The sequence below is a fragment of the Edaphobacter modestus genome (genome assembly GCF_004217555.1).
Taxonomy (GTDB): Bacteria; Acidobacteriota; Terriglobia; order Terriglobales; family Acidobacteriaceae; genus Edaphobacter; species Edaphobacter modestus.
This window is the reverse complement of the sequence record NZ_SHKW01000001.1, coordinates 3,397,167-3,511,222: the sequence shown is the minus strand read 5'-3', so window position 1 is coordinate 3,511,222 and position 114,056 is coordinate 3,397,167. Positions and strand designations below refer to the sequence as shown.

Here is a 114,056-nt window from a genome sequence, read left to right as displayed (position 1 = left end):
AACCAGCCGCGTGTTCGTCGGAACCAGGTCCTGGGTCACGACCACATGATCGAGCACCTGCGCACTTCCGACCTCCACGTAGCTCTGGCGCTGATCCGCAGGGAGCAGCGTAACCAGGTCTACCAGCGGAGGATTCGCCAGTCCTGCCACAGGAGGCGTCACCACCTCTTCAGCCGGAACCGGTGTTCCCTTGGTCACGCCGAGCGAATCCACGAAGCCGTCCGAGAACTCGAAGGAGTTATAGTCGCCGACCGTCACCACATGCTCGCCCGCCGCCTGGTATCCCTGAATCAGCTTGGCCAGGAACTCTGCCTGTGCCTCACGCTTCAGCCGCACCGTCGCACCCGTGCTGGTCGGGTCGTCCACGTTGATCAGCGAGCGCTGATGGACCGAGATCACCGTCACCGGATAATCCGGCGCCGTACCCCCGCGCTTGATGCCTGCATGCAGCACCAGCGGTGTGCGGTCGTTCAGGATCGCCTGGTTCCCCACGGAGTTGGTAAAGGTCGTCGTCAGCCCAACCTGCTCCACCTTCAGGGTATTCACCCGCGTGCTCTTCACCAGGAAGCCCGTGTTGATCGCCGTGCCGTCGTTGGCCAGGAAGAGATAAGGAGCATACAGCGGGTCCGGCTGACCGGCCGCCACCGCATCCGTGCTGACCTTGGCCGCAAGATCCGCCAGAACCGCGGGATTCTCGATCTCCTGCGTTCCGATGATGTCCGGCATATTCAGCACCGTGCGAATCGCCAGCGATGCCTTCGTCAGCCTGCGCTGGTACGCCGCCGGAGTGACCACCACCGCCGAGCTGCCTGGGTTATCGGCATCCGCCTTGTCGTTGTAGAACCGCTCCATATTGAAGCTCGTGATGGTGAACTCATTCGCCCCCTGCACCGGAACCGGCTGAGCCGTCATTCCTCCCGTCACCGTGGGCCGCGTCGCCGCGTCCAGCAGAAGCTCGGGCGAGCCGAACGAGAAGTCCATCACACCCACCACACCGGTCAGCGTGGTGTTGCTTGTAAGGTTGATCGCCGGTCCTCCCAGAACCAGGCTGTCGAGATACAGCAGTTCCGGGTTCGAATCCCACCGCGGAACTCCGGCAGGCACCGGTCCGAACAACGTATCCGTCACCGCGATGCCCGGTTCGCGGAAGGGCCGCGGCACCCCCGTCACCACGCCATAGAAGCGCCCATTCGAGGTATTCGTCTCCGTCGCCTCATTCAGCGAAGCATCCGTTCCGCTCGTCGTCGTCAACGAGCCGATCGCCACCCGCATCCCTTCAAACCGCGTGAACTGATAGATCCCTCCCGCAGGCGAATCCATCGCCGCCGTAATCGTCACCGGCGCAGGCAAGGGCTGGTTGGTCGCCAGCAACGTGAACGTCTGCGGCCCATCGATCTCGGTTCCCGGCGTCAGGCCGGTCGTCGGATACGTGCTGACCGTTCCCGTCACCTCCACCAGGTTGCCCACGGCAATAAACGATGGCTTCGTCGTCGATCCCGTGTAGACCAGGACTCCCTCAGGCGTGGTCGGATTCGTCGAAGCATCCACCGCCTCGAGATAGAACCCATTCGACTTCACGCCAATCACAATGCCGCTCGTCGTCACCTGCTGGGTGGCATACGGCGACGGCTTCGCCGCCTGGATCGCCTTGATCGAGGTCGTCGGCGGAGGCGTTGCCACCGTCAGCGCGATCGTTGCCTGCGCCGTCCGAAGCTGCGAGTCCGTCACCGTCACCGGCAGCGTAAAGCTCCCCGTCGCCGAAACGGGCGCGCTGTAAGAAAAGATATTGTCCCCGGCAGCCACATCGCCGTGGCTCCCATCGTCGAAGAACGGCTGCGTGGTCGAGCCTCCAATCAAGCTCAGGTCGCCCGCAACCGCAATCCCGCTGCTCGTCGGCTGCGTCGCCGGAGACACCGTCACCGTCAGCAGCGTGGAGTTACCCGCAAGCACCGTCGCCGGCGTAGCCAGTCCCGTCGCCGCCAGCGGCGTCGGTGCGCCGCACACAAACGGCGTCGTGGCCGAGTTCCGCGGAGCCGGATCGAGCGCCGCAAACTCCAGCCCGCTGTTGTTCGAAATCGTGCAGACGTTCGTCCGAACGTCCGCCTTCGTCGTGCTCGGTGCAGGCGCGGCAGTTCCCAGCGCGCAGTTCGTTCCGCTGCCATACGCCACAAAATCCACCAGCGTGGAATCGGAGAGATTGCAGGCCGTGGCCAGCCTCGTCGTCGAGCTCACCAGCGCCACCTTGCCCGCCGTAGCGCCAAACGCAATATTCGTGTTCGCAACGTCCGGAGTCGCCGGCAGTGCCGCGCCGGTCGCGCCCGCCGATGCGGCGATCAGGTAGTACTGGCCCGGAGCCAGCGTAATCGTCGCCGGAAGAACCGTCACCGTCGAGATCGAGGCTCCGCCCGCGCTCGCGTACTGAATGCTGTAGTTGTTCAGCGTAAGCGTGTTCCCCGTCGGGTTGAACAGCTCCACGTAGTCGGAGTTCAGCACCGCGCCGTTGTTGCCGCCGGCCGCGTAAATCTGCGAGATGATCGCGTGTGTGTTGTTCTGGGCAAACCCGACGCCACAAAACATAGCCAAAGCGAGAAGAAGAGACACGGGGACCGCAAAGGTTCGACGTGCAACAGATCCTGTGAGCATGCGAACGATCTTAGTCGAACTTTTTCGTCCGCACCTTAAAAATGCATCAATTTGTTATATATGCAAATCATTGCATATCAATGACTTACACTTTACTCACCCCTGATCGACCCTGCAGATCAGGCATTTCAGATACCCCGTCTCCGGCAGCGTAAGAATCTCCGGATGATCCGGAGCCGCGCCCCTCACCTCCAGCACCTGCACCCGTCTGTGTGCATCCGCCGCCGCCGCCGCCACCACGCCGACGAACTCCTCGCGCCCCACATGGTGCGAGCACGAACACGTCACCAGCGTTCCCCCCGGCCGCAGCATCTTCATCGCCCGCAGGTTCATCTCCTTGTATCCGCGCAGCGCGCCCTCCACCGCCCGCTTCGACTTCGCAAACGCCGGTGGGTCCAGCACGATCGTGTCGAACCTCTCCCCCGTTGCCTCATACTCCCGCAGCAGCTCGAACGCGTCGGCCTCCATCCAGTCCACCTGCGCCTTCAGCCCTGGGTTCAGCTCAAGATTTCGATCCGCCACCTCCAGCGCCGCCCGGCTCACATCCACTCCCGTCACCCGCTCGCAGCTCTGGGCCAGGTGCAGTGCAAATCCGCCCTGGTACGTGCAGATATCGAGTGCCGCCCCCTTCGCATGCCGTGCCGCCGCGGCATAGTTCCTCCGCTGATCCAGAAACGCTCCCGTCTTCTGTCCCGAAGAAGCGTCGTAGTGAAAGCGCACTCCGTTGATCGTGAACACGGTCGTTAGCTTCGCCCCATCCACGGACCACAGCGGCGCAGTGGAAGGCGCCTCCAGCTCTTCCAGTTCTCGAATCTTCGGGTCTGGGCGCTCGACGATCGCCGTAACCGCATCCGCAAAATGCTCTCGCAGCGTCTCCGCCAGCACACCGCGAACATCCGCCTGTGCCGTCCCCTGCGTCAGCAGTTGCAGAATCACCAGGTCGTTGTAGCGATCCGCGACCACCCCCGGCAGCACGTCGGCCTCCGCGAAGACCAGCCTGCAGGAGTCGTTCTCCTTCGACGCCGGTGCCAGCTCGCGCCGCAGCTCCAGCGCGGCTTCCATCCGCTCCCGCACGTCCTTCAGGTACGCCGCGCGCGTCAGCCCTGCCACGCCACTCACCATCCGGACTGCGATCTGCGAGGCCGAGCTGTACAGGCCCGAGCCCAGCGGAATTCCGCGCCCGTCCACCACCGTCACCAGCGCACCCGCCGCAACATCGCTCTCGCCCTCGCGCGGAATCAGCGACTCCGCATCCGACCGGTACACCCACAGATATCCCGCGCGCAGACGATCCGCTGCCCTCCGTGTAATCACCACTGCCGGTCCATGGGCCTGCCCCGGCAGCACCTGCGGGGTTCGTTCGCTTCTCTCTTTAGTCATCGCTTAATCGTCGCATAGTGCGTCCATGGATTGCTTCGGATCGCTTCCGAACCTCCCTCGGCCATTGCGGCCACACCGTCATTCTGAGCGAAGCGAAGAATCGCAGTAGTTCGCCGAAAGCGCCACAAATTCTCGAGACAGCCTAATCCTCAATGCCGGGTGCCCCATTCATGCGGTCTCATCGCATGAGGGGGCAATTCGAGCGACAGCTCGAACCGCATCCACGCCACACTGATAAACTTTTCGCGTCATGAAAGCCGCCGAATCCTTCGATCCCCGCGTCGATGCCTACATCAACAAGTCCGCCGCCTTCGCCCAGCCCATCCTCACGCACCTGCGCGAGCTCGTCCACAAGGTCGTCCCCGAAATCCAGGAGGACATCAAGTGGAGCATGCCCTTCTTTACCTATCGCGGACAGATGTTTGGCAACCTAGCCGCGTTCAAGGCGCACTGCAGCTTCGGCCTCTTCGGTGGAGCCATGAAGGTCTGGTTCAAGGAGCAAGGCATCGACGAAAACGGCATGGGCTCCATCGGCAAGATCACCAGCCTCAAAGACCTCCCGCCGAACAAAGTCCTCGTCAGTTACATCAAGCAGGCCGCAGCCTTCATCGACGACGGCGCCAAAACCATGCAGCGCCCCAAAAGGGCCGCTCGCCCCACCCCCGACACCCCCGCCGAACTAGCCGCCGCCCTCAAAAAGAACAAGGCCGCGCAAAAAGTCTGGGCCGACTTCAGCTCCTCCTGCCAACGCGAATACGCCGAATGGATCACAGAAGCCAAACGCGCCGAGACCAAAGAAAAGCGCATCGCCCAGGCCATCGAATGGATAGCCGAGGGCAAGCCGCGCAACTGGAAGTACCAGAACTGCTAGGAATGCTTCGGCCACACGTCATAGAATTGTTGGGAACGCTTCGGGCACATCGTCATTTCGACCACACCGCCATTTCGACCACACCGCCATTGCTTCGGCACACACCGTCATTCTGAGCGAAGCGAAGAATCTCAGTAGTTCGCCGGAAGCGCCACAGATTCTCGAGACAGCCGAATCCCAAATGCCGGGTGCCCCGCATCCCAATGGAATCGCCCTCTCTGTTCTGGCATAATGGCGAAGGTTGAATTGCATTTCGATATCATCCGATTGCGGAACGGGCCACTCGCTGTAAGGAGAATGAGCCATGATGCAACCTGAAGCCGGACCCTTAACTCCTCCATCCCCACAATCACCGTTCAAGCTCGAGATAGTCGTCATCCCCGTCTCGGATGTCGACCGCGCGAAAGACTTCTACAGCAGGCTCGGCTGGCGGCTCGACGCCGACTACGCCTCCGGTGACGACTTCCGCGTGATCCAGTTCACGCCGCCTGGCTCCGGATGCTCCGTCATCTTCGGCAAGAATGTCACTGCAGCGGCGCCCGGGTCCACCCAGGGCCTATACCTGATCGTCTCCGACATAGCGGCCGCCCGCGACGAATTGCTCGCCCGCGGCGTCAAGCTCAGCGAGGTCTTCCACGACGCCGCCGGTGTGTACGCTGGCCCAGACGAGCCCTACCTGTTTGGGCGGCTCCGGGCCAGCGGTCCCGATCCCGAGCATCGCAGCTACCGCTCGTTCGCCTCGTTCCGTGATCCGGACGGCAACGGCTGGCTGTTGCAGGAGCTCACGACGCGGCTGCCCGGTCGCATCGACTCCGCGACGACCAACTTCGCGTCGGCGAAAGATCTGGCGAGCGCACTTCGGCGTGCGGGGGCGGCCCACGGCGAGCACGAGAAGCGCACCGGCGGGCAGCGCGACGAGAACTGGCCGGACTGGTACGCCGAGTACATGGTCAGCGAGCAGTCCGGTGCAGAGCCGCCGCAGTAACGACGGCTCTTCTGAGGCCATTTTGAAGATGTCCGAGCCGGACCCCACTCCGTACCCCCTAAACCGTCATTATGAGCCGAAGGCGAAGAATCGCAGTAGTTCGCCGGGTGCCCCATTCAGGCCTCTGCGGTAGGTCAGCTTCAGCCCGGCTTCTCATCCAACGCCCGAAAGGTGCCGGGTGCCTATTTTGAGGGGGGAGGGGGGTACCCATGCAACAGCGGGCCCACGGAGTTCGAGAAGTTATAGTTCCCCCTCCGGTCCGCATCGATCGTCCAGAACATCGCCCCGATCATCTCCGGATAACCGCCGGTCCTGCGTAGCTTATAGGTCGTACCCGCGGGAGCCTTGCCGGTGATGATGTACTCCATCGCCTGGTTCACCTCCGAGGGCCTCGCATCCCCGGTCAGGAAGCCTACAGCGACCTGTTTCGCCGGAAGCGGCGGAAAGAAGTGCGCCGGGTCTCCGCCCACGTTGAAGCCGTGCAGCAGAAGCTCCGTCATCGCAGCGTGATAGTCCACGTTGCCGGCCTGGTAGATCTCCCCATCCAGTCCCTGCAGCGGAGGCGTGTTGTAGTCCTGCACATCGATGAAGGTGAGGATGTCGCGGATCGCATACGTGATCGCCAGGTACGATCCGAACTGTCCGCCATAGCTCGGATAGCCGCCGGGAATCTGTGTGCCCTCGGGTACCAGCGAGATCATGAACTTCTCGCCGAAGTGATCGTGAAGCTGTCGCAGCGCGTTGATCAGGTTCACGATCGAAGGCGTGGTGGGATGCTGGAAGTCGGTATCGCCCGGATCGATCGAAAGCGACGGGCTCTCGAAGTCGATGTCGATTCCATCGAAGCCATACTCCTCGACGATCTTCGTCACCGACGCGACATAGTTGGGAACGCGCTCCGGGTTGGCGAGAGTAAAGTGCTGTCCGCCTCCTCCGAGCGAGATCATCACCTTCTTGCCCTTGCTCTTCAAGGTTGCGATATCGGCTTTGAAGGCTGCCTCGTCCATTCCGGTGGGCGCGTGGAACTGCATCGTTCCCTCGGGCGCGTTTTTATCGGGAGTCGCAAAGGCCACCAGGATGTAGTCCCACTGCGGCGAAACCTCACGCAGCGGAAACGTGGAGCTGGCGCTGCCATAACCGGCCCAGTACCCGATCAGCCGATGGCTATTGTCGCCGGACGGCGGAACGATGGCTTCCACGGTCGGCCGGGAAGGTGAGGTGGCCCCGGCGCGCCGCTCCGGACAGGGCTTGGCTGCCTCCGTCAGCACCTTCGCGTCAGGAAAGCTGTAGGGGCTCCCGGAAGCACCGGCGTACCACGGCAGCAGGGCAACGTTCTGCACGTGGTACGAGTCGCCTCCCGCCTTCGCGACAAAGCCCTTCGAAGCCGGAAAGTTGTTCTTGGGGTTCGTGTCCGTCGGCTCCAGCAGGAAGTACCGCGTGGAAACTCTCGTGCCGCCGCAACGCCCCTGGTCGCCTCCCTCGGCGAACGAAGGACGCATCCAGCTCACACGATTCCCCGGCCCCTTCGCGTAGTTCGCTCCTTCCTCCATCTGCGGATCGTAGAGAGGATCGTTGACGAACTCCGCAAGCTGCTGCGTCAGCGGCTGCACATCCTTGTCCTCGACGATCGCCGGAGCATCGTGCAGATAGCTTGCAAGCACAAAGGAGTTTCCGGTCGTACCGTCGACTCCATGCGTTCCCCACGAGCAGCAGACCGTGGCATCGCCCAAAACGTAGTACGTGGTGTTGTGCGTCAGCGCGAGCACCAGCTTGCCGTCCTGCTTCGGAACCTGTTTGAAGACCTCCTTCTGCAGGAACTGCAGATCGACTACCGCGAGCGCGCTGCCGCTCTTCTTCGAGGTCAGCACATATCCGAAGCCCGCGGGAATTGTCACCGTGATGGGCTTCACCTCAGGTTTGCCCAGCAGCGTATGCCAGCCCGCGGACTTGGGAAAAGTAGCCCGCAGCATCGCATCGGCGTACTGGGTCGTGCCGCTTGCGCCGAAGGGAAATTGTGAGAACACGGGCGAGTGCAGCACACGCGGCACGTCAGCGCCCGCATCCAGGCGAAACGATCTTCCGGCCTGCTTCTTCGACTCGAACTCGAGCGTAACCGGAACAAGCACCGTTGGAACCGTCGTTGTCTTCTCCTCGCCCGGATCGCCGCCCATCACCGTATAGCTCTTATCGCCTACCGTGTGGGTGAAGGTTGGAACTGTTCCCTGCGCTGCCGCGAAGCGCAGCATCAGGACAAAGAAGGACAACAGGCAGACGAGCTTGAGTCTCATAGAAGGGTTACCGTCTCCAGAAAAGTGCAACCAGCTTGCGGTACCGGAGACAACTCCGGCAACAGGCATATGGCCTAGACGCTCGGCGCCCTATCCAGGCGCCGGGCAAACTCCAGAAAGGTCAGTGCCGCCGGCGAGTATCCGCTGGGGTCGGCCTGCGTAAACTCGCCCGTCCATGGGTCCATCTGCTGCCGGAACTCGATGTTTCGCAGGATGGCTTCGCACCACTTCCGCATCATCTGCTTCAGCTCGGTGGTTTTGCCGTAATGATCCATCCAGCGGGGGGCGCGCAGGGCAGTCAGCGCCTGCGAAGCTCCGCCCCAGCTGTTGCGCGGAATCGGCTTCACAAAGGCTGGGTCGTCCATTGCAATCGAGGTCAGCGGATAGGGAGCCCAGAAGGCCTTTGGGTTATGGATCTGCCGTGTCCAGACCGCTTCGAAGATCGCGCGGTCGTGGGCCTCGGAGATCTTCAACACGTGCTCGCCCAGCACGCGGCTGATCACATCGGAGCGAACCCGGACAAACTTGTTCTCTGTGTCCAGATCGTAGAAGGCTGCATCCTGGGGATCGTACAGCTTCGACAGGATCAGAAGGCGCAGCTCCTCGGCCTCCGCTTCCCACCGCGCAGCCTCGTTCGGCCTGCCCAGCGCCTTCGCCATCGCGGCCAGCGCAACGCGTCCGCCGTATACCGTTGCGGAGAGATCGGGACACAGTCTGGGTACGCCAACTCCTGTCGGAAATTTCTTCGCATCCGCGTCCGGGCAGCGGTCGGGAACTCCCTTCCAGCGCGGACTGTTGTCATGGCCCGTGTCATAGGTGCAGAAGCCCTCCACGAGGCCCGTGCCGCGTGTGTTGCGGTGCTCGCGCAGCCACGCGTCCCATCGGCTGCACGCTTTGTAAGCGGTGACCAGCAGCTCGTCGTCGTCGGTCAGTTGCGAAAGCTTCCACGCGGTCGCCGCGATCGGAACCACCATCTGAATCTGTCCATATCCGGCTTCGGTCATCTTGATGGAAGCGGGCAACTGACCGTCTTCGCGCTGCAAGGCGAAGAATGCGATGTGGTTGTTCTTCGCCGCGGCGAGCGCGCCTTTCGCCGGATCGCTCACGATGACATACTTCGCCAGCGTGGCGTAGACCAGGCCTTCGTGTGGACCGCACTCCTGCCAGATTCCGGGATAAACGGCGCCTTCGAAGAGAACGGGCCGGTCATACCAGGGAACCGTGCGAACGTTCGCGGCCAGGCACGCCAAGGCCGCGTTCCAGGTCTCGCGCCATCGAGCGTCTTCCGCAGAGACGTGCGCATCGGGGTGGTGCGCCTGGGCCGCGCCCGAGAAGGGGTGGGCAATCGCAAGTCCACCGGTCGCGGCTGCAAATTTGAGCACGCTTCGTCTCGTTACCTTTGGTGGTGGAAAAGGCGCTGGTCGCATACTTCTCCATAGTACGTCCGCACGAGAGGCGGTAGACTGTCTTCCGATGCAAGCTCGACTGCGCCCCTCCCCCAACGACGAGCTAGAGGCCACCGCTGGGATCGTCGCTCACGCCGAGCTCGATCCACTCCTCTTTCGCCGGCGCCTCATGAACTGGTACCGCATGCACGCCCGCGAGCTTCCATGGCGAGGCGTATCCGATCCTTATCGCACCTGGGTCTCGGAAGTGATGCTGCAGCAGACCCGGGTCGCGGCTGTCATCGAGCACTATCACGCCTTCCTGCGTCGCTTTCCAACCATCGTCGCGCTCGCTCTCGCCAGCGAGGACGCGGTCCTCGCCGCCTGGTCCGGCCTGGGTTACTACCGCCGGGCGCGCATGCTTCACAAAGCGGCCAAGTTCATCACCGAAGGGCGCGGCGGCGTGCTTCCCAGGTCCGCGGCCGAGCTGCGCACCCTGCCCGGCATCGGCGAATACACCTGCGCCGCGATTGCAAGTATCGCGTTCGGCGAAAGCGTTCCGGTCGTCGACGGCAACGTCGAACGAGTTCTTCTGCGTATTCTGGGCCGTCCTAAAGACACCACCGTCGTAAGCCGAACCTTTCTGCAGCGGCAGGCCGCGGCGCTGGTTCCACGCCGCCGCGTCGATCAGAAGACCAACGCCGCCGGCGACCACAACCAGGCAATGATGGAGCTGGGAGCGACGATCTGTCTGCCGCGCGCTCCCCTCTGCCTGAACTGCCCCGTCTTCTCCATGTGCAGGACACGCGGCGAGCATGTCACACTTTTGCGCTCAACCCAGCGCAGCCGGCCTGCCGCGCATCTGCTCTCGTTGCGCAAGCGCGGCACCGTGACCGAGGTTCTGTTGGAGCGCCGCGCAGCCGACGTCAGCCTGATGCCCGGAATGTATGAGCTTCCCCCGCTTCCCATCGACGCTATCGAAGGACGCGAGCCCCTGCTTCGCCTGCGCCACGCGATCACCAATACCAACTACTATGTGCAGGTCGTCGCTCCGCGAGGCCCTCACGATCGCGCGCTGCGCCGCGCCATTCCTGCCGCAAAGGCCGATCTTCACTGGCTACGAACCAGCCGCCTGCTTTCGCTTCCGCTTACCGGGCTTGCCCGCAAGATTCTTCAGCGGCTCGATGTTATGGACATCCGTCCATTGCGTTTTCCCGAGCCGGAGTCTGCTTCCGCTCCCGAATCTAAAAAGCGAGTTGCGCCGCGCTCAGCGGCTAAACTGAAGTCATCGTCCTATCTTGCAGGAGAATACACGTGAGATCTATTCGTGCCGCCTTCCTTCCGTTTCTCATGCTTTCCGCAGCCGCGCTGGCGCAGTCGATTCCTGCTGCGATGAAGTCCGCCGAGGCAGCGGTGGATCCTGAGAAGATTCGTGCGCATGTAAAGTTCCTCTCCGACGACCTTCTTGAAGGGCGCGGTCCGGGCCTGCGCGGCGGCGAGATCGCCGCCCAATACATCGCGACCCAGTTCGCGCTCGATGGTCTGAAGCCCGGCGGTGATAACGGAACCTATCTCCAGCAGGTCAACTTCGTCGGAACCAAAACCATCGGCGACAAGACGCGCTTCTCGCTGGTTCCAAAGAAGCCCGAGGGCGGCGGCATGTCGATCATGCTGCACTCCTACGATCTGAAGTACGGGGACGACTACACGGTGAGCAATCGCACGCTCACGCCATCGGTTGACATCGACGCCCCGATCGTCTTCGTCGGTTACGGTGTTGTAGCTCCTGAGTACGGCTGGGACGACTACGCCGGGGTCGACGTGAAAGGCAAGGTCGTGCTCTGCATCGTCGGCGATCCGCCGTCGGACGATCCGAAGTTCTTCGGCGGCAAGGCCCTCACCTACTACGGCCGCTGGACCTACAAGTTCGAAGAGGCCGCGCGCAAGGGAGCCATCGGCGCTCTCATCATTCATCGCACCGATCTCGCCAGCTACGGCTGGGAGGTGGTGAAGAACTCCAACACCAGTGAGAAGACTTACCTGCGCGATAACAAAGACCCGCAGCTTGCAGCCGCAAGCTGGATTCAGCTCGACGTTGCACGCACGCTCTTCAAGGCCGCAAACCTCGACCTCGACACCGAGATGACAGCCGCCGGCAAGCGAGGATTCAAACCTGCAGAGCTTCCCGTCCGTCTCGAAGCCCACATTGAGAGCGATGTCCGCAGCTTTCAATCTCCGAACGTTGTTGCCATTCTTCCTGGCGCAAACGTCGCCGAACACAAGCCCGACCAGGCCGTGATGTACACAGCGCACTACGATCACCTTGGTTTCGTTCCCGGTATGGCAGGCGACAATATCTACAACGGAGCCGCGGACAACGCCACTGGCTGCGGCATGCTTCTGGAGATGGCCCGCGCCTGGGCTGCCTCTGGCATCAAGCCACCGCACTCCGTCATCTTCGCGTCCGTAGCCGCGGAGGAGCAGGGTCTGCTGGGCTCTGAGTATCTCGGCCAGCACCCGCCGATTCCGCCGTCCGAGATCGCGCTCGACATCAACTACGACATGATCCTTCCCGTCGGGATTCCGCGTGAGGTGAATCTCAACGGAGCGCAGCGCACGACCTTCAACTCCGTGGTGGAAGCAACGGCAAAACGATTCGATCTCGCCATCGTTCCCGATGCGCACCCTGAGGCCGGCGGCTATTATCGCTCCGATCACTTCAGCCTCTCCCGCGTGGGCATTCCTGCTTTTTCGGTCGATCAGGGAGAGCTCTTCGAGGGCCACGACGAGGCATGGGGCGAGGCGAGGGAGAAAGAGTTCGTCGGTCGCGACTATCACAACTTCTCCGACAACTATCATCCGGATTGGGACTTCGCGGGTAACGCCAAGCTTGTGCGCTTTGGTATGGAACTGGGCTGGGAGGCGATCTCCGCTCCAAAGGCGATTCAGTGGCTCCCCGGGGATGAATTTGAAGCTGCGCGTAAAGCATCGGCGAAGTAACTACCGGGCGCGCCGGATGCGTGCACGCGGCGCGCTTAGCCAGACGAGAGCGATAACAGCTCCGCATCTTGTTGCTCATTCCACCTTCTTCGTCCATCCACCCAGTACGGCGCCCATCAGCACCATCCCCACCAGGCAGTAGCCGCTGGTGATGGCGAGAATCTTCACGCCGCGGCCTTCAAATGCGTATTCGGTCGCCCAGGTGGCGAATACGACGCAGAACCAGAGCACGATGGCGACCTGAACTCCGCGCGCGACCGTCAGGGGGCCTGTCGCCTGAATCAGCCATGAAAGAAACAGAGCCAGCGCGAGGGTCATCATGAGGGCGATTCCATAGGCGAGCATGGGGCTGACACCGCTCATCTGTAACTGCTCCATGGTCTTTCCGATTCCTTCAAGCCATGGATCGCGAAAGAGGGTGAACCACACCGCTCCCAAACCGAAGTAGCAGAGGGTCGCAACAAGAATTGCCAAGGGATAATGACGCACGCTGTTCATGCAGAAGCCTCGCCTTCGAAGTCTGGAAACCCATGGCCCATGAAGCTGGCGGAATTGTAGTCAACCCGGCGCGGGAAAGCTCACAAAATCGACGGCGCTGTTAATCCTTGATGGCCTTTCCTCTCCACTCGCTTGCCCACTTCGAAGGCTTTGCTCCCATGACGAACTCCAGCGTTGAGCCTTGCAGGATGTCGCTGTAGCGAACCACTGGCTCGTTGAGCGCCTTACCGTTCAGCGTTGCCGATTGGATATACAGGTTCGTGGCGCTGTTATTCTTCGCGAGCACCGTGAACGTCTTTCCGTTCCCCAGCCGCAGGGACACCTTCCCGAACATCGGGCTGCCGATCATGTACTCTCCACTCGCCGGATTCACGGGATAGAATCCCATCGCCGTAAAGAGGTACCACGCGGACATCTGTCCGCAGTCGTCGTCGCCGTCGATCCCCGAAGGCTGGTTCGCGTACTCGGCGTTCGCAATCTCGCGTACCTTCGCCTGCGTCTTCCACGGCTGACCGCTGTAGTCGTACAGGTATCCGTAGTGGTGGCTCGGCTCGTTGCTATGGACGTTGTGCCTGCCTGCGAAGTGCTGATCGAGCTTGGCGTTGTACTTGTCCGCGCCGCCCATCATCGCCACCAGGCCTGGGATATCGTGCAGGCCGCCCCAGGTGTAGACCCATGCATCGCCCTCGGTCCAGCCAGAGACGGAGCGGTTGGTGGGGTTGTCGCGTCCTCCGCCCAGCGGAGCCCACGCGCCCGTGGAGGTTTTGCCGTTCATCAGCCCGACGGCGGGGTTGAAGAGATGTTTGTAGTTCAGCGAGCGTTTGAGGAAGAACTCGTAGTCCTTCTGTCTGCCGAGAGCCTTTGCCACCTGGGCAACGCACCAGTCGTCGTAGCTGTCTTCGATGGTGCGCGAAGCGGCTTCATCGGTCTTGTCAGTAGGGATATAGCCGAGCTGCTTGTAGTACGTGAGGCCACCGCGCGCCTCGTAGGGCGTGTGAGGCTCGCGGTCGAGCCAGCGCCGGGTCGTGTCGCCCTCCGGCGGAGTCATCGCGTCCTTGTAGACCGCATCCCAGGCGGTCTTCCTGTCGAAGCCGGTGAAGCCTTTCACGAGGGCCTCGGCCACCAGCGAGTCGGCGTGCGTGCCGATCATGATGTTGGTGTAGGACGGATTCGGCCACTTCGGCATCCATCCGCCTTCCTTGTAGTTCTGCAGCAGCGCGGTGATCATGCCGGGAACTCGTTCGGGGGCGAGAAGCGTGATCAGGCTGTTCTCCGCGCGAAACGTGTCCCAGATCGAGTAGGCGGTGTAGGATTCGCCCTCGTGCACCTTGTCGTCGAAGGCGCTGTAGTATCTTCCGTACTCCGAGAACACGCGCGGATACAGGAGAGCGTGATAGATGCCGGTATAGACGATCTTCTTCTGGTCGTCCGTCGCGCCCTCCACGCTGATGCGGCCCAGTTTGTCGTTCCACGTGACGCGCAGCTTCTTCTGCACTCCGTCGAAGTCCCATGCGGGAATCTCTTTGCGCAGATTCTCCCGTGCCTGCTCGACGCTGAGGAACGATGTTCCTATGCGCGCCTCGACCATCTCGCCTGCGCCGAACTCCGCGTAGGCTCCGTGCGAACCGGCGCCATCCGCGCCATAGGTCTTCGCATTCTTCCAGCTCTGCCGGAATTCGACGACGAAGTATCCCTTGAAGTTCGGCAGCGCAAACGGTCCGAGATTGCGATCGGTGCGGTCTGGATTGTAACCCGTAATCTCGTGTTTAGCCGCATCGAACTTCGCTTCGCCTGCGACTCCTGGGCGTGAGGCTTCCACCAGCACACGTCCGCTCGCGTTCTTCGGAAAGGTGAAGCGCATGTAGGCGCAGCGCTCGGTTGCGGTGATCTCTGCGCGCAGGCGGCTGCCGTCCTTTGCGGTCATCCAGACGGAGTAGTAGTCGGGCCGCGCGATCTCATCAGCGTGATTGAAGCGCATCTGTCGCGCCTCGGGTGTCGTCGCCAGAGCTCCCACCTGAGGAACGAGGGTCAGGTAGCCGTAGTCGCCCATCCAGATCGCCGGCTGGTGCGTGCTCATGAAGCCCTGGAGGACGGTGTCCTCGTACTTGTACGAGACCACGCTCAGGCGGTTTTGTCGCGTCTGCGCGGTCCAGTTCGTCATGCCGAACGGTGGTGTCACGAAGGGCATGGTTCCGCCGTAGCCGATGGACCCGGAGCCGGTGCCAATGTATGGATTGACCCACTCAACCGCATCGTGCGTCTCGGCACGAGCGGCGACTGCCAACGTCAACGTCAATGTCAGAGCGAACCCCAACCGCCGCCGCGTCTGCGCGCCGGTCTTTTTCCGTGACAAGCTTCGGTTCTTCATCGCAGATGACGATACCAGAGGAAGCTGATTTCCAGACACCTTGAACGGAGGACGCGGCGGTGATTTCGCAGCTGAGAGGGCAAGGGAAGATCAGTAAAAATCGGCGCAGCTCAGAAAGTATCCGCAGGTGCGGCAGACCAGCTTGCAACGGCTGTCTTCGAGTCGCGACGAGCAGGTGGGGCAATAGACCTGATGGTGCTCCGCAGGTAGGGAGCATTGTTCTCCGGTCCTCCTCTCCAGGTTCTCGCTTACCGTTGAGTCCAGGCTCGACATTCCGTAAGGCTAACCCAGTTTGCAGAATTTTCAACCGCCGGTTCACCGCAGGGATGCATCGAATCGTGTACCGTCAAAAAAGCGGTTGAACATAAAGGAGAATTTCCATGGATCGCAGCGCAAGCGCCATCTGGCACGGCACTCTCAAAGAGGGTAAAGGCACCATCTCCACCCAGAGCGGCACGCTCAAGGATACGCAGTACAGCTTCGCCGCCCGTTTCGCCGAGGGCGTCGGCACCAACCCTGAGGAGCTGATCGCCGCCGCTCATGCCGGCTGCTTTACGATGGCGTTGAGCGCGCAGCTGACCGAGGCCGGCTTCACGCCTGAGTCCATCGAGACGAAGGCGGTGGTAACGCTCGACCTGCACGGCGAAGGTCCCACGATCACCAAGATTCATCTCACCAACACTTCTAAGGTTCCCAATCTCGATAAGGCGAAGTTCGACGAGCTGGCTCACAAGGCCGAGGTTGGTTGCCCGGTCTCGAAGGTGCTGAAGGCCGCCGAGATTACCCTGGACGCCACGCTGGTATAGTTTTTTGCCCTGTACCCCCGCCGGGGGGGTACAGGGTAAGTATTTTATGATGTGTAAGTTGTGCGAAATTTTCCCTGCAAAATATTGAAAACAGGGAAGTTATAGCCAAAAATATTGAAAACAAAGGACATAATAAAAGCCCCGGAGGCTACCCTCCGGGGCTTCTCTTTTCTGGTTTTATTCTAGCAAGCTGCGCGAAACTAATCGGCATTTATAAGCCGTTCATTTTGTTAGGCTTACTCCGCAATGGGACTTGACAAGGGTTTTGGCTTGGCTCTTAGCCCCGGGCTGCGGGTCCTCCGAACGGGGTTCCGGTCATTCCTCCATCGACGAAGAGCTCGACGCCCTGGACGTAGGAGGAGTCGTCGGATGCGAGGAAGAGGACGGCTTTGGCGATCTCCTCCGGCTCGCCCATGCGACCGAGAGCGATCACGTTCGAGAACTGCTGCTCGAGCCCGGAGACCTGCTCGGTGGTGCGGGAGTCGTTGCGGGACCAGATGGGAGTTTTGGTGGCTCCGGGGGCGACGACGTTTACGCGGATGCGGCGTGGGGAGAGGTCGGCGGCGAGGGAACGGGCGAGGGCGCGAACCCCGGCCTTGGTGGCGGCGTAGGCGGCATAACCGGGCTGGCCGAGAGTACCGATGACGGAGCCGTTGAGGATGATGGAGGCGCCGTCGTTGAGGTAGGGGAGAGAGTCTTCGACGGTGAAGAAGACGGAGGTCAGGTTGATGTCGACGATCTGGCGGAAGAGCTCCTCGGAGGTCTTGCCTGCGGGGGTGTTGCCGGCAATGCCGGCGTTGGCGAAGACGATGTCGAGTTTACCGAACTTTTCCGCGGCCTTTTGGAAGGCCTCTTTGCGGGCGGCGGAGTCCGTTATCTCGGCGCGGAAGCTGTGCGCGTGGGGCCCGAGCAGCTTGACTGCCTCGTCGAGGGTCTGCTGATTGCGGCCGGTGATGATGACCTCCGCTCCTTCCTCGACGAAGAGCTTTGCCGTTGCCAGTCCGATACCGCTGTTGCCGCCTGTAATCAATGCCTTCTTGCCTTGCAATTTCATCTCTCTCACTCCTCTTTCCGGCTGTGCACCTGAACTTTTGCAGCCGTGGTTTTGATGGTTGAATGTGGTTTCAAGATGCAACTAGTTTTGATAAAATGATTGCTGGAGGATGGTATGAAGCATAAGTCCAACCAGGACAGCGTCTGTCCTATAGCCCGATCGATGGACGTAGTGGGGGAGTGGTGGTCGCTGCTGATTGTGCGCGATGCGATGCTGGGGGTGAAGCGCTTTTCGGAGTTCGAGCGCAGGCTGGGGATGGCGAAGAACATCCTGGCTACGCGGCTAAAGCGGCTGGTGGAGGCGGGAGTTCTGCGGGTGGTTCCGGCATCGGATGGGAGCGCCTACCGCGAGTATGAACTGACCGAAAAGGGCGAGGCACTGCTGCCTGCGATGGTGGCGCTGCGGCAGTGGGGGGAGAGGTTCATGTTCGGCAGTGGAGACGAACATTCTGTGTTGCTGGATGCGAAGGAGCGCAAGCCCCTGGCGGAGATGGTGGTGCGGAGCGAGGATGGTCGGGAGCTGGGGTTGGGGGATGTGGAGCTGGTGATGCCGCGTGGGGACCGTGCGGTTGAGTCTCGCTCGTGAACAGGCTGAAGACCTCTTGTTGTGAGATGCATTTTGACACTGCTGAAGCCGTGCCCTTAGCGAGTTGGCCGAGCTTCGCTCGAATACCCCACCTTAGGCCTTCGGCGTGAAGATGGGTTCTTCGAGGATCTAGGAGCTTGTTGAAATAGGTTCTGGCTTCGTCTGATCTGGGTGTTGGTCCGTCTCTGTTGTATGCGTGGCGACGAGCGGGTTCAGGGTGAGATGTTCAGTTGTGTGACGTTGGAGCAGCGGGTTCCACAGGATCATCCTTTGCGCGAGATTCGCAAGTTGACGGATGCAGTTCTGGTGTCGCTGAACGAGGATTTCGATGCGCTATATTCGGCATCAGGCCGTCCTTCGATTGCGCCCGAGTATGTGCTGCGGGCGCTGTTGTTGCAGGCGTTTTATTCGGTGCGTTCGGAGCGCCAGTTAGTCGAGCAGCTGAACTACAACCTGCTGTTCCGCTGGTTCGTCGGCCTGGGCATGGACGACGCGGTGTGGAACCATGCCGTGTTTTCCAAGAACCGCGACCGGCTGCTGACGTCGGACGTGGCGCAGCGGTTCTTCGCCGAGGTGAACGTGCTGGCGAAGCGCTTCATGAGTGACGAGCACTTCACCGTGGACGGCACGCTGATCCAGGCCTGGGCATCGCAGAAGAGCTTCCGGCCGAAGGATGGCTCCGATGATGGCGACGGCACTAACTTCCGTGGGCAGAAGAGGTCGAACGAGACCCATCAATCGACTACCGATCCGGAGGCGCGGCTCTACAAGAAGAGCTATGGCAAGGAGTCGAAGCTCGCGTACCTGGGCCATGCGCTGGTGGAGAACCGCAACGGCCTGATCGCCGCCGCGATGGCGACCCAGGCCGACGGCCATGCCGAGCGCGACGCCGCCCTGCTGATGCTCGACGAGCGGCAGAAGAACAGCTCGCGGCGCATCACGGTTGGTGCCGACAAGGCCTACGACGCGAAGGACTTCATCGCCGGAGCCCGCGCCCTCAACGTCACCGCACATGTGCAGAAGAACGACAAGGGACGCCGCTCGAACCTCGATGGCAGGACCACCCGGCACGCCGGCTATGCGCTCAGCCTCAGCCGCCGCTGGCTCGTGGAGAAGACATTTGGCTGGTTGAAGCAGACCGGTCCGCTCGACCAGCTGAAGGTGCGAGGACTCGCCAAGGTCGACTGGATCTTCGTCTTCAGCTGCGCCGCACATAACCTGCTGCGTCTGCCAAGGCTCATCCAAAGCCATACTCAGCAGGACCCACAGCAGCAGTGCGCCTGAAGGCCGGTTGAGTCTTCAACCCGGCAAGAAAACATGCCGCAGAATCCGCCAGCCAGCCGTCATAAACAACCCAACTCCCCTGCATCAACCCAAAACCTCATCAGTAAAGGAGTCAGCTCTAGCTATTTCAACAAGCTCCTAGATTTCAAGGGTACGAGTAGACCGTAACCGGGAACAATCGGCAGATTAGCCGAGTCTTCTCCTCTGCCGGGCCTTTCGCCACTTGGCTTCAAATTCGTGGGAAGGTGATTTTGCAACAGTTTGCTGACTCCGACGACCTGAGGATTTCTGCCTATCACGGGCTCAAGGACGACAAGCGATCGGCGTAGCTGATGTAGACGCGTCCGAAGAGCGGGTTGGCAGCAGCCCATCTACCTCTACTTTTGGGATATCTTTCCTCGTATTTGCGGGAGTTAACGAAAGGATATTTGATGAAAGGTGAGTGTGCCGATTTGCATGTCCTGAGGCGACAGGACGGAAAACACTCGTTTATTCCGTCTGGACCGCAAAGAAACTTTTCGCTGTTCAAGAGGCATGGCATTCTTGAGTTGATGAGTTTAAATACCCATATTGCGGTGATTCTAGCGCTTTTTGTCACCACTGGAGCCGGTTGGTGCCAGGCTCATGGGGATTTCGCTAATCCCGGTTTAGCGGCTATTACTCCTGTTGCCAGCACTGCGCGTCTAATTGGAATCTCGGCGGAGATTGATGAGCTTCGAGCCGCACGACAGGATGCCCCTGCCGGCTCGCCTGAGCAGTGGAGGATACTTTGGTTGCACCAGAGGGTTGTTGAGCGTACAGCAGCCGTGCAATTGCAAATAGACGCGACGGTAGCCGAGATTGACAACGAGATAGCGCGGGCAACGGAGGTCCGCGGTTTCCTTGCTGACCGTCGTGATAACAGAGTAACTCGAGCGAACCTGCTGAGTGCTCTGATTGGGGGAGGATTGGGAGGAACTAGCGCGGGATTGCAGCTCTCGACTACACAAACGGCTGCAGCGGCAGGAACGGGAATCGCAGGAGGGGCTATTGCAGCAGGAATTGCGTTGTACGGAATTCATGCTCAAAAGGGAGAGACCCGAACCCTTGAAACGGAGTCGAACATGCTCGCCCAATTTTTTGACCGCCCCATACTTCCGACGAGCCACTATCCGCCTGTAATCTGGCACTTCCTAAGTGAAGTTGCGCCAAGTGACCCAGACCACATCACGAGACGCGACAGACTGATGCGCACCTGGATTGAGCTGAAGCGCTTGGACCCACCGCCCAATACGCCCGTTGGACAGGTCAAGATCGATCATGTGACCAACAGCCCCGAGCAGCACTTGTTGCTGACCATCGATGATCTGGAAGATCGGATGGCAATGCTTCAGGATGTACGTGCCAAGCTGTCTTATCTGAAAAGAGATCTGGCAGCCCTCTTGGAATCTTTGCCTGACGCGCATCCTACTGATCTGAATTAGCAATCTATTAGAAGCGCAAACCAGGCCTGTGTTTACTGATAGCTAGTACTGCCAAATCTCAACTGGCGATAACAGGTCCAAGTCACGCTCCTTGAGAAGAGCCTACTGCCATGCATTTTGGGTTCTGTCCGGTTTGTCGGCAACCCTTCCCTTACGCTCCCGAACGGCCAACAACCGGTAAGGTGCGGTTTGACCGTTATTCGGGAGCAAACCTTTTGCGCCGTCATCTGTCCGATAAGTGGCCAAGATGCGTATCGAAGAATGCGGTGATCTCTCCGAAGGCTGCCTTTGTCTCGGGGGCACGATCATCGAACTGGTACTGAGCATGTGACTGCCCTTCGAAGACTTCGAGCTGCGCATCGATGCCGGCTTCGCGCAGCTTGCGGTGGACGCGCACGGTGTTGCTCAGCAGCAGATCGCGCGTTCCGGTAGTCAGGATCGCTGGCGGAAATCCGTGCATATCTCCGTAAACCGGAGAGAGGAGCGGGTCCTTAAGATCATGTCCGTGTGCATAAACAACCGTGGCGGCATCGCAGAATCCATCGCGAGATACAAGAACATTGTCAACCATCTCGTTTGTGTAGAAGGTGTCGCCGGTCTTGGTGACATCTGACATCGGTGTACCAGGCGCGATCGCTCCAGGCATGGGGAGGCCCATCTGCTTCGCCCGCAGCATCATCTCCAATACCAGAGCACCGCCAGCGGATGTGCCAAACACCGCGATGTTTTTAGGGTCATATGTCTTCAGCGCCTCCTTGTAAACGGTCATCGCATCATCCAGCGCTGCGGGAAAGTAGCCTTCGGGCGGCATGCGGTAATCCACCGAGACCACTTTGAAGTGTCCCAGTCCGGCCATGAGGATGGCCTCGCCTGTACCCGACTCGCCTGGAAACATGACATAGCAGCCGCCATGAACGTGAATGAGCAGCTTGTCGCGGTGTTCGTGCGGGATGCTGTCGGATGAAACCGTAAAGATTCTTACTCCGCCCATCGTGCCGGGCTTGGTGGTGACGTGGAGACGCTCGCGCGATGCCGGAAGAGTTTGCATCGTTTTTGCCGCCTGAGTGTTGGCAGCCGCTCTCCATTCCTCACCCGTCTTCCACAAAACATTCCAGTTCGGATTGCGTGGGGCGGCGATGATCTTTTGCATTTCAGGGCTGACATCTCCCGGCACTGGCAGGGTCTTTGCCGGCACCTGTGCAGGAGGCAAGCTGCTATTGTTGCCTTGCGAGGCGGCGTTAGCAAAGAGAGAAGCTGCACAGACAAGGACAAGTAATCCGGGGACTTTCATAGACAAGTTCCTTTTATCGTTTCCATTCTTTCACTCTTCGCTTGTGGTGAGCGAATCTGTCGCAAGCTTCCGAATGGTCGGCAAATAGGAAGTTATCTTGAACCAGGTCGTGGCGATAGCGGCGGGTCGACGCCGCTGCCAGCCGTCAGAAACCGCACCCTCTGGCCTGTGGCAGGAGGATGAGCTCAGTCCTTCTGGAGCATCACTTCGGTTGACTTGATCACCACTTTGACAGCATCCCCTTGCTTGAGTGCCATCTCTTCGGCGCTTCTTCTGGTGATCACGCTTTCAATGAGGTTCTCGCCAACGCGAACGGCGACGTGGGCCATTACTCCGCCAAGCTGAATCTCTTCGACGGTGCCTATGAGTTGATTGCGAGCGGAAAGTGTCATGCCGGAAGCATATCTCAGCCGCAGTCCCAAGAGCAGCATTGGAGGGAGGCGCCCGACCGCGCCACCTTGGCGTCTCCCAAAGAATGCCGGTATGTAGGTTTCAGGATCAGAGGATGTAGCGGGAGAGGTCCTGGTCTTTCACGATGGAGGCGACCTGCTGGCGGACGTATTCGGGGTCGACCACGATGACTTTTTCGGTTACGCCTGCGGTTTCGCGCTCGATGACGGGAAGTGGCGAGGCGGCAGGGCCGCTCTCGGCGGCAATCTGGGCGACGACGCCCTCTTCGGTGGGTTGTCCGCGTGAGGTCTTCATCAGGTCGGGGGCCTGGAAGCTGATCTCGTCGAGGACGCGCTCGAGGATGGTGTGGAGGCGGCGCGCTCCGATGTTTTCGGTGGTCTCGTTGACGCGGAAGGCGAAATGCGCCATCTCCGCGATCGCTTCCTTGGTGAACTCGAGCTTGAGGCCTTCGGTTTCGAGCAGGGCAACGGCCTGTTTGACCAGCGAGCTTTTGGGTTCGGTGAGGATGCGGACGAAGTCTTCGACGGTGAGCGAATGGAGCTCGACGCGGATGGGGAAGCGGCCCTGGAGCTCGGGGATGAGGTCGGAGGGTTTGGAGACGTGGAAGGCTCCGGCGGCGATGAAGAGGATGTGGTCGGTCGAAACCATGCCGTACTTGGTGTTGACGGTGGTGCCTTCGACGATGGGGAGGATGTCGCGCTGGACGCCCTCGCGGGAGACGTCGGGGCCGTGGCCGCCTTCGCGCCCGGCGATCTTGTCGATCTCGTCGAGGAAGACCATGCCGGAGTCTTCGACGCGCTCGACGGCGAGGCGGGTGACCTGGTCCATGTCGATGAGGCGACCTTCTTCCTCCTGCACGAGATACTCGAAGGCTTCGGATACCTTCATCTTGCGTTTCTTGGTGCGCTGGCCGAAGAGACCGGGGAGCATGTCCTTGAGATTGATATCCATCTCTTCGGTGCCCTGGTTGGTGATGATCTCGAAGCTGGGCTGATTGCGGTCACGTACGTCCATCTCGACGATGCGTTCATCGAGCTTGCCTTCGCGGAACTGCTGGCGGAGTTTTTCGCGTGTGCGCTGTTCGCGTTCTCCGGGCTTTTCTTCTGTCTCGGACGGAGACTCCGGCGTAGCGGCAGGAAGCTGGATCACGTTGCTTCCGGGCTCGTGCGTTGCTGCAGCGGCGGTAACCGCAGCGGGGGTGGGGGGCAGCAGGAGATCAAGCAAGCGGTCTTCGGCGGCGAGCTCGGCCTTGTCTTCGACCTCTTCGAGCTTTTCTTCGCGCACCATGTCGATGGCGATCTCGACCAGGTCGCGGACGATGGATTCGACGTCGCGGCCCACGTAGCCGACCTCGGTGAACTTCGAGGCTTCGACCTTCAGGAAGGGCGAGTTGGTGAGCTTGGCGAGGCGGCGGGCGATCTCTGTTTTTCCAACGCCGGTGGGCCCGATCATGATGATGTTCTTGGGCATGATCTCTTCGGCGAGGTCGGGGGCGAGTTTCTGGCGGCGCATGCGGTTGCGCAGAGCGATGGCGACGGCGCGTTTCGCGGCCTTCTGACCGACGACGTACTTGTCCAGCTCGGTGACGATCTCGCGGGGGGTCATCTCGTCGAGTGCGAGGGATTGATCGTCAGCGGTTCCGGGTAGATAGATTGCCATGGGTGTTCCTTACTGTTCTGATTTGCGCGGTTGGAGAGCGCTTTCACACTGTTCTATGGATTCGACGTCCGCGAGGTCCTTTAGACGTCCAAAGGCACGTTTGTTCTGCTTGAGCTGTGCGGCGGAGATATACGGAGCATCAACATTTCCCTCGATATTAACCATGATGCGATCTCGCCACGCTTCCTCGAAGTCTACGCCGGTGATCCTGGGAAGAAAGTCCACCTGATAGAGAGGACGGCCGAACCGAAACATCTGGTCGGGAGTCTTCAGGCGACACGCCAGCGAGCGGAACACCGTACGCAGCCAGCCCCCGGAAGATAGCGTCGCAGTTCTGAGCGTCGGTCGCGTAAAAGATGTCCGAGTCGTTCGTCCCCGTGGCTCGGAGTGATAGGTCACGGCATATCCGCCCACAATAAGGTACCTAGCGCTTTGGAAGTTTAAGGCGGACAACAGATCGACGAAGTTCCTGTCCATCAGGCGCTAGTCCTTTCATCCGGTATCCCATAAGACTTAGCTCCCATGCTTTCTGCATGCGTTCGGCGGGGCGGACGCTCTGCCAGTAGCGATAGTCCTCTGCCTTGAGCTCGTTCGGATCGGAGATGAATCGAATCGTCTTGTCCATCTTTTGTTTACCCCTTCAAGCTATGTAGTCGCTTTCAGCTCTTCGATCAGAACCTTGTCGTTGGTGTAGATGCAGATGTCGCCGGCGATCTTCATGGACTTTTCAGCGATCTCTCGCGCGGAGAGCTGGGTGTTGTCGAGCAGGGCGCGACCTGCGGCGAGCGCGAAGCTGCCTCCGCTGCCGATGGCGCAGATGCCTTCGTCGGGGTCGATGACGTCGCCGGTACCGGAGAGCATGAGGGTCTGCTTGACGTCGGCGACGATGAGCAGGGCTTCGAGCTGGCGGAGCATCTTGTCGGTGCGCCAGTCCTTGGCCAGCTCGACGGCAGCGCGGCTGAGGTTGCCGGCGTACTGCTCGAGCTTGGTTTCGAAGCGGGCAAAGAGCGAGAAGGCGTCGGCGGTGGAGCCGGCGAATCCTGCGAGCACCTTGTCCTGATAGAGGCGGCGGATCTTTTTGGCGGAGTGCTTCATCACGGTGTTGCCGAGCGATACCTGACCATCGGCCGCCATGACCACGGAATCGTCGCGCCGAACGCAGACCACGGTGGTGGAGCGGATGCGGCGCCCCTCGCCCAGATCGAGAGGATGGGCCGAGGAGGCCTTGAGAGAGATGGAAGGGGCTCGAAGTGACGAAAAAACGCGACTTTTACTCACATCTCAGTATATCGCCAGCTTGCGCGCTGGACAGGAGACAAGTGGGACTGGGAGAAAGCGCCCTTTATGGGACAGATCCACAAATAAGGGACAGCGCGGCAAACTCTTCAGCCGCAATCTTCTCGACCTGGGCTATGCTTTGGCTAACAGCCGTGTTTACGACCGTGCCAGAGTATCTCTCGGTTCCTCTGCGTTCTCCGCGAAACGCCGTTATGGCGGTGGCCGCGGCAGCTGCGGTGGGTGGTATCGCCTGGTTTCTTCTTCGGCGCCAGCGGCCCACGGCAGAGGAGATCGAACGCGCCCGCCGCGAACAGCTTGCCTCCAGCGGCCGCATTACCGACGGCAGCATCACCGATACTCCTTTTTCCCAGCAGGATGACACGACTCCCCCGCAGCAGATCATCGTCTATAACTATCGGATTGCGGGTGTCGCCTACGAGGCCGCGCAGGATGTGACGTCGCTGGGCGACCTGGTTCGGGATATTCGGACAGACCTTCCGATCCAGGTTCGTTATGAGCCGCATAATCCGGCCAACAGCATCGTGGTGGCCGAAAGCTGGAGCGGCCTGCGGCTGGGGATCCCGCATTCTCAAAAAGATGCCGGCACGCCGGCGACCTGAAACGATTCGAGATGATGTAGAGATGTAGATACGACCGGCCCATCGAGACTAAACTTAAGCCATGCACATGGTCGCCACCCCGAACCGCCGAATGCAGCAGGTCCTGAAGGCGTCCATGGGGCTGACCTTCGCCTACGTGCTGGCGACGTTTGTGTTCGGGCTGCGGGCGCACTCGCTGGCATTGATCTCAGAGGCCGGGCACAACCTCAGCGATCTGCTGGCGATTATTCTTTCTTACGTCGCGGTGTACTTCCAGGCGCGCCCGGCTAACGAGAAGAAGACCTTCGGGTACCAGAGAGCGGGAGTGCTGGCAGCGTTCGTGAATGCCGGTACGCTGGTGGTTCTGTCGATCTGGATCGCGCTTACGGCGATTGAGCGCCTGCATACGCCGGTGGAGGTGCAGCCCAGACTGATGATGGGGGTCGCCGCCGCCGGGGTTGTGATGAACGGCACGATTGCGGCACTGCTGTGGCGGTTTTCGAAGGATGTCAACATTCGCAGTGTGTTCCTTCACATGCTGGGCGACACGCTTTCGACGGCGGCGGTTATCGGTGGAGGCGCGGCGATTCTGTTTACCGGCATGTCGTGGGTGGACCCGGTGCTTTCGCTGGTGATTGCAGCGATGATCCTGTGGAGCTCCGTCGGGATTCTGCGGGAGACGCTGAATATTCTGCTGGAAGGAACGCCACGGAACATGCAGCTTGGCGCGGTGCGCGAGGCGATGGAGGGCGTGCCTGGCGTGCTGGATGTACACGATCTTCACGTCTGGAGCCTGGGGGCGCAGTCACATGCGCTGGCGAGCCATGTGAGGATCGACGAGATGCCGGCTTCGGAGTGCTCGGGCATTTTGACGGAGCTGAACGGCCGGCTGCACGATCTTTTTCACATCACCCATACGACGATCCAGTTCGAGACCTCCGGGTGCGAGACGATACACGGGTGCAGCTCTCCGCCTGAAGCCGAAGCCGTGGGGGCGCACGGTCACCATCACGGACATTCGCATTGAGCGGAGTGGTTCGCGCGGATAGCTCTGCCGGGATGCGGGCGGATGAAACTGCCGTCTAGAGGGACTGCGATCTAGAGCGACTCGGCCACGGCCGGCTTGGTGTGCCGGTTCAGAACGTATCTGCGAAGCGACATGATCGGCAGCTCGAATGCGTAGCGGGAGATCAGGGTGAGGACGATGGTGATTGCCAGCACGACCGCGATCCTGGTGAAGTAGCCGGCGAGGTCGTTGGGCTGCAGCGGACCGCGGAAGTGGTCATAGGCGTCGCGGACGAAGATATGGAACATATAGAACGCGTAGCTGATGAGACCGAAGAAGGTAAGCAGGTGAGAGCGTAACCAGCCAAACGCCGAACGGCCCGTGTAGGCGACGGCGAGGCCAACGAATCCTCCGCAAAGAAGGGTGATTGCGGTGGCTCCGGTAGCAGCGTGAAAGGCGATGTGTCGTGGATCTGTTGGAATGGCGTAACACACACCCGCCAGCACGACACCGGCGCCGAGCAGGGACAGGAGGGTGCCGCGCCTTGTCTCGAGGCCCAGCCCCTGTCGCTGGCAGCGTTCCAGCATGCAGGCCAGCAGCGCGCCCACGGCAAGCCCGTCGCAGCATAGATACGTGTGCCAGTAATTGTGGTGTCCGAAGAGGGCGAAGAGGTATCGCAGCCCAATGACGGTGCAGACGATCGCAAGGGCCCAATGACGCAGCGTGGCGACGGAGCGGCGGCGGACGACGGTCGGCCACAGCAGATAGAACTGCTCCTCTACGGCCAGGGACCAGAAGCCGCCGATGGACTGGACGTGGAAGACATTGGCAAAGTTTGCAGCAAAGAAGACGCAGAGCAGAACGAAGGATCGCGAGCCGGGAATGAAGAACAGAATTCCAAACGCGCAGAGGGCATAAAGCGGGAGAATTCGAAGCGCTCTCTTCCAGTAGAAGTCCCGGTAGTAGTCGGAGTTGTCCCGGTCGCGGATCAGAATGGCGGTAATGAGAAAGCCGGAGAGAACGAAGAAGACATCGACGCCGCTATCTCCGAAACTTCCGAGCCAGTAGAGGCCTCGCACGATTGGGCTGGTCCAGGGGGCGATGTCGAAGCTGGTAGAGCAGAGGTGATGGAAGAAGACCATCAGGGCCGCGATGCCGCGAATTCCATCCAGCTCTGGCAGGTGGCCCAGCCTGGGAAGACGGCCGTGGGACCCGGTGTTTGTAGAGAGCTTCCCGCCACGATCACTCAATGTGTTCTGACCATCCTGTCCCGCAACGCTGCTTCACCGAACGAAGCTGTGGATTGACGTTTCCGATGAGCGAGTCTGCGAGACGGTTGAGGTGTACGGCTCGCTCATCCTGAGAGATTGCGCAGGGTCGCCGCGCCCTGCGCCCTGCTAGGCGAAGTATCGTTTCAGACGAAGGAAACGACGTTCATAGACGTTATAGCTCACCCATGCAAGGGGAAACGTAACAAGCAGCGTGGCGATGAATATGGCCATATGCGATGCGATCTTTCCATGAATGTGTGTCTCAATCCACGGCACGAAGAGAAAGCCGATCATCGGGTGAATGATGTAGATGCCATAGCTGTACTTGCCCAGCCAACGCAGGGGAGACAGATTCATGATGGCTCCGGTGGTGGAGCCGGGACGGAGCGCCATGGCGATCAGCGAAGCTCCCGCCACGGCAAGGGCACTGTAGCCGATGGTGGTGACGAGGGGATTGTTGTCCCAGAAAAATGTTCCTGTCGTCCATGCAATCGTCAGGCAGCAAAGCATGGCAACCGAGAAGGTGACCGGCGCTGTGCGAAGAACCCGTTCTTTGAGGTTTCCACGGACAGCCAGCGCAAGCCAGGCGCCGGCGAGCAGGGAATCCGCGCGACAGAGGGTGGAGGTATAGATCACCCGGAAGGTCACGCCGTTCATGAGCAGGGCGGTCCGGATGACCGGTACGGCCAGGACGAGTCCGGCGGCGATCCACATGAGCTTGCGTCGGTCGCGAACCCAGAAGACGATGATCGGCCATACCAGGTAGAACTGCTCTTCGGCGGCGAGGGACCATAGATGGCCGGTCAGACTTTCGAGAACTGCCGGCTGGTTTCCGTGCCACCACAGGGCGGTGTTCTGCAGATAGACAAGAAGCAGGTAGAACTGGCGGCCGTCGCTCCATGTCGGTCGCAGAATCAGGAAGAGGATCAGCAGGACGCCGTAATAGAGCGGAAAGATCCGAAGAGTGCGGCGCGCGTAGAAGTTGCGGAAATAACGCTCTTCGCCGAAGGAGTCGACGAGGATTCCCGTGATGAGAAATCCGGAGAGGGCAAAGAAGAGGTCGACGCCGACCCATCCTGATTGCTTGATCTTGACGATCAGCTGAACGAGGAAAGATCCTACGGGCTTATCGTTCGATTGCAGCAGGTGAATCAGCAGGACCAGCCCGATCGCCAGTCCGCGAATGCCATCGAGCGCCCGAATGTGAGGCATTCGTCTTTCATGCGCGGCTGCCTCTCCCTGGGGAGAAGGAGCATTTGCAGCAAGCACACTATTAGCCATCCTTATTTTCCACCATTTCCAGGGAGACTCCTGCGTTTTGTCTGGAGGGACGAGGGCGCGGTCAGCGGGCGTTCTGCCTCTGCATCCTTCCGGTTCTGTGCGGCTTGGGGAGAACAGTTTCAGCTGTTAGAAAAAAGACCGCGTCCCTGAACGCGGTCTTTTTTTGAAAGTAACTCAAATTCTCATTCCGGAGTGTCAAAATCTGTTTACCGGGCGGCAGCGGGTTCGCTGATCTCGGCGAGGCGCTTCTCGAGAGTCTTCTCCAGCTCCTCGAGCGCCTTCGAAAAGCCCTCGATTCCTTCCTTGAGCTTGTCGCTGGCCATGCGGTCGGCGGCGTGCATCTTGTCGAAGGTCTCCTTGTCCACGGCGATCTTCTCGATCTTCAGGTCCTTGGCCTTTGCCGGGTCGAGCTTGCGCTCAAGGGTTCCCTGCGCGGCTTCGAGCTCACCCAGCAGCTTGGGGGCGATGGTGAGAAGATCGCATCCGGCGAGCTCGATGATTTCGCCGGTATTGCGGAAGCTTGCGCCCATGACCACGGTCTTGTAGCCGAAGCGCTTGTAGTAGTTGTAGATGGTTGTTACCGACTTCACGCCGGGATCTTCGGCGGGGGTGTAGTCCTTGCCGGTGTCTTTCTTGTACCAGTCGAGGATGCGCCCGACGAACGGCGAGATGAGGGTGACCTTGGCTTCGGCGGAGGCGATGGCCTGGTGCATGCCGAAGAGAAGGGTCATATTGCAGTGAATGCCTTCCTTCTCCAGGATCTCGGCGGCGCGAATGCCCTCCCAGGTGGAGGCAAGCTTGATGAGGATGCGCTCGCGGGAGATGCCTGCTTTCTCGTACTGGGCGATGATGTCGCGGGCAGTTTCGAGGGACTTCTCGGTGTCGTAGGAGAGGCGGGCGTCGACTTCGGTGGAGACGCGGCCGGGAACGATTTCGAGAATCTTTCTGCCGAAGGCAACGGCGAGCGACTTGAAGGCGAGCGCGGCCACTTCCTTATCGGAGGCGCTGGGACCGGCGTCTTTACGCGCTTGCTGGAGTACGTCGTCGACGATGGACTGATACTCGGGCATGCCGGCGGCTGCCTGGATGAGAGAGGGGTTGGTGGTCGAGTCCGTTGGCTTGAACTGTTTGATGGAGTTGATATCACCGGTGTCGGAGACCACGGTCGTCATGCTACGAAGCTGTTCGAGAATCGATGCCATTGTGCGCTCCTTCGCTGCTTAGTTTGATTTTATCAAGGTCGAACGCGTTGCGCGGGCCCTCTTCTGGGGGGTGCGCCAGCGGAGGCGACCCCAGGGTGTTGCAGGGACTGGATTTAGTCGGCGGCTACGGTATTTCTGAGGACCCCGAGGCCGGTGACCTCCACCTCGACGGTATCGCCTGGCTGGACGGGACCTACTCCGGAGGGTGTTCCGGTCGGGATAAGGTCGCCGGGCTCGAGGGTGGTGAAGGCGGTGATATATCGCAGCAGGAAATCGATGGGGAATATCAGGTCGGCGGTCGATCCGTTCTGCTTTACCGCGCCGTTCAGGCGTGTGGTTACGCTGACGGAGGTGCCGTTGAGGGGATCGATCTCGTCGGAGACGAAGGGGCCGGAGGGACAGAACGTGTCCCAGCCTTTGCCTCGCGTCCACTGGCCATCGGACTTTTGGATATCGCGGGCGGTGACGTCGTTCACGATGGTGTAGCCCCGGATGTACTGGCGCACGTCTTCGTCGGGACCGAGGCTGCGACAGCGGCGTCCGATGACGATGGCGAGCTCGCCCTCGTAGTCCACACGCTTCGATAACGCGGGCATCCGAATGGTATGGCCGGATGCGAGCAGGGAAGATGGGGGCTTGAGAAAGAGGAGCGGTTCCTTGGGGACCTCGTTGCCCAGTTCGGCGGCGTGCTCGCTGTAGTTGCGTCCGACGCAGAGGATCTTCGAGGGAGTTACGGGTGGCAGCAGGGAGAGGCTCGTCAACGGGGCGGCGACGAACGCCTCGGTTGACCTGTCTTCGAGCGCGGCGAGCCGTACAGCCAGGTCTTCCTCGGGGGCGACCATGGGGCCCACGGCCCAGAAGGCGCCATCCTGTTCCTTCACGAACGCGTACCGGGCGATGCCCGAGGGAGAGAGATATTTGCAGTACTTCATGGTCGTGCCTTTCGTGGCTGATTTTGTGGCTCAGGGTGCATCGTGACTCAATGGGGTCGTCGTTACGGTCTGGATAACTTCGTTTGAGGGCGGACTCTCGTTGCCGGTGGTATCCAGAGCGGTCACCCGGTAGGTATAGGTGTTTCCGGTGAGGGCAGTGGTGTCGGAAAATGCCGGGCCGGTTACGGGTGCAGGGTTGAGACGCTTGAAGCTGCCGGAGGGGCCTTCACGCCGATAGATGTTATATCCGGCCACGTCGACTTCGACATTGGGCCGCCAGGAGAGATCGATGGTCGCGACGTTGCCCTCTACGCCGGGAATGGCGGCGAGTCCGGTTGGAGTCGCGGGGGCGAAGCTGTCTGTCATCACGAGGGTGAAGGGAGAGGAGACTGCTCCCCTGATCTCGAACTTTTTGCCTGCGATCGCAACGGTCCGGATACGCTGGGCGCGATAGACGTAACTTTGTCCGCGCAGAACGGTGTGATCGAGGATTCCACCGGGGTCGTTCTGTGGAGGCTCATCCTTTGCGGAGCGCAGCCGCACCTCGGTTGGCTGCTCGTCGGGCAGAGCGAGGGCTGCCTTCTTCTTTGGTGCGGCCTTTTCTGCTGGAGTTTCGGGAAGGGTCCGGTCGAGCTCGACGAGAGAGACTGAGCCCAGCGGCTGCCACTCGAGCACGGCCTCGCTGCGGGCGGGGGTCGCCTTGAGTCCGGCGACGGGCGGGGGCGCTGCGCCCGCCGGAGCCAGCGCAGCCTGCGAGAATCCCGCAGAACGACCCTGGGGATTCAGAATGCGGACTCTATAGCCCAACAAGGCGACCGGGTCGGCAGTGAGCGCGGGAGGAAGGCGGTCGTCGGCGTCAGTGACTCCCGGCTTTATGGTGACATGGAGGACGACGTCGCAGCCTGGAATGCTCTGGAGCGGCGCGCTGCGGATTGGCTTCGATGTGGGCTTTGATGTCTTCGATGTTGACTTTGATGGAGACGATGCGGGCTTTGATGTGGACTTTGCGGGTTCCGGCTGCGGGTGGGGATCGCGGCAGACCTCGGCGACCATCGGCGAGGATACGTCGGACTTATCGGTCGTGCGGGAGGGCGAGGTCCAGTGCAGATGAACGTCCTGGCCGACGCGCTGGGCTGAGAGGTCGGTGACGACTTCGGGAAGGTGGAGCGAGGGCGGCTTCGGCGGCCCGGGACTGGCGCACGAGGCCAGCAGGGCAGCCAGGATGGAGGGCGCCAGTGCGGCGAGGAGGCGCCGGCCTCGGCCTGAGGGAAGAGGGTGAGACGGGACGTGCATCGGTCTTCAGCCTAGCATTTTGGGCCCTACGGCGGGGACAGGCGGGATGCGAATTGTAGAGTGGTCGTATGTCCGTGAACGTGCGTGAGGCTGTCCTGGAGGACGCGGCTGCAATCGCTGCGATCTACCGTTTTTATGTGTTGTCGAGTACCTCCACGATGGAACTCGAGCCACCCGATGGGGTGGAGATGGGCCGGCGCATGGTCGAAGTGCGGCAGCGGGGTCTGCCGTTCGTGGTGGCGGAGGAGGAGGGCGAGGTTGTGGGCTACGGGTATGCCACGGCGTTTCGTCCGCGTGCCGGATACCGGTTTACGGTGGAAGATTCCATCTACCTGCGCGCGGATTGTGCGGGCCGCGGAATTGGCAGACGGCTGCTGGAAGCGGTGATGCAGTCTTGCCGCGGTGCAGGGTGCAGGCAGATGGTCGCAGTGATCGGCGGAGAGAATCTGTCTTCCGTTGCGATGCATCGCGCTCTTGGCTTCTCGCAGGCTGGATTGCTGCGAAGCGCGGGATGGAAGTTTGAGCAGCCCCAGGACATTACCATCCTGCAGTGCGAGCTGTAGCGGAATTTTCGGCGAAGAGGGGTGAGCGGTATGGAGGGCTGCGATAAGTTTTTGCTTCCTCGCCAGGTTTGGGCGAGAATGCCTGCTGCAGTCCGTTTGGGGAAAGGACGTGAGGAAGATGGTCTTTCCGGTTCTTATGCTCTGCTTTTTGATTGGGTGCGTTGCCGGTCTGCGCTCCATGATGGCTCCCGCCATTGTTTGTGCGGCGGCATACCTGCACTGGATCCATCTTGATGGGACGCCGCTGGCGTTCCTGAACACGATGGCTGCTCTCTCGATCTTTACGTTGCTCGCGATCGGAGAGCTGATTGTGGACAAGCTTCCCAATACACCGGCGCGGACTTCGGCGATAGGACTGAGCGCGCGCGGGATTACCGGAGCTTTGTGCGGAGCCGCGCTGGCCGCGAGCGGCGGAAGGAGCCTGGTCGCGGGTGCTTTGCTGGGGGCCGCAGGCGGCATTGGCGGAGCTTTTGCGGGATACTACATTCGCCATGGCCTTGTGACCCAGATGGAGCTGCCGGACTTTGTGATCGCCGTGATCGAGGACCTGCTGGCGATCTCGGGCGGCCTGTTTGTGGCTTCGAGAATGTAGGAAGTGATGTCGCTTCGCGGCTGGCTGGAATCGGCCGCGGGAACTGCCGTTGATCCGGGGTGCGGGAGGATTCTCGATTGCTGAAGCGATACGGGGTTATTACCGCGATCACGGCAGGACTGCTCGCCTCCTCTTGCAGTGTGGCGCAGGAGAGACTGGCGTCGACGCCGCCGATGGGTTGGAACAGCTGGGATTCTTACGGGCTGACGATCAACGAGGCGCAGTTTCGCGCCAACGCGGACGTGCTGGCGAAGCGTCTGAAGGCTGCGGGGTATGAGTATGCGGTTGTCGACGAGGGCTGGTACCTGCTCAACCCGCAGAAGCCGAAGGCAGATGCCTTTGCGTATCGCATGGATGCGAACGGCCGCTATGAGCCGGCGCTGAATCGTTTCGCCAGCGCGGCGGGGTCGGCGGGGTTCAAGCCGGTGAGCAGCTACGTGCATGGGCTGGGGCTGAAGTTCGGCATTCACATCATCCGAGGCATACCGAAGAAGGCGGTGGAGCAGAATACGCCTGTGACGGGAAGCGCGTTTCGCGCGGCAGAGGTGGCAGATACAGCGGATACATGTCCGTGGAACCCGGATAACTTCGGCGTAAAGGACAATGCGGCAGGACAGGCCTGGTACGACTCGCTGATGCGGCAGTACGCGGATTGGGGCGTGGACTATCTCAAGGTGGACTGCATCGCTTCGCACCCGTACAAGGGCGATGAGATCAGGATGATTCATCGGGCGATTGCGAAGACGGGACGTGCGATGGTGCTGAGTCTTTCGCCGGGGCCGGCACCGCTGGACAAGTTTGCGGAGGTGGCAGCGAACGCACAGCTCTGGCGCATCTCCGACGATGTGTGGGATCGGTGGGAGAGGCCGGAGAGCGAGCGCTTTCCGCAGGGAGTGAAGAACCAGTTTGCGGTTCTTGCGAGCTGGGTTCCGCATGTGAAACCCGGCAACTGGCCGGATGCCGACATGCTTCCGCTGGGAACGCTGGGCCCGGTACCGGGACATGGCGATCCCCGCAGGACGCGGCTTACCCAGGATGAGCAGAGGACGATGATGACGCTGTGGGCGATTGCACGATCCCCGTTATTCCTTGGAGCGAATCTTACGGAGCTGGATGACTGGACCGCCTCACTGCTGACGAACGCTGATGTCGTGGCGATGGACCAGCGCGGGGGTGAGCAGCGGCTGGCGGGGCAGGACCGGGATCTTATTGCGTGGACGACGAAGGTCGATGGTGAAAGAGAGTATCTTGCTTTGTTCAATGCAGGGGATTCGCCTGTGGCTGTGATGACGAAGCCATGGCTGGCTTACGGGTTGCTAAAGAAAAGTTACAAGGTGAGGGACGTCTGGGCGCAGAAGAGTCTGGGCGCTGTGGAAGGCGGGCTTAAGGGAGTGATGATTGCTCCGCATGGCGTGCTGCTGCTGGAGTTGAGACCTTAGGGCGTTTGCGGATAGGTCCAAGATGGTTTGAACCTGTTGTGGTTATCCATCTCTCCGGCCCACGGATTGAGGTCGAATGGCTGAGCCCGAACATGGCAGATGGAAGCCGAAGTCGAACCCCTGGGCGATTGCCGCGTCTGTCGCGCTGGCTGCCTTTATGGAGGTGCTGGACACCTCCATCGCCAACGTCGCCCTACCCCATATTGCAGGAAGCCTGGGAGCGAGCACGAACCAGGGAACGTGGGTGCTGACCAGCTACCTGGTCTCCAATGCCGTTGTGCTACCGATCGGAGCATGGGCTTCGAGCGTGATTGGACGGCGCAATTTCTTTCAGCTTTGCATCGTGATCTTTACCGTGGCGAGTTTTCTGTGTGGCATCGCCCCGTCGCTGGAGGCGCTGCTGATCTTCCGCGTGCTGCAGGGCGTGGGGGGAGGCGGCCTGCAACCGATGGCACAGGCGATCATGGCCGACTCTTTCGACGAGAAGCGTCGCGGGCTCGCGTTCGCTCTCTACGGCCTTGTCGCTGTGCTGGCTCCATCGATCGGACCGACGCTGGGAGGCTGGATCACGGACAGCTACTCGTGGCGATGGATCTTCTACATCAACCTTCCGGTTGGAGTTCTGGCGCTCGTTCTGGTCCAGCGGCTGGTGCAGGATCCGCCGTGGATCAAGGCGGACCCCAAGAGTGCGCGAAGACTCGATTATGTCGGGCTGGGGCTGCTGACGATTGCGATGGCGGGACTGCAGATCGCGCTCGACAAGGGAGAAGAGAACGACTGGTTCGCTTCGACGTTCATTCGGGTGTTTGCCGCGATGTTCGTAGCAGGGATTACGGGACTGATTGTCTGGGAGTTGAAGCACAAGAATCCGATCATCAATCTGCGGCTTTTCAAGTACAGGAACTTTGCGATCTGTTGCTTTCTGATGATGCTGGTAGGCGGTGTGCTCAATGCCGCGACGGTGCTGCAGCCACAGTTTCTGCAGAGCCTGCTAGGCTATAACGCGACCAACGCCGGCGAAGCACTGACGATGGGCGGCCTGGCGCTGGTGGTGGTGATGCCCGCTGCCGGGGTCGCGACCGGAAGGTTTTCTGCCCGGATCCTCGCGGCTCTGGGGTTCGCCTTCTTCGCCGGAGCGTTCTACTACAGCTCGACGCACGTGAACCTTGGAATGAGCTTTGGTTTCGCATCGTGGCTGCGCGTACTTCAGGTGTTGCCGATCCCGTTCGCGTTCATCGCAATTACAAATGCGGCGTATATAGGTCTTCCGCGCGAGGCGAGCAATCAGGTTGCGGGGCTGATCAACTTCGCCCGCAATATTGGCGGCAGTATCTTCATTGCGGTCACGGGGGCGCTGGTCACGAACCGCTCCATGTTCCACCAGGCGCGTCTGCAGGAGTATATGAACTACGCCAATCCGCAGTTTGTCGAATATACACGCGGGCTTAGCCGGGCCCTCGGGGGCGGGCCCGAGGGAACCTACGCGGCACAGGCGGCTATCTACCAGGACCTTCTCCGCCAGGCAGGGATGCAGGGCTACCAGGATGTCTACCGGCTGCTGGCGTGGATGGCGTGCGGCATGGTCCCTCTAGCCTTCCTGCTGAAGAAGAAACGGCCGGGCGAGGCTCCGGCCGGCGATATCGCCATTCATTAAGGAACCATGCTGCAGAACAGGTGTCGTTGTATGACGCGTCGCTTCGCCTTGCGCCAAGACAGTCTCAACGGATTGGCGAAAACGGCAGCGGACGCAGAATGATGTTGCTGATGTTGGCGACGATCTGTGCGTCTTTCAATTCTGGCGGAGCGCTGAGCTTCTTCCACTCCGGATCGGAGCCGAAGGCTCGCCAGAGTTTCTCTCGTCCATCGAGATTGTCGAAGGACAGCATGTAGGTGATATTCGGCTGGCGCTGGCCGATGATGGATTCGCCGATGAAGACGGGACGCATGCCGAGGCGCTGGAAGATTCCGATCTCACCGCCATTGAACATCGCGGCCTTCTTCTGGCGCGCGGCCATCGACTGCGATTGATACGTCCGCAGCTCGAAGATGCGTGGAGGGCGGCTGGAGGCGTCGCTTGAGAGGATCGGTTCGGGAATAATCGACAGGTTTTGAAACAGAGTGCTTTCCATCGTCACAAAGGGCATTCCGTTCCCGCCGCCGAGAGTCTGCGAGGCCTTGTCGTATTGCTGGTCCACGGCGAGTTTTGCGAGTACGTCCTGCATGGCGCCGAGCGAGGGATACTGGGTGATGCTGAAGAGGCTGGGGCCATCCGGCCCGATGAGGTTGGCGAATGCTGCTACCGGCTTCGCTCCGGCACGCGTCAGCGCGGGGAAGAGGCCGGCTTCGAGGTAGTCAGAGACGCGATGGAGCTGGTCTTCAGGGCTGTTGTGCAGTCGCCATGTGGTGATTTCGAGGAAAGACTTTGAAGTGTCCGCTGCGCGGACAGGGGTGGAGAGCAGGGCGGACATTGCGGCGGCACCGGTGATCATCTGTCGTCGATCCATTTGTTTACGGTTATATCAGCAGGGCGGTCCTGAGGGATCGATGCGCGCGCGGGGGAACGGTTGCTTCCGCGCTTTCTTCGCCTTACTATCGCCATGAGTGGATTTTCCGAAGAACAAGGCGAAGATCGATCCGAATCAAGGATTGAAGGGCGATGCGGACCGGCTGGTCTCGGCGGGGCGCGTGGACGATGACGCTGCGTTCGAGCTGAAGCTGCGGCCGACGCGGCTGATGGAGTTTATTGGCCAGACGAAGGCGAAGGAGCAGCTTGCGATTGCGCTGGAGGCGGCGAAGTCGCGCGGCGAGGCACTGGACCATGTGCTGCTCTTCGGGCCACCGGGATTGGGCAAGACCACGCTTGCAACGATCATCGCGAACGAACTTGGAGTGGGTTTTCAGCAGACGAGCGGACCTGCGCTGCAGATTCAGGGCGATCTGACGGCAATCCTGACCAACGTGCGCGAGAGGCAGGTGCTGTTTCTTGACGAGATTCACAGACTGCAGCCGGTGCTTGAGGAGAAGCTGTATACGGCGCTTGAGGACTACAAGCTGGACATCATGATCGGGCAGGGGCCGGCGGCACGCACGCACGTGATGGAGATCAGGCCATTTACGTTTGTGGCGGCGACGACGCGGCCCGGTCTGTTGAGCTCTCCGCTCCGCTCGCGGTTTGGGATTCTGCTGCGGCTGGAGTTTTATAACGACGACGAACTCAGGTTCGTGGTCGAACGCTCGGCTGAAGTGCTTAATGTGCCGATCGATCGGGATGGCGCAGCCGAGATCGCGATGCGCTCAAGAGGAACCCCCCGTATTGCCAACCGCCTGCTGCGGCGCGTGCGCGATTATGCGCAGGTGCGGGCGGCGGGAAAGATCGACCGCGAGACGGCACAGAAGGCCCTGGAGATGCTGGAGGTGGATGCCCATGGCTTCGACGAGCTGGACCGGCGGCTGCTGCGGACGATTATCGAGAAGTACGATGGCGGACCGGTTGGGCTGAACACACTGGCGGCGGCGCTGGCCGAAGAGCAGGACGCGCTCGAAGAGGTGTATGAGCCGTTTCTGATCCAGATCGGCTTTCTGGATCGCACGCCTCGAGGACGAGTGGCGACGCGGCTGGCATATGAACATCTCGGGATCGAGATGCCTCGGAAGCTAAGCCTGTTCTAGGACTTCCCTTCAGCGATCATGGATTTGCGCGTGAATGGTTACCTTTCTGGAAGAAGGATAGTAACCGGTGACTCTCGTTTCCTCGAACCCTGCAAAGGCCGCGTAATGAAAACTTTCGTCTCGAAACTAAAGTTTTTTTGATTGAGAAGACGCGATGTGGGGGCTATTCTGTGCGCGTTGGCTTGGGTCGGTGGATTGGGACCCCATATGGATTACACAACATCACATATTTTTTTTCTCGTATCTCTTGGATTGTTTACTGTCGTTCTCTTTTCCCTGGCGCTGGTGGATCGCAGCGTGATCGGGGCTCGGTGGCTTGCGGCCGCGACGCTTCTCGATTTCACGAAGACGACACTGCAGGGAATGAACGGCTACGCTCCAAGGTTCGTCACCGTTCTCATTGCCAATGAGCTGAACATCCTTTCGTTCGTCATGATGTTTATGGGCCTGCGCTGGTTTATTGTCCGCCGACCGTTCCGGCACTGGACGGCGCTGGTGTCGATCGGCGTGGTGATGGTGATCTATCTCCCGATGTTTCTTAACCGGATGCGACTGTGGTCGTTCAGTGTGGCCAGCCTGCCGGTGCTGGGGATGTGCATCGTTATGGCGTGGACTCTCTTTCGCCAGAAGGACGAGCGGTTCGCGATTCCGGCGCGCATAACCGCGACGTTGCTGACGATTCACACGGCGGCGCTGGCTTACCGGTCTGTGCTGTCCTGGCGAGGGCTTTCGGGGGCGAGCACGGCATCCCCCTGGTCGGATCCGCAGTGGATGTACTCGATGCTGGCGATCATGCTGGTGTCCTACTGCCTGCTGCTGATGTATGTCCTGTTTACCGTGATAGAGATGCACTCGAGCGTGGCGCATGCGGCCGGAGTGGATGCGTTGACGGGCGCAGTGAATCGCAGGGCGCTGATGGAGCATGCGACACGGGAGCTGGTGCGATGCGACAGGCTGGGGAGATCGCTGGCGATCGTCGCGATGGACCTGGATAACTTCAAGCGGGTGAACGATACCCACGGGCACGGAGGCGGAGATGTGGCCTTGTGCGCCTTTGTCGACCTGGTGAAGGAACGTCTCGGGCCGGATGACCTGATTGCGCGTATCGGCGGTGAAGAGTTTGTGCTGATGCTTCCGGGGATGGATGCGGTCGACGCGACGCTGGTGGCCGAGGAGCTGCGTTACGGGCTGGAGCAGATGCGGATTCACTACGACGGCAAGATGATCTTCACCACGGTAAGTGCCGGAATAACGGAGATGCAGCCCGGAGACTCATGGACAGCGATGCTGAAGCGGGCGGACAGCCTGCTTTACCAGGCAAAGTCAGAGGGCAGAAACCGCGTGGTGATGGAAGAACTGCCGGTGCATTATCCTAAGCCGGTGCTGGTGGAGCGATTTGGAGTGCAGAGGGTGCCGAGCGGAAGAACGGCGAACACAGGGTGAGGGAGACGAGGTTCGAGCATCGATCGGATGGAGCATTCATGCGATTGAACCGCATACATGGAGCACCCAGCAGTAGCATTGCCGATCCTCGATCCATCTAGCGTTGCAACAGTGCTGCCAATACACCATTTACTGCGTTGAGTTTTGCTTCGGCATCTGTGCGATCAAGGCCAAGCTTCTGCATGGCAATGGCTACCTTTACGCTGCCTGCCTCCTCGAGCAGCTTTGCTGCTGTTGCACGGTCGACTCCGGTCGCTTCGGCGATGATGCGCTGGGCGCGATCGACGAGCTTCTCGTTCGTGGCTTGTACGTTGACCATCAGGTTGCCGTAGACGGCTCCCGTGCGGATCATCACTCCGGTGGAGAGCATGTTCAGCACGAGTTTCGTCGCTGTTCCTGCCTTCAGCCGCGTGGAGCCGGTGACGACCTCGGGGCCGGTGACGGGTGCGATGGCGATGTCGGCGATTGCGGCCATCGGGGAGCTGGAGACGGGGGAGTTGGCCACGCAGGTGAGCGAGATGGTGAGGAGGCCGAGCTTCTTCGATTGCTCCATTGCGCCGATGACGAAGGGGGTGCGGCCACTGGCGGCGATCCCGACCAGCGTATCGGGCGCGCCATCCTTGCCGAAGCCCGCGGCGAGTAAGTCGGCTGCTCCCTGTTCGCGGGAGTCTTCGGACTTCTCGCTCGACTTGCGCAGCGCGGAGTCGCCGCCGGCGATGAGACCCTGCACCAGCGTGGGCGGAACCGAGAAGGTCGGGGGGCACTCGCTTGCATCCAGCACGCCGAGGCGTCCGCTGGTTCCGGCGCCGATGTAGAAGAGACGCCCACCCTTCTCGAAGCGTGCGGCGATCTCGTCGATGGCGCGGGCGATCTGCGGAAGCTGCGTCGCAACAGCCAGGGGAACGGCCTGATCTTCCTGATTCATGATGGTGACCATCTCGAGCGTGGAGAGCTGGTCGATGTTCGTGGTGCGCGGGTTGCGGGCTTCGGTGGAGAGTGCGGCGAGGTTCAGGTCGTTCATCACCTTCCATCATAGGACGAGATGCCCCACTCCACCTTTCAGGCAGGGCGAGCGACTGGGCGTTTGATGGAGACCATCGCCATGCCGAGGCAGGCGGCGATCAGCAGTTCAACGACGACCGGCGGCGCGAAGAAGTAGATCAGCGAGTTGACGGCAAACGCAAGATAGCCGATGAGGAAGACTGCGAGGACGGGGCGCAGGTCTGCATCGCTCGAGCGGCAGAGGTTGCCGAGCAGCCAGAAGACGATGGCCTCGACGGTGAGGAAGATGGTGACGCCCAGACCCATCCCGCGATAGAACTCCCACAGGCTGCGGGTCACTCCCATCACGGGAAAGAGGTTGGTCTTCATGGCGTCGACGGCGGTCTGCTGCGCGCCAGGTGCGGGAGCGCCGAAGACTCCGCCGAGGGTGTGAGAGATGGAATGAAAGAGCGTCAGGATGGAGGCGGCGCGGAGCCAGGGCGTGGGTCTCATGCGGCGGTCTCCTTGTTGGCGACCCTGGCGAACTCTTCGAGGGTGCGGACCCAGGCATTGGGACCGTCGAGGATCTCGCGGAGCTGCTGATAGCCTTCGCCGTGGCGCTCAATACCGGAGTGGGTGAGCTCGACGAGCGTAGCGGACGAACCTTCGGCGGTGAATCGCAGCTCTACGTCGCTGGAGTGGGCGAGGTCGGGATTGAACTTCCAGTCGGGACCGAGGTGCCAGGAGAGGGTGACGAGGTTTGGCGGGTCCCAGGCACGAACGAAGCCCCAAAGCCCGTCGTTGCCCTGGGCGTCGCGTTCATACCAGCGACCATCGACGCGGGGTTCGATGATGATGGACTGGAAGGGCTCGGCGCCGATGTGGTGGTCGGGTGGCCACCAGGTCTCCATCTGCTCGACGAAGACGGAGAAGGCGCGCTCGATGGGCGCGGAGACGCGAATGCTCTTATGGACGGCGGCGCTGACTGCGGTTTCCGGCATGTTTGTGTTCACCTTTCTTCTTCTTCTTTGGAGAAGCTGGTGCTTTGGAGGCGGCGATCTCGAATGCGCTGAGGGCGCGGGTCCAGACCTGATCGAAGTGGGCGCGGAGGCGCGCGACGCCGGCAGGGTCGACCTGATAGAGGCGGCGGGTTCCGTCCCTGGTGTCGAGAACGAGGCCCGCTTCTTTGAGTACGCGGAGATGCTGCGAGACTGCGGGCCGGCTGACGGGCATGACGGCGGCGAGCTCGTTGACGGCGAGCGGACCATGAGTGAGACGGTCGAAGATGGCCATGCGGGTGGCATCCGCGAGGGCGTCGAGGCCGGACTGTAGGTAAGCGTCCACTTACGGTAAGTGATAGCTTACCTATTGAAGTGATGTCAAGAGTTTTTTGGCAGAAGGCCCTAGGGTTGAGCTTCAGCGGGAGTGGCCGCCGGGGCTGCGGCGGAGTCAGGGGGCGGCAGCGGCCTGGTGAGATCGACGTCCGCGGTTCCGATGCGCCCGGAGGCAGCGACGCGGACGACGAAGCGGACGCGGGTGGCTTTAGGATCGTGGGCAAGCAGGTAGTGAATGTCGAGAGAGCGCTCGAGCCGTCCGGTGGGTGGAACGTCGCCGGTGGCGTTGGCCCGGATGACCTTGGCGTCGCGCTTGAGTTCCTTGTTCTTCTTGTCGAAGGTGGAGGCGACGAGGATGACCTCGGCGCGACGGGGTTCCGTGTCGGTGGCGTAGGTCCAGGCCAAACCCTTGGCCTCGACGTGGATGTTGAAGGTGTCGGGCGTCTGGGGAGAGCGGCGAACGGAGATAGGCACGCCGTCGTAGACCATGGTGCTGCTGTCGGCGGAGAGGAGATCGCTTACAAGACGGCGCGAAGGATTGACGGGATTGACGCGGCCGGGACCGTATTGCAGGTAGTAGCCCTCACGGGTGGTGACGGTGAGGCCGGGACGATCGACGGTGACCTTGATGCGGCGGAACTTCTGCAGATCGCGGGAGTCGTTGGTGGGGCGGTAGGTGAGGGTATAGAAGCTGGAGCCGTCGCGGATGGCGGTGCCGATCTCGGCGTCGACATCGTTGCGGCCGTAGAGAGAGCGGCCGCCGGTGGCGGTGGCAAGTTTGGCGAACTGGTAGTTGCCGCCGAAGGGATCGGTGAAGGCGGCGTCGGAGCCATAGGTTTGGGGATCGACCTGAAGGCCGGCGGGGTCGATGGTGTAAAGGGTGATGCGGGCGTCGCGCAGCGTGTTGACGCAGTCCTGCACGGCGCTGTTGACGCGCTGCTCGGTGTCGACAGGGAAGTTCGCCATGTTGAGGTTGGGGAATCCGCGTCCGATCCAGATCATGTTCTTGTGCCCGGGGTGTCCGATGGTGGCCTGGGCGACACGGCGCAGGGTCATGAAGGCGGTACCGTATCGCTCGGCCAGCCAGGCGTATTGATGCGCCTGCCATGGGTAGGCGGCGAAGTGATGGTTGAGAGCCTCGATCAGGTCGTCCTTGTTCTGTGTGTAGTCGTGTAGCACGGTGAAGTTCTGCAGGTTGACGGCGATGAGCATGGTGGGGGTGGAGAGCTTGCCGGGCTGCCGCTCGAGAAACTTCTTGAGCGAGTAGCGGGCGAAGGCCATGTCTTCAAAGCGGGTGTTGAACTCGTCGAGCAGCACGATGTTGACGGGCGCGCGCGGGGCGAGAGTGTCAAGCGCTGCTGTGGAATCGATGTTGAGCTCGGGAGTAGAGGAGTGCGCGCCGGCGGCCTCGAAGTTGAGAACGGTCTGGGGCTCGTTGGACTCTGTGACGTGGAAGTCGTCGCGCTTGAGATCGGTGACGACGTTGCCTTTCGAGTCGGTGACGACCATGTCGAGGATGACGATGCGGGCGTTGCGGGTGATGGTGTAGGTTCCGCTGGCATCGCGGGTGGGCTGGGTGCCGTTCTGCGGGGGCTCGCCGGGCTGAGCGGAGGGAGGCTCAGGGGCGGGCGTGGTGGTCTGAGCCTGGCCGGATGCGGTGGCAAGGGAGACGAGAAGTACAGCAAAAAGCGAAGCTTTCATAGCAGTCTCCGGGTAACTCCCAATTAACGCGTCCTTCCGTAAACCCAATAGATCAGTGCAAGTTTCGACAGAATCGTAAAGGGTTAGCGAATTTTGGGGCTTGCGGGAGGGAGAGAGGTGACTGCGTGAAGGTTTTTGCATCCTACGGGAGAGAGCTTCTGGAAGCTTCCACGGCGTTACTCGCGCCAAACCACCGAATCTATGAATTCTCGCCGCTACGCTATCGCCGCAGCCGTTCTCGCAGCCGTGTTGTTCCTGGTCTGGATCTTGCGGCCTGCGGGTTCAAAGGACGGTCATCAGGCGGCCAGTCATGATCTTCCGGATGCAGCGAAGCCTGCTGCGGGGGCGGCGTCGCCGAACGATGCGCTGACGACGGTGTATGCGCACAATCTTGAGCTGCGCAAGGGGCCGGAGTTCCGTATCTATATTCGCTGGCTTCGCGGCGAGATGGTGCCGACGCGGAAGGATCGGCCTCCTTCGCTGGACGATGAAGAGTCCTTCGTCTTTCATATCGATCGCGGGTTGATTCATGCGAATCTGGGCGACATCACGACGTATCTGAACTCGGCGATGGCGTCGCGGTCGCCGCTGAAGAATATGAAGCTGACGGGCGAGGGGCAACAGATGAAGCTCTCGGGAACGATGCACAAACTCCTGGTGCCGCTTCCGGTAGAGGTGCTGGGGACGCTCTCGCCCGCACCGAACGGCAGGATTCATCTGCAGGTGACGAAGATCAGCGTGCTGAAGATGCCGGTGAAAGGGCTGCTCGGAGGGCTGAAGGTGGAGATCGACGACATTATCGGCAAAGACCCGGTAGCGGGTGTGGAGGTGAAGGACAACGATATCTACCTCGACACGACGGCGCTGCTTCCGCCACCGCATATCCGGGGGCAGATCTCGGCGATTGCGCTTCAGGCTCCCGATGCGGTGGTGACGTATGGAAGCACGACGCCACAGGACGACGAGGAGCTGGCGCAGTGGCATAACTTTCTGCGGCTGCGCGGCGGTACGGTTGGCTTCGGCAAGCTGGTGATGCACGATGCGGACCTCACGCTGATCGACGCCTCGGATGACACGTGGTTCGATCTGGATCTGATGAAGTACCGCGAGCAATTGGTAAAGGGTTACAGCAGAATGACTCCGGAGAACGGCCTGGAGATGTTCATGCCCGACGTGGGCGGCAAGGCGCTTCCGCCGGGCTCGGTTTCGTTGGACACGCTGAGGGATAAGAAGAAGCCGCTGCCGAACCCGGCCCTCGTGAAGTGAGGCTGGGCTTCAGGGAAGGATGACGCAGGGACCGTCGGCGGTTTCGTGCTTGACGGCTTGCAGGGCTTCGTTGGCCTGGTCCAGGGAGAAGTTGCGGACACGGGGCCTGATGCCGATCTGCTGGGCTAGTGCGAGGAAGTCGCGGGCGTCCTGGCGGGTCATGTTGGCGACCGAGCGGATCTGGCGCTCGCCCCACAGAAGTTTGTCGTAGTCGAAGGCCGGCATCTGGTCGAGGTGGATGGCGTTGATGGCGACGACGCCTCCCTTGCGGAGGCTTGAGAGCGCGGCGACCACGACAGCGCCCGATGGAGCGAAGGTGATGGCGCGATCGAGTGCGACGGGAGGCTTGTCGTTCTCGGAGCCGATCCAGTTTGCGCCGAGTTCCGTGGCTTGCGCTCGGTGCCGTTCGCCGCGCGTGGAGACATAGACCTCGCATCCCCAGCGGCGGAGTACCTCGATGGCGAGCGAGGCGGATGCGCCGAAGCCGAAGAGGCCGACGCGCTCGCCCGGCTGCGTTCCGGCGACGCGCAGGCTGCGGAAGCCGATGATTCCGGCGCAGAGAAGCGGCGCGAGGTACTGGGGTTCGATGCTGGAGGGTAACGGGAAGGCGAAGTCGGAGCGCACCAGGGCGTATTCGGAGTAACCACCGTCGACGGTATAGCCGGTAAAGGTGGGCGAGTCGCAGAGATTTTCTTCATCGCGTTTGCAGAAGGGGCAGGTGAGGTCGGCTCCGCCGATCCAGGAGACGCCGGCCTGGGAGCCCATGGGGAGTTCTGCCGTGGCACCGTCTACGACCTCGCCGACGATCTGGTGGCCGAGGATGAGGGGATCGCGCAGGGTTGGCAGGTCGTGCTCGAAGATGTGCAGGTCGGTGCGGCAGACTCCGCAGGCGAGGACGCGGAGGAGGGTGTGGCCGGGTATGACGGCGGGACGCGGGACGTCTTCGATGGAGAGCGCGGTTGCGGAGGCACGGAGGACGGCGGCTTTCATCGGCGTTGCTCCTTCTGGAGGCTCAGCTTGTTCGATGCTAGAGCAATGGGCTGCAGCTAGCGGGGCGTTGAGGTTTCTCCATCGGAAGGTGGATAGGACACTCCACCTCTGGTTGGTCGACAGCCTCCCGTCGCGGGTCTAGTCTGCTCCGTGTTCCGGGGATCTCGCTTTGCGATGCGGTGAAAGCGACTGCGCGCACCGCACAGGGTGCGTAGCGTGGAGTGCCGTGCGTGTATCGAGACAACGTTGGCAGGAGAGGCTGTATGCGCCTTCAATTCGCAGAGCGATGGCTCGAGGGTGGGATCGCAGACCGAGGTTCGCTGCCATGACGCGAACGGCATTGGCTTTCGCCTGCTGGATTCTGCTGGGCGGCGCGGCGTGCGCACAGACGATGCAGGACGGCATCATGCTGGCACGCGGAGTCCTGTGCGCCGGCTCGCTGTATACGCACGATCAGTGGAGCAGCTACTGGGAGGGTTCCCGGCAGCGAGTGAACGGTAATATCGGCACGATTACGACGCAGAGCGTGTCGGCCATGGCCAACTACGGTATTACCGACCGCATCAACGTGCTGGCCAATGTTCCTTACGTGTGGACAAATGCGAGTCAGGGCGTGCTGCACGGGCAGAGCGGATTCCAGGATTTCTCCTTTGCCGTGAAGGGCGATCCGCTACGGTTGCGTCTGAAGCAGGTGGGCACGCTGCGGGCGATCGTCCTGGTCTCGACCAGCCTGCCGATGACGAACTACACACCGGATCTGCAGCCGTTGTCGCTGGGGTTGAACAGCAAGACGCTTACCGGGCGCGGCACGCTGAATTTTCTGGGACGGCGCGGGCTGTACCTGAATGCGGGCGCGGCGTACACGTTTCGGGCAAATGTGACGCTGGACCGGCCGTACTACTACACCAACGACCAGATGTATCTAAGCAACGAGGTGGCGATGCCCAACGTCTTCGATTACTCGACGAGCGTGGGTTATTACCGCCATGACATGAAGATTGTCGGGAACTTTGCGCAGCAGCAGACGCGCGGCGGTGGCGACATCCGGCGCCAGGATATGCCGTTTGTCTCGAACCGGATGAACTACTCGGCGGCTGGCTTCGAGATACAGTATCCGATTCCGCATCTGCGCAGATTGCAGTACTGGGTGGCCTATCGCAACGTCTTCGACGGCCGTAATGTCGGCCAGGCGAACACCATTACGACCGGCCTGATGTATACCTTCCACCGCGAAGGGCGGACCACAGCTCCATGATTGACTATCCTCGCAATGTATACCGCGCCGCAATGGCAGGCGCGATGTTGACGGCAGCGCTGTTGTCTTTGAGCTGCAGCAAGGGCATACCCTCAACAGAGACGCTACCGGCGCAGATCTTTACCAGTGTGGATGCGAACGCGGGAGCGTGGAAGATGATCCTGCTCTCAGGACCAACGCAGGTTGCGGTGGTAGCACCTGTGCCGGTGAACGATCCCGGCTACACGGCTGAACTGGCGCAGATCAAGACCGCGCAGGCGAGCCTAACGGAAGCACAGAAGACCGCTATCGCGTATTGGAGCGGTGGCGGTGTGCTGCGATGGAACGAGATCATGCGAGAGCTGGTCGCAAAGTCGGACCTGCCTCCTGCGCCGAATCCGGATGGCAGCTATCCCGTGCCGAATCCGGCAAATCCATTCGCCGATCCGCAGTATCCGTTCAGCAATCCTCCATATGCGGCACGGGCGTACAGCTACGTGTCGATCGCGCAGTTTGACGCGCTGAAGTCGGCGTGGTTCTACAAGTACCAGTACAAGCGCGCTTCGCCGTCGAAGAACGACAGCAGCATTCAGTCGCTGCTGCCATCGAGCGATCTGCCTTCCTATCCGTCGGAGGATGCGGTGGAGGCGGGAGTGAATTCGGTGCTGCTCAAGCTGCTCTTTCCTACGTCGGCGGACTATATCGATGCGAAGGCGGCGGAGCAGCAGCAGGTGGCGCAGCTCTCGGGACGCGCCTCGGCCAGTGATGTTGCGGCGGGGCTTGCGCTGGGGCAGGCGGTGGCTGCGGTCTTTTCGGCGCGTGCGGCAAACGACGGCATGAGAGCGGCGGGCGGTAGTCCGCAGATATGGCAGGCGCTCTTTGACAATACGAAGGCTCGTGGGGAGATTCCGTGGGTGAGCCAGGACGGGCCGCCGCGCCCGCCGATGTTGCCGCTCTTCGGCCAGGTGAAGGCGTGGATGATGACGCCGACGGATATTGTGAACGAGCGGCCGGTTCCGCCACCCTCCACCTCTTCCGCGCAGATGCAGCAGGAGACGGCTGAGGTGAAGGAGACGGTGAACAACCTGACTCGGGACCAATTAGCCACGGTGTACAAGTGGGCCGACGGTGTGAGCACGCCGACCCCGCCAGGGCACTGGGACTTTATCGCGGTGCCTTACGTCATCTCCGGGGGGCAGAGCGAGGTGCGTGCCGCGCGGACCTTTGCGCTGCTCAACATGGCGCTTCACGATGCGGCTGTAGCGTGTTGGGATGCGAAGTACTTCTATTTCAATCCGCGCCCTTCGCAGCTGGATCCGAGCATCAAGGTGCAGACGGGGCTGCCCAATTTTCCGGCATATGTTTCGGGGCATTCAGTGTTTTCTGCGGCGGCTGCGGATGTGCTCAGCTATCTCTTCCCAGGTGAGGCGAGTTATTTTGACTCACAACAACAAGAAGCCGCGATGTCACGGTTGTATGGAGGGATTCACTACCGCTCAGACATCACGGCCGGAATGCAGCATGGCAAGCGTGTGGGAGACTACACGGTGGCGTTTGCGAAGACGGACGGCGCGAATTAGGTATCTGCTCGATTCGGCAGGCTTCGATTGTGTGGGCCGTTCAGAAGGCGCGGACGTGTTCGGCTTTCCTCATGGCTGATGGGTTGCAGCGATGGCGCTGGCGATGTCGGCGTGGATCGCGTTGCGCTCGTCGGTGGAGATGGCGGTCTCGGTGAGGTAGGACGTTATAAAGATCGGCTCGCCGTCTGGCGGATAGAGCACGCCGATGTCGTTGTTCGAGCCGTGCTCGCCTGATCCGGTCTTGTCGGCGACCTTCCAGGTGGAAGGCAGGCCGGCGACGAACTTGGGTTTGCCGGTCGTATTGGCGAGCATCCAGTCGGTGAGCTGCTGGCGTGACGCGGGTTTGAGGACGTTTCCAAAGAAGATGCGTTGCAGGTTGGCGAGCATCGCGTTCGGTGTGGTGGTGTCGCGTGGATCGCCGGGCGTGCTCTCGTTGAGTGTGGTCTCGTTGCGGTCGAGACGCGTTAGAGGGTCGCCGATGGAGCGTGCAAAGGCGGTGAGGGCGGGTGGGCCGCCGAAGCTGGCGAGCAGGAGGTTGGCGGCGGTGTTGTCGCTGAGCGTGAGCGCGGCCTTCGAGAGCTCGGCGACGGTCATGCTTCCGCCGGCGTGTTTTTCGGTCTCGGGAGAGTAGGTGACGAGATCGCTCTTTGAGAAGGCGACGGCGCGGTCCAGATGCTCTTTTCCCTGATCGACGCGCTGAAGGATGAGGGATGCGGCGAGGAACTTGAAGGTGCTGCACATGGGGAAGCGCTCGTCGGCGCGGTGTGTGACCTGCTTGCCGGACGGAAAGAGGATCGCGACGCCGAGGCGGCCTTTGCTCCTGGTTTCGAGCGCGGCGAGAGTGGTGGAGAGATCCTCGCTGTTCTGCGCGAAGAGCGCACGCGGCCTGACGGCGGTGGCCGCGATGGAGGCGATGGCGGAGCGGCGGGTGAGCAGGCGGGTGAGCATGGGTGAGTGCGATTTTACGCACAGACTATTGTGGAAGCCGTGTGGATCGCGATGCGTATCCGGATGTGCAATGGCCTATGGCTCGCAGAAGAACGGGCCTGGCTGGAGCAAAAGAGAGAGGTCCCGATGCGGGACCTCTCTTCTGAAGCTTTACCGAAAGCGAGTTTCTGTGGCTGATCCGGCAGATTACATGCCGGCGTTGTCATGCTCGAGCTGCGCCTGATATCCCTTTTCAAAGCTGTTGCGGTAATCATCCTTAGCCGCACCCTTCACTGGGGGATTCTTGTAGAGATGCGACGACTTGGCGTCGATCTTGCGCTTCGCTGCCTTGTCGAGCTTGGCTGCCTCGATACCGTCGCGGAAGCCCTGCTGGACCTGCTCGGTACCGGCTGGCGGCGTGTTCCAATCCTGGACCTGCGCCGGCGTGTTCTGCTTCTGGGAGTTCTGGGCGTGCGCAAAAATCGGGGCGCCGCTCATAAGGACCACTGCCATCAGTGGCGTTGCAATGCGGTTAAGCTTCATGTTTCCCTCGCGGCCAGGAGCCCAGTCGAAAAATGGGTCCCAAGGGGTACGTCAAGGTACACCCTTTCGTCAGGCCGCCCTATAAGATACACAAAGGCTTGCGAGAGTTGCAAATATTTCACGGGTCCAGGAGCATATTTGCTCTCTCTTGTTACGAAACGGTTACATATTGGTGTGGCCGGCCCGCATTTCCTCGTTGAAAGAGGGCTTGATGAACTGCAGCGCCGCCGCCAGCTCCTGCTCGTAACCTTCGCGATGGGACATCAGTGCAGCCGACGGAGTTCCAAACTCGGTATCGGCGGTCAGCAGGACAATTCCCTCATGGGCCACTGCGGCCGCGGTCTTCTTCAGCTCCTCGACGGTCGTATTGAGGTACTGCGCGTCGCGGGGATCGGTCAGCCATATGGGTTCGCCGCCGCCCAGAACGCCGGAGAGCCAGAAGACCTTGGCGGCCAGGAATTCCTGACGCTGTGCTTCAGTGGTGTCGTTGAAGATGAACTTCTGCTGCTTTGAGCTGTAGTAGCGGGTGGTTACAGGAACGGGCTGGCGGTTGCCGCTCTTGACCAGCTCAAGCTGTCCCTGGTCCATGGTCTTGCGGACGGCGTTGTAGATGAAGCTTTCTGCGAAGGGCTGTTCGAGCGCCGCGACCACTTCGGCGAAGGTCACGGTCAAAGATGCCGCTACCTTGGCGTGCAGAATGCTTTCTTTGCCGTCCTCCAGGCGCGTCTCGCCGTGAACGATATTGGTATCAGCGCCCGAGGTCGATGGATGGAAGGGCCACTCAAATTTACCGAAGCTCAGGGGGATGCCGTGGAGAGTCAGATAACAGTCCGGACGCGGATTCTTCAGGCGGGTGGCGGTCTCCTTGAGATAGGTTTCGACGACCCCCTTCAAGGCGGCTCCGCTGAAGTCGAATGCCGCGCTGAGCTCGAGCGTCTGCGTTTTGGAGGGATTGGAGGCCAGGCCAAGGGTAAAGCGCGCGGTCGGCCCGCCGGAGAAATCCTTGCCCTCCTGCTGTGCGACCACAACCAAGCCGGCTGTTTTTGCTGCCGCCTCTACCTGTCCTGCCAACACCGTCTGGGTTCCTGTGCTCATCGCCTGCCGTCCTGAATCAAGTTTTTCCGCAACCTGTCTATTTTAGCGCTTTATGGCCGGATTCCCCTCGATTGGAGCAGATAGTATGGCCTACTTTTTCGTGGTCATGGCTGCCACAAGAGCGTCAATCGCCGAGCTTTGCGTTCCCGCGTCGGGCGAAATGGGCGGCCCTGACCACACGACATCGAACGTGTTTTCGGGTGTTCGGTCCTTGGTCCAGATCGAATCCGCGTTGGTGGCAAAGGCGGTGCGGTAGCGTGGGTCGGGCGCGACACCTTCCAACGCGCGCAGGTTACGCATGAAGATGCCCTTGAACTGGATGCCGTCGCCGCTGCATTTGGGTTCGCAGGGTTCGTGCAGGATGCCGGCCTTGTCTGTGAGGTGGGTCAGCGATGCGTCGGCGATCAGCTTTGCCTGATCGAGAATGGCGGAGTCCGGCGACGACTTCGACCACTCCGCCAGTGCTCCCAGCAGGACGCCCTGGTTGTAGGTCCAGACGGTTTTTTCATTGTTGCGGCAGGTGCCCGTAACCTTGTCGATGACGAGGCCGTCGTTGATGAGATGGTCGCTGTTGATCATGCCGGTGCCTCGAAACCACTGCCACTCCTTCGTGGCCCAGTCGGCAAATTTTTGACGCTCAGAAGGGGTGCGTGTGGCGAGATGCGCGGCTACCGAGAAGAACAGTTCATTGGCGATGGCGTTCTTGTAGTTGCGGTCCTTGCTCCACCAGATGCCGCCTCCGCAGGTCGAGTCCCAGCCGCCGGCCATGTCGTCGAAGATGGACTGCGCCATCGTCAGGTAACGGCGGTCATGGGTAAGGTCGTAAGCGTCGATCCATGCAAGCGCCCACCATCCCTCGTCGTCGTAGTACTTGTTCAGGAAGCCGGGGAAACCGGTCCTCTCCTGCTTCGGATCGGTGCGCTTCTCTGTGGGGATGGTGATCTGCGCCTGCCTGTAGGTGTTGGCAAGCACGCCGACATACTGCTTTGAGCCGCTCACGCGCATGAAGTCGGTAAGCGCGGTGATAGCGTTGGCCGAGTTCCACCAGCCGGTGGTCTTATAGAGGCCGATGGAGGGCTCGTACCACTGCTGCATGGCCTTGACGCCGAGCGTTGCTCGGTGACGAGCCTCTTGCGGCGAGGTGGGGCGTGTCTGTTCCTGCGCGTGGCAGGCGACGGTTGCAGTCAGACAGAGCAGAAGGGGGAAAAGGCGGCGCAGGATCATCTCTCCGTTGTATCAACTAAGCTTCGACCGGACCGAATTTTACTCGACTTGTACTCTCAATACCGACGTGAGAATGTTTGAGGTATGGGACGTAAGAAATTGTTGGTCATTGGAGGAGCGGTCGCAAGTTGTCCGGTGATCCTGATCGCATCCTTCCTTGTTGCTAACAAGTTCTACACACGATTCATATTTAAAGGCGAGATGAGTGATTTCGCTCCAGGAGATTCATTCGGAGTCATTTTGTATGCGTTTTTGTTTACGTTTCTGCTTTTAATTCCGGTTCTTCTGGGATGGTGGTGGCTTTATCGCCGTATTTCAGATTAGTTCCGCTTCAGCGGCTTTATTGCGTTGTAACCACGAGCGACGAAAATCCAATCCATGTTCAAAAACCTGATTGCACTTCTTCTCCTGGGAGTTCTGCCTTCGTCCGCCCAGACGATCCTCGTTCACGCCCATCGCGGCGGGCGAGCGTCACGACCGGAGAACACCATCCCCGCCTTCGAATTCGCGATTGAGCATAAGGTGGATGCGCTGGAGCTGGACCTGGCGGTCACGAAGGACAACGTGCTGGTCGTCTCGCATTCGCCTTATCTGACTCAGGTGGAATCGAACGAGCCTTTCATGAAGGCTGTGCTCGCGAACGAGCGGCACTGCGGCGGACCGGCGCTGCCTGCGGGAACCCTGATCCACTCGCTCACGCTCGCGGAACTGAAGCAGTATGATTGTGGCGCGACGACGCTGGCCGCGTTTCCGCACCAGGTTGCCGTCCCGCATACGACGATTCCCACCTTTGAAGAGGTGCTGGACCTCGCTCCGCAGGGGAGCTTCGACTTCAATGTCGAGACCAAGATCTTTATCGATCACCCCGAGATCACGCCAACTCCCGAAGTGTTTGTGCAGATGATCGAGGAGGCGGTGAGTCGACACCATTTGGAGTCGCGTGTGATTCTGCAGAGCTTTGATTTCAGGACGCTGCAGGCGATGAAGAAGCTCAACCCAAAGATCCGGCTGTCGGCGCTGTTCGGGCAGGCGAAGTATGACAAGTTCATGGGGATTACCGATCCTGACAAGAGCTTCGTACACATCGCGAAGATCTCGGGCGCAGGGATTCTGAGTCCGGACGAGAGCCTGGTGACTCCTGCTGAGGTTGCCGCAGCACACAGTGCGGGACTTCAAGTGATTCCTTACACCGTGAACACGGAAGAGGGCTGGAAGAAGATGGTCGCAGCGCGCGTGGACGCTATCATCACGGACGATCCGGCGGGTCTGTTGGACTGGCTGCGGGCGCAGACGCCGCCGCTGCATCCGTAGGACGTGTTGAAATGAAACAGTTCCATGCCGAAACGGGTGGAACGTGGAAGCTGGCCCAATCTCTCGTGCCGACTCGCTCTTTTTCGGAGCTTCCCCTTGCGACTTAAGCGAAAGGAGAGCCAGGTCGCCTGGCAGTAGTCAGGCGGCTGGTTGTCCGGTAGTGGCCGCGCCACAGCGGGGGCAGAACCCTGCTCCGGTTGTGAGGGCGGCTCCGCAGGCCGGGCATGCCGCGCTAGAGACCACGGCTGGCTGGTATCCGAAGGCGCTGCTGGCGCGGATCTGTCCCGCGATGTAGCTGGCTTGCATGGCGTTGTAGATGCGGACTCGCCGGGGCATGAAGAAGGCCTCGATGAACCCGAGGATTGCAGGGATCCCCGTCCAGCTGAAGAGAAGATAGAGAACACCGAGTCCCGTGCGGCGAAGGTAGAAGTGATGGAGCCCGAAGTTGCCGAGAAAGACCGCGAGAAGAACTCCGACCACTTCGTCGCGGCGCGCCTGCTCATATTCGGCGTAGAACCATGCGCGTTGGTGCTCCGTCATTCCAGCGGTGTAAAGCGGATCGGTGTAGTTCAACGTTGCCAGACCTCCCGGTGCTGAGAGAGATACGGCAGGGGGCGAGATGGAGTTCCACGAACTGCCCAAATGGAACGCCCAAAAAGACATGCGGGCGCGACGGCATCGGCGGACGCCAATCGCGATCGCCGAAAAAGGGTGCGTGTTCCGAATCAACTGTTCCCGGACCAACATGGTCGCGATTTACAGCGATAGCCGCATGGTCTAGTGTGAATTTGCGGACTGCAGCGCGGCATGTCCGCAACAGGTTTGGAGATTGCAGACTCAAACAAAAACAGGAGGAGCAGCGATGGAACACATAGAGAATGGGCAGTGTGGATTGTGTACTCACTTTGGAGAAGGTCATACTTCGGCCCCTGCATTGATCACGATCATGAAGAGCCATGAGGCTCCTTTGAACATGGTGGACGAGTGCGGTCATCCCAAGCATGCATCGCTGCATCTGAAGGTGACACCGATCAGCGGTTGCGATGGATTCACTGCTGCAGCGGCGGCCTGAAGCTTTCCTGGCTTGTAGAGCGAAGGCCCGGGGCAATCCCGGGCCTGTTGTTTTGTATGTCGGCTAATACTGAGTTTTTATGAAGCTCTCGGGCGTGCCATCTTCCGGATTTACGAAATGCACATCTTCCGGAGGCCGGCGCGGAGTGTCAACGGCAAGCACTGTAAAGGGACTCTCAAGAATCTTCGGGATGGCATGGATGGTGTTCTTTTTGAAGAAGACCAGCTCGCCGGGGCCGATCTCTCGCGGAGCGTGGCCGGCAATTGCAATCTCGGCGCGGCCGGAAACAACGTAAAGGTATTCGTCGCAGCTGGTGTGGTAGTGCGCCGGCGCTGGCCGGTGAACACGAAAGATGCGGCAGCTCGCCTCCTTCTCATCGGTGAGCCGGAGATCGGTGAGCATCGTCTCTGCGCTTTCGGGCAAGGTGCTGGCGAGAGCGGTGATATTGAAGAATTTGCTTTCGGTCATCGTTTCGGTCGTCATACAGCTCCTTGAAATATAGATGCCGGGTGCCTGCGATTTGCTTCATCCCAATTCCTGCGAAGTGGTTGCGAATAGCCATGGATGGACTGGATGGACCGGCAGTTACGCGGCGATGGCCTGTATTGCCGGGCGACTCGAATGTGCATCCTACAACCATAAGGACAGCACCATGAGCGAAAAACACGACCAGGACAGCCACTACAAAGAACTGAGCGGCCATGAGGGGCAGGCGAAGATTGCGGAGCTGGTGAAGGGAATCCGGATCGCCATGATGACCACGGTGGCAAAGGATGGAAGCATGAGCTCGCGCCCGATGGCGGTGCAGGAGGACCCCTTCAATGGAACGTTGTGGTTCCTCACCCGGCAGGGTTCGGAAAAAGTGGAGGAGGTAGGCCAGGACCAGCATGTCACGCTGACCTTCGCGGAGCCCAAGGATTCCAAGTACATCACCCTCAAGGGGATCGCGAGCGTGAACCAGGACCGCGGCAAGATCCAGGATCTGTGGAATCCGTTGTATAAGGCGTGGTTTCCTAAAGGGAAGGACGATCCGCAGATTGCAGTGCTGCGGGTTGAGGTGAATGAGGCGGACTACTGGGAGGCTTCGGGGAGTCGGCTGGTCATGCTCGTGAAGTATGCGGCGGCTTAGGTGACCGGAGGAAAGGTTCCGATTGGGGAAGCCGGCCATGTCAGTGTGTGATCGAAGGCGCCGTGGGGGTATAGACTCGATGACAGACAACCTGCGGGCAAGGGCCTGCGAGTTGTCAAGACGTTGCAGTTCACCTGCGCCTCAGACGACGTCAAAATCTGATACGCCGCAAAGTATCGGAGGATGTATGCGTTCTGAATCCGTGTTTCGCGCAAAAGAGATCATCGGCAATCGATATCAGCTCTGTCAGACAGTATCGAAGGCCACCCGCAAGATTCATATCTCATCGAGAAACACCCAGGAAACGATCAACAGCGCGTTTGAGAAGATAGCCGATTCCAGGGAGTTGCCTGCCACGGTTGTGGTGGCCGGAGAAGCCGGTTCGACCCTCCGTCGAATGAACCCATTCGTCAGGCTCAGCGGTGGAATCAGTTAACGAGTAGCGTATTTGAGATGGCCTTCGCGCCAGGGTACAGCAGTGCGCGCGTCGAGGTCGAAGACGACGCGGCCCGCGCGAAGGGTCATCTCGGGCACAATGCGCTCGGTGCCGTCGACCTTTCCGCCGGCGAGATCGGAATAGCCGAAGTGACCGTGATCGATGCGAAGCACGGCAATGTCGGCAACCGAGCCGACGGCGATCTGGCCGAGTTCGGGGTGGCCTATCTCGCTGGCCGGGTTCGTGGTGGATTCGCGGATGACTTCGGGCAGAGGGATGCCCAGGGCGAGCATCTTGCTCATCACGTTGGGCAGATTGAGCATGACGCCGGTGGCGGAGCCGACGTGGAGGTCGGTGGAGATGGAGTCGGGGAAGAAGCCGCCCTTCACCATGGGCTCGGCGAGTGCGAAGTTGAAGGAGCCGCCCCCATGGCCCACGTCGAACTTGATGCCGCGCCTGCGGGCCTCGAGCATGTAGGGCGCGGGTTTGCCATCGGGGGTGAGCAGCGGTGCGGGCATGCGGAAGACGTGGGTGCTGATGTCGCCTGGGCGCAGGAGAGTGGAGATCATCTGCTCGTAGGACTTGTTGTCGAACCAGCCGAAGTCGACCATGACGGGCAGGTGGTTGCGATTCCCGGCGGCGACAGCTTTTTGTACGGAGATGAAGTTGGGCTGCTGCCAGTGCGCGGTCTTGATGCCGACGATGATGTCACGGTTCTGCTCGATGGTCTTTGAGAGCGCGTCGAGGTCCATGTCGTGTTCGTTCTGCTCGGCGGCATCGTCGCTGTTGGCCATGCCGGCGCCCACGATGTTCAGGAAGGCAAAGATGCGCGTCTTCGAGTCGTCGATGATGCGGCGACGGAACTCGGGGAAGTCGCGCCAGCCGGAGGAGCCGGCGTCGGCCATGGTGGTGACGCCGTTGGGGATGGCCATCACGTCGGCGGGGACAGAGAGATCGCCGTTGCCCCAGGCGTCGTGACGAAGGCCGGTGAAGACGTGCACGTGGATGTCGATGAGGCCGGGCGTGAGGTAGAGGCCGGAGATGTCCACGGATTGCTTTGCAGCGCTGGCTGGAATCGAGGGCTCGATGGCGGCGATCTTCCCGTCGCGAATCGCTACGTCACTCCTGGCATCGACGTTGTTCTTCGGGTCGAGGACGTGGCCATTGCGGAGAACGAGGTCGTACTGCTGAGCGTGCGCGGAGAGAGCGCAGGCAAGAAATGTGGCGGCCAGGATGCGGAGCATAGTTGGGAGTATAGCCAAATGGAGCCGTAGGGTCGCCACATCCTCCTGGCCTGATTCAGTAGCCACGCTGAATTAGCGAGGTGGAATTCGAGCCTCGCTCGAACGAACCCCTGGCACAACTGGGATCATGGGCTGGATACCCGATGACTTGTTCCATCATCTGAAAGACTCCACAGTGGTAGTAGATGCTAGTGGAGAACCGGTTTGGGGAGCTGAGGGTTGAAATGAAAAAGACAGCATTGATCGTTGGAGTTTCAGGAATCGTAGGCCGCAACCTGGCAGATCGATTGATCGCCGAGAGGGACTGGACGGTCTACGGTATGGCGCGCCGCCCCGGGCAACGCGAGGGCATCGTTCCTGTCGCCGTAGACCTGCAGGATGCAGCTGCCGTTGACGCCGCTCTCAAGGACGTAAAGCCAACGCATATCTTCCTTGCCACCTGGCTGCGGCAGCAGACTGAGGCGGAAAACATCCGCGTCAACGCCGGCATGGTTCGCAATGTGCTGGACGCCGTCTCCGGGGCAAAGTCGGTGGAGCATGTAGCGCTGGTCACGGGTCTAAAGCACTATCTTGGACCCTTCGAGGCCTATGGCAAGGGCAGCCTGCCCTCCACTCCCTTTCGTGAAGAGCAGCAACGGCTGGATCTTGAAAACTTCTACTACGCGCAGGAGGATGAGGTCTTCGCTGCTGCGGCGCGCGATGGCTACAGCTGGAGCATCCACCGACCGCACACCATCATTGGCTACGCCGTCGGCAACGCCATGAACATGGGTACGACGCTGGCGGTTTACGCCAGCATCTGCAAGGAGTTGGGCAAGCCCATGCAATTCCCCGGCTCCTCCGTGCAGTGGAAGAGCCTGACCGACATGACCGATGCGGGCGTGCTGGCAAAGCATCTGCTCTGGGCCGCGAGCACACCAGCGGCTCGCAACCAGGCATTCAACGTGGTAAATGGTGACGTCTTCCGCTGGAACTGGATGTGGAAGCGCATCGCCGGATGGTTTGGCGTAGAGGCAGCGGAGTTGGAAGGGGAAGGCATCCCGCTGGAGAAGCAGCTTGCCGACGCTGCGCCAATCTGGAAGCAGATCGCCGCCAGGTATGGTCTGGCTGAAGACGATCTGAACGTGCTCGCCTCGGCCTGGCATACCGACGCCGACCTGGGTCGTCCGCTCGAAGTGGTCACGGACATGTCGAAGAGCCGCAAACTGGGCTTCACCGTCTATCAACCCACAGACGAGAGTTTCTTCGAGCTATTCGAAAAGTTGAGAGAGGACCGACTGGTCCCATGAAGCAGGCGAGGAGGATAGTGGCCAGGATGCGGACCATAGCTGAACACGTTACAGTCCCCTGGCTTCCTGTCCAGGCGCGAGTTCCTCTTTACTCCTCACGAAGGAAGGCATATGTTTCACGGCAGGGCATTTCTCAAAAATCGCAGGGCATTTCTCAAAAATCTTAGAGCGGCGCGTGATCCGACCTATGAACGATGCACAGGTAGATTCTCTGGCCTTCCGTAAAGCACTTCTTCAGAGTGAACGGCGTCGTATCTATGGCATAACGGCGTTCCTGCTTGTGTTCGCGGTCGCGACGGCAGTTCGCATCGTCGTTTTTGGATCACACATGAGTCCGTGGGGTGTATTCGTTCTGCTGCTGGTAGTGGCGTACGAGCTATGGACCTTGTCGGTCGTCACGAAGGCACTGAAGACAGGGCACGATCTTCCTCGTGCGCTGTGGCTGTTCAACATCATTCTGGAGATTGCGGTGCCGGCGCTGGGCATCGCGTATTTTTCCAGTCCGCGGCTGGCGGCGGAGTACAGGGCGCTGGCAACGCCGTGGGTGCTCGCGTTTTTTCCGTTGATCCTGCTCTCGGTTCTGCGGCTGAATCCGCGGGTCTCGCAGATTGCGGGAATAGCAGCGGCGCTTGGCTTTCTGGCGAGCGCGTATTCCCTGGGATGGCGTCCGAGCCTTGAAAATCTGAGCCAGCATTCGGCGACTCAGACGGCCGTTGGGTTCTACGCGGCGATCCTGCTGGCGAGCGGCTTTCTCGCGGGAATGGTGAGCGGAGAGATTCGCAAGCATGTGCAGGCAGCTCTGCGCGAGGCCGAGATGCAACGCCAGCTGAAAGAGGTTGAGCATGATCTGGAGATTGCCCGGTCGATTCAACAATCTCTTTTGCCGAGGACTCGCCCTATCATCGAAGGGATGGAGATCAGCGGTTGGAATCTGCCCGCCGATGCAACGGGTGGTGATTACTTCGATTGGAAGAAGTTGAGAGACGGCCGTCTTGTCGTCACGCTGGCGGACGTCACGGGGCACGGCATCGGGCCGGCACTTCTCGCTTCCGTATGCCGCGCTTATGCGAGATCGAGCTTCGATACGCATGATGATGTTGTGAGGGCGATGCAGCACATCAACCAGTACTTCGGGGAAGACCTTCCTTCCGGCAGTTTTGCGACGTTTGTGGCTGCGGTCTGTTCGAACAACAATGGCAGAGTGGAGTTGATCTCCGCCGGACATGGGCCTCTGTTTGTGTACTCATCGGCCCGCGATGCCTTTCAGGAGTTCGCCGCTCAGGCGATTCCGCTGGGACTCCTGCCTGACTTGAATGCGGGGGAACCCGTGATTCTGGATCTGGACTGCGGAGATATGGTGGTGCTGGCCACCGATGGATTCTTCGAATGGGAAAATGCAGACGGAGAACAGTTCGGCGACGAGAGAATGACCAGGACGATTCGCGAGTCGCGGCATCTTTCTCCAGAGGAGATCATCGCGGAGCTCTACAGCGCAGTGAAGGCCTTTGCGAATGGAACCAGGCAGATCGACGATCTGACTGCGGTGGTGATCAAACGCGTCACGAACGGCACCAGAACCGTTGGGACCGCTGGTTGACTTGTCCACCCCCTCCCCCTTGTTTCTCGTAAAATATTCATTCCTTTAGGTTTATCGGGATACTTGAGCGCCAAAATATTGAGGATAAAGGGTTTAAGGGTCAAAATATTGAAAACAAACAGGATGGCCCCGAGGTGTTCTCCCCGGGGCCATTGCATTTTCTGATCTTTTTCAAGTGTAGCAGGCTGAGGGGAGCTAATCGGCACGGTAGATCATGTTTGTTTTGAATGATTTGCACGATTTTGGGGCTTGACAGCGGAATCTGCCTTTGTTTTCGCAGGATTTTGTAGGTAACTGCCGGGTAGGGAAATACGGGGTGGGGCGCGTTATCGCTGGACCGGCGGGAGGCCCGCACGGTAGGGAGGCGACGTAACAGGAAACAACTCCTCATAGAATGGGTAATTGGTTTGTGAGATCGCAACAACGGGTTCGAGCTTCGCTCGAATGATCCCACTCATGTCGCGATGAGGCCGCGTCATGAATGCGGCATCCGGCGGAGTAAGATCGTCTGCATGATGCGCAGACGCAGCCTGAAGGCGACAGCACTGAAGGGCGCGGCCATTGTTGGCGTGGCCGTGGTGGGGACGGCGGTCGGAGCGATGGCCGTGGGAGCGCTGGCGATCGGTGCGCTCGCGATCGGCGCTCTGGGCATAGGGACAGGAAGGATCGAGGAGCTGAGCATCGGCAAGCTTACGGTGGATGAGCTTGTGATTAAGAAGCGTGGGGAAGAGGGCTGAACGTGGGGCCTTCGAACGGAGAAGGTGGAGAAGAAGGGACTGGATGTTGTGCTTAGAGGTTCGAGCTTTGCTCGAATGAACCTACTCATGCGAGGAAGCCGCATGAATAGGGCACCCGGCGTGAGGATGCGCTCGAGCGGGCCGAATTATATGCTTGCGTCAGATTCAGGAAGAAGAGGCCGAGGGTCAAAAGTTACTCTTAGTGACCTGACCTTTCCGTCCGTAACCTGAAACCAGCCGCAGGCAAAGAGCGTGATACCTGACACGGTAATGTCATACATTACGCATACATCATTGCCATCAGCAAAGATCTTTTGAATATCGAATTTCAGGCGAAGATGTTCAATTTCCTGAAGATATGCTTCGGCTCCAATGCGGGAGCCAAAGGGACCGACGTACTTCATGTCGTCGCTGACATATCTTCTGGCCTGCTGAAAGCTCTCGTCATTGATTGCCATCCCAAGCTTTAGCACAACTTCTTTTGCTTCAATTGCAGATGTCTGCATCAGTGTTGTCATTCGATGATGTCCCCGATGAGAAAAACACAGAACCATCGGTTATATTCCCAACTCAAGTGGGAGAACGGAGAGAAGCATCCGCAGGGAGCTTCGCTGAAGCAGCTGAGCCTAGTGGAGAAGAAGGGGCTGGAGGTTGTGGCTTAGGGGTTCGAGCTTCGCTCGAATGGGGCACCCGGTCCGGAGTTCAACCCATTTTCTTGATCGGCGGCGGATTCCAGCTCCCATTGAACGCCGTTTCCTTCGGCCAGTACATCCGCATCACCACGTTAAAAGAGGCCGCGTCCGCGGGCAGCCAATTCGACTCCTTGTCCTTCCCTGGAGAATCATGCTGAACATAGATATCCAGCGAACCATCCTTGTTGAATTTCAGCTTGTCCCTGTCCCCAATCGCATAGCGATTGATTGGATTGGCCACAAAAGCCTGCTTGGCGTTGTACATCGTCAATGACCAGAACGCATTCACGGGTGGCGTCTGCCCCTTGTCGAAGTGCAGAGCATACTTGTTCGCTCCATTGAGTGGCTGGCCATCTCCATCCACCCGCGTCAACGGATAGAACGCGTCTGCTGCCAGGTTGGCTCCCAGTCCTACCACTGCAACTCCTGCGCGAGCATCATAGTTGGTGCCCCAGTCGCCCATGCCCGTAGTCAACAGCATCCATCCATTCACAACTTTGCCGATTCCCGGATTTCCGCCGAGCTCCACCACTCTCTTCTTCGCCTCATCCAGACCATCGGAGATCGCCTTTGCCGCATCGCTTCCGTTCTTGTTCAGATCGAACGGCTGCCCTGGCGCAATGCCAATGCTCGCCATCTTCGCTACCATTGGCGCATCGGCCGTAGCCGGAGGATTATCCTTCATCAGCATCGCCAGCCTGTTGAAGAACGTCGCCGCATCCATCGCCGCCACCACCTCCACAGGCGCAGTCTTCATATCGACCTTGGGATCAACCGGCATGTCCTTCGGCGGAGTGTATGGCTTACCCCACGCGCTCAACGGAGTCAGCTTGTACCCATCCTGAATCGCATGCACCGCCGCATAATCGGCCTTGCCGTTCGTCTGCGTGCGTCCAATCACCCATACCAACGCAGTCGGAGACTTGATCTCCTTCATGCCGGCCGGCAGGTTGCCCGACCAGCCGGGCCCTGTGAGGGCAAAGTTTCCTTTACCCGTTCCTGTCGTCCGTTTTCCGGGCGATGGAATCACATTCGTCCACCCATCCAGCAGCTCCATCAGGTAGTAGCGCCCGTGCGTATCCGGAACGCTCAGCACAATCGGCTCCTGCTTTAGATCGAGCCACGCTGTCGAATACAACGTATCCGCGTTAGGACTTACAACATCGGTAAACGTTGCGTCCGGAAACGCCCGTATATTTGCCATCTGATCCATCGGTGCAACCATTGCCGTCACCGTCGGAACATTCGTCATCTTGGCGCGGGTGACATCCATCAGCACCAGGGGATACCCGAACACGTATGCGTCCTTCGCCGCCGTCTGGGCCGTGTTCGCGGCTTCATTTGTGCCCGTCTGGGTCTGTTGTTTGCATGCGGTCAGCGATGATAGTACGGCACCAAGAACCACCGGCCAGACCCTATAGGAATAGAAGCGCATCGTTCCCTCCGTGAAAACTCAAAATTCAGGAGACCCGCCGTGCACGCCGAATTGTATACCTCTTCTGCCGCAGTTCTGATGGACAAAAGAAGAAGGCCGCGAGCAATCGCGGCCTTCTCTTTGCTGTTTCCAGTGGTATTGGGTTAGACCTCTTTGACTCCGTCGACGAATGCCTTCAGCTTGCGGCTGCGGCTTGGGTGGCGCAGTTTGCGGAGGGCTTTGGCTTCGATCTGGCGGATGCGCTCGCGGGTGACCTGGAAGGACTGGCCTACCTCTTCGAGCGTGTGCTCGGAGCCGTCTTCGAGGCCGAAGCGCATCTTGATGACGCGCTCTTCGCGCGGCGTCAGGGTGCGGAGGACCTGCGAGGTGTACTCCTTGAGGTTGACGCTGATGACCGCGTCCGACGGCGAGACGGCCATGCGGTCCTCGATGAAGTCCCCGAGGTGCGAGTCTTCCTCTTCTCCGATGGGGGTCTCGAGCGAGATGGGCTCCTGCGCGATCTTGAGGACCTTGCGGACCTTCGCGACGGGGATGTCCATGCGGCGGGCGATCTCTTCCGAAGACGCTTCGCGGCCAAGCTCCTGCACCAGCTGACGCGAGGTGCGGATGAGCTTGTTGATGGTCTCGATCATGTGCACCGGGATGCGGATGGTGCGTGCCTGGTCGGCGATGGCGCGGGTGATGGCCTGACGGATCCACCAGGTGGCGTAGGTCGAGAATTTGTAACCGCGACGGTACTCGAACTTGTCGACCGCCTTCATCAGGCCGATGTTGCCCTCCTGGATGAGGTCGAGGAACTGGAGGCCGCGGTTGGTGTACTTCTTCGCGATCGAGACGACGAGGCGAAGGTTGGCCTCGATCAGCTCACGCTTGGCGCGCTCGGCGTCCATGTCGCCCTGGATCATCTCGCGCTGGGTGCGCTTGAGGTCGGCGATGGAGATTCCGGCGTCCTTCTCGAGCTGCTCGAGGTCGATGCGGCAGTTCTTCTGCTGGCGCTTGTACTCCTTGCGCAGCTCTTCGGATTTGGAGGCCTCGTGCTTGGTGTCGAGGGTCTTGATCTGGCGCTCAAGCGTGCGCATGGAGTCGACGGTCTTGTTGACCTTGTCGAGCAGCCGCTTCTTCTCGGAGTTCGTGTACTTGAACTCGCGGATGACGCGGTTGATGTAGACGTGCTCGCGTCCGATCAGCCAGCGGGTCTTGCGGGTCTCTTTCGCTTTGGCCTTCGCGTCTTTGCCAGCCGGAGCGGCCAGCTTCTCTTCGAGACCGACGATCTTCTTCTGGTGCTTCAGAATGACATCGATGCGGCCGACGGTCTGCTTCACGCGGGCCTGCAGGATCTCTTCGGTCAGCTCTTCTTCGTCGAAGGTGACGACTTCCTTGATGTTGCGGACCCCTCGGCGGAGGTCTTCGCCGAGGGCCACGATCTCGCGGATGACGATCGGGGAACGGGAGATGGCCTTCATCACGCGGATCTGTCCGCGCTCGATGCGCTTGGCGATCTCGACCTCGCCCTCGCGGGTAAGCAGCGGGACGGTTCCCATCTCGCGCAGGTACATGCGGACGGGGTCGTTGGTCTTCTCCAGGGTTCCAGGCGAGAGGTCGAGCTCTACATCCTCGGACTCTTCGCCGGCCTCGGGCTCATACTTGTCCCGGTCGAACTTGTCGCCGGAGAGGACGTCGATGCCCTGGGTGTTGATGGTTGTCAGCAGATCGTCGAGATCGTCAGGGGTGGTGATATCGCCGGGCAGAAGGTCATTGACCTCCCCGTACGTCAGATACCCCTTTTCTTTTCCGGTCTCAATGAGCTTGTCAATATCTTCTTCGTACTTGTCGATTTCTTCGGCCACGAGGGTGCGCGCTCCTGCAAAATAATCTTTTTAGTGGGATGCCGCTCAGACCATTCGGTGGTATCCGGGCGGAGTTATCCCTGGGTTGTTTCGTAATGGGCAGGGAGCAGGTAGCGGTTTAGACCGCTTTGGCCAGCCGGACCTTCAAAGAGGTCAGGGCATTCAAGGGCACACTTCCCCAGCGAATCACAGGATACCACACAAATTTAGACGGCTCAGACCGAAAAAAGATTCGGCGGCGGGGTGCGAAGTGGCTCGCCGCGAACTCCTCCCTGATGGCTGGGACAGCGGCGAAGATGAATGTCTGTGCCATTCGAGCCGTAGTCGTGGCCGCAGTGACTACAGCGAAGGTGGTAGATGGTCTGACCGGGAAAGCTCTCGGAGGGAAAGCCGGTCCGAGAGACGACCACCTGGCCATGCTTATTGCGATATCCGGGATCTGTGGTCTTGTGGCGAGGCATCTTCAGGTCTATGAATATTTTAGAGCCTCAAAGGGCCACAGCGTGGGAGGTGAACCACGTAGCTAACTCGTCTTCGGTGAGGGTGCCGTCGGCGAGATGGAGGAAGGTAAAGTACTTCTCTTCAGGAGAGGAGACGATTCTGATGCCATTGAGAAGCAGGAAGGTTTCGGAGACGACAAGGGCCGTGCGCTTGTTTCCGTCGATGAAGGGATGGTTACGAGCAATACCGAAGGCATAGGACGCTGCCAGGCGCGGCAGATCGCACATCGCATCATAAGCAAAGACGTTGTGCGGTTTGCCCAGTGCAGATTCGAGCAGGCCTTCGTCGCGGATACCGTCTGAACCGCCGTGTTCGGCCAGTTGACGGGAATGTGCGACCAGAACCTCAGGTTTGTCCATCCAGATCGGCTCGTCCACCTATTCGGCGAGCCTCTTGAGTACATCCCGATTTTCACGCATGACTCGTTCCATCGCATCGAGCTTGCGCGAGAACTCCGGATCGTAGGGGCTCAGCCGAACTCCATCCGGAGCCTCCGTGAGATAGAGAGTGTCGCCCTTTTCCACATGAAGGTGTCCAAGGACCTCTTTGGGAAGGATGATTCCTACAGAATTCCCTACGGTAGTGATCTTTACAGCTGTAGCGGCCATGGCGAACCTCCCACTTCATTATAACCTCAGTTATAACTGCCTCTAGCTCTCCATCTGCGGACGGGAACGGCGAAAGCGCGCCATCAGGGCCGCAGGGCGTAAAGACTGTGGATAGTGCGTCATGCTGGCGACAAAGGCGGGGAACGTGTCGTGGGAGAGTTCCAGCGACGCGGGCAGCACATACATGTTCATCACCAGCTCCGACACCAGCAGCGACGCGGCGGCCCAGTAAAGGCCGAAGTGCTTTGCCAGGAAGTAGGTAAGTACCACGGTGACGCTGGTCCCGAAGAGGTACCAGGCGGCAAGCTTCTGGTGCTTGTTGACCGCAGCCAGCAGGGTCGAGCTTGTGGACCACAGCGAATACGCAATGACCACCAGCAGCAGAATGCTGAGCAGGCCGCGGCTGGGGGGAACGTGTCCTCCGGTCCAGTGCGTAAGGAACCAGGGGCCGAGCGTCATCATGGTGGCCACGATGACCACGGCGATGATCAATCCCAACTGACAGGAGCGTCTGTGGAGGGTTCGCGTGAGAGCGATGTCGTTGGTGCCAAAGGCGCTCGACATCTCCGGCCAGAAGGTGTTGTTGACCATTTGGACAAGCTGAAGGGCGACCCGGGAGACGGTGCGGGCCGTTCCGAAGATAACGACCGCGGTGGGCCCGAGGGCATACCCGACAGCCATCAGGGTTCCCTGTAGATTCAGGGCATTGCCGATGGGAAAGGCCATGAAGGCAAAGGCTGGGCCGGAGAGGCGGCGAATCTCGGAGAAGCGAGCGTGGCTCCAGCCGTAGCGGATCCAGGGAAGATCGCGCCGCACCATGATGCAGAGCACCAGCGTCAGGGTGGCATTGGTGGAGGCAAAGACCAGCGCGGTCACACGGGCTCCTCCGCCGAGGCAGACCGGAACCAGCATCATGGCGAACGCGATCAGCGAGAAGATGCTCTTTACGAACGAGCCATAGGGATAGCGGCCCACGCAGCGGTAGGCGGATTGCAGCAGAGCTTCGAGCTGCCCAAGCAGAACCGAGCAGCCCAGGTAGAAGATGATCCACTTGGTGTCGGTCGCATCAATGGCATGGAGTTTCAGTAGTTTGGCCGCGGGGAAAAGATAGAGCACCAGGCCGAGTAGAACCATGCAGGCAGAGCAGATGATCGTGATGAGCCACCAGCAGCTCTGGAAGACTCGGAGGGCTCCTTCGCGATCTCCCCGTGCTTCCATCATCGTCATCTCATTGCCGGCGACGTTTCCAAAGCCAAAGTTGCTGACGTTGAGGTACGAAGGGATCGCCGTGACGATCATCCACTCTCCATAGAGAGGGACGCTCCAGAAGTGCAGGAAGACGGGAACCTGGACCAGCTGGACGATGGTCGTGGCCAGCTTACTGATCCAGTTGGAGATAAAGCCGAGGATGAGCCGTCGCTTGGTAGAGTTGTCCATGAGATTCCCGATTCCGGCTTACCGCCGTTGCAGAGCTCCCAGGACGCGCTGGGCGAGGGGGCGGACAAGGTTCTTGCCCTGAGTGAGGAGGGTACGCACGGGACGTGGAAGAGGACGACCTTCCGCGAAGTCGAGCAGAAGATTCTCCGAGCCGGTCTTCGCAGCCCACGATTCGAACAGTGGAATCACGTTGGCGCGTTCTTCGGCGGAGAGCTTGTCCTGGGCCGACCTGAGATAACGAAGAAAGTTATCCCGGCTCGACTGGGCGATCCATGCCGTGTCGGTCATACCGGCGCGCTGGGCCGCGAGAGGAAAGACCTCGTAGAACATGCGCTGCTCATCGCGGATCCACATGCCGAGGCGTTTGCGGAACTTGTCGCCGTCATGGCCCACGCGGTAGCCGCTGATCAGCTCATTTACGTAAATGAACGAGCCATAGGGGGCGAGCTGAGCGAACATGGGCCAGTCGCCGAAGGACTCCATGCCGAGGTGGTAGCCACCTGAATCGGCGAGGGTCTTGCGATGCACCGCGAACGCGGCGAAGCTTGCCTTGGGGCCGTGTCTCTGCTCGAGCAGGGTGTCCGGCGGCAGCGTGGCGGCCTTAACACTCATCAAGTACTGCTTATTCAGCACCTTGCCGTCTTTATCGATGTTCTCCCAGCCGGCGCGGACCAGTACGGCGTCCTCGCGGCGCGAGGCTCCGCGGACCAACCCATCGACGAAGTTCGGGTAGGCGATGTCGTCACTCGAAAAGAGGGTGATCCAATCCCCGCTCAGGCAGGAGATGGTGAAGTCCCACTGGGCGCCGACGTTTGAGCCCACAGGAGGCTTCACGCCTCGAACCTTGCCCTCGTATTTGGCGATGATGTCCGGAGTGTGGTCGGTGCTGAAGTGGTCGGAGATCACGATCTCGTCCGGAGGCCGAGTCTGGTTCAGGAGGGAAAGGATAGTCGCCTCAAGGTACTCAGCCTGGTTGTAGGTGGGGATTCCCACAGAGAAGGTCAAGGGCCTGGCCATTGTCTTCGATTGTAACAAGTGGATGTTACGGAAGTGTCAGTGCTCGCGAAGGCGGCGGTCGAGCTGCATCCTCTCCTGCAGGAGAGTCGCGAGCATTGCGTCATCCCCCCGGCGCTCGGCTTCGGCGATCAAAACACGCAGTTCGCGTTGGCGGCGTTCGAGATGCCGGCGCTCCAGGGTATGAAGTGCATCGTCAACCTGCTCGGCGAGGGAGCGCGGGGCGGTGGCCAGATCCTCCGTATCGGGATGCTCGAGAGCGCGAGCCAGAAGGACGCGGCTGGACTGATCGGTTGCGGCATCGAGCGGATTCTCCGGCGCGGGCGCCAGCGCAAGTGTCTCCAGGATCGCGGAGGAAGGCAGGCCGTCGTACCAGCCCGGGTTCTCGGCAAGGCGTGCAACGGCAAGCAGTCGTGCAGGGTCGTTCTCAGGCAGGACGAGCGCGCGGAGAAGGATGCGCTCGGTCTCGCTGGCGGGGTCGTGGCTGTGCGAGCGCACGCTCTCGACGCGCTGCATGGCGGCCTGCCGCAGCTCCTGGCGCAGAATGGCGGAGTCGATGCCGAGCTTCTGCGCCGCGTCTGCGGCGAACTCATCGCGTTGCAGCGGCGAGGGGATGCGGCGAATGTGCGGCAGAAGGAAGTTCATGGCCTTCACCTTGGCATCGGCCGTGCGAGCGGGATGCTCCTGGCGCGCGCGCTCGATGAGGTAGTCCATGTACCGGTTGGAGCCGCGGACCGCCGCGGTGTAGGCAGCCAGACCGCGTTCGCGGATAAAACGGTCGGGATCGAGGCCGTCCTCGAGAAGAACGATGCGGACGTCGAACCCTTCTTCGACGAGCATGGCCCCGGCCTTTTCCGCGGCGGTGCGGCCGGCGGTGTCGGGATCGAAGTTGAGGATGACCTGCTTGTTTGGGGTGAAGCGCGAGAGCAGGCGGACCTGCGCCTCCGTGAAGGCCGTGCCCGAGGTGGCGATGACGTTGCGGATTCCCGCCATGTAGACGGAGATGCAGTCCATCTGGCCTTCGACGAGAAGAGCGAAGCCGAGGGTGCGAATCTCGGCGCGAGCCTTGTCGAGATTGAACAGCACGTGGCCTTTGGTATAGATGGGGCCTTCGGGCGAGTTCATGTACTTGGCGATGTCGCGTCCCTTTTCGTCCTGCGCGTCGAGGGCGCGGCCGGTGAAGGCGATGGGCTTGCCCTGTTCGTTCGCGATGGGAAACATGATGCGCTTGCGAAAACCGGCGTAGAGCGGCCCGGGCGAGCCATCGGCCTGCTCCTTCGATTTGAAGAGCCCGCTGGCGCGAAGGGTCTCGTCGGAGAAGTGTTGCTTCAGCGCATTGCGCATGTGATTGAAGTCGTCGGGTGCGTAGCCGATTCGGAACTTCTGAATCGGCTCCGGCGTCACACCGCGACCGGTGAGATACTCGCGTGCGCGTGCGGCCTCGGGAGATTTCAACGCGGCTTCGAAGTATTGGGTCGCGGCTTCATGGATGTCGAGAAGCTGGCGACGGAGTCCGGCCTCGCGTGCCTCTTCCGGCGAAGAGAACTCGCGTTTGGGGAGTGGAATCCCTGCTTTCTGCGCGACGACGCGCACGGCCTCGGGAAAGGGGATATTTTCGAGCTTCATGATGAAGGTGAAGACATCGCCCTTTTCGTGGCAACCGAAACAATAGAAGTAGCCGTGGGTGGCGTTGACGGAGAACGATCCCGTCTTCTCCTTGTGAAAGGGGCAGAGGCCGGTGTAGTTCTGCGCTCCGGTCTTACGCAGCTTGATGTATTCGCCGACGATACGCACGATGTCGGCCTGCTGCTTCACGATCTGGGAAAAATTATCGGACACCGCTGGGTACGGTCAGTTTATTCGATCGCGGTGCGTTGCGTGTTTGGGTACAGGGACGCACGATGCGAACAGAACGGGGAGAGTTGTGCGTTGAGAGCTTAACTTTCTATATGCGGACAGGGTGGGGATTTTGGCTCCCCACAAAACTTAGCAGAATAATGCGTGTCTATTTGTCTGGAGTTTCCTGAGTGGACTGGAATAAAAAGGCCCGCTCGAGTGTTGAACTTTGAACTGCGTTATTTTTTTGCAGTGTTCCCGAAGGAGTTACAAAGATGCCCTCCCTGAAGACAGTACGAACCATCCTTTTAGCGGCTGCCGCTGCCGCCGCTCTCCCCGCCGTTGCTTCGGCCGCCGTCAATATTGCCATTGGAGTCTCGGTCAACACGCCTCCACCAGTACTACCGGTCTACGCGCAGCCTGCCTGCCCTGGCGATGGCTACATGTGGACGCCGGGCTACTGGGCGTGGGGTCCTGCGGGATATTACTGGGTCCCCGGCGTGTGGGTGCGTCCTCCGGCAACCGGCGTGTTGTGGACCCCCGGTTATTGGGGATGGGGAGGCTCAGCCTATGTTTTTCATGCGGGCTACTGGGGACCCCACATCGGCTTCTATGGCGGCGTGAACTACGGCTTCGGCTATACGGGCGTCGGCTATGAGGGCGGCTACTGGAGGGGCGGAGCCTTCTCGTACAACCGCGCGGTAAATAACTTTGGAAGTGTTCACATAACCAATGTGTACAACCGGACGGTTGTGGTGAACAACGTGAACCGCGTAAGCTACAACGGCGGCCGCGGCGGTCTGACGTTGCGTGCTTCGGAGCGCGAGCAGGCGGCCTTCAACGAGCATCACTTCCAGCCCACCTCCAACCAGATATCGCACGAGCAGGCGATGCGCAATGATCGCTCACAACTGGCGTCGTTCAACCATGGGCGTCCGCAAACGGCAGCGATGTCGAGGGTAGGCGAACGCGGCGATATCCAGCAGCAGCGGGTTGCGAACGGTGTTCACTCGGGGCAGCTTACGCCGCATGAGACGGGCAGCATCGAGCACAACGAAGCGCGAATCAATCAGCAGGTACACGCAGATCGTGAGGCCAATGGCGGTCACCTGAACCAGCAGGAGCGTCAGCAGGTGAATCACGAACAAAACCACGTGAGCCAGCAGATCCACAACGACACTCATAACGATCGCGAACGTCGATAGACCATAACCAACCAAAATACGCGGCCCGGGGGAGCACACGCCCGGGCCGCATTTTTTTGTCGCCTAGAATGGCCTTGTGAGCGTTGAACTCCTCGATCGCATCGTCGTTGTGCTGGTGCGAGCCCGCAATCCGAACAATATTGGCGCGGTGGCGCGTGCGATGCACGACTTCGGCTTCCGCCATCTGCGCGTGGTAAGCGAGTATGCGCCTCCGCTGGAAGCGGCACGCTCGGCGATCGATGCCTCTGCCGTACTTGCCGACGCGAAGGTCTTTGGCACGGTAGCGGAGGCGGTTACAGACTGCAGTTTGGTCGTTGGGACGACGGCAGTCGGGGAGCGCGCCTTGGAACATCCCCTGTACGCGCTCGCGGAGGCCGCGGGAAAGATTCACGGTGACGCCGGGGATCGGGCGTCGCGCATCGCCCTGCTGTTTGGTTCCGAGAAGACCGGGTTGAGCAATCAGGAGCTGAGCCACTGCCACTGGCTTCTCACGATTCCCATGCACAGCCATGAGGAGATGCGACATCCCTCGATGAATCTTGGGCAGGCCGTTGCAGTATGTCTCTACGAGATCGTGCGCGGGGCAGGCGCCCAGGCGGCAACAGGGGTTCGCGAAGCAGCGCGGGCCGGTGAGGTCGAACGGTTCATCGAGCTGGTTCAGCAGGTGCTTGAAGCGTCGGAGTATATCCGGCGACACCCTGCGAACTCAAGCGAAGAGCAGGTGCGACGTCTTGTGCTGCGCATGGGACTGACCGCCGCCGATGTGCCGATCTGGATGGGAATCCTGCGCCAGGTGCTCTGGAGAATGGGCAGGCAGGATTCGGAGGAGACTCCATAGATCAGTAGATATGCGGTGTTGCAGTCTCGTCCGGGGAATTAGACTAGGCCTTATTCATCCACCTTTTGAGATGGAAGGCGAGGGAGTGAAGAATGTCGGGGAAGATTCTGTCTATGTCGGCGGCGGCGCTGCTGGCATCACTTACAGTCACGGGAATCGCACAGCAGGCGGGACTGCTTACGAAAGCGGATTATGCGCAGGCTGAAAAGTTCATGAATTACAACGTGAACCCGCTGGTGTATCACACCGTGGAACACCCGACATGGCTCGGCGATGGCCGCTTCTGGTATCGGGATCACGGTCCGGATGGCGCAACGTATGTTCTGGTGGATCCCGCGAAGAAGACGAAGGGACCAGCGTTCGATCACGCGAAGCTGGCCAACGCGCTGAATGCGGCGATGGCGTCCTCGCGGCCCGCGGGAGCCCCTGCAGGGGCTGCGACGTTTGGCGCAGGCAGTCTGAATCTTTCCGAGCTCTCGCTTGCAGACGGAGATAAGGTCGTGACCGTGACGACGGGGGGAGCGCGCTGGCGGTGTGACCTGAGCGGGGCAGGCGCTTGTATCTCTGCGGATAAGCCGGGCTCTTCTGCTCTCGGTAGCCGCGCGAACCGCCGCGGATCGTCGCGGCCCACCGAGCTTTCGCCCGATGGGACAAAGGCAGTCTTCATTCGGGACTGGAATCTTTGGATGCGCGAGGTTGCGACCGGCAAGGAGACCCAGCTGACGACCGATGGCGTGAAGGACTTCGGCTATGCCACCGACAACGCTGGATGGCAGCACAGCGATCGCCCGGTCGTGCTGTGGTCGCCGGACTCGAAGAAGATTGCGACCTTTCAGCAGGACCAGCGCAAGGTGGGCGAGATGTATCTCGTTCCGGTGACGAACCGTCATCCGAAGCTCGAAGCGTGGAAGTATCCGCTGGTGGGCGATAAGGATGTGACCATGATCGAGCGCGTCGTGATCGAGGTGAACGCGCCGAAGGTGATTCGACTGAAACTTCCGCCGGATCAGCATCGCTCGACGATCTGCGATGACGTGAGCTGCGACGGAGGCTGGGAAGACGTGCAGTGGAGCGACGACTCCAGACAACTCGCCTTCGTTTCGACCTCGCGCGATCACAGGCAGGAGTGGCTTCGCGTAGCCAGTGCCGAGACCGGCGACGTGCGTGAGGTGATGACCGAGACCGCGCCGAAGTTCTTCGAGAGCGGAAACGATCATGTGAACTGGAAGTATCTGTGGGGAACCGGCGAGGTGCTGTGGTTCAGCGAGCGCGACGGCTGGGGACAGATGTACCTGTACGACGGCAAAACCGGCAAGCTGAAGAACCAGATCACGCACGGCGAGGGCAACGTCACGCAGGTCCTGCTGGTCAATGCGTCGGAGAGGACGCTGTACTTTCTGGGAGTGGGGAAGGAGAAGGGACGCGACCCTTACTTCCAGCACTACTACAGCATTCACTTCGACGGCGGCGGCATGAAGTTGCTGACGCCGGAGAATGAGGATCACACGGTGACGGCTTCACCCGATGGCAAGTACTTCGTGGATGTGGCTTCTACTCCGACGACGCCGCAGACGACCGTGGTGCGCGAGAGCGACGGGAAACTGGCTCTGGACGTTGTGAAGCAGGACATAACGAAGCTCACCGCGACGAGCTGGGTTCCACCGACGCCGATCACCGTGAAGGCGCGCGACGGAAAGACAGATCTCTACGGGTTTCTGTTCAAGCCGACGAACTTCGATGCGTCGAAGAAGTATCCGATTGTGAACAACGTGTATCCGGGGCCGCAGACAGGATCGTGCGGGAGCCGCGGCTTTGCGGCGGCGCATCGCGATATGCAGGCGCTGGCGGAGCTTGGCTTCGTGGTGGTATGCATCGACGGCATGGGAACACCGTTCCGGTCGAAGGCGTTTCACGAGTTCTACTACGGCAACCTGGGAGACAACACGATTCCCGACCAGGTCGCGGGGATGAAGGAGTTGGCCCAGAGGTATCCGTGGATCGACATCGACCGTGCGGGAATCTATGGACACTCGGGCGGCGGCAATGCTACGGCGGCGGCGATGTTCAACTTCCCGGACTTCTTCAAGGTCGGCATTGCGGAGAGCGGCAATCACGACCAGCGCGACTACGAGGACGATTGGGCAGAGAAGTGGGCGGGACTCGAGGTCAAGAATCCCGATGGAACTAGCAACTACGACAGCCAGGCGAACCAGAACATTGCGAAGAACCTGAAGGGTCATCTGCTGCTTGCGCACGGGACGATGGACGACAACGTTCCGCTGAACAACACGCTGACGCTGGTGGATGCGTTGATCAAGGCGAACAAAGACTTCGACCTGCTGCTGCTTCCGAACGTCCACCACGGTTATGGAGCGGATACGCCGTACATGACGCGTCGGCGGTGGGACTACTTCGTTCGCTATCTCGCGGGCGAGGTTCCGCCTCATGAGTACGAGATGAAGCCATGGGACGAGGAACAGGAAGCTCTGAATGGACCGGGGAGCAGTGATTGACGGCCGGGGGCTCCCCCTCTCCATGTTGCGGTAAGTTAAAGGGTTTTTATGGGTAAAAATATTGAATCCAACGAACTTGCTTGGTCGTATTTCGTCGTGAAGTCGTGTGGCGCAACAACGAAATACTGAGATTCTTCGCTTCGCTCAGAATGACGGTTGTGCCATTTCATCCGGGTTTGTGCCGCTTCGTTTCGGTTCGTGCATGACGGTTGTGTCCTTTCGGCTCGGGCGCTGCCGGGACGGGCGTTTGGGTTGCAAGGACGCAGAAAAAGGGAAGCCCCGGAATGATCCGGGGCTGTTTCTTCTGGTTTTTAAGGGTAGCAAAATGGGGAAAACTGATCGGCAACTCAATGTTGCGTGATTTGTTGGGTTTAGACCCTGTTGGGGCTTGACCGGATTCTATTGACCGGACGGCGGACGAATTGCCGGGCCGGTTCGCGCGACCTTCCAGCCTTCATTGGTCTCGATGAGAACGGCGTTTCCGGTACGAGGTCCGGAGAGATTCTCGCGAATCTGGGGAAAGGCGTTTTTGGTCTCTTCTGCGGTGGCCCAGGCAGGGGGATCAACGATGGTGTAGTGGTACATAACCTGGGTGGTGGCCCCGCGCTCGGCGGTGGTGGGCGTAGAGCTGTCGATGCCTGTTACCTTGCGACGGCCATAGCAGAAGTTGCCGAAGCCGGGCTGATCCACATCGGCGACCCAGGTTCCACGGCCCTTCTCGGAGATGTCATAGTTGGTGACCTGCTTGCTGGCGACGATCATCACTTTTTTTTCGGCCGTAGTGCGCGCGAGGAGCCCCTGATCGACGAGAGCGTCGTAGCCGGAGGTCTTGCTCGCATCCGATGTGTCGGCCTGTACCGGAAACTTGACGGAGGTCTCCCAGAGGCAGACGGGATGGGCGGCGTAGTAGGTATTGATGGCGTCGGTAAAGTGCATGGTGTTGTCGACATGCTTGTTGCATCCGCTGGTGAGGGCAAGGGCTGCGGCCAGCGCAGTTGCCGCCCACGTCAGCCGAAGGGTTCCTGGGTTTGTCATGCGTGCACGCTCCAATACGAAGTGGGATGCAGAAGAGGGTGCATGTGTCTTTCTCTCGAGGTGAGCAGGTGGATGAATCTGGCCGTGAGAGATTGCGCAAGCGAGGAGCTATTCGTACTGCAGCAGCGAGCGGGCGGCCAGTTGCAGGACTTCGGCAGCCGTAAGTCCCTGCTGGCGTAGAGAACGGATGGCCAATGCGTCGTAACGTTTCGCGAGCCGCACACCGCGGTCGTCGCGCAGGAGATGGGTGTGGAAGTGTGCAGGCGATTGCATGTTGAGCGCGCGCTGCAGGAGGATCTGCCGTGCGGTGGACTTGAGCAGGTCGGCTCCGCGAACGACTTCGGTGATGCGCGAACTGTCGTCGTCGACGACACATGCGAGCTGATAGCTGGGGAGGCCGTCCTTGCGCCAGATGAGGAAGTCCCCGACGTCGAGGCCGGCGATGAAGTTCTGTGGGCCGAGGTTGCGATCGGTGAAGCGAATGGTCTCGCCATCGGGGACACGGAAGCGATAGTTGACGCCGGGCTCGATGACGGTGGAGGAGGCTTCAACGAGCGGGCGGCAGTGGCCGTTGTAGACGGGCTCGTCGTCTGCTTCCTCGTGGGGTGCCTGAACCATCTGTGCGAGGTCGCGGCGGCTGCAGGTGCAGGGATAGGCGAAGCCGGAGGCGAGCAGCCGGGCGAAGGCTTCGCGATAGAGCGCAAGGCGCTGGGACTGGACGAGGATGGGCGGGGTCCATTCGATGCCGAGCCAGGCGAGATCTTCGATCATGGCGTCGACGTACTCGGGTTTGGAGCGATGAGGGTCGAGGTCTTCGTTGCGGAGGAGGAGTGTGCCGTGATGTTCGAGGGCGCGCTGGTAGGCGGTCCAGAAGGTGGCTGCGTGGCCGAGATGGAGGAGGCCCGTGGGGCTAGGGGCGAGGCGGCCGATGTAGTTTGCGCTGCTCACAGGAAAAGCGTACCTCAGCAGGTGAGCCGCTTTGTGTCGGGTGGTTTTTGATGCGGAGGATGCGTGGCCTTAGGCGAGGCGGTTCGAGCTTCGCTCGAATGCCCCACTCATGTCGCGATGATGCTGCGCCATGAATGGGGCGCCCTGTTGTGGGGGAGGATGATGGGGAATCGCAGGGGCGCGCCCCTATGCGAAACCGCAGATCCTTCGACTCCGCTGCGCTTCGCTCAGGATGACACCGATTGTTTTCTGTCGCAGACGATGATGCGGATCGTTTGCCGCAGACGATCACAGCGATTGTTGCTGCCGCAGGGCAGGGAAGTAATTCATTGCATCTGGCAGGCGAAGCATTTCCATCATTTCATCCGGATGCGAAGCCTTACATGTAGTCGACGCCATACTGCACGGGGATCTGGGTGAAGGCGATGCGTGTGGGTGCGCTCTCGCGTGCGGGCAGCATTCCGGCGAAGTGCAGCGTCGTGTGGCCGTACTTGAGGTTGAGCTTGTCCATGGTGGCGGAGAGCTGGGTGCGATTGTCGGGATCGCCGAAGAGGTCTTCTTGGTGCTCGTCTTCCGGGATGAGGTCGCGCAGGGTGATGCCGACGAAGAAGGGGCGGCGAAACTCCTCGCCCTGCGGACGCCGCGCCCACATGCCGCGCAGCGCGCCGAGAAGGGTGAGGGTGTCCTGGCACTGTTGGAAGCGTGCCTCCATGCCCCAGCCGGATTGCTTGATTCCGCTGAAGTGACGTTTGGACTTGATGCGCTCGGCCTGCTCTTTGGTGAGCTGGTAGCGGATGGTGACGGACATGGAGCCGGTGTAGAACTTCTCCATGCGCAGGCGCATCGCGGCCTTGTGCAGCAGCTTGTTGGCGATGGCCCAGGCGCCCTCTTCGTTGCGGAACTCGGGGGCCATGACGTGAGAGTGGCCGAGGGACTTCTGCACCTCGCTCGCGACAGGCGCGCCGTCGTCGCCGGTATCGGCGCCGCGCAGCCAGTGGTAGAGGCGGTCGCCCCAGACGCTGTCCCACAGCTTGTGCATGCCGTTGCGGTCGAGCGCGAGGAGCTGCTCCATGGTGGTGATGCCCCTGGCGTTGAGGCGGACTTCGGTGCGCGCGCCTACGCCGGGAAGGTCGCGCAGTTCCAGATGAGCAATTGCCCTTGGCAGTTGCGACGGGAGAAGCCCGATGAGGCCGTCGGGCTTCTGCATGTCGCTGGCGATCTTGGCGAGGTAGCGGTTGGGGGCCATGCCGATGGAGCAGCGCAGGGCGACGCCGACGTTCTTGTAGATGGACTGCTTGATTTCGAGTGCGATCTTGCGGGCGCGGGGCGGCTCCTGCTCGCGGCCCATGAGCTGGCAGACCATCTCGTCGATGGAGGGCGTGTGCGCGACGGGGCAGCAGAGCTCGACGGCCTCGGCGATGGCCTTGGAGTATTTGGCGTACTCGGTGTGGTTGCCTTCGATGAGGATGATGCCTGGGCACATCTTTTTTGCCTCGCCCACCTGCGTGCCGGTCTTGACCTTGAAGGCTTTCGCCTCGTAGCTGGCGGCGATGCAGCAGGTGGTGTCGGCCATGGTGGGGACGACGGCGAGCGGCTTGCCGCGATATTCGGGGTGCAGCTGCTGCTCGACCGAGGCGAAGAAGGAGTTGAGGTCGATGTGCAGGAAGCCGAAGCGGTCGGGATTGAGGGGGGTGGCCATCGGCTTGGAACTTGCTGCTGCCAGATTATATTCGCTGTATCTTCGCTGCAACCGGAAACGGAGGTTTCTGATGCGCTGCTAAAATCGCAGCCTATGGCGGCAGCGGAACAAGCGATGACATCGAAGAGGAAACCGACGGCGCAGCAGGTGCGTCTGGCCGAGCTGGCGGCGCGGCATGCGATTGCGGAAGAAGGCGGCGGTCTTGAGCGACGGACGCGAGAGACAAAGGCGGGCAAGCTCTCCGCCCGCGAACGTGTCGACCTGCTGCTGGACGAGGGAACGTTCGAAGAGACGGACAAGTTTGTGACCCATCGCGCGACGGACTTCGGGATGGATGCGCAGCGGGTTCCGGGCGATGGGTTCATCACTGGGCATGGGCGCATCGATGGCCGCGTGGTGTTTGTGTTCGCGCAGGACTTTACGGTCTTCGGCGGGTCGCTGTCGGAGACGAATGCGGCCAAGATCGTGAAGATCATGGACATGGCGATGAAGGTGGGCGCGCCGGTGATCGGGCTGAACGATTCGGGGGGCGCGCGCATCCAGGAGGGGGTGCTCTCGCTTGCGGGTTACACGGATATCTTTCTGCGCAACACTCTGGCGAGCGGCGTGGTACCGCAGATCTCGGCGATCCTGGGGCCGTGCGCTGGGGGTGCGGTGTACTCGCCGGCGATTACGGACTTCACGCTGATGACGGAGAAGACCAGCTACATGTTCGTGACCGGGCCGGATGTGATCAAGACGGTGCTGCACGAGGATGTGACGAAGGATGCGCTGGGCGGAGCGCACACGCATAACGAGATCTCGGGCGTCGCGCACTTCATGGCGCATGACGATCGTGAGTGCCTGGCGATGATTCGCGAGCTGGTCGGGTTCATGCCGTCGAACAATCTCGACGATCCTCCGCGCCGTGCGACGAGCGACGATCCGGCTCGCGCGGATGCGGCGCTCGACACGATCATTCCGGAAGAGAGCAATCAGCCGTACGACATGGTGGATGTGATCGCGCGCATCGTGGACGAGGGGTATTTGTTCCAGGTACAGGAGCATTTTGCGCGCAACCTGGTGGTGGGGTTCGCGCGCATGCATGGAAGGCCGGTCGGCGTAGTCGCGAACCAGCCGGCTGTGCTTGCGGGTGTGCTCGATATCGATGCCTCGGTGAAGGGGGCACGGTTCGTGCGCTTCTGCGACGCCTTCAACATTCCTCTGATTACGTTTGAGGATGTTCCGGGCTTTATGCCGGGAACCCGGCAGGAGCATGGCGGCATTATTCGCCATGGCGCGAAGCTGCTGTATGCGTTTGCGGAGGCGACGGTGCCGAAGCTGACGGTGATCACACGCAAGGCCTACGGCGGGGCGTATTGCGTGATGAGCTCGAAGAATCTGCGAACGGATGTGAACCTTGCGTGGCCTACGGCGGAGATTGCGGTGATGGGGCCGGAGGGCGCGGTGAACATCGTCTATAAGCGCGAGCTGGACGCCGTGGTGCGGCGGGCGCAGGCGGTGATGCCGCAGGGTGTTTCGCTGTCGGAGGAACAGAAGCTCGAGGTGCTGGCCGAGGCGCGCAACGAGAAGGTCGAGGAGTTTCGGGAGCGGTTTGCGAACCCGTATGTTGCGGCGGAGCGCGGCTATGTGGATGCCGTGATTCGACCCAGCGAGACGCGGCGCAGGCTGAACACGGCGCTTGATATGCTGGCGACCAAGCGGGAGAAGAATCCGCCCAAGAAGCATGGGAATATTCCGCTGTAACTCCAATTGCTGCATCGCAAGGATCGCTTCCAGCATCGGAGGAAGATGCCAGCCAAAGTGATCTCTACCGCGAACGCCGAACACTACACATGGGGGACCCACTGCGACGGGTGGTACCTCGTTCGCACGCCGGAGTTGAACATCATTGAAGAGCGGATGCCGCCCGGCACCAGCGAGACACGCCACCACCACGTGCATGCGCGGCAGTTCTTCCTCGTGCTGGAAGGCGAGTTAACGATGGAGATCGAGCATCATGACTTCACGCTGCGTGCAGGCGAGGGCATCGAGATCGCTCCCGGACAGGCGCACCAGGCGATGAACAGGAGCGCGGGTAGCGTGCGCATCGTCGTTACCAGCCAGCCGCCGAGCCACGGCGATCGCATCGACGACGAGTCATAGCCTCGGTCCCTGGATCGTCTCCTGTGAGGCCGCTGTCCGGCGGAATGTCAACCTACGATGTGACGGGCGGCGACAGCGCGAACTACATGCAGGAGGGTCTGGGGTCGCTACTCCTTGAGTAGGTCACGGACGGTCGCGAGCATGGCCGCGAGCAGGGCGGTGCGGGGGACGATGTGCTCGGCGAGAATGTGCTCGTGGGCGGCATGGGCTCCGGCTCCGATGGCTCCCATGCCGTCGAGGGTGGGGACGCCGAGGGCGGCGGTGAAGTTGCCGTCGGAGCCTCCTCCGGTGGAGGCCTCGTCCAGATCGAAGCCTAGTTCCGCGGCGAGCTTTCTGGCTTGCTTGAAGAGGGCGATGGTTCCTGCCTTGCGCTCCATGGGCGGGCGGTTGATGCCGCCGGTGATGGTGAGCCTGCAGGCGGGATCGATGGGCTTGAGGCGGTGGAAGAGCCGCTCGACGCGGGCGGCGTCGCTGGCCCGGGCGATGCGGACGTCGACCTCGGCGTGGGCGGAGGCGGCGATGACGTTGGACCGGGTTCCACCGGCGATGACGCCGCAGTTTACGGTAAGGCCGCGGGAGAGGTCGGTGAAGCCGGAGATGCGCTCGATCTGGCGGGCCAGTTCGAGGACTGCGGAGTGGCCCCGTTCGAAATCGACACCGGAGTGCGCGGCAACGCCGGTGACGTGAACCTCATAGTGGCCTACGCCTTTGCGGGCGGTCTTGAGGGCGAGGCCCTGGGCAGGCTCGAGGACGAAGACCGCCGAGGATTCTTTTGCGAGTTTTTCCGTGATGGGGCGCGAGACGGGGCTGCCGATCTCCTCCTCGGAGACGAGAAGCAGGGTGACCGGACGGAGGAGATTGAGCTCGCGAAGGACGGAGATAGCTGTGAGCGCCATGACGACGCCGGCCTTCATATCGAGGACGCCGGGGCCGGAGATCTTGCCCGCGTGCTCCTGCCAGGGCATGGACTTCAGGGTGCCGTGGGGCCAGACCGTATCGAGGTGGCCGAGGATGAGGATGGGCTTCTGGCCGGAACGGGCGGCGGACTTTGACGAGCCTGCCCCGAAGGGAAGCTCGTAGACATCGCCGAAGTTCTTCTGGCGATGGCGTTTGACCCGGCCGCCGAGGGCGGTGGCCCAGTCTGCGACGAGCTGCTGGGCGGCGTTAACTGCGGCTGGGTCTTCACTTGGGCTTTCCACCCGGACGAGCTGGCGAAGGTGCTGGAGGAACCAAGGTAGTTTCGTCTGGGTGCGAAGGAGCAGGTCCTGGGGGATCATCTCTATGTCTCTGACGTTATGTGATTTATGCGGGGGGTGCGTATCGCAGGAATGCGGCAGAAGTGTGTCTTTTTTGCCACACAAATTTGCATTGACCCCACTGTAATCTAATTAGCGGATTGTACCGGAGAAGCTGTTTGTTGGCATCGGACCCCCATTTTGAGCGAACGATAAGGTCGGGAATTGAGTTCTGTGGAGTGGGGCTTCACAGCGGGGCACCGGTTTCTATGCGGCTGGTTCCAGCCCCGGCCGGCTCCGGCATCGTCTTTCGAAGGACAGATCTCGACAACTTTGAGATTGCGGCGACGGGAAGAAATGTCGCCAAGGTGAGCTATGCCACGAGCCTGATGCGGGGCAGTGTGCTGATCTCGACGACAGAGCACCTGCTGTCGGCGCTGATCGGCTACGGGGTGGATAACGTCATTGTGGAGATCAACAATCTTGAGGTTCCCATTCTCGATGGCAGTTCGCTACCGTATATCCGGGCCTTCGAGGAGACGGGGCTGAAACAGCAGCGGCGCAAGCGTGAGTATATGCGGGTGCTGAAGCCCGTGGAAGTGTGCGACGGCGCGAAGTTCATCGGAGTCTATCCGGGGAAGGGGTATGCGATCGATTACACGATCGACTTTCCGGAGCCGATTGGGTACGAGACGCTGCGGGTGGACCTGGCGACGGGAGATTATGTAAAGCTGATCTCCCCTGCGAGGACCTTCGGATTTAAGGAAGACGAAGCGATGCTGCGGAACATGGGGCTGATCCGCGGGGTTTCGGACGAGAGCGCCATCATTCTCTCTCGCAAGGGCGTGGAGAATGGCCCGCTTCGGTTTCCCGATGAGTTTGTGCGGCACAAGGTGCTGGACCTGATCGGGGACCTGGCGCTGGCGGGTCGAAGGATTGAGGGCAGGGTGGTTGCGGAGCGCGCGGGCCATGCGATGCATACGGCGCTGGTGCAGCGGATGCTGCGGGACCGGTCCTCGTGGGAGCTGGTTTACGGGTACGACGAGGTGGCGGAACCCGAAGCCCACAGGGTTCCGGCGGGTCTGCAGCCGGTAACCGCTTAAACCGGTTTGACGGGTTCCATGAGGCTTGCGTCGGGATTGGCGGCGATTGCGCTGGGGTCGAACCTGGCTTCGAGGTTTGGGGATCGTGAGGCCAACCTGCGTGAGGCGATCCGGCGGCTGGCTGCTCTGGGCGAGGTGAAGGCGGTATCGAGGTTTCACGACACGGAGCCGGTGGGCTATACCGATCAGCCGAGATTTCTGAATGGAGCTGTGGTGCTGGAGACGTCTCTGGCTCCAGAGGAGCTGATGCGGGCTCTGCTGGAGGTCGAGCAGGAGATGGGGCGCGAGCGGGTGATTACGAAGGGGCCAAGGGTGATCGACCTGGACCTGCTGCTGTATGGGGATGAGGTGATCAACACAGCGGAGCTGACGCTGCCTCACCCGGAGATGCACGCTCGCCGGTTTGTGCTGGAGCCGCTGAAGGAGGTCGCCGGGGAGTGGGTGCATCCGGTGCTGGGGCTCTCGGTGGACGAGATGCTGCGAAGGCTCGGGTAGGCGAGGAATTGGCCCTCGGAGCTAGGAAAGCGGTCGGCGCATTGATTGCTCATTCTGATCGCTACTTGTGTGCCATTCCTCTCCGTCTAAAAACTGACAGCGGTTGAGAATCGCAATGCGGCGAACGATCGATCTCCCGGAACGCTTTCCGCGGTCGGCAGAACGTCAAACACCCGGAGGACACGAAGTACTCCTCGAAGAGGAACACGAGGTGTTGTCGAGGGTGCAAGGTGTTTGCGAATGGAACAAGAGATTCTGGCCGCTGAGTAGGAATGTGGTGAAGGGAATCCACCGGAGTCTATGCTGAGGTTTCGGGGTGCGACTCCGGATGAGAGGTTTTATGGGTTGTCGAGTAGACGGGGCGGTTTTGCTCGGTGTGGTTGCTGGAGCAGTGTTGTGGGGCGGGGTTGGGAGTGCGCAGCAGCCGGCGACGTGTCATGGCACCGGGATGGCGGCGGCGATCTCGGCGCCGGAGAAGCTGCCCGCGCCGGTGAAGATGACGGGGATCGGGAATGGCTCGATCGCGATTACGGCAGCGAATGACGAGGCGAAGGCCTGGTTTACGCAGGGACTGAACCTTCTGCACGACTTCTGGGACTACGAGGCGGCGCGCGCGTTTGAGCAGGCGGTGCGATCCGATCCGAAGTGCGCGATGTGCTACTGGGGGCTGTATCGGGCGGAGGTCTTTCGCAGCGCAGAGGATCCATCGGGCAAGGAGTCGCTGGATCGTGCGGTTGCTCTCGAAAGACATGCGAGCAAGGCGGAGCGGCTTTACATTGACGCGGCGGTGGCCGGGTATCGGAACTCGCAGAAGGAGCTGCAGGCGAAGCCGGATTCGGTGAAGAAGCCGGAGCCGCCAGAGGGTGCTCCTCATGTGGATTCCGAGGAGACGAAGCTGTTCCGCAGGCTGGTTACTTTGGAGCCGGAGGACGTGCAGGCCCGGATCTTTCTGGCGGAGTCGCTGATGGACGGGTTCGACAAAAAAGGTGAGCCGCGTGCGGGAACGGCGGAGGGTCAGCGGATTCTGGCGGCGATTCTGAAGGAGCATCCGGAGGATTCGGCGGCGAATCATTACTGGATTCATGCGGTGGAGCCGGGGGATCATCCGGAGCTTGCGCTGGAGAGCGCGAAGAAGCTGGGCGAGCTGACGCCTGCCTCGGGACACATGGTGCATATGCCGGGGCACATCTTCTATCGGACGGGAGACTATGAGTCGGCGCGCGAGTCGTTTCTAGCTTCGATGCAGGTGGACGAGGCTTATATGCGCGCGCAGAACGTGAGTGTGGAAAACGACTGGAACTATGTGCACAACCTGATGTATCTGATCGCCGACCTGATGGAGGGTGGAAGAGTTACGGAGGCGATGAAGATCTCGGAGAAGCTGGCGAAGGCGCGGGGAGAGGTGGGACCGACGCTGTATCGTCAGGTTCCGCGGGACGGGATGTCGAGGCTGAGTGTGGATCTTCCGGTTTTGCTGCGGGCGGGAGTTTGGACGAGTGCTACGGCCGCGCTGGAGAAGAGCGCGCCGGACCCGTCGTTGAAGAACCTGGAGGAGCTACGCGAGTCGATGCTGGATTACACGCGAGGAATGGGGGCTCTGGAGCGGGGCGATAAGGAGAGTGCGGCCAGCATGAGCGATGCGCTGGATGCGAGGGTGAAGGAAAAGCCGGCGATGGGTCCGGACGACATGCCGGGGATGGCCGGGATGTCGATGTCGAAAGACGCGATGGCAAAGCCGGTGCACAGCTATCTGGATGTTGCAGCGATGGAGCTGCGGGCGAGTGTTTTGCTGGCGGAGGGTCGCGGGGTGGAGTCGGATGCGATGTTCACCAAGGCGGCGGCGGCGGAGCGGGATCTCGGGTATCGAGAGCCGCCGTTCTACATTCGGCCGGTGGAGGAGACACGCGGGGATGCCCTGCTGCGGGCGAAGCGTTATGACGAGGCGAAGCAGGCCTACGAGGCAGCGCTGAAGCAGCGACCGGAGTCTGGATTTGCGTTGTATGGTGTAGCGCAGGCAGATGCGGGAGCGAACCGGAGAGGCGAGGCTACCCAGGACTATGCGCGATTGTTGCAGGCGTGGGCCAAGGCGGATGCGGACCTGCCGCAGTTGAAGGCGGCCCGGGCGTGGCTCGACGGCCAGGCTGCGGATGGAGAGTAAGCCGAGCAAGCTTCTCCATCGAAAGGTGGACGTAAAGATGGATCGTCCGGGCCATGACAGGCGGGAGTGGAGATCCTAAAGTAATTTTCGTGATGTATAACTCTCCGGAGGCGCCCACAAAGGCGCCTCTTCTTTTTTGCTTCGAAGGTTAACTGGGTGGGCGCGGTGGAGAAAAAACTCAACCCTTCGATGGAAGACGCACGCGGCTGAACGAACGTAGAGTGGGGTTCGCTCCTGACAGTTCAGAATTTGGGAAATTACGAGAAGTCGTTTTGAGGCCGCTCTTTGCGAGGAAAACCATGATCAAAGATAAAAGAAGGATGTGGCTTACAGCCGCACTTGCTATAGCTGCGTTTGCAGGGGAAGATAGGGCGTCCGCTCAAGGATGCGTTGCGGCGCACTCGAACCAGCGCTCGATGGACGAGTTGGTGCGATCGCTGGATGGCGGAACGAAGTATGGATGGTCGATCCACAACCTGACGGTGGACATCGGATACAGGATGTTCAACTCGAACAAATACTTTATCGGCGACGAAGAGATTGCGCGGCCGAACGCGATTCGGAATCACCAGAACATCTTCGATATGGGCGTGGAGTACCGGTTTACTCCGCAGTGGAGTTTTATTGCGGATGTACCGGTCTTCGATGGATCGCGCAACCAGCTCTATCCTCCGACGGGCGTGTTTCAGGTGAGCGGGATTGGAGACATTACGCTGGGGGCGCAGCGCTGGATCTTTCGGCCGCCGACGGAGTTCGGAGGCGATGTTGCGGTGAGCGCTTCGGTGAAGATCCCGACGGGCATCAATAATGCGACTGGATCGGCGCTCTACAAGGGCCAGGTGGTGAAGGCGACGGCGGACCAGTCGATGCAGCCGGGCGATGGCGGATGGGGCCTGATGTTGGCCACGCAGGGATACAAATCCATGTGGACGAGGGCCGATCTCTATGGACAGGCGCAGTACCTTTTCAATCCGCGCGACACGAATGGAGTGCTGACCTTCAGGAGTCAACCGGGACAGAGCGTGATGTCGGTGACGGACCAGTATCTGTATCGGCTGGGAGTGTCGCAGGGAGTGCCGAAGCTTCGTGGGGTGGCGCTGAGCCTTGGGGTGCGCGGAGAGGGGGTTCCGGTGCGCGACCTGCTGGGGGCGAGCAATGGCTTTCGCCGTCCCGGAAGCGTGATCTCGCTCGATCCTGGCCTGATGGTGAATGTGCGGCGGACGACATTGTCGGTGAACGGGCCGTGGGCGCTGCGGAGGGACAGACCGCCTAGCGTTCCGGAGTTGGCGAACAACACAAAAAACGGCGATGCGTTCTTTGCGGATTACACCGTGCTCGTTGGACTTTCGCACCATTTTTGAGTGCAGGTGTCTAGGCTGCGGCGGTGACGGGAGCCCGGCCTGGCGGTCTCCATTTTTCAGAGCAGGACATTTAGGCCGCTTTTTGCTTTCGTGTGCCAACCTTTCGAGCTAGGTGCCTCGGTTTGATCCGCTTTAACGCTTACGTAACTTCGATGTAGGATGCTTGTGCTTTATGACGAAGCGACTTTTAGGTGGCGTAATCTTCTGCGTGAGTTCGGCTGTGATGATGAAGGCCCAGGGTGCGGTGGCGAATCCTTATATACAAGTGATGGACAAGGCGTGGGCTCATGCGAAGGCGCATGGGGCTGGCCGGCCGGTGCTGTCTCCGGTGGATGCCACGATTCTGAACGGAGAGGTTCCGCTGAAGGAGTTGCAGGCGCAGGGATTCATAGTCGTGCCGTGGACGACGAACGATCCGGAGAAGATGCGTACCGAGATCCGGATGGGCATCGACGGTCTGATTACGGACCGGCCCGATCTGCTGCAGCAGGTGTTGCGGGAAGAGCGCGCAAATGCGAAGTCGGCAGAGGAACGCGATAGGCTGGCGAAGTTCGATGTGACGGCGCATCGTGGGGGTCGGGGCCTGCGGCCGGAGAATACATTGCCTTCGTTTGAGAGCGGACTGGATCAGCTGGTGACGACGCTGGAGACGGATACGGGAGTGACGACCGATGGCGTTTCGCTGATCTGGCATGACCAATTTCTGAACCCCGAGAGCTGCAGGCGTGCCGACGGCGCACCGTACACGCAGGAGAACCGCGTCTTCACAAAGGACATCTCGAGCACGGATGCGCAGAAGACCCTGATCTGCGACAAGGTGCACTTTGGAGCCGATCAGAAGAACGATCTGGCGCTGTCGCCGGTGGCGGTGGCGTTTGCGAAGAAGGAAGGACTGATCAGTCCCTATGTTCCGACGTATGTGGCGCAGCTTTTCCGGTTCGTGAACTTCTACGTGGACTACTATCGCACGGGCGCCGGCAAGAGCGATGCGCACGCGAAGGAGCGGGCGGAGAACGCGGCGAAGGTACGGTTCAACATCGAGACCAAGATTATGCCGGAGGGCGCGGTGGGCGACGACGCGCATCGCAATCACACGGTGGGTCCGCAGGCGTTCGTGGATGCGCTGTGCGGGGCGATTGTGAAGAACAGGATGGAGTCGCGGGCTGAAGTGCAGAGCTTCGACTTCAGGACCCTGATTCTTGTCGAGGAGCAGTATCCGAAGATTCCGACCTACTATTTGACGGGTTCAACGAAGATGCTCACGAGTCCGTGGGTTCCCGAGCAGTTGAGAGCGACGGCAGACCAGCACTGATCTGTCGCGCCAGTTTTCCACTGCATGCAGCGCCATTGAAACGTTCTATTCATATTCCAGTCATCGTGCGTACACGAAACGTAGTTAGCGTTACAGGTATGCGCAAAATCGTAAATCTACTGACAGCGACGCTCGTGTGCCTCGCATTGTTGCCGGGCCGAGCCCTGGCGCAGTATGAGAATGGCAGCATTGTAGGGACGGTGCATGACGGATCGGGTGCAGTTGTGTCCGATGCAACCGTGAAGGTTACAAACATGGCCACCGGTGTGGTGAGCACGCGGCAGACGAGCGAGAGCGGCGATTACGAGGTTCCGGCGCTACGCGTGGGCCAGTACAACATTGAGGTTTCGAAGGAAGGGTTTGCCCCGGTTCGGGCTACTGATATCTCGGTATCGGTGGCGGCGAGGCAGAGAATCGATCTGACGCTGAAGATCGGTGAGACGAGCACGACGGTTGAGGTCTCGGGCGTATCGCTGCAGGTGGAGACAGACACAAGCCAGCGCGGACAGATTGTGACGCAGTACCAGACGGCGGCGCTTCCGCTGGTGAGCCGCAACTACTCAGACCTGATCGGGCTGACGACCGGCGTGCGGCAGACAACGCAGTCCTACTCCAGTACTTCGAACACTGGCCTGGTCCGTGAGGGATCGTTCAACGTTAATGGCCAGCGTTCGATCTTCAACAACTTTCTGCTGGACGGCATGGACAATAATGCCTATGGCGAGTCGAACCAGGGCTTCTCGAACCAGATTATTCAGCCGGCGCCGGACTCGATCGCGCAGTTTCAGGTTGTGACGAATAACGAGACTGCCGAGTATGGCCGCGCCTCGGGTGCAGTGGTGAACGTGGCTTTCGCGCAGGGCGGCAACCAGTTTCATGGGCGTGTGTACGAGTTCATCCGCAACACAGACCTGAATGCGACAGGCTTCTTCCGTCCGCCGGGGGGCCAGAAGCCTGCGTATAACCGCAATCAGTTCGGCGGCAACTTCAACGGGCCGATCGTGAAGGATCACCTGTTCTTCTTCCTCGATTATGAGGGCTTCCGCCAGTCGCGTAAGCAGATCTCGTCTGCCACGCTGCCGACACCGAATCAGCTTGCCGGCAAGTTCAGCAGGACAGTGTATGACCCCTATGATCAGACGTCTTATGCTGCGGGTACCTCAATTCTGAACTCGCCGAATATTTCGCCTGCGGCCCGGACGATCGCTCAGTTGATCGCGCAGCAGGGTCCGACTTCGGCGACGGTGAATAACTTTACGACGTTGCAGCGTTCGAACAACCGCTCAGACAAGGGCAACCTGCGTCTGGACTGGGCTCTGAACCCGAAAAACTCATTCTTCCTTCGCGTCTCGGACCTGAAACAGAATGCAACGGACTTTCCGATCTTCGGCCTGCCGCTGGACGGCGGCTCGAACGGCGATCAGCGGATTCTGGACCAGCAGATTGCGCTGGGTTATACGCGGGTGATCGGCTCGAACCAGTTGCTGGATGCTCGCCTTGGGCTTTCGCGTACGAAGGCGGGTAAGTTCTCCCGTTCGATCGGAACGAATCCCGGGATTACTTTTCCCGGTCTGCCGACGGATCCGCTTGTAGCGGGAGGTATCCCTGGAATCGGTATCAGCGGTTTCTCGGCACTGGGACGACAGACGACGAATCCACAGTTCCAGAATCCCGCACTGCTCAATCCGAAGGTGAATTATTCGTGGGTGGTGAAGAATCACTCTCTGAAGGCGGGCTACGAGTACCAGCAGGTCTGGATGGCGGTGCAGGACACGAATCCGCTTTACGGTGGTTTTACCTTCTCCGGCGCCTATAGCCGCGACTATAAAGATGTGACCGCGAGCAACCCGCTTCAGGCAGCGACGAGCGATAACTATGTTGCCGACTTCCTGTGGGGAGCCTCAAGCGCTTACTCGTTGTCGTCGTACTTCGTGGCGCATCTTCGGAATCGTTCGCAGTTCGCCTACCTGCAGGACGACTGGAAGGTTTCGCCGCGCCTGACCCTGAACATCGGTCTGCGCTACGAGTACACGACGCCGTACTGGGAGCAGAAGAATCAGCAGGCGAACTTCGACCCGACGTTAGCTGCCAGCAATCCGCTGGGCGCGATGGTTCCGGTAACGGCGACAGGCAACAAGTACGGTTACGATCCTGACCGCAACGACTTTGCTCCGCGCTTTGGCTTTGCCTATGCTGTGGACGACAAGACGGCGATTCGCGGCGGCTACGGCATCAGCTTCTCGCACTACGACCGCGCAGGTTCTGGCAACATTCTGGCGATCAATCCGGGTGCGGCGCTGTTCGTCACGGTAACGCAGGCAGCGCCGAACGCCGGCGGCAATGCGGCAACGTATGTTCCGATCGACAAGGGCTTCCCGTCGAGCACATTGACGTTCAATCCGATTACGGCCAACGTGACTTATATCGACGGCAATCGCTACCGCGACAGCTATGTGCACAACTACTACCTGGATGTGCAGCGCAGCTTCGCGAAGAACATCCTGTTCGACGTGGCCTATGTCGGCAACCACGGTCTGAAGCTGTTGCAGTTCGGTAACTATAACCAGGCCGATCCTACGGTGATTACGAACGGAAAGTTTACGCGGCCGATTCCGACCTACGGCGACATTACGATTGCACTGCACGAGGCGTACTCGCACTACGATGCGCTGCAGCTGCGTTATGAGCAGCGCATGGTGGCTGGGCTGACGCTGCTGAACTCGTTCACTTGGTCGCATGCACTGGACAACGCGGGCGCGTCGCTGGAGGCGAATACGCCTTCGTTCCAGGACTATCGCAACCCGGCGGCGGACTACGGCCAGTCGGAGTATAACCAGCCGATCGTCAACACGACGTCGCTGGTGTACGAGCTTCCTTTCGGACGCGGACGTCACTACCTGAACACGGGTGGCATCGTAAACCAAGTGCTGGGACAGTGGCAGGTGTCGGCTGTGAACCAGGTGACGAGCGGCTTCCCGTATCAGATCAACTACAATCCGCCGACGGCCAACCAGGTGTCTGGCATTTCGGCGAGCTATCGTGGATCGAACCTGTATCGTCCGAACCGTGTCGCCGGGCAGGTGCTGAACTCTCTGGACAAGTCGAAGTCGACAGGGACGTCGCTGCAGTACATCAACCTTGCGGCGATCTCACTTCCGACCGCTGTGCCGACCGTGAATAACGTTCCGGTAAGCCCGTTCGGCAACATGTCTCGCGATCCGGGCCGCAGCCCGATGTACACGACGCTGAACCTTGCGTTCAACAAGCGCTTCGACACTCCCATGGAGCGGCTGAAGGTCGAGTTCCGTGGCGAACTGTACAACGCTCTAAACCACACGAACTTTACCCAGCCGGGCGGATCGATCGCTAGTACGTCCTCTGGTGCCTTGACGGGAGGTACGATCACCAGCACCTTCGATCCCCGTATCGTGCAGTTCGGCGCGAAGGTACTGTTCTAACCGCCGCGAAACCAAGGTGAGATGCCGGCTGCCCTGCGAGGGGAGCCGGCATTTTTCTTTGCCGCCGTTCCTTGGTGTAGTTTTGAACTATAGCCTGATGGAAGGGCAGAGGAGACGATCCGATTGATCGGGAGTGTAAGGCGTCCGTGCGACGAAGCGGTCATTCTCGCCGGTCGCTGCCGGGATACGACACGACGTTGCGGTGCGTGGGTGCTGGCTGCGGCGGTGCTGGGCTCGAGCATGGAGTTCATTGACGGGACCGTCGTGAATGTTGCACTTCCGGCATTGCAGCATGGACTTGGGGCGACAGGGGCGCAGGTGCAGTGGGTCGTCGAGGCGTATGCGTTGTTTCTTTCGGCGTTGCTGCTGGTGGGTGGAGCGTTGGGAGACCGTGTTGGCCTGCGAAAGATCTTTATGGCGGGCGTGGTTTTGTTCGCCGTGGCGTCTGTTGGGTGCGGGTTTGCACAGAACATCGGTCAGCTGATCGCGGGGCGGGCGTTGCAGGGAATCGGTGGCGCCATGCTGCTTCCAAACAGTCTTGCACTGGTCAGCGCGCACTTTCCGCCGGAAGAACGGGGGCGTGCGATTGGAACCTGGTCGGGATTTGCCGCGATGATGACGGCGCTGGGTCCGGTTGCGGGCGGCTTCCTGGTGGAGCATGCATCGTGGCGATGGGTGTTCTTCATCAATGCTCCGCTGGCGATGCTTACGGTGTGGATCCTGCTGCGGTACGTTCCGGAGATTCCTCTGCCTGTGCGCTCTGGCGAGTTACGTGGGTTTGACTGGAAGGGCGCGTTGCTTCTTACGGGAGGCCTGGCGGGAGTTACGTTTGCGCTGATTGAAGGAGCGGAAGGCGGCTACGAAGTATGGCTGGCCGGTGCAGCCGGGGTTGTGCTGCTGGTGGCGGCGTTTGTCGTGGAAGAGCGAGCGGTGAGTCCGCTGGTGCCGTTGACGTTGTTTCGCAGCCGCGAGTTTGCGGGAGCGAACCTGCTGACGTTCTGCCTCTATGCGGCTCTAGGCGGCACGCTCTTTTATCTGCCGCTCAATCTGATTCAGGTTCAGGGTTACACGCCCACGCATGCGGGGGCGGCGATGGTGCCGATGGTGGTGCTGATGTTTCTGCTGTCGCCGTGGTCGGGCGAATTGATGGCGCGACATGGAGCGCGGGGTCCTCTGGTAGTGGGTCCGCTTATCATCGCCAGCGGATATACGTTGCTGGCGCGGCCCGGCGTGGGCGGAACCTACTGGACGACATATCTTCCGGCGGTGCTGCTTCTCGGACTTGGGATGGCGGTGAGCGTTGCGCCATTGACGACGATGGTGATGAGCTCGGTGGAGGAGTCGCGCACGGGAGCGGCCTCGGGGGTGAACAACGCGGTGTCGCAGGTCGCGGCGCTGCTGGCACTGGCGGTCTTTGCGCCGGTCTTCTTTCACACCTTTGTGCCATCGTTGACGCGAAGACTCGCCACGGCAGAGGTCACGGGCGAGGCTGCGCGAAAGATTGTGGACCAGAGGGCGAAGCTTGCGGCGATCGAAACCGCGGATCCGCGTGCGCGACGCGCTGTGGATGAGGCGTTCGTCAGCGGCTTCAGGGTTGTAACGCTGGTGGCTGCGGGTCTGGCTGCGGCTGCCTCGGCGAGTGCAGCCGCAACGATGAAGGCACGACCCACGCCTTCGTAGCTAGTGCGCTTCGCGGTTCGCGATGGAGACGCGGAAGGGCGGCCTGGTGGCTTCCGCGGGGTCCTGTGCGTAGGTCTGCTCGGTATGGGCGGGATCGTAGTCGCGCCAGAGCCAGATCATCTCTTCGGGAAACTCCGCCGCGCCTTCGACCGGGCTATGCGGACCGAGGCCAAAGCTGAAGTGGAAGTCGTAGGACTTGAGCTTGAGGGCGTTGGCCATGCGGATGTTCGCCAGCGGCCAGCTGCCGTAACGGTTGTTCTCCTGGTCGTTGCTGCCGTCCTGCAGCCAGACGCGGATGTTGCGGTGGGGTTCGCGGAGGACCTTCTCCGGGTAATCCTGGCCACCGTCGGGGACGTTGGGATCTTCGTTCCACTGGATGGCGGTGAAGCTTCCGATCCAGGAGATGACGCGGCTGAACTCGTCGGGCAGTTGCCAGGCAGCGTTGAGGGAGGTAATGCCGCCGGAGGACATACCGGTGATGGCGTGGCTGTAGGCGTCCTTGCGGAGGTTGTACTTGGCCGAGACGGCGGGCAGAAGCTCGTCGCGCAGGAAGCGGGCGTAACGGTCGGAGACGGTGTCGTATTCGGTCGAGCGCATGGAGTCCTTCAGGGTGCGCGACCATTTTTTGGAGTAAGCGTCGACAAATTTGTAGGTTGGGGTTCCGGGTGCGCCGGAGATGTCGCCGGGGTCGGTGAACACGGCGATCATGACGGGAATCTTGTGCTGAGCGATGAGGTTGTCGATGACGTTGAGGGCAGGATGATTGCCCTTGCGGTCGATGTATCCACCGCCGTCGTTGAAGACCATTACGGCTGCCGGAGTCTTGGGGTCGTACTGCGCGGGGACGTAGATCCAGTAGTTGCTGGTCATGCCGTCGTAGGTGCGGCTGGTGAGGGAGAGCTTGTCGGAGAGAGTGCCGGTGGGAACGCCGGGGTTCTGGAGCGAATCGGCTGTGAGCGGCGGTCCCTGGGGTGCGGGGCCGGAGAAGTTTTGTGCGGCGGCGGGGAGAGAGAGACAAAGCGCGAGGAGAAGTGGCTTGTGCATGGGACCTCCACTATAACGCCTGCACGTTGATCCCTCTACAATGCAGAAGATGGGTTTGAGCTTCGAGATACAGAAGACCGCGGAGAGTGGCGGCCGCAGGGGAACGCTTGCGCTGCCGCATGGCATGGTGCAGACGCCGGTGTTCATGCCGGTGGGAACGGCAGCCAGCGTGAAGGCGGTCGAGCAGGGTGTACTGGAGAGGATTGGACCGGGCGAGCGCGGCGCGGAGATCATCCTGGCGAATACGTATCATCTCTATCTGCGGCCTGGGCATGAGCTGATTGCGCGTATGGGTGGCGTGCATCGCTTCATGGGCTGGGAGCGACCGATGCTGACGGACTCGGGCGGCTTTCAGGTCTTCAGCTTGAGCAGTCTGCGCAAGGTGACTCCGGATGGCGTGGAATTTCGGTCCCATCTGGATGGCTCGAAGCACTTCTTTTCACCGGAACACTCGATCGACGTTCAGATTGCGCTGGGCGCGGATATTGCGATGGTCTTCGATGAGTGTGTGGAGACGCCGGCGAGCTGGGAGCGCACGAAGGACTCGATGGGGCTGACACATGCGTGGGCCGGGCGCTCGAAGGACCACTTCGAAGCGAACAAGCATCGCGTGCCGTGGTTTTCTGAGATGCAGGGAAAGACGCAGAGCCTCTTTGGCATCGTCCAGGGCGGGATGTACGTCGATCTGCGTAAGGAGTCGGCGGAGCATCTTGTCGAGATGGACCTTCCCGGCTATGCGATTGGAGGTCTTGCGGTGGGTGAGCCGCGTGAGGTGACCCGCGAGATGATTGCGCGCACGCTGGAGTGGCTGCCGAAGGACAAACCTCGCTATGTGATGGGTGTGGGCTATCCCGACGAGATTGAGGAGTACGCAAAGATGGGCGTGGACATGATGGACTGCGTACTTCCGACGCGAGCGGGCCGCCATGGATTGGTGTTTGCGCGGGGTGAGGATGGCGGCATTGTGCGCATGAACATCAAGCGCAAGGAGTATGCGGAGGACCAGGGGCCGATCGATGCGACGTGCGGATGCATGGTTTGCGCGCGGTATTCGCGGGCGTACCTGCGGCATTTGTTCGTTGTGGGGGAACCGCTGGGACTGACCCTGAACTCTGTGCACAACCTGCACTTTTATCTCGCAACGATGGAGCGGGTGAGAGCGGAGCTGGCTTAGGTCGAGAGACTTCGGTTGGTTGGGGGGAATGGTTCGAGCTTCGCTCGAATGCCCACGTTGGCGACAGTAGATTGTCGCGAAAGTGGGGCACTCGGCTGATACTTCCTTCGTCTCTGTTGTGTCTCCTGCTGCTCCGCTTTACGGAAAGACGCCAGCGGATTGGAAGAACTTGTAGTCGTCCCACTGCCGGGCCTTCTTCAACCATTCTTCGGTCTGGGCAGGGGTGTCGTGCGGAGCGAACGGCTTCGCCGAGTCTGCGATGGCGTATGCGGTAGCGGCAGTGGTGGCGACGCCCTGATTGAGGTCGGCCTGATTGACCGAGTCGAAGGAGTCCGACGCCTTGTGATGCAGCTTGAAGTATTTGTCGGTCTCGTTCCAGAGGACGAGCGTGGGGACGCCCAGGAGATCGAAGGAGATGTGATCGGTCTGGAAGAGGAATTCGACCGAAGGAGTAGTGTCGCCGGAGCCGAGGCCGTTGAGCAGAGGCTCGACGTTGGTGAGCGCCTGCTTCTCGTCGTCGCGGCCCATGAGATACCAACCCTTGGCGCGCTGGGCCCCGGTGTCGGAGATGAGGACGCAGTCGATGGAGGACATCTGGTCCTTGTGGCTGCGGACGTAGGCGGTGGAGCCGAGGATGCCCTGTTCTTCGCCACCGACGAGGAGGAAACGCAGGGTGCGGCGGGGCGGATGGCCGCTGGCCTTGATGGCGCGGGCGACATCGAGGACGGTGGAGGCGCCGGTGCCGTTGTCCTGCGCTCCGGTTGCGGGATGCCAGGAGTCGAGATGGCCGGAGACGATGACAGTCTCGTTTGGCAGATCGCTACCCGGAATCTCGGCGACCACGTTGTCGACCTTCACGTTTTTGCGGATACGGTTCTTGAAGGAGAACTCGACCGTCACGGGACCGTGATCGAGCATGCGCTTGATCAGCCCGGCGTCTTCGAGACCGACCTGCGCTATAGGGTAGCTGGAAAGGGTGCCGTCGAAGGTCAGGGCCGTGGCCGACTCGCTTCCGTTCGGGCCGCCTTCGAGGAGAAGCCCCTTCGGAGCGAGCTTGCCGAGGTGGTTCAAGGCCTGGAGGATCTGACTGAAAGCAGGCTGGTCGCCGATGCTCTCTTTGTCGATGAGGACGATATTGTCGGCGAGCTTGTCTTTCTGGGCTTCGATGCCCTCGATGGTGAGGTGCTCGAGATAGACGATGTTGCCCTTCACGCCTCCGCTGGGAGTGGAGGGGCTCCAGCCGAGGGAGTAGATGTGGAGATTCTGGATGCGCGGCGAGGTGATGCGGCCTGTGGCCGGGGTCTCGGGCTCCCAGGTTGCAGGCATTGTGAAGGGCTCGGTATGCACGTTTGCCAGGCCGAGGGTGCGGAACTGCTGTTCGGCCCAGGAGACGGCGTGGACGTAGTTGTCGGAGCCGGTGAGACGGGGACCGATGGTATCTGCCAGTTGACGGTCGTACTCATAGGCCTGCCCGTTGACCATGATGTCGCCTATGATGTGGGCGACGGTGGAGCGGGTCTCGGGAGAGACGGGCATCTGCGCGAAGGCGACCGGAGAGATGACTGAGGCGAGAAGAGCGAGAACAGATCGGCGCATTTTTTGAAGCTACCACAGGGCGGATTTAATCGTTCCGTGTCCAGAGCAGTCTTTTTTCGAGCTCGCTGAGCATGGCTTCCGGCTTTTCCTCGCACAGACCGGTGTGAACGGGCGAGACCTGAATGATGGTGCTGCGGGGCGAGACCAGCCAGTGAAAGCGCTCGCGGAGGGAGAGCCGCGCAATGGGTCCCGCGGACACATCGCCGGCAGCTACCTTCGGAATGGCCTCCAGGTGGCGGCGGACGAGCTCGAGATCGATCTCCGGCCAGAGCGCTTGGAGACGCGCCTCGTCGACGACGATGCGAGCCTCGAGGAACTTCTGTTCGAGGCAAAACAGGATGACGCCCGCATTGATGAACTCGCCGCGTTCGACGCGGGGCACGACGCGCACTACGGCGTAATCAAACGAGCTGGGCACGGGCACGGTCGGCCTCCTCCTGGAACTTCGCGGACGCCTTCAGGCGACGGGCGAAGAAGTCGCTGTAGACGGCTCTTTTCTGTTCCGCGCTGATGTGGTCCTCTTCTCGCAAGAGCCACTTGTCGGGAACTTCTTCAAGGATTTGTGCGATCTTCTCCGGAGTCAGCAGAAGCCGCGCGCTTTCGCCGGCCTCTTCGAGAGCAGTGGCCCACGGCAACAGGATATGGTGTTTCGATTCGCGAAATGGGGACTCCGCGCGTTCGAGGATCGTATGCCAGTCGTGATGAACGTAGAGAGCGGCGCCATGGTCGATGAAGTACAGCTCACGATGCCAGCACAACAGGTTGGCGTTGCGAGGTGTGCGATCCACATTCATTACGAACGCATCGAACCATACGGCCATGGACGCAGTCTTCGCGTCGGCCACATCTCCTGCGGCTGGATCGAACATCGTCGAGCCCGGAAGGTAGTCGAGCGCCAGGTTCAATCCGACACTCGCCTTCAGCAGATCGCGGATCTCCTGGTCGGGCTCATTGCGGCCGAGAGCGGCGTCGACCTCGACAAAGACGAGCTCCGGAACATTCAGGCCGAGCTCGCGTCCGATCTCGCCTGCAACTAGTTCGGCTACGAGCGCCAGCGGTCCTTGTCCGGCTCCGCGAAACTTCAACACATACAGACCAAGGTCGTCTGCGGCGACGATTGCAGGAAGGCTTCCGCCCTCACGTAGAGCCGTCACATACTGCGTCGCCCTCACGGTCCTTAGCTGCATGCTTCAAGTGTAGCGGCAACGGTCCGGGTTATCTTTGAACCGCCATCTTTGTGTCGCTGGTCTCGAACTCCTCGTTCATCCACGTCTTCAGGGCATCGAGGCTCTGCTCGCGGCCGAGGAAGTCTTTCACCAGCTCGGTTGCAGGTTTCGCCGCACCCGGTTCGAGCACGGTTTTGCGGTAACGCATTGCGGCCGGACCCCCCAGCAGATTCGATCGGTCGAACTTCGAGAAGAAGTCAACGGCGATGACCTTGTCGAGCATGTAGGTGTAGTAGTTCGACGAATAGCCGGTGAGGTGCGTGAAGCTGTCATAGAAGCGGTTGCCGTCGACGAACTGCAGTTGGGAAAAGCGACCAAAGTCCTCGCGCCACAGAGAGTCGAAGTCGATCTGGGTAGGCGGACGGTCGTGCACTTGCAGGGCGAAGGTCGAATACAGGAGCTGCGACTGTACCCAGCGTCCTCGCCCATAGGCTCCGGCGGCGTTCATCTTTTCGACGAGCGCCGCGGGAATCACCTCGCCGGTCTTGTAGTTCTTCGCGAAGGCGGAGAGGATGCCGCGATCACGGAACATCTCCTCGAGCATCTGGGATGGAGCTTCGACGAAGTCGCCCTCGACGTTGAAGCCTCCGGCGTTGGACCACTGACCCTGACCGCCGAGAATGTGGTGCATCAGGTGGCCGAACTCATGAAAGAAGGTGACTACGTCGGAGTACTCCATCAGCCCCGGATCTCCCGGTTCGCCGCCAGGGAAGTTGCAGATGAGAGCGCCCTCGGGAAGTTGTTTGCCGTTGATACCAGGGACGACAGGCGCCGAGGAGAACCATTTGTCCTTGCCCTCGCGAGGGTGCATGTCGAGGTAGATTCGACCCAGCTTTTTATGGTCGCCGGCGACTGCGTCGAATACATCGTATGTCGATACGGAGGGGTGCCAGGTCTTCGCATCCGGAACGGCCTTGAACTCGACGTGAAAGAGGTGCGCGGCCGTAGTGAGAATACCTTCCTGCACTGGCATGTAGGGGAAATAGGGCCGTACGCTCTGTGCGTCGAAGTCATACTTCGCACGCCGATACTGTTCGGCCCAGTAGTTACCGTCGGAGGCGGGGATGCTTTTCAGCCCGGGCTGCCGGGTCTCGGCAAAGGCAAAGAGCAGTTTGTATTCCTTGTCGGAGACAGTGCGCGAGGTGGTGTCGACCTGTTCCAGAAAGGTCTTCAGATTTGAGGCGGATCCCATCATCTGATCGGCCATTGCGAGGTCTGCGAAGGTTTTGTAGCCAAGCGTGGTGGCCAGTTCCTGCCTCGTCTCGAGGATGCTTTTCAGCACGGAGGTGTTCTTCGGGTATGCCCTCTGGTTGTAGGAGAGGTACATTCGCTTGCGCAGATCGGGGCTCGTGGCGAAGTTGAAGACGGGCGTCGAGTCTGGCGAATCCGTATTGAGGGTATAGACGCCGCTGGCATTCGGTTTGTGCCGGACGATGTAATCCTCGGGAAGGCCGTCCAGTTCGGCCTTCGTCGCCGATACCTCAAGCTTTCCGTCGGCGACGTTGCGTCCGAAGATCAGGGAGGACTCTGTAATTTTGTCCTGGAGTCCTCGAATCTTCGCGCGGGTTGCGTCATCTTTGTCCACCCCTGCAAGTCGATACTCCAACAGGGCGCGTTCGATGTAGTGTTTCGTTGCCGGATCGCTTGTCGGTAGAGGAACCGCAGCCAGTGCACGATAGACCTGCTGGTTCAGGTTGAGGTCGGTGGTTGCGGAAGAGACCTTCGAGACCAGCTCCTGTCCCTTGTCCCGGAGCGGGGCTGAGTCCCCAACCGAGTACATCAGATACGCCTCATTGCCTGCGAGGGCCAGCTCGTTCAGGGCGTCGTCGTAGGGGCGCACGGTGTTGTCGATAGTACGCGCGCCTTTTACCGCGACCAGTTTGTCGACGTCGGCCTTCTCCTGCGCCAGCCGCGCATTCACCCATCTCTCAAGGCCGGCAGGGTCGGCTCCTCCAGTCCAGGCATGGAGTGGATCCTGCGCGGATGCTGCGAGGGGCGAAAGGGCCGAAGAGCAGAGAGCGGCGACGGCCAGCGTACGAACGAGGGTCATAAAACCTCCTGAAGGGGACAAGGCAAAGAGAACAAGGATAAAGTTGTATCGGCGAGTATTAGTATCGCAATCACGTCGTTTTAACAACAGAGGATTCTCTTATGGCTTCATCCGCCGATCTGGCTCGGGTCATTCACCAGGAGACCGAGCTACGTCTTCCCCGTTTCGACCACGAAGATGCCTGGCGTCTGGGAACGCTTCTGCGGGATCTTGCAAAGGCGCGTAAGCATGCGCTGGTTATCGACATTCGTCGCTTCGGACAGCCTATTCAGCCGCTCTTTTATGCGGCGCTCGAAGGCACGACGCCGGATAATGCCCGATGGGTGCAGCGCAAGGCGAATGTGGTTGCGCGCTTCCACCGCAGTTCGTACCAGGTGGGCTTGTACCTGGCGCAGAGCAATATGAGCCTGCGTGAGAAGTATGCTTTGGACGACGCCGAGTATGCCACGCATGGAGGGAGCTTCCCCCTGCACGTGGTGAATGCGGGAGTGATCGGTGCGGTCACGGTCTCCGGCCTTCCGCAGCGCGACGACCACAACCTGGTTGTCGAGGCGCTCTCGCGTTTCATGGACCGCGATCCGGATGCTTTACGGTTGCCATAAGCGGTAGCGGTCGATGGCCTGAGGCTTTCTGTGGAGGCTGTCTGCACGGATTTAGCGGACGACGGCGTCGAAGGGCAGGAAGATGTTGAAGGTCGTTCCGTGATGCTCGGGCGACTGGCTGCTTCTTACTCGGAGAAGGCCGCGGTGGCGGTAGATGATCTCCCATAGGCCCAGGCCCGTATCGGTGAGCCTTTGGTGGTGAAGAAGGGATCGAAGAGTCTGGCACGGGTCCGCACTCATCCCCGAGCAGTAGTTTTCGATGAAGGGGACTCGAGGATTGCGGGGAAGGTTTCGAAGGCGTTGCTTCCGAGCAGGTCTCCGCAGGTGGAGAGCAGCTGCTGGGCGCGGCAGTAAGTTTGCAACAGAGTCGGCAGGCGTGACAGGGTGAAGCAGCGGCCGTCGTATGTCGCGATGACCGGTGCGGTTGTTTATCGGGTTGCGGCTGCATTCTCCTGCTGCCACTTCTGGGCCGCGGCGGATTTGATCCATTCCCCTGCAATCTGCCGGGTGGGGACGTTCAGGCGATTCCAGAGGTTGATGACAGCAATGTTAACGGTCAGGGAGGCAAGAGCCTTCTCGTCGTAGTGCTGAGCGGCTTCGAACCAGACGTCGTCTGGGACTGGATCGGAGCGGTCGGGGAGTCGAGTCGCGGACTCTGCGAGAGCGAGTGCCGCACGCTCGGCGGGGGTGAAGTAAGGAGCGTCCCGCCATGCACCGACGGCGATGAGGCGTTCGTCCGTCTCCCCGGCCTGTTTTGCGGCGCGGGCGTGCATATCGACGCAGACACTGCAGCCATTGATCTGGCTGGTCCGCAGATAGACGAGGTTAAGTGTGGAGGTAGGGACACCATTGTCTTTCTTGGCTACTGCTCCAAGCGCCATGAGGGCCTGCATGGCATCCGGGATGAGGTTGGCTGGGTTGGCGATCCTTGGTTTCATGGGTTCCATGTGTCTGTTCTCCTTCGGTGATGCGGTTGCAGTCGAGCAGCGCTCAGCGCTCAGCGCTCGACGCCGACGCGATCGCACGCCGCGCCGTCACATCGGGCGGAATCGGTTCGTCATCACCATGACGGAGCTGGGGACGAGAGTGTGACAGGAGGCCGGAAGGAGGAGTGAGATGAAGGGAAGAGAATCCTTGATCGGGGGCGAGGCTGCGGAGGGTAGGATCTCGCCGGTATCACGGCCAGGTCTTTGTAATTTGTAACGGTTTCAGGAGCATGTCTCGTGTGCTCCGTTCTTGAGAAGGAGTCGTCGGTGGAGAGACAGGATTGGCTGGCGGAGCAGTTCGAGGAGAATCGGGGGCACCTGCGCGGGGGCGCGGACCCGGAGCGCGGGGGCGGTGATGGGCGAGTAGGGGATGCGGAGGACCCGCGGCGCGAGTAAAGTGGTTTCGAGTGGTGCGAAGGCTCTGGAATGGAGGTACAGCTATGTGCCGAAATATCAAGGCGCTCTTCAACTTCGATCCGCCTGTAACGGAGGATGAGGTGCGAGCGGCTTCCCTGCAGTTTGTGAGGAAGATAACAGGCTTCAACAAACCGTCGAAGGCGAACGAGAAGGCGTTTCAGGAGGCGATCGACGCAATCGCCGGAATTTCAAGGGACCTTCTTCGATCACTCGAGACGACGGCGCCTCCCAAGAGCCGCGAGGAAGAGGCAGCCAAGGCGAAGGCAAGAGGCGTGCTTCGGTTCCAGACTTAGCTGGGCGGATTCAGGACTGTTGTTTGTCTGCCTCGGCGATAGCGAGGTCGGCGCGGTCTTTCCGGAAGAAGTCGTTGATCTCGTCGTAGGGAGTGATGTGGTCGAGGCCGGCCATGGTCTGCTCGCGTGCGATTCCCCGGGCGGCGGCGATGAAGCCGGTCCAGGCGGCGCGCGCGAGAGCGGAGCCGGTGCTGACGCGACGGACTCCGAGTTGTTCAAGCTGGGCTAATGAAAGCGGTGCACTGGAAGAGACAAGAACGTTGACAGGCAGTGGGTGGGCAGTTTTGACGATGGCCTCGATCTCGGGGCGGGTCCGTGCTCCCGGGGCGTAGAGGACGTCGGCTCCGGCGGCAGCGTAGGCCTCCAGACGGCGGAGAGCTTCTCGGAGAGGCTCGGGATGGCCGGTGAGAAAGGCCTCGGCGCGTGCTGTGAGGAGAACGCCAGAGTGGCCGATGGCCTGCTTGGCGGCGCGAATGCGCTCGGAGGCGAGGGAGAGATCGTAGAGCGGGTGAACCGGGTCACCTGTGGCGTCTTCGATCGAGAGGCCGGCGACTCCGGTGGCGACGCAGAGGCGGACGTTTTCGGCGACCTCGTTGGGGGAGTGAGCATAGCCGGATTCGAAGTCGGCATTAACGGGGAGGTCGACGGCGGAGGCGATGGAACGGATGTGCTCGAGGGTGGCGTCGCGGGGAACGGCCCAGTCGGCATCGGGCAGGCCGTGGGAGAAGGCGAAGCCGGAGCTGGTTGTGGCTAGCGCCTTGAATCCGAGAGCACGCAGGTAGCGGGCGGTGCCGACATCCCAGGGATTGGGAATCACGAAGAAGCCGGACTCGTGGAGGGTGCGAAAGGTGGCGCGACGGGCGGCGGCGAAGTTCGCAATGGCGGGAGAGAGTACGGGGTTCATGGCGCGGCCTCCGGTTATGTGACGAGGATCCGCAAAATAGTGACTCATTTTTTTGGAGGGTAAGGAGTTAGCGGGAGAAGAGGGATTTCAGCCGAGCAGGAAAAGGCGAATGGCCATGACTGCGCCCAGGATGGCAAGCACCATGGCGAGCGTGACGGCCATCCTCGAAATTCTGCCGGGGATCCATTTGCCGGCGCGCAGGGCTCGAATCGTCAGCGAGTAATCGACTGCGCCGAGGACGTTGACCAGGATCCCAAGGACAAGCAGAGAGATTCCCGTGAAAGCCGAGCCTGCGCTGGGGACGGAGCCGGTGGAATGGGGGGAGGTGGAAATATGCAGCTGGCGGATGAAGAGGCCGAAGCGGGCGATGGCGAATCCCAGGCCCATCAAGGCAAGTCCGGTGCGAATCCAGGCGAGAAAAGTGCGTTCCGCGGCAAAGTAGATGCGCGGGTCCTGTTCCGGAGCGGAGATTGCGGAGGGTGGGGTATCGGGCATTGCCGGGATTATAGATGTCCATTGCATTCTGGACGGTCTGGAGGAATACGGCATAGACTTCCGACGGAGGCGACTTTGACCCGTGCGATCGCGCTTGCAACCTCTCTCTTGAGCCTTTCCTTTTCATCACTTGCGCAGACGCCGAAGCTGGCGTGGGAGCACGAGCCTGCGAAGTGGAACGAGTCGGCCGGGGTCCTGACTGAGACCGTCCCTGCCGGCACGGATTACTGGCGGGTGACGCACTATGGGTTTATCCGCGACAACGGTCCTTTCCGGTATCAGGAGCAAAAAGGAGATTTTGAGGCGAAGGTCAGGATCTCGGGCGAGTATCGCGAACTCTATCATCAGGCGGGGCTTATGATCCGCCTTGATGAAAAGAACTGGATCAAAACCGGGATCGAATTCGTGGACGGCAAGCAGAACATCAGTGCAGTCGTGACGCGGGAGGTATCGGACTGGTCGGTGATTCCGCGTTCAGACAGCCCGAAGTCCATATGGCTTAGGCTTCAGCGGCATAAGGACGCGGTGCAGATCGAGTATTCGCTTGATAACACAAGCTGGTCGATGCTGAGGCTGGCGTATTTTCCGCCGAATGTGCCGGTCAAGATCGGGATGGTTGCGGCGGCGCCGGGCAAACAAGACTTTTCCGTGGTGTTTGACCACTTCAGCGTCGGTCCGCTGAAGCCGGCGACCGGAGAAGAGTAGGCCGCGCCCTGGATTCAGCGAGTGCCCATCGGGAAGCGCGTTTTCTTGACACCGGGGTATGCGAGCGGCGATGCTTAGGGGCTAGGCACTCATTTTGGCCTCTCGGCGGGGTTGCGTCTTTTCCACGCTTCCTGCGCGTATTTTTTGCGCTGCGGGTGCTTGTTCAACAAGAGAAATAGAAATGGAGTTGTGAGGATGTTAGCAATCTGGTTGCAGAGTGCGCCGAGTGGCCTGGGAAGTCTGGGAAGCCTGGCTCTGCCAATTCTGTTCTTCGTCGTGCTGTATTTCTTGATGATTGTTCCGAATCAAAGGAAGCAGAAAAAATGGCAGGCGATGCTGGAGCAGATCAAATCCGGCGACCGCGTGACGACCAATGGCGGAATTCGCGGGACGGTCCTGACGATTAAGGACGATTCGCTTATTCTTCGGGTCCAGCCGGATGGAGTGAAGCTGGAGTTTGTAAAGAGCGCGATCGCCGCGGTCACCACGGATGAGCCGGGCGCCTGAGGGCAACTCCGGATCAAGAGAGATTTGAAGGAAGAAACAGCGGGCGCGGCAATTTGGCTTGAAGGTATATAAGCCGCAACCGCTATGAAGAGAGATTATGGGAAAGAATCTGGCCGGTAAGACGGCTTTCATAGTTGCTGTGCTATTGGTGTTCTGCTATGGCATTGTGGGTATCCCGCACGGCGGACTGAAGGAATCGATCGCTCGACGCATCAACCTGGGCCTCGATCTGAAGGGCGGAGTCCATCTGGTGCTGGAGGTTCATGTCGATGAGGCGATCGCCTCATCGGTGGACCGCGATGCGGTAAGGCTGCAGACAGAGTTGGCGGCAGCCGGAATTCCAGGTGTGTCCGCCGGACGGATCGATCCGGCGCGGTCGGAGACGATTGTCGTGTCGGGGATTCCCACCGGGAAGCTGAGTGACGCGCGGGGAGTCTTCAACGGGCCGAACTACAGCTCCTACGATGTCGCTTCGGGCGGCGATGGCACAACGACGCTGACCATGAAGCAGCAGGCGGCGCATGAGCTTGCCAACCGGACGGTTGATACTTCGATCGAGACGATCCGCGAGCGCGTGGATAAGCTGGGCGTGACCGAACCGGTCATCCAGAAGTATGGCCTGGGCGACAACCAGATTCTGGTGGAGTTGCCTGGCGTGAGCGATCCGGGCCGCGTCGAGGAGATTATTCAATCGACGGCGAAGCTGGAGATTCATGCGGTGGCAGGCGGTCCATTCGCCAGCGATCAGGAGGCCCTGCAGTCCAACGGTGGTGTGATTCCCGCCGACTCGGTATTGATGCACGGGGCGGCCTCCGCTGGAGCCCCGGACCAGGTGTGGCTGCTGAAGCGAGTCAGCGAAGTTGAGGGAACGGACTTTCGCGATGCGCAGCCCTCGACCGACCAGAACGGACGGCCGAATATCACATTCACCCTGACCACTGAGGCAGGGGACCGCTTCTACAAGTACACCAGCGAACACAGCGCGACGAGCGCGACGCCGGGCTCGATGGCGATTGTGCTGGATAACAAGGTAAAAGAGGTTGCGAGTATCAATTCGGCCATCCGCGACCGCGGTGAGATTGAGGGTGGGTTTACCAAGCAGCAGGCCGCCGATCTCTCGCTGATGCTGAGAACCGGCGCGCTTCCGGCGACAATCACATTCCTCGAGACCCGTACGGTTGGACCCAGCCTGGGAGCAGCTTCGATCCGGCAGGGCGTGATGGCGGCAGTCGTTGGTCTTACGGCCGTAATGGTCTTCATGCTGCTCTACTATCGCGGTGCGGGGATTAATGCCTGTCTCGCGCTGATCCTGAACTTGATCATTCTGCTGGGCTTTATGGGATTTGCGGGCTCGGTGCTGACGCTGCCGGGGATCGCCGGCGTGATCCTGACGATCGGTATGGGTGTGGACTCGAATGTCCTGATCTTCGAGAGAATTCGCGAAGAGCTGCGAGCGGGCAAGTCCGCGGCGATGGCTGTGCAACAGGGATTCGGTCATGCCTGGATTACGATCATCGATACCCACGTAACCACGATCGTTTCCGCGCTCATTCTGTTCCTGTTCGGGACCGGACCGGTGCGTGGCTTCGCGGTAACGCTGGCGTTTGGTCTTTTGGCGAACCTGTTTACGGCGGTCTTCGTTTCGCGCATGATCTTTGAGGCGCACCTGAAGAACAAGGAGCGCGGAGCAGTAGCGCTTTCGATCTAGCCTGAAGTTTTTGAGATTGCGGGGCCCAGGAGCCGCCGCCCGAGGATGTAAGAGCGTGGAATTATTTCGTAGTTCGAATATCGACTGGCTGGGGAAGAAGTGGTATTTCCTCGGATTTTCGCTGATCTTCTCCGTCGCCGGAGTCTTGAGCATGCTGTTCTGGCATGGCATTCCTAAGGGTGTGGACTTCACCGGCGGAACGCAGATCCGGGTGGCGTTCGAGCAGAACCCGAATGAGGATCATATTCGCCAGGCGATGAACAAGGCTGGCGTTCACGATGCGCGCATTCAGCGCGTGAGCGATCCCAGCGGCCATGCGGCGAACAAAGTGATCATCGCGCTTCCGATCACCTCGGCGACCGACCAGGCGCACGATGCGGGCCGCCAGGCTGTCGAGAGCGCCTTGGCGGCTAACTATCACGACTCGAAGGCGACGATAGAGCAGGTGGAGATCGTTGGCCCGACGGCGGGTAAGCAGCTGCAGAGCCAGGCGTTTCTGGCCACGGTGTATTCGCTGATCGGCATGTTGATCTATCTCTGGTTCCGGTTTGAGCTGATCTATGGTGTAGCTGCGGTCGTGGCAGTCTTCCATGACACCCTCATTACGGTCGGCGCCTTCAGCCTTACGAACCAGGAGATTACTCTTACGGTGATCGCGGCGATTCTGACCCTGATCGGCTATTCGATGAATGACACGATCGTTATCTTCGATCGAATCCGCGAAAACCTTTTAGGCTCGCGCCGTGAGTCCCTGAGCGAGGTGGTGAACCGGTCGATCAACCAGACGCTCAGTCGAACCGTGTTGACGTCGGGATTGACTTTTCTGACTGTGCTTAGCCTGTATCTTTTTGGCGGCGAAGTACTTCACGGGTTCTCGTTCGCGCTGGTGGTGGGCATTTTGATTGGAACCTACTCTTCGATCGCCGTTGCCGCGCCCATGCTGGTGGCTTACCAGGAGTGGCGTATGAGGCGAGGCAAGAGCGCGTCGCTGCCTGCGGGCAAGCGAGTAAAGGCTTAACACAGCAAAATTTAAATAATTCCAAGAATTTCAAAAAAAAGATCCAAACTGGGAACAAACGAAAAAGGCGCGGTGTCTATAGTCGAATAGCTCTTCTCCGCGAGGCTGGATATGTTCGAAGATTCATTGATGGAGTCCGGCGGCAAGCTCAAGACCAAGTCCAAGTACTGGATGATCGGCACGTTTCTTTTCAACGGAGCGATCCTTGGAACTCTGATTTTGATTCCGCTGCTGTATCCCGAGGCCCTGCCTAAGACGGCGATGACCGCCATGCTTTCGGCACCGCCACCACCACCGCCACCTCCACCCCCGCCCCCGCCGGCGCAGGTGATTAAGCCGATCAAGATGGTTTCGGAGATCGATCAGGGTTTGCATGCCCCGACGAAGATCCCCAAGGACATCAAGATGTTGAAGGAAGAGGCTGCGCCTCCGCCGCAGATGGCCGGCGTTGCCGGTATGAGCGGCATGGGTTCGGGGTCGGGTGTTCCCGGCGGCGTGATGGGCGGTTTTGGAGACGCGCCTGCTCCCACAGTGAAGGCTGAAAAGCCAAAGGGCCCGGTTCGCGTATCGAGTGGCGTTGTTGCTGGTAATGCGATCTCGCAGCCGAAGCCGATCTACCCTCCGATTGCAAAGGCAGCACACGTCTCGGGTGCTGTGGTGTTGCACGCGATTATCTCCAAGGGCGGGTCGGTAGAGAATCTCCAGGTAGTCAGCGGACCGGAGATGCTTCGTGCGGCCGCACTCGACGCGGTCCGAAACTGGAAATATAAGCCGTATGTTCTGAACGGCGAGGCAACTGAAGTTGAGACCACGATAACGGTCAATTTCAACTTCGGCGGCTAGGCTCTTTCACGCGGGTTGCTCTGCAGTATATGGCGGCTCGAGACGACAACGATTTTTCCGCAGGCATCCCAGGCGCAGCACCTCTGGGAGATCTCTGGATCTGAAATACGAAGCTTAGAGTTCCCAATCAGGAGGAATATTCTGTGATTCTCGCTCATCTCGCAAACATGGCTCATGTACCCACCTCGCTCGCGCTGTTTTTCCAGGAGGCGCAGGTTGGTTTCAGCCCCCTGCAGCTCTGGGGCAACATGGGCAACCTGGCCCGTGTGGTCGTTATTATTCTTTTCATCATGTCAATTTGGTCGCTGGCTGTGATCATCGACCGCGCTCTTTATTTCTCTGCTGCCCGCAAACAGTCGCGTGAGTTTGCCCCGAAGGTTGCCGGTGCACTGAAGGATGGGCGTCTGGATGAGGCGATCAAGGTCGCCGATCGCTCCAAGAAGTCGCACCTCGCTGAGGTTGTCACCGCCGGTTTGCAGGAGTTCCGCAGCTTCGGTTCCGGTGGCGCCATCACGGAAGAGCAGATCGAGAGCTCCAAGCGCGCTCTTGAGCGCTCCGAAGCCATCGTTCACGCCAAGCTGAAGCGCGGCCTGGGCGGTCTGGCGACGATCGGATCGACGGCACCGTTTATCGGCCTGTTCGGAACCGTCGTTGGTATCTTGAACGCCTTCCAGCAGATCGCTACGCAGAAGACCTCCGGTATCGGCGCGGTCGCCGGTGGTATTTCGGAAGCTCTGGTGACGACGGCTTTCGGCCTTCTGGTCGCTATTCCGGCTGTTATGACCTTCAACTACTTCACCGGCAAGGTTGAGGCCTTCGACGTGGAGATGGACAACAGCTCCAGCGAGTTGGTGGACTACTTCATCAAGCAGAGCCACCGGTAGTCCCCGGACTTCCCTTGGAAGTTGAAGGACCGAAGAACATCCTGCGAGAATGACAGCTCGAAGACCCTCCGGATGCCCCCAGGTGATGGGTATCCGGAGGAATCGAGTCAAAGTCAGCGGCAGGTCGATCGCAGGAACGTGAATACGGCGAAGCCGGACGGAGTGTAGAAATATGGCGATGGCAACGCGGAACGAAGGGAGTAAGGTCAACTCCAACATCAACGTTACGCCGATGGTGGACGTTATGTTGGTGCTGTTGATCATCTTCATGGTTATTACTCCCATGTTGAACAACAAGGTAAACGTCGACCTTCCGAAGACCGATTCGGCCACAGTGATGGAAGACGCGAACAAGGAAGATGCGGTCACGATCGCAGTTACTCGCGATGGCACGACCTTCCTTGGTGGCGACAAGGTTTCGTTGGACGATCTTGGTCCGAAGATCTCGGCGAAGCTCGAGAACAAGACCAATAAGCAGGTCTTTATGCGCGCCGATGCCCGAGCCAACTACGGTAAGGTGATGGATGCTGTAGACGGCGTGCGAGCGGCGGGAGTTAGCCAGCTTGGTCTACTTACGGAGAAGCGTGAGCAGGCTGAGCCCGTAACGACGAAAAAGTAAAGATTTTACGGATCTGCCGAGGCGCAGACCGGTGTAATGAAGGAGGTTTGCTATGGGAATGGGCGGTGGTGGAAGTCACGGCGGAGCGATGTCTGAAATAAATGTAACGCCGATGATCGATGTGCTGTTGGTGCTGCTGATCATCTTCATGGTGATCGTACCGGTAACCCCGAAGGGACTGGATACACTGGTGCCACAGCCACCAAAGAATAAAACCAACGATACGCCAAATGACCGCACCATTGTGGTGCAGGTTCTCTCTAACGGTGCAGGCGCGCCTTCGTATAAGATCAACGACACCTCTTTCAACAAGCAGGACGTCGAACCCAAGCTGGTTGAGATTTTTACGGCTCGTCAAGAGAAAGTAATGTTCGTCAAGGGTGATAAAGACCTGGACTTCAGCAAGGTTGCTGAGGTCATCGACTTCGGCCATCAGGCTGGGGTCGACAATATCGGTCTGATCACACCGCGGGTTGAAGCAGGACAGTAAGATTTAGTCTGGTCGCATACCAAGTATTGTTTCGGGCGGTCCGGCCACAAGCGCGGCCGCCCGATTCGTTTGCCTTTGCAGGAAGACGATTTCGATCTTTGGAGCTTTCCCTGCTGAGTCCGCTCTCCAAAGGATTTGCTTCAAGCTAGAACAATATTCTGAAGAATTGCATGGAATAGAACATCCGCCACTGGTCACACAGGGCGGTATACCATTACAATCAATCGGCAAGCATAAATTTTCGTTTCACTAAATTCCGTCCACAGATCATATACGCGCCCACCTGAAGGAGATATCACGTCCCATGAAATTGACCGCACGGATCCCGGTTACGGCCGCTCTGCTGGCGCTGATGCTTAGTTCTGTTACCGGGTGCAATCGCCTGAAGGCGCGTGACCAGCTGACGAAGGGCGTGCAAGCGTTCAAGAACGCACGCTATGAAGAGGCGGTTAACCACTTTCAGACCGCAATCGAGCTGGATCCCGGCTACGAGCAGGCCAAGCTTTATCTCGCCACTGCGTATTCGTATCAGGTGGTCCCGAACCTAGATACGCCAGAGAATCTGGCGCTGGCGCAGAAGGCGATGGACGGCTTCCAGGCCGTATTGGCAAAGGATCCCAATGACGTCGGCGCGTTGAAGCAGATCGCTTCGATCAACTTCAATACGAAGAAGTTCGAACTGGCCAAGGAATACCAGAAGAAGGTGATCGCTCTCGACTCGAATGACGCTGAGGCGCACTACACCATCGGCGTTGTGGACTGGATTCAGGCGTACAAAAACGCGCAGACCATACTTGCCGCGGATGGCCTGACCGACGACGGTAATGGCAACGTGAAGATGAGTAAGGCGTCGTGCCAGAAGTTGAAGGACGCGAACACGGCGTTGGTCACCGAGGGCTTGCAGTATCTGCAAAAGGCTGTCGAGGTGAATAAGACCTATGACGATGCCATGCAGTATCTCAATCTTACGTATCGTCGTCAGGCCGATCTTGAGTGCGGCAATGACAGCGCCCGCAAGGATGACCTGGCCAAGGCCGACGAGTGGAGCCAGAAGGCCATGGGCGCCCGCAAGGAAAACGAGAAGAAGAAAGAAGAGAAGACCCAGGGTGGCGTAACGATGCAGTAGCCGCTGGTCCTTCGAAGAGCAAAGAGCCTCCCACAGCGGGAGGCTCTTCTTTTTGTCTTTGCTTGCTCTGTTGCCTAAGCTATCTCGTCTTGAGCAAACATTTGGACGGATCTCTGTGGCCCGGTAAAATGGCGGCTTGTTGCGACTATGAAAAAAGTGTTGATTGCAAATCGGGGTGAGATTGCGGTAAGGGTGATGCGCTCGTGTCGCGAGATGGGCCTGGCAACAGTGGCGGTGTACTCGGATGTGGACCGAGCAGCTCTTCATGTCTCGCATGCTGATGAGGCGTACCGGTTGGGCCCGGGGCCGGCTGCGGAGAGCTACCTACGCGGGGATCTCATTCTGGAGGTTGCAGGGCGCGTGGGGGCCGATGCGATTCATCCAGGATACGGCTTTCTTTCCGAGAACCCCGCTTTCGCAGAGGCCTGTGAGATGGCAGGAGTGACCTTTATCGGCCCACCAGCCAGTGCGATGCGAGCGTTGGGCTCGAAAACGAAGGCACGGCAGGCCGCAGATGCTGCGCAGATGCCTCGGGTCCCGGGAAGCGTGAAGGGCCTCGCGACGGTTGATGAAGCGGTTGGAGTC

108 protein-coding genes (2 of these 108 cut by a window edge) are annotated in these 114,056 nt (G+C 60.3%); 54 read left to right on the top strand and 54 right to left on the bottom strand.

Annotated elements, in window-relative coordinates; genetic code table 11:
• Together BDD14_RS14960 and BDD14_RS14955 are read right to left on the bottom strand one after the other, a co-directional pair.
• Positions 1–2,643: the 5' portion of a lamin tail domain-containing protein gene (locus BDD14_RS14960; RefSeq protein WP_130419504.1), read on the bottom strand. Its footprint begins 432 nt before the window's first position; the window shows 2,643 of its 3,075 coding nt (coding positions 1–2,643); the start codon lies at positions 2,641–2,643; its stop codon lies beyond the left edge, outside the window.
• 96 nt (positions 2,644–2,739) lie between these two features.
• A complete protein-coding gene (locus BDD14_RS14955; protein WP_130419503.1) occupies positions 2,740–4,023 on the bottom strand; it encodes a class I SAM-dependent rRNA methyltransferase in 1,284 nt (427 codons plus the stop codon).
• 250 nt (positions 4,024–4,273) lie between these two features.
• On the opposite strand from BDD14_RS14955, the gene BDD14_RS14950 reads away from it, so the two are divergent.
• Positions 4,274–4,894 (top strand): YdeI/OmpD-associated family protein, encoded by a 621-nt coding sequence (locus BDD14_RS14950; protein ID WP_130419502.1) that lies wholly within the window; start codon positions 4,274–4,276, stop codon positions 4,892–4,894.
• 304 nt (positions 4,895–5,198) lie between these two features.
• Positions 5,199–5,879: a VOC family protein gene (locus tag BDD14_RS14945; protein ID WP_130419501.1), complete on the top strand. Its 681-nt coding sequence runs from the start codon at positions 5,199–5,201 to the stop codon at positions 5,877–5,879.
• A 182-nt stretch (positions 5,880–6,061) separates the two neighbouring features.
• Here BDD14_RS14945 and BDD14_RS14940 read toward each other — a convergent pair whose 3' ends face one another.
• Both BDD14_RS14940 and BDD14_RS14935 read right to left on the bottom strand, forming a co-directional pair.
• Positions 6,062–8,167, bottom strand: coding sequence for a glycosyl hydrolase family 18 protein (locus BDD14_RS14940; RefSeq protein ID WP_130419500.1), 2,106 nt, complete (start codon positions 8,165–8,167; stop codon positions 6,062–6,064).
• A 74-nt stretch (positions 8,168–8,241) separates the two neighbouring features.
• Entirely contained in the window at positions 8,242–9,549 is a 1,308-nt protein-coding gene (locus BDD14_RS14935; RefSeq protein ID WP_242617964.1) for an MGH1-like glycoside hydrolase domain-containing protein, read from the bottom strand.
• Between the two features lie 91 nt (positions 9,550–9,640).
• On the opposite strand from BDD14_RS14935, the gene BDD14_RS14930 reads away from it, so the two are divergent.
• Together BDD14_RS14930 and BDD14_RS14925 are read left to right on the top strand one after the other, a co-directional pair.
• Positions 9,641–10,870 carry an A/G-specific adenine glycosylase gene (locus BDD14_RS14930; protein WP_130419499.1) on the top strand — a complete coding sequence of 410 codons (1,230 nt, stop codon included), beginning with the start codon at positions 9,641–9,643 and terminating at the stop codon, positions 10,868–10,870.
• Positions 10,867–12,552 (top strand): M28 family peptidase, encoded by a 1,686-nt coding sequence (locus BDD14_RS14925; RefSeq protein WP_242617963.1) that lies wholly within the window; start codon positions 10,867–10,869, stop codon positions 12,550–12,552. Before BDD14_RS14930 ends, BDD14_RS14925 begins: the two co-directional genes overlap by 4 nt.
• A 75-nt stretch (positions 12,553–12,627) precedes the next feature.
• Here the strand turns inward: BDD14_RS14925 and BDD14_RS14920 are convergent, their stop codons facing one another.
• Both BDD14_RS14920 and BDD14_RS14915 read right to left on the bottom strand, forming a co-directional pair.
• Entirely contained in the window at positions 12,628–13,050 is a 423-nt protein-coding gene (locus tag BDD14_RS14920) for a DUF1761 domain-containing protein (RefSeq protein WP_130419498.1), read from the bottom strand.
• 100 nt (positions 13,051–13,150) lie between these two features.
• The gene (locus BDD14_RS14915; protein ID WP_242617962.1) at positions 13,151–15,403 is read right to left on the bottom strand and encodes a GH92 family glycosyl hydrolase; all 2,253 of its coding nucleotides are present in this window, start codon (positions 15,401–15,403) and stop codon (positions 13,151–13,153) included.
• 395 nt (positions 15,404–15,798) lie between these two features.
• On the opposite strand from BDD14_RS14915, the gene BDD14_RS14910 reads away from it, so the two are divergent.
• On the top strand, positions 15,799–16,224 hold the full coding sequence (locus BDD14_RS14910) for an OsmC family protein (protein WP_130419496.1): 426 nt from the start codon (positions 15,799–15,801) through the stop codon (positions 16,222–16,224).
• A gap of 277 nt (positions 16,225–16,501) precedes the next feature.
• Here BDD14_RS14910 and BDD14_RS14905 read toward each other — a convergent pair whose 3' ends face one another.
• Positions 16,502–17,278 (bottom strand): SDR family NAD(P)-dependent oxidoreductase, encoded by a 777-nt coding sequence (locus tag BDD14_RS14905; RefSeq protein ID WP_130419495.1) that lies wholly within the window; start codon positions 17,276–17,278, stop codon positions 16,502–16,504.
• A 114-nt stretch (positions 17,279–17,392) separates the two neighbouring features.
• Between BDD14_RS14905 and BDD14_RS14900 the strand changes: the two genes are divergently transcribed.
• The 3 genes from BDD14_RS14900 (at position 17,393) to BDD14_RS14890 (ending at position 20,610) form a co-directional block, all read left to right on the top strand.
• Complete coding sequence (locus tag BDD14_RS14900) at positions 17,393–17,863, top strand: winged helix-turn-helix transcriptional regulator (RefSeq protein WP_130419494.1); 471 nt, start codon at positions 17,393–17,395, stop codon at positions 17,861–17,863.
• 192 nt (positions 17,864–18,055) lie between these two features.
• Entirely contained in the window at positions 18,056–19,147 is a 1,092-nt protein-coding gene (locus tag BDD14_RS14895; protein WP_130417184.1) for an IS5 family transposase, read from the top strand.
• 356 nt (positions 19,148–19,503) lie between these two features.
• Complete coding sequence (locus BDD14_RS14890) at positions 19,504–20,610, top strand: hypothetical protein (protein WP_130419493.1); 1,107 nt, start codon at positions 19,504–19,506, stop codon at positions 20,608–20,610.
• Between the two features lie 223 nt (positions 20,611–20,833).
• Here BDD14_RS14890 and BDD14_RS14885 read toward each other — a convergent pair whose 3' ends face one another.
• The 6 genes from BDD14_RS14885 to hslV all read right to left on the bottom strand — a co-directional run bounded on the left by BDD14_RS14885 (position 20,834) and on the right by hslV (position 25,249).
• Positions 20,834–21,901, bottom strand: coding sequence for an alpha/beta hydrolase (locus BDD14_RS14885; RefSeq protein WP_130419492.1), 1,068 nt, complete (start codon positions 21,899–21,901; stop codon positions 20,834–20,836).
• A gap of 185 nt (positions 21,902–22,086) precedes the next feature.
• The gene (locus BDD14_RS14880) at positions 22,087–22,293 is read right to left on the bottom strand and encodes a TOBE domain-containing protein (protein WP_130419491.1); all 207 of its coding nucleotides are present in this window, start codon (positions 22,291–22,293) and stop codon (positions 22,087–22,089) included.
• Positions 22,294–22,399: 106 nt separating this feature from the next.
• A complete protein-coding gene (hslU, locus tag BDD14_RS14875; protein WP_130419490.1) occupies positions 22,400–23,971 on the bottom strand; it encodes an ATP-dependent protease ATPase subunit HslU in 1,572 nt (523 codons plus the stop codon).
• 9 nt (positions 23,972–23,980) lie between these two features.
• Entirely contained in the window at positions 23,981–24,370 is a 390-nt protein-coding gene (locus tag BDD14_RS14870) for a hypothetical protein (protein WP_130419489.1), read from the bottom strand.
• 25 nt (positions 24,371–24,395) lie between these two features.
• Positions 24,396–24,596 carry a hypothetical protein gene (locus tag BDD14_RS14865; RefSeq protein WP_130419488.1) on the bottom strand — a complete coding sequence of 67 codons (201 nt, stop codon included), beginning with the start codon at positions 24,594–24,596 and terminating at the stop codon, positions 24,396–24,398.
• Between the two features lie 20 nt (positions 24,597–24,616).
• Positions 24,617–25,249, bottom strand: coding sequence for an ATP-dependent protease subunit HslV (gene hslV, locus BDD14_RS14860; RefSeq protein ID WP_479724010.1), 633 nt, complete (start codon positions 25,247–25,249; stop codon positions 24,617–24,619).
• A 41-nt stretch (positions 25,250–25,290) separates the two neighbouring features.
• Here hslV and BDD14_RS14855 point away from each other — a divergent pair, with 41 nt between their 5' ends.
• A complete protein-coding gene (locus BDD14_RS14855) occupies positions 25,291–25,869 on the top strand; it encodes a hypothetical protein (RefSeq protein WP_130419487.1) in 579 nt (192 codons plus the stop codon).
• A 61-nt stretch (positions 25,870–25,930) separates the two neighbouring features.
• Complete coding sequence (locus BDD14_RS14850) at positions 25,931–26,875, top strand: cation diffusion facilitator family transporter (protein ID WP_130419486.1); 945 nt, start codon at positions 25,931–25,933, stop codon at positions 26,873–26,875.
• Between the two features lie 71 nt (positions 26,876–26,946).
• On the opposite strand, the gene BDD14_RS14845 is transcribed toward BDD14_RS14850, so the two are convergent.
• From BDD14_RS14845 to BDD14_RS14825, 5 genes are all read right to left on the bottom strand, one after another.
• Positions 26,947–28,104 carry an acyltransferase family protein gene (locus tag BDD14_RS14845; RefSeq protein WP_130419485.1) on the bottom strand — a complete coding sequence of 386 codons (1,158 nt, stop codon included), beginning with the start codon at positions 28,102–28,104 and terminating at the stop codon, positions 26,947–26,949.
• A 147-nt stretch (positions 28,105–28,251) separates the two neighbouring features.
• On the bottom strand, positions 28,252–29,406 hold the full coding sequence (locus tag BDD14_RS14840; protein WP_130419484.1) for an acyltransferase family protein: 1,155 nt from the start codon (positions 29,404–29,406) through the stop codon (positions 28,252–28,254).
• 206 nt (positions 29,407–29,612) lie between these two features.
• The gene (locus BDD14_RS14835) at positions 29,613–30,608 is read right to left on the bottom strand and encodes a transaldolase (RefSeq protein ID WP_130419483.1); all 996 of its coding nucleotides are present in this window, start codon (positions 30,606–30,608) and stop codon (positions 29,613–29,615) included.
• Between the two features lie 113 nt (positions 30,609–30,721).
• Positions 30,722–31,540, bottom strand: a complete 819-nt coding sequence (locus BDD14_RS14830) for a fumarylacetoacetate hydrolase family protein (protein ID WP_242617961.1) — start codon at positions 31,538–31,540, stop codon at positions 30,722–30,724.
• 30 nt (positions 31,541–31,570) lie between these two features.
• Positions 31,571–32,833, bottom strand: a complete 1,263-nt coding sequence (locus BDD14_RS14825) for a fibronectin type III domain-containing protein (protein ID WP_130419482.1) — start codon at positions 32,831–32,833, stop codon at positions 31,571–31,573.
• A 68-nt stretch (positions 32,834–32,901) separates the two neighbouring features.
• Between BDD14_RS14825 and BDD14_RS14820 the strand changes: the two genes are divergently transcribed.
• From BDD14_RS14820 to BDD14_RS14805, 4 genes are all read left to right on the top strand, one after another.
• Positions 32,902–33,396: a GNAT family N-acetyltransferase gene (locus BDD14_RS14820; RefSeq protein WP_130419481.1), complete on the top strand. Its 495-nt coding sequence runs from the start codon at positions 32,902–32,904 to the stop codon at positions 33,394–33,396.
• A gap of 118 nt (positions 33,397–33,514) precedes the next feature.
• Positions 33,515–33,988, top strand: a complete 474-nt coding sequence (locus BDD14_RS14815) for a DUF4126 family protein (RefSeq protein ID WP_130423152.1) — start codon at positions 33,515–33,517, stop codon at positions 33,986–33,988.
• A 77-nt stretch (positions 33,989–34,065) separates the two neighbouring features.
• Entirely contained in the window at positions 34,066–35,427 is a 1,362-nt protein-coding gene (locus BDD14_RS14810) for a glycoside hydrolase family 27 protein (protein ID WP_242617960.1), read from the top strand.
• Between the two features lie 76 nt (positions 35,428–35,503).
• Positions 35,504–37,081 (top strand): DHA2 family efflux MFS transporter permease subunit, encoded by a 1,578-nt coding sequence (locus BDD14_RS14805; RefSeq protein WP_130419480.1) that lies wholly within the window; start codon positions 35,504–35,506, stop codon positions 37,079–37,081.
• Between the two features lie 64 nt (positions 37,082–37,145).
• On the opposite strand, the gene BDD14_RS32410 is transcribed toward BDD14_RS14805, so the two are convergent.
• Complete coding sequence (locus BDD14_RS32410) at positions 37,146–37,931, bottom strand: NIPSNAP family protein (protein WP_130419479.1); 786 nt, start codon at positions 37,929–37,931, stop codon at positions 37,146–37,148.
• 97 nt (positions 37,932–38,028) lie between these two features.
• Here BDD14_RS32410 and ruvB point away from each other — a divergent pair, with 97 nt between their 5' ends.
• Together ruvB and BDD14_RS14790 are read left to right on the top strand one after the other, a co-directional pair.
• Positions 38,029–39,096 carry a Holliday junction branch migration DNA helicase RuvB gene (ruvB, locus tag BDD14_RS14795; RefSeq protein WP_130419478.1) on the top strand — a complete coding sequence of 356 codons (1,068 nt, stop codon included), beginning with the start codon at positions 38,029–38,031 and terminating at the stop codon, positions 39,094–39,096.
• A gap of 207 nt (positions 39,097–39,303) precedes the next feature.
• The gene (locus BDD14_RS14790) at positions 39,304–40,539 is read left to right on the top strand and encodes a GGDEF domain-containing protein (RefSeq protein WP_130419477.1); all 1,236 of its coding nucleotides are present in this window, start codon (positions 39,304–39,306) and stop codon (positions 40,537–40,539) included.
• Between the two features lie 97 nt (positions 40,540–40,636).
• On the opposite strand, the gene murQ is transcribed toward BDD14_RS14790, so the two are convergent.
• From murQ to BDD14_RS14765, 5 genes are read right to left on the bottom strand one after another with little or no spacing between them, the layout of a single operon-like run.
• Complete coding sequence (gene murQ, locus BDD14_RS14785) at positions 40,637–41,560, bottom strand: N-acetylmuramic acid 6-phosphate etherase (RefSeq protein ID WP_130419476.1); 924 nt, start codon at positions 41,558–41,560, stop codon at positions 40,637–40,639.
• A 38-nt stretch (positions 41,561–41,598) separates the two neighbouring features.
• Positions 41,599–42,033: an LIC_13387 family protein gene (locus BDD14_RS14780; RefSeq protein ID WP_130419475.1), complete on the bottom strand. Its 435-nt coding sequence runs from the start codon at positions 42,031–42,033 to the stop codon at positions 41,599–41,601.
• Entirely contained in the window at positions 42,030–42,521 is a 492-nt protein-coding gene (locus BDD14_RS14775) for an SRPBCC family protein (RefSeq protein ID WP_130419474.1), read from the bottom strand. The genes BDD14_RS14780 and BDD14_RS14775 overlap by 4 nt, the downstream gene beginning before the upstream one ends.
• A complete protein-coding gene (locus tag BDD14_RS14770) occupies positions 42,487–42,864 on the bottom strand; it encodes an ArsR/SmtB family transcription factor (protein WP_242617959.1) in 378 nt (125 codons plus the stop codon). Before BDD14_RS14770 ends, BDD14_RS14775 begins: the two co-directional genes overlap by 35 nt.
• Before the next feature lie 59 nt (positions 42,865–42,923).
• Positions 42,924–44,555 (bottom strand): VWA domain-containing protein, encoded by a 1,632-nt coding sequence (locus BDD14_RS14765; protein WP_130419473.1) that lies wholly within the window; start codon positions 44,553–44,555, stop codon positions 42,924–42,926.
• 201 nt (positions 44,556–44,756) lie between these two features.
• Between BDD14_RS14765 and BDD14_RS14760 the strand changes: the two genes are divergently transcribed.
• Positions 44,757–45,821 carry a hypothetical protein gene (locus tag BDD14_RS14760; RefSeq protein ID WP_130419472.1) on the top strand — a complete coding sequence of 355 codons (1,065 nt, stop codon included), beginning with the start codon at positions 44,757–44,759 and terminating at the stop codon, positions 45,819–45,821.
• A gap of 9 nt (positions 45,822–45,830) precedes the next feature.
• Here the strand turns inward: BDD14_RS14760 and BDD14_RS14755 are convergent, their stop codons facing one another.
• Positions 45,831–46,811 carry a zinc-binding alcohol dehydrogenase family protein gene (locus BDD14_RS14755; protein ID WP_130419471.1) on the bottom strand — a complete coding sequence of 327 codons (981 nt, stop codon included), beginning with the start codon at positions 46,809–46,811 and terminating at the stop codon, positions 45,831–45,833.
• 325 nt (positions 46,812–47,136) lie between these two features.
• Here BDD14_RS14755 and BDD14_RS14750 point away from each other — a divergent pair, with 325 nt between their 5' ends.
• The gene (locus BDD14_RS14750; RefSeq protein WP_130419470.1) at positions 47,137–48,066 is read left to right on the top strand and encodes a hypothetical protein; all 930 of its coding nucleotides are present in this window, start codon (positions 47,137–47,139) and stop codon (positions 48,064–48,066) included.
• Entirely contained in the window at positions 48,063–49,625 is a 1,563-nt protein-coding gene (locus BDD14_RS14745) for a vanadium-dependent haloperoxidase (RefSeq protein ID WP_130419469.1), read from the top strand. Before BDD14_RS14750 ends, BDD14_RS14745 begins: the two co-directional genes overlap by 4 nt.
• Positions 49,626–49,694: 69 nt before the next feature.
• Here the strand turns inward: BDD14_RS14745 and bla are convergent, their stop codons facing one another.
• The 4 genes from bla to BDD14_RS14725 form a co-directional block, all read right to left on the bottom strand.
• Positions 49,695–50,573: a class A beta-lactamase gene (gene bla, locus BDD14_RS14740; RefSeq protein ID WP_130419468.1), complete on the bottom strand. Its 879-nt coding sequence runs from the start codon at positions 50,571–50,573 to the stop codon at positions 49,695–49,697.
• Positions 50,574–50,759: 186 nt separating this feature from the next.
• Positions 50,760–51,095 carry a hypothetical protein gene (locus BDD14_RS14735; RefSeq protein ID WP_130419467.1) on the bottom strand — a complete coding sequence of 112 codons (336 nt, stop codon included), beginning with the start codon at positions 51,093–51,095 and terminating at the stop codon, positions 50,760–50,762.
• A 162-nt stretch (positions 51,096–51,257) separates the two neighbouring features.
• Positions 51,258–52,190 (bottom strand): hypothetical protein, encoded by a 933-nt coding sequence (locus BDD14_RS14730; RefSeq protein ID WP_130419466.1) that lies wholly within the window; start codon positions 52,188–52,190, stop codon positions 51,258–51,260.
• Positions 52,191–52,280: 90 nt separating this feature from the next.
• Entirely contained in the window at positions 52,281–53,414 is a 1,134-nt protein-coding gene (locus BDD14_RS14725) for a glycoside hydrolase family 76 protein (protein WP_242617958.1), read from the bottom strand.
• Between the two features lie 84 nt (positions 53,415–53,498).
• On the opposite strand from BDD14_RS14725, the gene BDD14_RS14720 reads away from it, so the two are divergent.
• Both BDD14_RS14720 and BDD14_RS14715 read left to right on the top strand, forming a co-directional pair.
• The gene (locus BDD14_RS14720; protein WP_130419465.1) at positions 53,499–53,738 is read left to right on the top strand and encodes a hypothetical protein; all 240 of its coding nucleotides are present in this window, start codon (positions 53,499–53,501) and stop codon (positions 53,736–53,738) included.
• Between the two features lie 54 nt (positions 53,739–53,792).
• Positions 53,793–54,725, top strand: a complete 933-nt coding sequence (locus tag BDD14_RS14715) for a glycerophosphodiester phosphodiesterase family protein (protein ID WP_130419464.1) — start codon at positions 53,793–53,795, stop codon at positions 54,723–54,725.
• 138 nt (positions 54,726–54,863) lie between these two features.
• Here BDD14_RS14715 and BDD14_RS14710 read toward each other — a convergent pair whose 3' ends face one another.
• The gene (locus BDD14_RS14710) at positions 54,864–55,367 is read right to left on the bottom strand and encodes an NINE protein (RefSeq protein WP_207231745.1); all 504 of its coding nucleotides are present in this window, start codon (positions 55,365–55,367) and stop codon (positions 54,864–54,866) included.
• Between the two features lie 220 nt (positions 55,368–55,587).
• Between BDD14_RS14710 and BDD14_RS14705 the strand changes: the two genes are divergently transcribed.
• The gene (locus tag BDD14_RS14705) at positions 55,588–55,797 is read left to right on the top strand and encodes a hypothetical protein (RefSeq protein WP_130419463.1); all 210 of its coding nucleotides are present in this window, start codon (positions 55,588–55,590) and stop codon (positions 55,795–55,797) included.
• Between the two features lie 63 nt (positions 55,798–55,860).
• On the opposite strand, the gene BDD14_RS14700 is transcribed toward BDD14_RS14705, so the two are convergent.
• Positions 55,861–56,280 carry a cupin domain-containing protein gene (locus tag BDD14_RS14700; RefSeq protein ID WP_207231744.1) on the bottom strand — a complete coding sequence of 140 codons (420 nt, stop codon included), beginning with the start codon at positions 56,278–56,280 and terminating at the stop codon, positions 55,861–55,863.
• 169 nt (positions 56,281–56,449) lie between these two features.
• On the opposite strand from BDD14_RS14700, the gene BDD14_RS14695 reads away from it, so the two are divergent.
• Together BDD14_RS14695 and BDD14_RS14690 are read left to right on the top strand one after the other, a co-directional pair.
• A complete protein-coding gene (locus BDD14_RS14695) occupies positions 56,450–56,926 on the top strand; it encodes a pyridoxamine 5'-phosphate oxidase family protein (protein ID WP_130419462.1) in 477 nt (158 codons plus the stop codon).
• Between the two features lie 187 nt (positions 56,927–57,113).
• Positions 57,114–57,362 carry a DNA-directed RNA polymerase subunit omega gene (locus tag BDD14_RS14690; protein WP_130419461.1) on the top strand — a complete coding sequence of 83 codons (249 nt, stop codon included), beginning with the start codon at positions 57,114–57,116 and terminating at the stop codon, positions 57,360–57,362.
• On the opposite strand, the gene BDD14_RS14685 is transcribed toward BDD14_RS14690, so the two are convergent.
• Complete coding sequence (locus BDD14_RS14685; protein WP_130419460.1) at positions 57,359–58,645, bottom strand: amidohydrolase/deacetylase family metallohydrolase; 1,287 nt, start codon at positions 58,643–58,645, stop codon at positions 57,359–57,361. The genes BDD14_RS14690 and BDD14_RS14685 overlap by 4 nt on opposite strands.
• A gap of 185 nt (positions 58,646–58,830) precedes the next feature.
• Here BDD14_RS14685 and BDD14_RS14680 point away from each other — a divergent pair, with 185 nt between their 5' ends.
• The 3 genes from BDD14_RS14680 to BDD14_RS31845 all read left to right on the top strand — a co-directional run bounded on the left by BDD14_RS14680 (position 58,831) and on the right by BDD14_RS31845 (position 62,229).
• The gene (locus BDD14_RS14680) at positions 58,831–59,895 is read left to right on the top strand and encodes an SDR family oxidoreductase (protein WP_130419459.1); all 1,065 of its coding nucleotides are present in this window, start codon (positions 58,831–58,833) and stop codon (positions 59,893–59,895) included.
• A gap of 175 nt (positions 59,896–60,070) precedes the next feature.
• The gene (locus BDD14_RS14675) at positions 60,071–61,492 is read left to right on the top strand and encodes a PP2C family protein-serine/threonine phosphatase (protein WP_130419458.1); all 1,422 of its coding nucleotides are present in this window, start codon (positions 60,071–60,073) and stop codon (positions 61,490–61,492) included.
• A 512-nt stretch (positions 61,493–62,004) separates the two neighbouring features.
• The gene (locus tag BDD14_RS31845) at positions 62,005–62,229 is read left to right on the top strand and encodes a peptide ABC transporter substrate-binding protein (RefSeq protein ID WP_165420089.1); all 225 of its coding nucleotides are present in this window, start codon (positions 62,005–62,007) and stop codon (positions 62,227–62,229) included.
• A 146-nt stretch (positions 62,230–62,375) separates the two neighbouring features.
• Here the strand turns inward: BDD14_RS31845 and BDD14_RS14670 are convergent, their stop codons facing one another.
• Positions 62,376–62,747: a nuclear transport factor 2 family protein gene (locus BDD14_RS14670; protein WP_165420088.1), complete on the bottom strand. Its 372-nt coding sequence runs from the start codon at positions 62,745–62,747 to the stop codon at positions 62,376–62,378.
• A gap of 15 nt (positions 62,748–62,762) precedes the next feature.
• Between BDD14_RS14670 and BDD14_RS33730 the strand changes: the two genes are divergently transcribed.
• Positions 62,763–62,891, top strand: a complete 129-nt coding sequence (locus BDD14_RS33730) for a hypothetical protein (RefSeq protein ID WP_278045483.1) — start codon at positions 62,763–62,765, stop codon at positions 62,889–62,891.
• 40 nt (positions 62,892–62,931) lie between these two features.
• On the opposite strand, the gene BDD14_RS14660 is transcribed toward BDD14_RS33730, so the two are convergent.
• The 8 genes from BDD14_RS14660 to dnaG form a co-directional block, all read right to left on the bottom strand.
• Positions 62,932–64,356: a DUF1254 domain-containing protein gene (locus BDD14_RS14660; RefSeq protein WP_130419456.1), complete on the bottom strand. Its 1,425-nt coding sequence runs from the start codon at positions 64,354–64,356 to the stop codon at positions 62,932–62,934.
• Positions 64,357–64,499: 143 nt separating this feature from the next.
• Positions 64,500–66,203, bottom strand: a complete 1,704-nt coding sequence (gene rpoD / locus BDD14_RS14655) for an RNA polymerase sigma factor RpoD (RefSeq protein WP_130419455.1) — start codon at positions 66,201–66,203, stop codon at positions 64,500–64,502.
• 215 nt (positions 66,204–66,418) lie between these two features.
• On the bottom strand, positions 66,419–66,664 hold the full coding sequence (locus tag BDD14_RS14650; protein WP_130419454.1) for a hypothetical protein: 246 nt from the start codon (positions 66,662–66,664) through the stop codon (positions 66,419–66,421).
• 27 nt (positions 66,665–66,691) lie between these two features.
• The gene (locus tag BDD14_RS14645) at positions 66,692–67,081 is read right to left on the bottom strand and encodes a type II toxin-antitoxin system death-on-curing family toxin (RefSeq protein ID WP_207231742.1); all 390 of its coding nucleotides are present in this window, start codon (positions 67,079–67,081) and stop codon (positions 66,692–66,694) included.
• Positions 67,082–67,312 (bottom strand): AbrB/MazE/SpoVT family DNA-binding domain-containing protein, encoded by a 231-nt coding sequence (locus tag BDD14_RS14640; protein WP_130419452.1) that lies wholly within the window; start codon positions 67,310–67,312, stop codon positions 67,082–67,084. It lies immediately after the preceding gene.
• 42 nt (positions 67,313–67,354) lie between these two features.
• Positions 67,355–68,749 carry a lipopolysaccharide biosynthesis protein gene (locus BDD14_RS14635; RefSeq protein ID WP_130419451.1) on the bottom strand — a complete coding sequence of 465 codons (1,395 nt, stop codon included), beginning with the start codon at positions 68,747–68,749 and terminating at the stop codon, positions 67,355–67,357.
• 18 nt (positions 68,750–68,767) lie between these two features.
• Positions 68,768–69,766, bottom strand: coding sequence for a glycosyltransferase family 2 protein (locus BDD14_RS14630; protein WP_130419450.1), 999 nt, complete (start codon positions 69,764–69,766; stop codon positions 68,768–68,770).
• A gap of 36 nt (positions 69,767–69,802) precedes the next feature.
• Positions 69,803–71,602, bottom strand: a complete 1,800-nt coding sequence (gene dnaG, locus BDD14_RS14625) for a DNA primase (protein ID WP_130419449.1) — start codon at positions 71,600–71,602, stop codon at positions 69,803–69,805.
• A 272-nt stretch (positions 71,603–71,874) separates the two neighbouring features.
• On the opposite strand from dnaG, the gene BDD14_RS14620 reads away from it, so the two are divergent.
• The 3 genes from BDD14_RS14620 to BDD14_RS14610 all read left to right on the top strand — a co-directional run bounded on the left by BDD14_RS14620 (position 71,875) and on the right by BDD14_RS14610 (position 76,155).
• Entirely contained in the window at positions 71,875–72,804 is a 930-nt protein-coding gene (locus BDD14_RS14620) for a YXWGXW repeat-containing protein (protein WP_130419448.1), read from the top strand.
• Positions 72,805–72,880: 76 nt separating this feature from the next.
• On the top strand, positions 72,881–73,642 hold the full coding sequence (locus BDD14_RS14615) for an RNA methyltransferase (protein ID WP_130419447.1): 762 nt from the start codon (positions 72,881–72,883) through the stop codon (positions 73,640–73,642).
• 92 nt (positions 73,643–73,734) lie between these two features.
• Positions 73,735–76,155 carry a S9 family peptidase gene (locus BDD14_RS14610; RefSeq protein ID WP_130419446.1) on the top strand — a complete coding sequence of 807 codons (2,421 nt, stop codon included), beginning with the start codon at positions 73,735–73,737 and terminating at the stop codon, positions 76,153–76,155.
• Between the two features lie 399 nt (positions 76,156–76,554).
• Here BDD14_RS14610 and BDD14_RS14605 read toward each other — a convergent pair whose 3' ends face one another.
• The 3 genes from BDD14_RS14605 to BDD14_RS14595 form a co-directional block, all read right to left on the bottom strand.
• Positions 76,555–77,190 (bottom strand): hypothetical protein, encoded by a 636-nt coding sequence (locus BDD14_RS14605; RefSeq protein ID WP_242617957.1) that lies wholly within the window; start codon positions 77,188–77,190, stop codon positions 76,555–76,557.
• Between the two features lie 108 nt (positions 77,191–77,298).
• Entirely contained in the window at positions 77,299–78,138 is an 840-nt protein-coding gene (gluQRS, locus tag BDD14_RS14600) for a tRNA glutamyl-Q(34) synthetase GluQRS (protein WP_130419445.1), read from the bottom strand.
• Positions 78,139–78,517: 379 nt separating this feature from the next.
• Complete coding sequence (locus BDD14_RS14595; RefSeq protein ID WP_130419444.1) at positions 78,518–79,837, bottom strand: Y-family DNA polymerase; 1,320 nt, start codon at positions 79,835–79,837, stop codon at positions 78,518–78,520.
• 114 nt (positions 79,838–79,951) lie between these two features.
• Here BDD14_RS14595 and BDD14_RS14590 point away from each other — a divergent pair, with 114 nt between their 5' ends.
• Positions 79,952–81,583, top strand: a complete 1,632-nt coding sequence (locus BDD14_RS14590; protein ID WP_242617956.1) for an acyl-CoA carboxylase subunit beta — start codon at positions 79,952–79,954, stop codon at positions 81,581–81,583.
• 45 nt (positions 81,584–81,628) lie between these two features.
• Entirely contained in the window at positions 81,629–81,982 is a 354-nt protein-coding gene (locus BDD14_RS14585) for a cupin domain-containing protein (protein ID WP_130419442.1), read from the top strand.
• A gap of 107 nt (positions 81,983–82,089) precedes the next feature.
• Here BDD14_RS14585 and BDD14_RS14580 read toward each other — a convergent pair whose 3' ends face one another.
• On the bottom strand, positions 82,090–83,259 hold the full coding sequence (locus BDD14_RS14580; protein WP_130419441.1) for a M20 family metallopeptidase: 1,170 nt from the start codon (positions 83,257–83,259) through the stop codon (positions 82,090–82,092).
• 140 nt (positions 83,260–83,399) lie between these two features.
• On the opposite strand from BDD14_RS14580, the gene lpxC reads away from it, so the two are divergent.
• The 7 genes from lpxC to BDD14_RS14545 all read left to right on the top strand — a co-directional run bounded on the left by lpxC (position 83,400) and on the right by BDD14_RS14545 (position 94,784).
• The gene (gene lpxC / locus BDD14_RS14575) at positions 83,400–84,320 is read left to right on the top strand and encodes a UDP-3-O-acyl-N-acetylglucosamine deacetylase (protein ID WP_130419440.1); all 921 of its coding nucleotides are present in this window, start codon (positions 83,400–83,402) and stop codon (positions 84,318–84,320) included.
• An 18-nt stretch (positions 84,321–84,338) separates the two neighbouring features.
• The gene (folK, locus tag BDD14_RS14570; protein ID WP_130419439.1) at positions 84,339–84,815 is read left to right on the top strand and encodes a 2-amino-4-hydroxy-6-hydroxymethyldihydropteridine diphosphokinase; all 477 of its coding nucleotides are present in this window, start codon (positions 84,339–84,341) and stop codon (positions 84,813–84,815) included.
• 340 nt (positions 84,816–85,155) lie between these two features.
• The gene (locus tag BDD14_RS14565) at positions 85,156–86,973 is read left to right on the top strand and encodes a tetratricopeptide repeat protein (protein WP_130419438.1); all 1,818 of its coding nucleotides are present in this window, start codon (positions 85,156–85,158) and stop codon (positions 86,971–86,973) included.
• Positions 86,974–87,272: 299 nt separating this feature from the next.
• Positions 87,273–88,334, top strand: coding sequence for a hypothetical protein (locus tag BDD14_RS14560; protein ID WP_130419437.1), 1,062 nt, complete (start codon positions 87,273–87,275; stop codon positions 88,332–88,334).
• A gap of 172 nt (positions 88,335–88,506) precedes the next feature.
• A complete protein-coding gene (locus BDD14_RS14555) occupies positions 88,507–89,646 on the top strand; it encodes a glycerophosphodiester phosphodiesterase family protein (protein WP_130419436.1) in 1,140 nt (379 codons plus the stop codon).
• Between the two features lie 98 nt (positions 89,647–89,744).
• Positions 89,745–93,104: a TonB-dependent receptor gene (locus BDD14_RS14550; RefSeq protein WP_130423138.1), complete on the top strand. Its 3,360-nt coding sequence runs from the start codon at positions 89,745–89,747 to the stop codon at positions 93,102–93,104.
• Positions 93,105–93,227: 123 nt separating this feature from the next.
• Positions 93,228–94,784, top strand: coding sequence for an MFS transporter (locus BDD14_RS14545; protein WP_242617955.1), 1,557 nt, complete (start codon positions 93,228–93,230; stop codon positions 94,782–94,784).
• Here the strand turns inward: BDD14_RS14545 and BDD14_RS14540 are convergent, their stop codons facing one another.
• Positions 94,785–95,828, bottom strand: a complete 1,044-nt coding sequence (locus BDD14_RS14540) for an alpha/beta hydrolase (protein WP_165420087.1) — start codon at positions 95,826–95,828, stop codon at positions 94,785–94,787.
• A 49-nt stretch (positions 95,829–95,877) separates the two neighbouring features.
• Here BDD14_RS14540 and tgt point away from each other — a divergent pair, with 49 nt between their 5' ends.
• Entirely contained in the window at positions 95,878–97,002 is a 1,125-nt protein-coding gene (gene tgt, locus BDD14_RS14535; protein ID WP_130419434.1) for a tRNA guanosine(34) transglycosylase Tgt, read from the top strand.
• Positions 97,003–97,140: 138 nt separating this feature from the next.
• Here the strand turns inward: tgt and BDD14_RS14530 are convergent, their stop codons facing one another.
• From BDD14_RS14530 to BDD14_RS14515, 4 genes are read right to left on the bottom strand one after another with little or no spacing between them, the layout of a single operon-like run.
• Positions 97,141–98,598 (bottom strand): M20/M25/M40 family metallo-hydrolase, encoded by a 1,458-nt coding sequence (locus BDD14_RS14530; protein ID WP_130419433.1) that lies wholly within the window; start codon positions 98,596–98,598, stop codon positions 97,141–97,143.
• A gap of 25 nt (positions 98,599–98,623) precedes the next feature.
• Positions 98,624–99,016: a DUF3037 domain-containing protein gene (locus tag BDD14_RS14525; RefSeq protein ID WP_242617954.1), complete on the bottom strand. Its 393-nt coding sequence runs from the start codon at positions 99,014–99,016 to the stop codon at positions 98,624–98,626.
• Positions 99,000–99,785 carry a HipA family kinase gene (locus tag BDD14_RS14520; protein WP_130419431.1) on the bottom strand — a complete coding sequence of 262 codons (786 nt, stop codon included), beginning with the start codon at positions 99,783–99,785 and terminating at the stop codon, positions 99,000–99,002. The genes BDD14_RS14525 and BDD14_RS14520 overlap by 17 nt, the downstream gene beginning before the upstream one ends.
• Positions 99,786–99,813: 28 nt before the next feature.
• Complete coding sequence (locus BDD14_RS14515; RefSeq protein WP_130419430.1) at positions 99,814–101,874, bottom strand: M3 family metallopeptidase; 2,061 nt, start codon at positions 101,872–101,874, stop codon at positions 99,814–99,816.
• Between the two features lie 101 nt (positions 101,875–101,975).
• Here BDD14_RS14515 and BDD14_RS14510 point away from each other — a divergent pair, with 101 nt between their 5' ends.
• On the top strand, positions 101,976–102,476 hold the full coding sequence (locus BDD14_RS14510; RefSeq protein ID WP_130419429.1) for a heme-degrading domain-containing protein: 501 nt from the start codon (positions 101,976–101,978) through the stop codon (positions 102,474–102,476).
• A 51-nt stretch (positions 102,477–102,527) separates the two neighbouring features.
• Here the strand turns inward: BDD14_RS14510 and BDD14_RS14505 are convergent, their stop codons facing one another.
• Positions 102,528–102,716 carry a hypothetical protein gene (locus BDD14_RS14505; protein WP_130419428.1) on the bottom strand — a complete coding sequence of 63 codons (189 nt, stop codon included), beginning with the start codon at positions 102,714–102,716 and terminating at the stop codon, positions 102,528–102,530.
• A gap of 188 nt (positions 102,717–102,904) precedes the next feature.
• On the bottom strand, positions 102,905–103,423 hold the full coding sequence (locus BDD14_RS14500) for a carboxymuconolactone decarboxylase family protein (RefSeq protein WP_242617953.1): 519 nt from the start codon (positions 103,421–103,423) through the stop codon (positions 102,905–102,907).
• 276 nt (positions 103,424–103,699) lie between these two features.
• Between BDD14_RS14500 and BDD14_RS31840 the strand changes: the two genes are divergently transcribed.
• Positions 103,700–103,858, top strand: a complete 159-nt coding sequence (locus BDD14_RS31840) for a hypothetical protein (protein WP_165420086.1) — start codon at positions 103,700–103,702, stop codon at positions 103,856–103,858.
• 44 nt (positions 103,859–103,902) lie between these two features.
• Positions 103,903–104,172: a DUF2277 domain-containing protein gene (locus BDD14_RS14495; RefSeq protein ID WP_130419427.1), complete on the top strand. Its 270-nt coding sequence runs from the start codon at positions 103,903–103,905 to the stop codon at positions 104,170–104,172.
• A 10-nt stretch (positions 104,173–104,182) separates the two neighbouring features.
• Here BDD14_RS14495 and BDD14_RS14490 read toward each other — a convergent pair whose 3' ends face one another.
• On the bottom strand, positions 104,183–105,076 hold the full coding sequence (locus tag BDD14_RS14490; RefSeq protein ID WP_130419426.1) for an isocitrate lyase/PEP mutase family protein: 894 nt from the start codon (positions 105,074–105,076) through the stop codon (positions 104,183–104,185).
• A gap of 87 nt (positions 105,077–105,163) precedes the next feature.
• Positions 105,164–105,571, bottom strand: coding sequence for a YidH family protein (locus BDD14_RS14485; protein ID WP_242617952.1), 408 nt, complete (start codon positions 105,569–105,571; stop codon positions 105,164–105,166).
• 75 nt (positions 105,572–105,646) lie between these two features.
• On the opposite strand from BDD14_RS14485, the gene BDD14_RS14480 reads away from it, so the two are divergent.
• The 10 genes from BDD14_RS14480 to BDD14_RS14435 all read left to right on the top strand — a co-directional run.
• Positions 105,647–106,276: a DUF1349 domain-containing protein gene (locus BDD14_RS14480; RefSeq protein WP_242617951.1), complete on the top strand. Its 630-nt coding sequence runs from the start codon at positions 105,647–105,649 to the stop codon at positions 106,274–106,276.
• Between the two features lie 195 nt (positions 106,277–106,471).
• On the top strand, positions 106,472–106,783 hold the full coding sequence (gene yajC, locus BDD14_RS14475) for a preprotein translocase subunit YajC (protein WP_130419425.1): 312 nt from the start codon (positions 106,472–106,474) through the stop codon (positions 106,781–106,783).
• Positions 106,784–106,880: 97 nt separating this feature from the next.
• Positions 106,881–108,491, top strand: a complete 1,611-nt coding sequence (secD, locus tag BDD14_RS14470) for a protein translocase subunit SecD (RefSeq protein WP_130419424.1) — start codon at positions 106,881–106,883, stop codon at positions 108,489–108,491.
• A gap of 55 nt (positions 108,492–108,546) precedes the next feature.
• Positions 108,547–109,509, top strand: a complete 963-nt coding sequence (gene secF, locus BDD14_RS14465) for a protein translocase subunit SecF (protein ID WP_130419423.1) — start codon at positions 108,547–108,549, stop codon at positions 109,507–109,509.
• Positions 109,510–109,620: 111 nt separating this feature from the next.
• Positions 109,621–110,352: an energy transducer TonB gene (locus tag BDD14_RS14460; RefSeq protein WP_130419422.1), complete on the top strand. Its 732-nt coding sequence runs from the start codon at positions 109,621–109,623 to the stop codon at positions 110,350–110,352.
• Positions 110,353–110,495: 143 nt separating this feature from the next.
• Positions 110,496–111,236 (top strand): MotA/TolQ/ExbB proton channel family protein, encoded by a 741-nt coding sequence (locus BDD14_RS14455; RefSeq protein ID WP_130419421.1) that lies wholly within the window; start codon positions 110,496–110,498, stop codon positions 111,234–111,236.
• A 172-nt stretch (positions 111,237–111,408) separates the two neighbouring features.
• Positions 111,409–111,855, top strand: a complete 447-nt coding sequence (locus BDD14_RS14450; protein WP_130419420.1) for an ExbD/TolR family protein — start codon at positions 111,409–111,411, stop codon at positions 111,853–111,855.
• Positions 111,856–111,907: 52 nt separating this feature from the next.
• Positions 111,908–112,345 carry an ExbD/TolR family protein gene (locus tag BDD14_RS14445; protein ID WP_130419419.1) on the top strand — a complete coding sequence of 146 codons (438 nt, stop codon included), beginning with the start codon at positions 111,908–111,910 and terminating at the stop codon, positions 112,343–112,345.
• Between the two features lie 304 nt (positions 112,346–112,649).
• Positions 112,650–113,471 carry a tetratricopeptide repeat protein gene (locus tag BDD14_RS14440; RefSeq protein ID WP_130419418.1) on the top strand — a complete coding sequence of 274 codons (822 nt, stop codon included), beginning with the start codon at positions 112,650–112,652 and terminating at the stop codon, positions 113,469–113,471.
• Positions 113,472–113,618: 147 nt separating this feature from the next.
• Positions 113,619–114,056, top strand: the start of a protein-coding gene (locus BDD14_RS14435) for an acetyl-CoA carboxylase biotin carboxylase subunit (RefSeq protein WP_130419417.1). 1,056 nt of this gene lie beyond the right edge of the window; 438 of the gene's 1,494 nt are visible here — the first part of the coding sequence; the start codon lies at positions 113,619–113,621; the stop codon falls past the right edge of the window.

Bases quoted from the DNA above. Each gene is read 5' to 3' on its own strand.
- BDD14_RS14780 (WP_130419475.1), bottom strand. From the start codon at position 42,033: ATGAGACCCACGCCCTGGCTCCGCGCCGCCTCCATCCTGACGCTCTTT.
- BDD14_RS14880 (WP_130419491.1), bottom strand. From the start codon at position 22,293: ATGACACTTTCCGCTCGCAATCAACTCATAGGCACCGTCGAAGAGATT.
- BDD14_RS14565 (WP_130419438.1), top strand. From the start codon at position 85,156: ATGGGTTGTCGAGTAGACGGGGCGGTTTTGCTCGGTGTGGTTGCTGGA.
- BDD14_RS14700 (WP_207231744.1), bottom strand. From the start codon at position 56,280: ATGACGACCGAAACGATGACCGAAAGCAAATTCTTCAATATCACCGCT.
- BDD14_RS14530 (WP_130419433.1), bottom strand. From the start codon at position 98,598: ATGCGCCGATCTGTTCTCGCTCTTCTCGCCTCAGTCATCTCTCCGGTC.
- BDD14_RS14500 (WP_242617953.1), bottom strand. From the start codon at position 103,423: ATGGAACCCATGAAACCAAGGATCGCCAACCCAGCCAACCTCATCCCG.
- BDD14_RS14520 (WP_130419431.1), bottom strand. From the start codon at position 99,785: ATGCAGCTAAGGACCGTGAGGGCGACGCAGTATGTGACGGCTCTACGT.
- BDD14_RS14760 (WP_130419472.1), top strand. From the start codon at position 44,757: ATGAATTCTCGCCGCTACGCTATCGCCGCAGCCGTTCTCGCAGCCGTG.
- BDD14_RS14775 (WP_130419474.1), bottom strand. From the start codon at position 42,521: ATGCCGGAAACCGCAGTCAGCGCCGCCGTCCATAAGAGCATTCGCGTC.
- BDD14_RS32410 (WP_130419479.1), bottom strand. From the start codon at position 37,931: ATGGATCGACGACAGATGATCACCGGTGCCGCCGCAATGTCCGCCCTG.
- BDD14_RS14560 (WP_130419437.1), top strand. From the start codon at position 87,273: ATGATCAAAGATAAAAGAAGGATGTGGCTTACAGCCGCACTTGCTATA.
- BDD14_RS14585 (WP_130419442.1), top strand. From the start codon at position 81,629: ATGCCAGCCAAAGTGATCTCTACCGCGAACGCCGAACACTACACATGG.
- BDD14_RS14715 (WP_130419464.1), top strand. From the start codon at position 53,793: ATGTTCAAAAACCTGATTGCACTTCTTCTCCTGGGAGTTCTGCCTTCG.
- BDD14_RS14835 (WP_130419483.1), bottom strand. From the start codon at position 30,608: ATGGCATCGATTCTCGAACAGCTTCGTAGCATGACGACCGTGGTCTCC.
- BDD14_RS14690 (WP_130419461.1), top strand. From the start codon at position 57,114: ATGCGTTCTGAATCCGTGTTTCGCGCAAAAGAGATCATCGGCAATCGA.
- BDD14_RS14790 (WP_130419477.1), top strand. From the start codon at position 39,304: ATGGATTACACAACATCACATATTTTTTTTCTCGTATCTCTTGGATTG.
- BDD14_RS14820 (WP_130419481.1), top strand. From the start codon at position 32,902: ATGTCCGTGAACGTGCGTGAGGCTGTCCTGGAGGACGCGGCTGCAATC.
- BDD14_RS14595 (WP_130419444.1), bottom strand. From the start codon at position 79,837: ATGGCCACCCCCCTCAATCCCGACCGCTTCGGCTTCCTGCACATCGAC.
- BDD14_RS14670 (WP_165420088.1), bottom strand. From the start codon at position 62,747: ATGACAACACTGATGCAGACATCTGCAATTGAAGCAAAAGAAGTTGTG.
- BDD14_RS14895 (WP_130417184.1), top strand. From the start codon at position 18,056: ATGCGTGGCGACGAGCGGGTTCAGGGTGAGATGTTCAGTTGTGTGACG.
- BDD14_RS14910 (WP_130419496.1), top strand. From the start codon at position 15,799: ATGGATCGCAGCGCAAGCGCCATCTGGCACGGCACTCTCAAAGAGGGT.
- BDD14_RS14885 (WP_130419492.1), bottom strand. From the start codon at position 21,901: ATGAAAGTCCCCGGATTACTTGTCCTTGTCTGTGCAGCTTCTCTCTTT.
- BDD14_RS14900 (WP_130419494.1), top strand. From the start codon at position 17,393: ATGAAGCATAAGTCCAACCAGGACAGCGTCTGTCCTATAGCCCGATCG.
- secD (WP_130419424.1), top strand. From the start codon at position 106,881: ATGGGAAAGAATCTGGCCGGTAAGACGGCTTTCATAGTTGCTGTGCTA.
- BDD14_RS14635 (WP_130419451.1), bottom strand. From the start codon at position 68,749: ATGGACAACTCTACCAAGCGACGGCTCATCCTCGGCTTTATCTCCAAC.
- BDD14_RS14510 (WP_130419429.1), top strand. From the start codon at position 101,976: ATGGCTTCATCCGCCGATCTGGCTCGGGTCATTCACCAGGAGACCGAG.
- BDD14_RS14505 (WP_130419428.1), bottom strand. From the start codon at position 102,716: ATGAGTGCGGACCCGTGCCAGACTCTTCGATCCCTTCTTCACCACCAA.
- BDD14_RS14610 (WP_130419446.1), top strand. From the start codon at position 73,735: ATGTCGGGGAAGATTCTGTCTATGTCGGCGGCGGCGCTGCTGGCATCA.
- BDD14_RS14850 (WP_130419486.1), top strand. From the start codon at position 25,931: ATGCACATGGTCGCCACCCCGAACCGCCGAATGCAGCAGGTCCTGAAG.
- BDD14_RS14440 (WP_130419418.1), top strand. From the start codon at position 112,650: ATGAAATTGACCGCACGGATCCCGGTTACGGCCGCTCTGCTGGCGCTG.
- BDD14_RS33730 (WP_278045483.1), top strand. From the start codon at position 62,763: ATGAGAAAAACACAGAACCATCGGTTATATTCCCAACTCAAGTGGGAG.
- folK (WP_130419439.1), top strand. From the start codon at position 84,339: ATGAGGCTTGCGTCGGGATTGGCGGCGATTGCGCTGGGGTCGAACCTG.
- BDD14_RS14580 (WP_130419441.1), bottom strand. From the start codon at position 83,259: ATGATCCCCCAGGACCTGCTCCTTCGCACCCAGACGAAACTACCTTGG.
- BDD14_RS14730 (WP_130419466.1), bottom strand. From the start codon at position 52,190: ATGAGCACAGGAACCCAGACGGTGTTGGCAGGACAGGTAGAGGCGGCA.
- BDD14_RS14765 (WP_130419473.1), bottom strand. From the start codon at position 44,555: ATGAAAGCTTCGCTTTTTGCTGTACTTCTCGTCTCCCTTGCCACCGCA.
- BDD14_RS14750 (WP_130419470.1), top strand. From the start codon at position 47,137: ATGACGCGAACGGCATTGGCTTTCGCCTGCTGGATTCTGCTGGGCGGC.
- BDD14_RS14450 (WP_130419420.1), top strand. From the start codon at position 111,409: ATGGCGATGGCAACGCGGAACGAAGGGAGTAAGGTCAACTCCAACATC.
- BDD14_RS14490 (WP_130419426.1), bottom strand. From the start codon at position 105,076: ATGAACCCCGTACTCTCTCCCGCCATTGCGAACTTCGCCGCCGCCCGT.
- BDD14_RS14485 (WP_242617952.1), bottom strand. From the start codon at position 105,571: ATGCCCGATACCCCACCCTCCGCAATCTCCGCTCCGGAACAGGACCCG.
- BDD14_RS14590 (WP_242617956.1), top strand. From the start codon at position 79,952: ATGACATCGAAGAGGAAACCGACGGCGCAGCAGGTGCGTCTGGCCGAG.
- bla (WP_130419468.1), bottom strand. From the start codon at position 50,573: ATGCTCACCCGCCTGCTCACCCGCCGCTCCGCCATCGCCTCCATCGCG.
- BDD14_RS14755 (WP_130419471.1), bottom strand. From the start codon at position 46,811: ATGAAAGCCGCCGTCCTCCGTGCCTCCGCAACCGCGCTCTCCATCGAA.
- BDD14_RS14920 (WP_130419498.1), bottom strand. From the start codon at position 13,050: ATGAACAGCGTGCGTCATTATCCCTTGGCAATTCTTGTTGCGACCCTC.
- BDD14_RS14830 (WP_242617961.1), bottom strand. From the start codon at position 31,540: ATGAAGTACTGCAAATATCTCTCTCCCTCGGGCATCGCCCGGTACGCG.
- BDD14_RS14735 (WP_130419467.1), bottom strand. From the start codon at position 51,095: ATGAAGCTTAACCGCATTGCAACGCCACTGATGGCAGTGGTCCTTATG.
- BDD14_RS14660 (WP_130419456.1), bottom strand. From the start codon at position 64,356: ATGCGCTTCTATTCCTATAGGGTCTGGCCGGTGGTTCTTGGTGCCGTA.
- BDD14_RS14955 (WP_130419503.1), bottom strand. From the start codon at position 4,023: ATGACTAAAGAGAGAAGCGAACGAACCCCGCAGGTGCTGCCGGGGCAG.
- BDD14_RS14550 (WP_130423138.1), top strand. From the start codon at position 89,745: ATGCGCAAAATCGTAAATCTACTGACAGCGACGCTCGTGTGCCTCGCA.
- murQ (WP_130419476.1), bottom strand. From the start codon at position 41,560: ATGAACGACCTGAACCTCGCCGCACTCTCCACCGAAGCCCGCAACCCG.
- BDD14_RS14540 (WP_165420087.1), bottom strand. From the start codon at position 95,828: ATGCACAAGCCACTTCTCCTCGCGCTTTGTCTCTCTCTCCCCGCCGCC.
- BDD14_RS14815 (WP_130423152.1), top strand. From the start codon at position 33,515: ATGGTCTTTCCGGTTCTTATGCTCTGCTTTTTGATTGGGTGCGTTGCC.
- BDD14_RS14745 (WP_130419469.1), top strand. From the start codon at position 48,063: ATGATTGACTATCCTCGCAATGTATACCGCGCCGCAATGGCAGGCGCG.
- BDD14_RS14620 (WP_130419448.1), top strand. From the start codon at position 71,875: ATGCCCTCCCTGAAGACAGTACGAACCATCCTTTTAGCGGCTGCCGCT.
- BDD14_RS14695 (WP_130419462.1), top strand. From the start codon at position 56,450: ATGAGCGAAAAACACGACCAGGACAGCCACTACAAAGAACTGAGCGGC.
- yajC (WP_130419425.1), top strand. From the start codon at position 106,472: ATGTTAGCAATCTGGTTGCAGAGTGCGCCGAGTGGCCTGGGAAGTCTG.
- BDD14_RS14650 (WP_130419454.1), bottom strand. From the start codon at position 66,664: ATGCCTCGCCACAAGACCACAGATCCCGGATATCGCAATAAGCATGGC.
- BDD14_RS14840 (WP_130419484.1), bottom strand. From the start codon at position 29,406: ATGGCTAATAGTGTGCTTGCTGCAAATGCTCCTTCTCCCCAGGGAGAG.
- BDD14_RS14630 (WP_130419450.1), bottom strand. From the start codon at position 69,766: ATGGCCAGGCCCTTGACCTTCTCTGTGGGAATCCCCACCTACAACCAG.
- BDD14_RS14460 (WP_130419422.1), top strand. From the start codon at position 109,621: ATGTTCGAAGATTCATTGATGGAGTCCGGCGGCAAGCTCAAGACCAAG.
- BDD14_RS14930 (WP_130419499.1), top strand. From the start codon at position 9,641: ATGCAAGCTCGACTGCGCCCCTCCCCCAACGACGAGCTAGAGGCCACC.
- BDD14_RS14825 (WP_130419482.1), bottom strand. From the start codon at position 32,833: ATGCACGTCCCGTCTCACCCTCTTCCCTCAGGCCGAGGCCGGCGCCTC.
- BDD14_RS14725 (WP_242617958.1), bottom strand. From the start codon at position 53,414: ATGATCCTGCGCCGCCTTTTCCCCCTTCTGCTCTGTCTGACTGCAACC.
- BDD14_RS14605 (WP_242617957.1), bottom strand. From the start codon at position 77,190: ATGACAAACCCAGGAACCCTTCGGCTGACGTGGGCGGCAACTGCGCTG.
- BDD14_RS14640 (WP_130419452.1), bottom strand. From the start codon at position 67,312: ATGGCCGCTACAGCTGTAAAGATCACTACCGTAGGGAATTCTGTAGGA.
- BDD14_RS14950 (WP_130419502.1), top strand. From the start codon at position 4,274: ATGAAAGCCGCCGAATCCTTCGATCCCCGCGTCGATGCCTACATCAAC.
- BDD14_RS31845 (WP_165420089.1), top strand. From the start codon at position 62,005: ATGATGCGCAGACGCAGCCTGAAGGCGACAGCACTGAAGGGCGCGGCC.
- BDD14_RS14555 (WP_130419436.1), top strand. From the start codon at position 88,507: ATGACGAAGCGACTTTTAGGTGGCGTAATCTTCTGCGTGAGTTCGGCT.
- BDD14_RS14940 (WP_130419500.1), bottom strand. From the start codon at position 8,167: ATGAGACTCAAGCTCGTCTGCCTGTTGTCCTTCTTTGTCCTGATGCTG.
- BDD14_RS14705 (WP_130419463.1), top strand. From the start codon at position 55,588: ATGGAACACATAGAGAATGGGCAGTGTGGATTGTGTACTCACTTTGGA.
- BDD14_RS14805 (WP_130419480.1), top strand. From the start codon at position 35,504: ATGGCTGAGCCCGAACATGGCAGATGGAAGCCGAAGTCGAACCCCTGG.
- BDD14_RS14720 (WP_130419465.1), top strand. From the start codon at position 53,499: ATGGGACGTAAGAAATTGTTGGTCATTGGAGGAGCGGTCGCAAGTTGT.
- BDD14_RS14905 (WP_130419495.1), bottom strand. From the start codon at position 17,278: ATGAAATTGCAAGGCAAGAAGGCATTGATTACAGGCGGCAACAGCGGT.
- tgt (WP_130419434.1), top strand. From the start codon at position 95,878: ATGGGTTTGAGCTTCGAGATACAGAAGACCGCGGAGAGTGGCGGCCGC.
- BDD14_RS14515 (WP_130419430.1), bottom strand. From the start codon at position 101,874: ATGACCCTCGTTCGTACGCTGGCCGTCGCCGCTCTCTGCTCTTCGGCC.
- BDD14_RS14445 (WP_130419419.1), top strand. From the start codon at position 111,908: ATGGGAATGGGCGGTGGTGGAAGTCACGGCGGAGCGATGTCTGAAATA.
- BDD14_RS14680 (WP_130419459.1), top strand. From the start codon at position 58,831: ATGAAAAAGACAGCATTGATCGTTGGAGTTTCAGGAATCGTAGGCCGC.
- BDD14_RS14495 (WP_130419427.1), top strand. From the start codon at position 103,903: ATGTGCCGAAATATCAAGGCGCTCTTCAACTTCGATCCGCCTGTAACG.
- BDD14_RS14945 (WP_130419501.1), top strand. From the start codon at position 5,199: ATGATGCAACCTGAAGCCGGACCCTTAACTCCTCCATCCCCACAATCA.
- BDD14_RS14865 (WP_130419488.1), bottom strand. From the start codon at position 24,596: ATGGACAAGACGATTCGATTCATCTCCGATCCGAACGAGCTCAAGGCA.
- hslU (WP_130419490.1), bottom strand. From the start codon at position 23,971: ATGGCAATCTATCTACCCGGAACCGCTGACGATCAATCCCTCGCACTC.